The sequence below is a fragment of the Pseudomonas sp. DCB_BI genome, assembly GCF_026240995.1.
GTDB lineage: Bacteria > Pseudomonadota > Gammaproteobacteria > Pseudomonadales > Pseudomonadaceae > Aquipseudomonas.
This window is the reverse complement of record NZ_JAPFCG010000010.1, coordinates 1-113,286: the sequence shown is the minus strand read 5'-3', so window position 1 is coordinate 113,286 and position 113,286 is coordinate 1. Positions and strand designations below refer to the sequence as shown.

100 protein-coding genes and 3 pseudogenes (1 of these 103 only partly in view) are annotated in these 113,286 nt (G+C 62.3%); 59 read left to right on the top strand and 44 right to left on the bottom strand.

Features of this window, described 5'->3' with window-relative positions; genetic code table 11:
- Window positions 1-428, bottom strand: the 5' portion of a protein-coding gene (locus tag OO258_RS12985) for a histidine kinase (protein WP_266030875.1). 103 nt of this gene lie to the left of the window's left edge; only the first 428 of its 531 coding nucleotides appear in the window; its start codon is at window positions 426-428; the stop codon falls past the left edge of the window.
- A 350-nt stretch (window positions 429-778) separates the two neighbouring features.
- Between OO258_RS12985 and OO258_RS12980 the strand changes: the two genes are divergently transcribed.
- Window positions 779-1,714, top strand: a complete 936-nt coding sequence (locus tag OO258_RS12980; protein ID WP_266030873.1) for a chemotaxis protein CheV — start codon at window positions 779-781, stop codon at window positions 1,712-1,714.
- Between the two features lie 55 nt (window positions 1,715-1,769).
- Window positions 1,770-2,573, top strand: coding sequence for an MOSC domain-containing protein (locus OO258_RS12975; protein ID WP_266030871.1), 804 nt, complete (start codon window positions 1,770-1,772; stop codon window positions 2,571-2,573).
- 67 nt (window positions 2,574-2,640) lie between these two features.
- Here OO258_RS12975 and OO258_RS12970 read toward each other — a convergent pair whose 3' ends face one another.
- Window positions 2,641-4,566 carry a transglycosylase SLT domain-containing protein gene (locus OO258_RS12970; protein ID WP_110745801.1) on the bottom strand — a complete coding sequence of 642 codons (1,926 nt, stop codon included), beginning with the start codon at window positions 4,564-4,566 and terminating at the stop codon, window positions 2,641-2,643.
- Between the two features lie 221 nt (window positions 4,567-4,787).
- On the opposite strand from OO258_RS12970, the gene OO258_RS12965 reads away from it, so the two are divergent.
- Entirely contained in the window at window positions 4,788-6,716 is a 1,929-nt protein-coding gene (locus OO258_RS12965) for an ATP-binding cassette domain-containing protein (protein ID WP_110745800.1), read from the top strand.
- 128 nt (window positions 6,717-6,844) lie between these two features.
- On the opposite strand, the gene OO258_RS12960 is transcribed toward OO258_RS12965, so the two are convergent.
- A complete protein-coding gene (locus OO258_RS12960; protein WP_266030868.1) occupies window positions 6,845-7,285 on the bottom strand; it encodes a universal stress protein in 441 nt (146 codons plus the stop codon).
- Between the two features lie 110 nt (window positions 7,286-7,395).
- On the opposite strand from OO258_RS12960, the gene OO258_RS12955 reads away from it, so the two are divergent.
- The 7 genes from OO258_RS12955 to OO258_RS12925 all read left to right on the top strand — a co-directional run bounded on the left by OO258_RS12955 (window position 7,396) and on the right by OO258_RS12925 (window position 15,718).
- On the top strand, window positions 7,396-7,833 hold the full coding sequence (locus tag OO258_RS12955) for a hypothetical protein (RefSeq protein WP_266030866.1): 438 nt from the start codon (window positions 7,396-7,398) through the stop codon (window positions 7,831-7,833).
- A gap of 563 nt (window positions 7,834-8,396) precedes the next feature.
- A complete protein-coding gene (gene fadB / locus OO258_RS12950) occupies window positions 8,397-10,544 on the top strand; it encodes a fatty acid oxidation complex subunit alpha FadB (RefSeq protein ID WP_266030864.1) in 2,148 nt (715 codons plus the stop codon).
- A 31-nt stretch (window positions 10,545-10,575) separates the two neighbouring features.
- Window positions 10,576-11,751 (top strand): acetyl-CoA C-acyltransferase FadA, encoded by a 1,176-nt coding sequence (fadA, locus tag OO258_RS12945; protein ID WP_010953128.1) that lies wholly within the window; start codon window positions 10,576-10,578, stop codon window positions 11,749-11,751.
- Window positions 11,752-11,828: 77 nt separating this feature from the next.
- On the top strand, window positions 11,829-12,080 hold the full coding sequence (locus tag OO258_RS12940; protein ID WP_110745797.1) for a DUF1653 domain-containing protein: 252 nt from the start codon (window positions 11,829-11,831) through the stop codon (window positions 12,078-12,080).
- A 101-nt stretch (window positions 12,081-12,181) separates the two neighbouring features.
- Entirely contained in the window at window positions 12,182-14,791 is a 2,610-nt protein-coding gene (topA, locus tag OO258_RS12935; protein ID WP_266030862.1) for a type I DNA topoisomerase, read from the top strand.
- Window positions 14,792-14,918: 127 nt separating this feature from the next.
- On the top strand, window positions 14,919-15,434 hold the full coding sequence (locus tag OO258_RS12930) for a DUF6586 family protein (RefSeq protein ID WP_266030859.1): 516 nt from the start codon (window positions 14,919-14,921) through the stop codon (window positions 15,432-15,434).
- Between the two features lie 50 nt (window positions 15,435-15,484).
- On the top strand, window positions 15,485-15,718 hold the full coding sequence (locus OO258_RS12925; protein ID WP_003248777.1) for a hypothetical protein: 234 nt from the start codon (window positions 15,485-15,487) through the stop codon (window positions 15,716-15,718).
- Window positions 15,719-15,782: 64 nt separating this feature from the next.
- On the opposite strand, the gene sulA is transcribed toward OO258_RS12925, so the two are convergent.
- Window positions 15,783-16,259: an SOS-induced cell division inhibitor SulA gene (gene sulA / locus OO258_RS12920; protein ID WP_266030857.1), complete on the bottom strand. Its 477-nt coding sequence runs from the start codon at window positions 16,257-16,259 to the stop codon at window positions 15,783-15,785.
- A gap of 13 nt (window positions 16,260-16,272) precedes the next feature.
- Window positions 16,273-16,881, bottom strand: coding sequence for a transcriptional repressor LexA (gene lexA / locus OO258_RS12915; RefSeq protein WP_110745794.1), 609 nt, complete (start codon window positions 16,879-16,881; stop codon window positions 16,273-16,275).
- A gap of 216 nt (window positions 16,882-17,097) precedes the next feature.
- On the opposite strand from lexA, the gene OO258_RS12910 reads away from it, so the two are divergent.
- Window positions 17,098-17,805 (top strand): TetR/AcrR family transcriptional regulator, encoded by a 708-nt coding sequence (locus OO258_RS12910; RefSeq protein ID WP_266030855.1) that lies wholly within the window; start codon window positions 17,098-17,100, stop codon window positions 17,803-17,805.
- An 84-nt stretch (window positions 17,806-17,889) separates the two neighbouring features.
- Window positions 17,890-18,888, top strand: a complete 999-nt coding sequence (gene nagZ, locus OO258_RS12905; RefSeq protein ID WP_266030991.1) for a beta-N-acetylhexosaminidase — start codon at window positions 17,890-17,892, stop codon at window positions 18,886-18,888.
- A 760-nt stretch (window positions 18,889-19,648) separates the two neighbouring features.
- Here nagZ and OO258_RS12900 read toward each other — a convergent pair.
- Genes OO258_RS12900 through mfd form a run of 3 tightly spaced genes read right to left on the bottom strand, consistent with a single transcriptional unit; the run spans window position 19,649 to window position 27,002 of the window.
- Complete coding sequence (locus OO258_RS12900) at window positions 19,649-22,966, bottom strand: DEAD/DEAH box helicase (protein ID WP_266030853.1); 3,318 nt, start codon at window positions 22,964-22,966, stop codon at window positions 19,649-19,651.
- A 4-nt stretch (window positions 22,967-22,970) separates the two neighbouring features.
- Window positions 22,971-23,543: a CsiV family protein gene (locus tag OO258_RS12895; protein ID WP_266030851.1), complete on the bottom strand. Its 573-nt coding sequence runs from the start codon at window positions 23,541-23,543 to the stop codon at window positions 22,971-22,973.
- Between the two features lie 9 nt (window positions 23,544-23,552).
- On the bottom strand, window positions 23,553-27,002 hold the full coding sequence (gene mfd, locus OO258_RS12890) for a transcription-repair coupling factor (protein ID WP_266030849.1): 3,450 nt from the start codon (window positions 27,000-27,002) through the stop codon (window positions 23,553-23,555).
- Window positions 27,003-27,169: 167 nt separating this feature from the next.
- Between mfd and OO258_RS12885 the strand changes: the two genes are divergently transcribed.
- From OO258_RS12885 to sthA, 3 genes are all read left to right on the top strand, one after another.
- Window positions 27,170-28,633: a glyceraldehyde-3-phosphate dehydrogenase gene (locus tag OO258_RS12885; RefSeq protein WP_201206559.1), complete on the top strand. Its 1,464-nt coding sequence runs from the start codon at window positions 27,170-27,172 to the stop codon at window positions 28,631-28,633.
- 157 nt (window positions 28,634-28,790) lie between these two features.
- The gene (locus OO258_RS12880; protein WP_266030846.1) at window positions 28,791-29,789 is read left to right on the top strand and encodes an FAD:protein FMN transferase; all 999 of its coding nucleotides are present in this window, start codon (window positions 28,791-28,793) and stop codon (window positions 29,787-29,789) included.
- A gap of 204 nt (window positions 29,790-29,993) precedes the next feature.
- The gene (gene sthA / locus OO258_RS12875; RefSeq protein ID WP_110745786.1) at window positions 29,994-31,388 is read left to right on the top strand and encodes a Si-specific NAD(P)(+) transhydrogenase; all 1,395 of its coding nucleotides are present in this window, start codon (window positions 29,994-29,996) and stop codon (window positions 31,386-31,388) included.
- A 42-nt stretch (window positions 31,389-31,430) separates the two neighbouring features.
- On the opposite strand, the gene OO258_RS12870 is transcribed toward sthA, so the two are convergent.
- Together OO258_RS12870 and OO258_RS12865 are read right to left on the bottom strand one after the other, a co-directional pair.
- On the bottom strand, window positions 31,431-32,153 hold the full coding sequence (locus OO258_RS12870) for a glycerophosphodiester phosphodiesterase (RefSeq protein WP_266030843.1): 723 nt from the start codon (window positions 32,151-32,153) through the stop codon (window positions 31,431-31,433).
- Between the two features lie 31 nt (window positions 32,154-32,184).
- Window positions 32,185-32,769 carry a PilZ domain-containing protein gene (locus OO258_RS12865; protein WP_266030842.1) on the bottom strand — a complete coding sequence of 195 codons (585 nt, stop codon included), beginning with the start codon at window positions 32,767-32,769 and terminating at the stop codon, window positions 32,185-32,187.
- A 93-nt stretch (window positions 32,770-32,862) separates the two neighbouring features.
- On the opposite strand from OO258_RS12865, the gene OO258_RS12860 reads away from it, so the two are divergent.
- The 3 genes from OO258_RS12860 to OO258_RS12850 all read left to right on the top strand — a co-directional run bounded on the left by OO258_RS12860 (window position 32,863) and on the right by OO258_RS12850 (window position 36,107).
- Window positions 32,863-34,113, top strand: a complete 1,251-nt coding sequence (locus tag OO258_RS12860) for a lipoprotein-releasing ABC transporter permease subunit (RefSeq protein ID WP_266030840.1) — start codon at window positions 32,863-32,865, stop codon at window positions 34,111-34,113.
- A 7-nt stretch (window positions 34,114-34,120) separates the two neighbouring features.
- On the top strand, window positions 34,121-34,804 hold the full coding sequence (lolD, locus tag OO258_RS12855; protein WP_266030839.1) for a lipoprotein-releasing ABC transporter ATP-binding protein LolD: 684 nt from the start codon (window positions 34,121-34,123) through the stop codon (window positions 34,802-34,804).
- Between the two features lie 61 nt (window positions 34,805-34,865).
- A complete protein-coding gene (locus OO258_RS12850) occupies window positions 34,866-36,107 on the top strand; it encodes a lipoprotein-releasing ABC transporter permease subunit (RefSeq protein ID WP_266030838.1) in 1,242 nt (413 codons plus the stop codon).
- 85 nt (window positions 36,108-36,192) lie between these two features.
- Here the strand turns inward: OO258_RS12850 and OO258_RS12845 are convergent, their stop codons facing one another.
- A complete protein-coding gene (locus OO258_RS12845; protein ID WP_266030837.1) occupies window positions 36,193-37,545 on the bottom strand; it encodes a heavy metal sensor histidine kinase in 1,353 nt (450 codons plus the stop codon).
- Window positions 37,542-38,222 carry a two-component system response regulator CinR gene (gene cinR, locus OO258_RS12840; protein ID WP_266030836.1) on the bottom strand — a complete coding sequence of 227 codons (681 nt, stop codon included), beginning with the start codon at window positions 38,220-38,222 and terminating at the stop codon, window positions 37,542-37,544. Before cinR ends, OO258_RS12845 begins: the two co-directional genes overlap by 4 nt.
- A 159-nt stretch (window positions 38,223-38,381) precedes the next feature.
- Between cinR and OO258_RS12835 the strand changes: the two genes are divergently transcribed.
- Together OO258_RS12835 and queF are read left to right on the top strand one after the other, a co-directional pair.
- Window positions 38,382-38,909: a cupredoxin domain-containing protein gene (locus tag OO258_RS12835; RefSeq protein ID WP_266030834.1), complete on the top strand. Its 528-nt coding sequence runs from the start codon at window positions 38,382-38,384 to the stop codon at window positions 38,907-38,909.
- A gap of 68 nt (window positions 38,910-38,977) precedes the next feature.
- The gene (queF, locus tag OO258_RS12830) at window positions 38,978-39,808 is read left to right on the top strand and encodes an NADPH-dependent 7-cyano-7-deazaguanine reductase QueF (protein WP_266030833.1); all 831 of its coding nucleotides are present in this window, start codon (window positions 38,978-38,980) and stop codon (window positions 39,806-39,808) included.
- 57 nt (window positions 39,809-39,865) lie between these two features.
- Here the strand turns inward: queF and OO258_RS12825 are convergent, their stop codons facing one another.
- Window positions 39,866-40,129, bottom strand: coding sequence for a DUF4404 family protein (locus OO258_RS12825; RefSeq protein WP_019471256.1), 264 nt, complete (start codon window positions 40,127-40,129; stop codon window positions 39,866-39,868).
- A gap of 122 nt (window positions 40,130-40,251) precedes the next feature.
- The gene (locus OO258_RS12820) at window positions 40,252-40,818 is read right to left on the bottom strand and encodes a phosphonoacetaldehyde phosphonohydrolase-related protein (RefSeq protein WP_266030832.1); all 567 of its coding nucleotides are present in this window, start codon (window positions 40,816-40,818) and stop codon (window positions 40,252-40,254) included.
- Window positions 40,819-41,018: 200 nt separating this feature from the next.
- Here OO258_RS12820 and OO258_RS12815 point away from each other — a divergent pair, with 200 nt between their 5' ends.
- A complete protein-coding gene (locus OO258_RS12815) occupies window positions 41,019-41,726 on the top strand; it encodes a VacJ family lipoprotein (protein WP_110748563.1) in 708 nt (235 codons plus the stop codon).
- Between the two features lie 33 nt (window positions 41,727-41,759).
- Here the strand turns inward: OO258_RS12815 and OO258_RS12810 are convergent, their stop codons facing one another.
- Window positions 41,760-42,059, bottom strand: a complete 300-nt coding sequence (locus tag OO258_RS12810) for a PilZ domain-containing protein (RefSeq protein ID WP_266030831.1) — start codon at window positions 42,057-42,059, stop codon at window positions 41,760-41,762.
- Between the two features lie 270 nt (window positions 42,060-42,329).
- On the opposite strand from OO258_RS12810, the gene rssB reads away from it, so the two are divergent.
- Entirely contained in the window at window positions 42,330-43,511 is a 1,182-nt protein-coding gene (gene rssB, locus OO258_RS12805) for a two-component system response regulator RssB (RefSeq protein ID WP_110748556.1), read from the top strand.
- Window positions 43,508-43,990 carry an anti-sigma factor antagonist RssC gene (gene rssC, locus OO258_RS12800; protein WP_019096598.1) on the top strand — a complete coding sequence of 161 codons (483 nt, stop codon included), beginning with the start codon at window positions 43,508-43,510 and terminating at the stop codon, window positions 43,988-43,990. The genes rssB and rssC overlap by 4 nt, the downstream gene beginning before the upstream one ends.
- A gap of 75 nt (window positions 43,991-44,065) precedes the next feature.
- Here rssC and OO258_RS12795 read toward each other — a convergent pair whose 3' ends face one another.
- From OO258_RS12795 to dusA, 3 genes are all read right to left on the bottom strand, one after another.
- Window positions 44,066-45,916, bottom strand: a complete 1,851-nt coding sequence (locus OO258_RS12795; protein ID WP_266030830.1) for an alkaline phosphatase D family protein — start codon at window positions 45,914-45,916, stop codon at window positions 44,066-44,068.
- Between the two features lie 204 nt (window positions 45,917-46,120).
- Window positions 46,121-47,047: a transaldolase gene (gene tal / locus OO258_RS12790; protein WP_266030829.1), complete on the bottom strand. Its 927-nt coding sequence runs from the start codon at window positions 47,045-47,047 to the stop codon at window positions 46,121-46,123.
- Window positions 47,048-47,248: 201 nt separating this feature from the next.
- Window positions 47,249-48,259, bottom strand: coding sequence for a tRNA dihydrouridine(20/20a) synthase DusA (dusA, locus tag OO258_RS12785; protein WP_266030828.1), 1,011 nt, complete (start codon window positions 48,257-48,259; stop codon window positions 47,249-47,251).
- A gap of 261 nt (window positions 48,260-48,520) precedes the next feature.
- On the opposite strand from dusA, the pseudogene OO258_RS27675 reads away from it, so the two are divergent.
- Window positions 48,521-48,724, top strand: a pseudogene (locus tag OO258_RS27675) (hypothetical protein); the annotation flags it as partial.
- Between the two features lie 207 nt (window positions 48,725-48,931).
- Here OO258_RS27675 and OO258_RS12780 read toward each other — a convergent pair.
- Window positions 48,932-49,360, bottom strand: a pseudogene (locus tag OO258_RS12780) (cupin domain-containing protein).
- A gap of 138 nt (window positions 49,361-49,498) precedes the next feature.
- Here OO258_RS12780 and OO258_RS12775 point away from each other — a divergent pair.
- Window positions 49,499-50,398: a LysR family transcriptional regulator gene (locus OO258_RS12775; RefSeq protein ID WP_259135876.1), complete on the top strand. Its 900-nt coding sequence runs from the start codon at window positions 49,499-49,501 to the stop codon at window positions 50,396-50,398.
- Between the two features lie 63 nt (window positions 50,399-50,461).
- Here OO258_RS12775 and OO258_RS12770 read toward each other — a convergent pair whose 3' ends face one another.
- The 4 genes from OO258_RS12770 to OO258_RS12755 all read right to left on the bottom strand — a co-directional run bounded on the left by OO258_RS12770 (window position 50,462) and on the right by OO258_RS12755 (window position 55,486).
- On the bottom strand, window positions 50,462-50,875 hold the full coding sequence (locus OO258_RS12770; protein ID WP_259135875.1) for a putative quinol monooxygenase: 414 nt from the start codon (window positions 50,873-50,875) through the stop codon (window positions 50,462-50,464).
- Window positions 50,876-50,934: 59 nt separating this feature from the next.
- Window positions 50,935-53,313, bottom strand: coding sequence for a membrane-bound PQQ-dependent dehydrogenase, glucose/quinate/shikimate family (locus OO258_RS12765; protein WP_266030823.1), 2,379 nt, complete (start codon window positions 53,311-53,313; stop codon window positions 50,935-50,937).
- A 118-nt stretch (window positions 53,314-53,431) separates the two neighbouring features.
- Window positions 53,432-54,196, bottom strand: coding sequence for an SDR family NAD(P)-dependent oxidoreductase (locus tag OO258_RS12760; RefSeq protein ID WP_259135873.1), 765 nt, complete (start codon window positions 54,194-54,196; stop codon window positions 53,432-53,434).
- Between the two features lie 42 nt (window positions 54,197-54,238).
- A complete protein-coding gene (locus tag OO258_RS12755; RefSeq protein WP_266030821.1) occupies window positions 54,239-55,486 on the bottom strand; it encodes a multidrug effflux MFS transporter in 1,248 nt (415 codons plus the stop codon).
- Window positions 55,487-55,809: 323 nt separating this feature from the next.
- Here OO258_RS12755 and OO258_RS12750 point away from each other — a divergent pair, with 323 nt between their 5' ends.
- The 3 genes from OO258_RS12750 to OO258_RS12740 are packed head-to-tail and all read left to right on the top strand — an operon-like array spanning window position 55,810 to window position 58,302.
- A complete protein-coding gene (locus tag OO258_RS12750; protein WP_259135871.1) occupies window positions 55,810-56,301 on the top strand; it encodes a cupin domain-containing protein in 492 nt (163 codons plus the stop codon).
- The gene (locus OO258_RS12745) at window positions 56,298-57,086 is read left to right on the top strand and encodes a carboxymuconolactone decarboxylase family protein (protein WP_266030819.1); all 789 of its coding nucleotides are present in this window, start codon (window positions 56,298-56,300) and stop codon (window positions 57,084-57,086) included. The genes OO258_RS12750 and OO258_RS12745 overlap by 4 nt, the downstream gene beginning before the upstream one ends.
- A gap of 13 nt (window positions 57,087-57,099) precedes the next feature.
- On the top strand, window positions 57,100-58,302 hold the full coding sequence (locus OO258_RS12740) for an NAD(P)-dependent alcohol dehydrogenase (RefSeq protein WP_401075155.1): 1,203 nt from the start codon (window positions 57,100-57,102) through the stop codon (window positions 58,300-58,302).
- Between the two features lie 30 nt (window positions 58,303-58,332).
- On the opposite strand, the gene OO258_RS12735 is transcribed toward OO258_RS12740, so the two are convergent.
- Window positions 58,333-59,250 (bottom strand): LysR family transcriptional regulator, encoded by a 918-nt coding sequence (locus OO258_RS12735; protein WP_259135869.1) that lies wholly within the window; start codon window positions 59,248-59,250, stop codon window positions 58,333-58,335.
- A 630-nt stretch (window positions 59,251-59,880) separates the two neighbouring features.
- Between OO258_RS12735 and OO258_RS12730 the strand changes: the two genes are divergently transcribed.
- Both OO258_RS12730 and OO258_RS12725 read left to right on the top strand, forming a co-directional pair.
- The gene (locus OO258_RS12730) at window positions 59,881-60,354 is read left to right on the top strand and encodes an OsmC family protein (RefSeq protein WP_266030817.1); all 474 of its coding nucleotides are present in this window, start codon (window positions 59,881-59,883) and stop codon (window positions 60,352-60,354) included.
- Window positions 60,355-60,812: 458 nt separating this feature from the next.
- Window positions 60,813-61,850, top strand: coding sequence for a GGDEF domain-containing protein (locus OO258_RS12725; RefSeq protein ID WP_266030815.1), 1,038 nt, complete (start codon window positions 60,813-60,815; stop codon window positions 61,848-61,850).
- 93 nt (window positions 61,851-61,943) lie between these two features.
- Here the strand turns inward: OO258_RS12725 and arsH are convergent, their stop codons facing one another.
- The 5 genes from arsH to chrA form a co-directional block, all read right to left on the bottom strand.
- Window positions 61,944-62,645: an arsenical resistance protein ArsH gene (gene arsH, locus OO258_RS12720; RefSeq protein ID WP_266030814.1), complete on the bottom strand. Its 702-nt coding sequence runs from the start codon at window positions 62,643-62,645 to the stop codon at window positions 61,944-61,946.
- A gap of 13 nt (window positions 62,646-62,658) precedes the next feature.
- Window positions 62,659-63,129 carry an arsenate reductase ArsC gene (locus OO258_RS12715; protein WP_266030812.1) on the bottom strand — a complete coding sequence of 157 codons (471 nt, stop codon included), beginning with the start codon at window positions 63,127-63,129 and terminating at the stop codon, window positions 62,659-62,661.
- A 28-nt stretch (window positions 63,130-63,157) separates the two neighbouring features.
- Complete coding sequence (locus tag OO258_RS12710) at window positions 63,158-64,441, bottom strand: arsenic transporter (RefSeq protein ID WP_266030809.1); 1,284 nt, start codon at window positions 64,439-64,441, stop codon at window positions 63,158-63,160.
- Between the two features lie 22 nt (window positions 64,442-64,463).
- On the bottom strand, window positions 64,464-64,811 hold the full coding sequence (locus tag OO258_RS12705) for a metalloregulator ArsR/SmtB family transcription factor (RefSeq protein WP_266030807.1): 348 nt from the start codon (window positions 64,809-64,811) through the stop codon (window positions 64,464-64,466).
- A 155-nt stretch (window positions 64,812-64,966) separates the two neighbouring features.
- Window positions 64,967-66,172, bottom strand: a complete 1,206-nt coding sequence (gene chrA / locus OO258_RS12700; protein ID WP_266030988.1) for a chromate efflux transporter — start codon at window positions 66,170-66,172, stop codon at window positions 64,967-64,969.
- Between the two features lie 228 nt (window positions 66,173-66,400).
- On the opposite strand from chrA, the gene OO258_RS12695 reads away from it, so the two are divergent.
- Window positions 66,401-66,853: a hypothetical protein gene (locus tag OO258_RS12695; RefSeq protein WP_266030987.1), complete on the top strand. Its 453-nt coding sequence runs from the start codon at window positions 66,401-66,403 to the stop codon at window positions 66,851-66,853.
- Window positions 66,854-67,004: 151 nt separating this feature from the next.
- Here the strand turns inward: OO258_RS12695 and OO258_RS12690 are convergent, their stop codons facing one another.
- Complete coding sequence (locus OO258_RS12690) at window positions 67,005-67,406, bottom strand: GFA family protein (RefSeq protein WP_266030806.1); 402 nt, start codon at window positions 67,404-67,406, stop codon at window positions 67,005-67,007.
- A 202-nt stretch (window positions 67,407-67,608) separates the two neighbouring features.
- Window positions 67,609-68,067 (bottom strand): GFA family protein, encoded by a 459-nt coding sequence (locus tag OO258_RS12685; protein ID WP_110746888.1) that lies wholly within the window; start codon window positions 68,065-68,067, stop codon window positions 67,609-67,611.
- Window positions 68,068-68,173: 106 nt separating this feature from the next.
- Between OO258_RS12685 and OO258_RS12680 the strand changes: the two genes are divergently transcribed.
- Entirely contained in the window at window positions 68,174-69,100 is a 927-nt protein-coding gene (locus tag OO258_RS12680; protein WP_266030803.1) for a LysR family transcriptional regulator, read from the top strand.
- Window positions 69,101-69,126: 26 nt separating this feature from the next.
- Here OO258_RS12680 and OO258_RS12675 read toward each other — a convergent pair whose 3' ends face one another.
- Together OO258_RS12675 and OO258_RS12670 are read right to left on the bottom strand one after the other, a co-directional pair.
- Window positions 69,127-69,831: an SDR family oxidoreductase gene (locus OO258_RS12675; protein ID WP_266030800.1), complete on the bottom strand. Its 705-nt coding sequence runs from the start codon at window positions 69,829-69,831 to the stop codon at window positions 69,127-69,129.
- 98 nt (window positions 69,832-69,929) lie between these two features.
- Entirely contained in the window at window positions 69,930-70,823 is an 894-nt protein-coding gene (locus OO258_RS12670; protein WP_266030798.1) for a LysR substrate-binding domain-containing protein, read from the bottom strand.
- Between the two features lie 182 nt (window positions 70,824-71,005).
- Here OO258_RS12670 and OO258_RS12665 point away from each other — a divergent pair.
- The 6 genes and pseudogenes from OO258_RS12665 (at window position 71,006) to OO258_RS12640 (ending at window position 76,184) form a co-directional block, all read left to right on the top strand.
- Window positions 71,006-71,252: pseudogene (locus tag OO258_RS12665) on the top strand (hypothetical protein).
- Between the two features lie 27 nt (window positions 71,253-71,279).
- Complete coding sequence (locus OO258_RS12660; RefSeq protein ID WP_266030796.1) at window positions 71,280-72,626, top strand: glutamine synthetase family protein; 1,347 nt, start codon at window positions 71,280-71,282, stop codon at window positions 72,624-72,626.
- Window positions 72,627-72,700: 74 nt separating this feature from the next.
- Window positions 72,701-73,474 (top strand): gamma-glutamyl-gamma-aminobutyrate hydrolase family protein, encoded by a 774-nt coding sequence (locus OO258_RS12655; protein ID WP_266030794.1) that lies wholly within the window; start codon window positions 72,701-72,703, stop codon window positions 73,472-73,474.
- A gap of 69 nt (window positions 73,475-73,543) precedes the next feature.
- Complete coding sequence (locus OO258_RS12650) at window positions 73,544-74,902, top strand: aspartate aminotransferase family protein (protein WP_110746901.1); 1,359 nt, start codon at window positions 73,544-73,546, stop codon at window positions 74,900-74,902.
- Between the two features lie 140 nt (window positions 74,903-75,042).
- A complete protein-coding gene (locus OO258_RS12645; RefSeq protein WP_110746904.1) occupies window positions 75,043-75,597 on the top strand; it encodes a helix-turn-helix domain-containing protein in 555 nt (184 codons plus the stop codon).
- Window positions 75,598-75,680: 83 nt separating this feature from the next.
- A complete protein-coding gene (locus tag OO258_RS12640; RefSeq protein WP_110746906.1) occupies window positions 75,681-76,184 on the top strand; it encodes a ProQ/FinO family protein in 504 nt (167 codons plus the stop codon).
- 142 nt (window positions 76,185-76,326) lie between these two features.
- On the opposite strand, the gene OO258_RS12635 is transcribed toward OO258_RS12640, so the two are convergent.
- Window positions 76,327-78,408 (bottom strand): TonB-dependent siderophore receptor, encoded by a 2,082-nt coding sequence (locus OO258_RS12635; RefSeq protein ID WP_266030986.1) that lies wholly within the window; start codon window positions 78,406-78,408, stop codon window positions 76,327-76,329.
- A 547-nt stretch (window positions 78,409-78,955) separates the two neighbouring features.
- On the opposite strand from OO258_RS12635, the gene OO258_RS12630 reads away from it, so the two are divergent.
- The 4 genes from OO258_RS12630 to OO258_RS12615 are packed head-to-tail and all read left to right on the top strand — an operon-like array spanning window position 78,956 to window position 84,070.
- The gene (locus OO258_RS12630) at window positions 78,956-79,438 is read left to right on the top strand and encodes a formate dehydrogenase subunit gamma (protein ID WP_266030790.1); all 483 of its coding nucleotides are present in this window, start codon (window positions 78,956-78,958) and stop codon (window positions 79,436-79,438) included.
- A complete protein-coding gene (locus OO258_RS12625) occupies window positions 79,432-80,991 on the top strand; it encodes a formate dehydrogenase beta subunit (protein WP_266030788.1) in 1,560 nt (519 codons plus the stop codon). Before OO258_RS12630 ends, OO258_RS12625 begins: the two co-directional genes overlap by 7 nt.
- Window positions 80,988-83,870 (top strand): formate dehydrogenase subunit alpha, encoded by a 2,883-nt coding sequence (gene fdhF / locus OO258_RS12620; protein WP_266030787.1) that lies wholly within the window; start codon window positions 80,988-80,990, stop codon window positions 83,868-83,870. Before OO258_RS12625 ends, fdhF begins: the two co-directional genes overlap by 4 nt.
- Window positions 83,867-84,070: a formate dehydrogenase subunit delta gene (locus OO258_RS12615; RefSeq protein WP_110746914.1), complete on the top strand. Its 204-nt coding sequence runs from the start codon at window positions 83,867-83,869 to the stop codon at window positions 84,068-84,070. Before fdhF ends, OO258_RS12615 begins: the two co-directional genes overlap by 4 nt.
- Before the next feature lie 81 nt (window positions 84,071-84,151).
- Here OO258_RS12615 and OO258_RS12610 read toward each other — a convergent pair whose 3' ends face one another.
- Window positions 84,152-85,015 carry a universal stress protein gene (locus tag OO258_RS12610; protein WP_266030784.1) on the bottom strand — a complete coding sequence of 288 codons (864 nt, stop codon included), beginning with the start codon at window positions 85,013-85,015 and terminating at the stop codon, window positions 84,152-84,154.
- Between the two features lie 257 nt (window positions 85,016-85,272).
- Here OO258_RS12610 and OO258_RS12605 point away from each other — a divergent pair, with 257 nt between their 5' ends.
- Window positions 85,273-85,890, top strand: coding sequence for a tRNA-(ms[2]io[6]A)-hydroxylase (locus OO258_RS12605; RefSeq protein WP_266030782.1), 618 nt, complete (start codon window positions 85,273-85,275; stop codon window positions 85,888-85,890).
- Between the two features lie 83 nt (window positions 85,891-85,973).
- Here OO258_RS12605 and OO258_RS12600 read toward each other — a convergent pair whose 3' ends face one another.
- Window positions 85,974-86,294, bottom strand: coding sequence for a DUF883 family protein (locus OO258_RS12600; protein WP_110746922.1), 321 nt, complete (start codon window positions 86,292-86,294; stop codon window positions 85,974-85,976).
- 129 nt (window positions 86,295-86,423) lie between these two features.
- Here OO258_RS12600 and OO258_RS12595 point away from each other — a divergent pair, with 129 nt between their 5' ends.
- Window positions 86,424-86,687: a hypothetical protein gene (locus OO258_RS12595; protein ID WP_266030779.1), complete on the top strand. Its 264-nt coding sequence runs from the start codon at window positions 86,424-86,426 to the stop codon at window positions 86,685-86,687.
- 16 nt (window positions 86,688-86,703) lie between these two features.
- On the opposite strand, the gene OO258_RS12590 is transcribed toward OO258_RS12595, so the two are convergent.
- Both OO258_RS12590 and OO258_RS12585 read right to left on the bottom strand, forming a co-directional pair.
- Complete coding sequence (locus tag OO258_RS12590; RefSeq protein ID WP_266030777.1) at window positions 86,704-87,186, bottom strand: LEA type 2 family protein; 483 nt, start codon at window positions 87,184-87,186, stop codon at window positions 86,704-86,706.
- A gap of 255 nt (window positions 87,187-87,441) precedes the next feature.
- Window positions 87,442-88,332, bottom strand: a complete 891-nt coding sequence (locus OO258_RS12585) for a LysR family transcriptional regulator (RefSeq protein WP_266030776.1) — start codon at window positions 88,330-88,332, stop codon at window positions 87,442-87,444.
- Between the two features lie 102 nt (window positions 88,333-88,434).
- On the opposite strand from OO258_RS12585, the gene OO258_RS12580 reads away from it, so the two are divergent.
- The 6 genes from OO258_RS12580 to OO258_RS12555 all read left to right on the top strand — a co-directional run bounded on the left by OO258_RS12580 (window position 88,435) and on the right by OO258_RS12555 (window position 94,014).
- Window positions 88,435-89,514 (top strand): polyamine ABC transporter substrate-binding protein, encoded by a 1,080-nt coding sequence (locus OO258_RS12580; RefSeq protein WP_266030774.1) that lies wholly within the window; start codon window positions 88,435-88,437, stop codon window positions 89,512-89,514.
- 24 nt (window positions 89,515-89,538) lie between these two features.
- Window positions 89,539-90,504, top strand: coding sequence for an agmatinase (gene speB, locus OO258_RS12575; protein WP_266030771.1), 966 nt, complete (start codon window positions 89,539-89,541; stop codon window positions 90,502-90,504).
- A gap of 188 nt (window positions 90,505-90,692) precedes the next feature.
- The gene (locus OO258_RS12570) at window positions 90,693-91,010 is read left to right on the top strand and encodes a hypothetical protein (RefSeq protein WP_266030769.1); all 318 of its coding nucleotides are present in this window, start codon (window positions 90,693-90,695) and stop codon (window positions 91,008-91,010) included.
- A gap of 22 nt (window positions 91,011-91,032) precedes the next feature.
- Window positions 91,033-92,184, top strand: a complete 1,152-nt coding sequence (locus OO258_RS12565; RefSeq protein WP_266030768.1) for a PQQ-dependent sugar dehydrogenase — start codon at window positions 91,033-91,035, stop codon at window positions 92,182-92,184.
- Window positions 92,185-92,311: 127 nt separating this feature from the next.
- Entirely contained in the window at window positions 92,312-93,418 is a 1,107-nt protein-coding gene (gene zapE, locus OO258_RS12560) for a cell division protein ZapE (protein ID WP_266030767.1), read from the top strand.
- Between the two features lie 14 nt (window positions 93,419-93,432).
- The gene (locus tag OO258_RS12555) at window positions 93,433-94,014 is read left to right on the top strand and encodes a DinB family protein (protein ID WP_110746942.1); all 582 of its coding nucleotides are present in this window, start codon (window positions 93,433-93,435) and stop codon (window positions 94,012-94,014) included.
- Between the two features lie 28 nt (window positions 94,015-94,042).
- Here the strand turns inward: OO258_RS12555 and OO258_RS12550 are convergent, their stop codons facing one another.
- The 4 genes from OO258_RS12550 to yegQ all read right to left on the bottom strand — a co-directional run bounded on the left by OO258_RS12550 (window position 94,043) and on the right by yegQ (window position 97,404).
- Window positions 94,043-95,041 carry an alpha/beta fold hydrolase gene (locus tag OO258_RS12550; RefSeq protein WP_266030765.1) on the bottom strand — a complete coding sequence of 333 codons (999 nt, stop codon included), beginning with the start codon at window positions 95,039-95,041 and terminating at the stop codon, window positions 94,043-94,045.
- Between the two features lie 74 nt (window positions 95,042-95,115).
- Complete coding sequence (locus OO258_RS12545) at window positions 95,116-95,553, bottom strand: YqaA family protein (protein ID WP_110746946.1); 438 nt, start codon at window positions 95,551-95,553, stop codon at window positions 95,116-95,118.
- The gene (locus OO258_RS12540; RefSeq protein WP_266030764.1) at window positions 95,553-95,981 is read right to left on the bottom strand and encodes a DUF411 domain-containing protein; all 429 of its coding nucleotides are present in this window, start codon (window positions 95,979-95,981) and stop codon (window positions 95,553-95,555) included. The genes OO258_RS12545 and OO258_RS12540 overlap by 1 nt, the downstream gene beginning before the upstream one ends.
- Window positions 95,982-96,084: 103 nt before the next feature.
- Window positions 96,085-97,404 carry a tRNA 5-hydroxyuridine modification protein YegQ gene (gene yegQ / locus OO258_RS12535; RefSeq protein WP_266030762.1) on the bottom strand — a complete coding sequence of 440 codons (1,320 nt, stop codon included), beginning with the start codon at window positions 97,402-97,404 and terminating at the stop codon, window positions 96,085-96,087.
- 134 nt (window positions 97,405-97,538) lie between these two features.
- On the opposite strand from yegQ, the gene OO258_RS12530 reads away from it, so the two are divergent.
- Window positions 97,539-98,603 (top strand): AI-2E family transporter, encoded by a 1,065-nt coding sequence (locus OO258_RS12530; protein WP_110746952.1) that lies wholly within the window; start codon window positions 97,539-97,541, stop codon window positions 98,601-98,603.
- A 111-nt stretch (window positions 98,604-98,714) separates the two neighbouring features.
- Here the strand turns inward: OO258_RS12530 and phnX are convergent, their stop codons facing one another.
- Both phnX and OO258_RS12520 read right to left on the bottom strand, forming a co-directional pair.
- Window positions 98,715-99,542 carry a phosphonoacetaldehyde hydrolase gene (phnX, locus tag OO258_RS12525; RefSeq protein WP_266030761.1) on the bottom strand — a complete coding sequence of 276 codons (828 nt, stop codon included), beginning with the start codon at window positions 99,540-99,542 and terminating at the stop codon, window positions 98,715-98,717.
- A 34-nt stretch (window positions 99,543-99,576) separates the two neighbouring features.
- Window positions 99,577-100,683: a 2-aminoethylphosphonate--pyruvate transaminase gene (locus OO258_RS12520; RefSeq protein WP_266030760.1), complete on the bottom strand. Its 1,107-nt coding sequence runs from the start codon at window positions 100,681-100,683 to the stop codon at window positions 99,577-99,579.
- A 112-nt stretch (window positions 100,684-100,795) separates the two neighbouring features.
- Between OO258_RS12520 and OO258_RS12515 the strand changes: the two genes are divergently transcribed.
- The 8 genes from OO258_RS12515 (at window position 100,796) to OO258_RS12480 (ending at window position 113,082) form a co-directional block, all read left to right on the top strand.
- Window positions 100,796-101,659 carry a LysR substrate-binding domain-containing protein gene (locus OO258_RS12515; RefSeq protein WP_266030759.1) on the top strand — a complete coding sequence of 288 codons (864 nt, stop codon included), beginning with the start codon at window positions 100,796-100,798 and terminating at the stop codon, window positions 101,657-101,659.
- A gap of 57 nt (window positions 101,660-101,716) precedes the next feature.
- Window positions 101,717-102,751 carry an AraC family transcriptional regulator gene (locus tag OO258_RS12510; RefSeq protein WP_266030758.1) on the top strand — a complete coding sequence of 345 codons (1,035 nt, stop codon included), beginning with the start codon at window positions 101,717-101,719 and terminating at the stop codon, window positions 102,749-102,751.
- Between the two features lie 157 nt (window positions 102,752-102,908).
- Window positions 102,909-107,399, top strand: coding sequence for an NEL-type E3 ubiquitin ligase domain-containing protein (locus OO258_RS12505; RefSeq protein WP_266030757.1), 4,491 nt, complete (start codon window positions 102,909-102,911; stop codon window positions 107,397-107,399).
- Between the two features lie 124 nt (window positions 107,400-107,523).
- Window positions 107,524-109,170: an AMP-binding protein gene (locus OO258_RS12500; RefSeq protein ID WP_266030756.1), complete on the top strand. Its 1,647-nt coding sequence runs from the start codon at window positions 107,524-107,526 to the stop codon at window positions 109,168-109,170.
- A gap of 15 nt (window positions 109,171-109,185) precedes the next feature.
- Complete coding sequence (locus OO258_RS12495) at window positions 109,186-109,953, top strand: SDR family NAD(P)-dependent oxidoreductase (protein ID WP_110746967.1); 768 nt, start codon at window positions 109,186-109,188, stop codon at window positions 109,951-109,953.
- Between the two features lie 12 nt (window positions 109,954-109,965).
- Window positions 109,966-111,159 carry an acetyl-CoA C-acyltransferase gene (locus OO258_RS12490; protein WP_266030753.1) on the top strand — a complete coding sequence of 398 codons (1,194 nt, stop codon included), beginning with the start codon at window positions 109,966-109,968 and terminating at the stop codon, window positions 111,157-111,159.
- Window positions 111,160-111,167: 8 nt separating this feature from the next.
- Window positions 111,168-112,295: an acyl-CoA dehydrogenase gene (locus tag OO258_RS12485; protein WP_110746971.1), complete on the top strand. Its 1,128-nt coding sequence runs from the start codon at window positions 111,168-111,170 to the stop codon at window positions 112,293-112,295.
- 13 nt (window positions 112,296-112,308) lie between these two features.
- Window positions 112,309-113,082 carry an enoyl-CoA hydratase gene (locus tag OO258_RS12480; protein WP_266030752.1) on the top strand — a complete coding sequence of 258 codons (774 nt, stop codon included), beginning with the start codon at window positions 112,309-112,311 and terminating at the stop codon, window positions 113,080-113,082.
- Window positions 113,083-113,286 lie beyond the last annotated feature (204 nt).

Here is a 113,286-nt window from a genome sequence, read left to right as displayed (position 1 = left end):
TCGCAAGCGGCACAGGCTGGCGCGAAGGGTTGCTGTACAGCTTTGGCCAACTCGCCCAGCAAGACCAGTTGCTCGCCAATATCCAGGTTCAGCCGCCCGGTCCGGGGGTCGACCAGCTCCAGCTGCCACGCCAGCAGGGTAAGGCAGGCCTGTACCGCAGGCAGGGCTTCACGTTGCAGGCAGCCGCCGTGGCAGGCCGGGGCCAGCAACTGCTGCAGGGCGCTTGAGTAATGGGCTACTTCACGCAGGCCCAGGCGTGTGGCCTGGCGAGCGAGGCCGTCGAGGGTATTTTCCAGGCAGCGGCAGGCATCCGGATCGTTATCGATCAGTTCCAGATGCCGCAGGCATTCATGCGCCTGGGTCAGCAGCACCTGGGCATCAAGCAGAAAACCCCGCAAGGCTTCATCGAACGATAAGGCAGAGTCCACCATCAGCGCCCCGCGCGTGGCATGGGCGCAGGGGATGAGCACGCCGAAACGATAGCTAGCAAAAGCCTGACTCCATTCATGCAGTGAGAATGGCGTCACATTAATGGCTAAAGGATATCGCGAATATCAGGTTGCACCTGATTACTGGTAAGGGTTTCCCTGATAAGCGGCACGGGTGCGGAACTTTTATCAGGTGCTTGATTGGCCTGCAGTGCCTTGAGTTAAGCATGATGGTAAAGTGATATCAATTGGTTGCGCGGCATTTTCCCGCAAGGGTCAAGGTGTGCGTGAAGCCGCCGATACAGGGTGGATGACTTTACATTTCTCGACTCAAGCCTGGGGGCTTTTCAATGGCAGGCATTCTCGACACGGTAGACCAACGCACGCAACTGGTGGGTGAGAACCGCCTGGAAATCCTGATGTTTCGCCTGGCCGGTCGGCAGTTGTTCGCGATCAACGTGTTCAAGGTGCAGGAAGTCCTGCAACTGCCCAAGCTGACCCTGATGCCTCAGCGCCATGCCTTCGTCTGCGGGGTGGTAAACCTGCGTGGGCAGACGCTGCCGGTGATCGACCTGTCCCAGGCGATCGGCATGCGCCCGCTGCAGCCAGGGCCAGACAGCACCATCATTGTCACCGAATACAACCGGTCGGTGCAGGCCTTCCTGGTGGGCGGTGTCGACCGCATCGTCAATATGAACTGGGAGTCGATCATGCCGCCGCCGACCAGTGCCGGACGCCAGCATTACCTGACCGCTATCACCAAGGTCGACGACAAGTTGGTGGAAGTGATCGATGTGGAGAAGGTGCTCGCCGAGATCGTGCCGTACAACGCACGGGTGTCCGGCGAGAAACTGGCCGACCCGGTGCTGGCCCGGGCGCGTGGCCGCGAAGTGTTGCTGGTGGACGACTCCAGTGTGGCCTTGGCGCAATTGCGTGACACCCTGTCCCAGCTTGGCGTGAAACTGCATGTGGCCAGTGATGGCCTGAAGGCGCTACGCATGCTCAAGGGCTGGGCCGATGCCGGCGAGGACGTGTGCGAGAAGCTGCTGATGGTGTTTACCGACGCCGAAATGCCGGAAATGGACGGCTACCGGTTGACCACCGAGATTCGTAGCGATGCGCGCCTGCGTCAGCTCTATGTGGTGCTGCATACTTCGTTGTCGGGCAGTTTCAACGAATCGATGGTGAAGAAGGTGGGCTGCGACAACTTCCTGTCCAAGTTCCAGCCCGATCGCCTGGTCGACGTGGTCAAGCAGCGGCTGCTGATGGACATCGCCTCTGCGTGATCCGGGGGCCGGCCAGGTATAAGCTTGGCTTTTGGCATGACGCGAGGCGGCAGGGATGTTTCTCAGTGAGTTGTATCGGTACCCGGTGAAGTCGGGGCGGGCGCAAGGTCTGCAGGCTTCAGCGGTTGGCTGTTTGGGGCTGCAGGGTGACCGGCGCTGGATGGTAGTGGAGGAAGAAAACGGACGCTTCCTGACCCAGCGCGCCTGGCCACAGCTTGGCCGCATCGAAGCGCATAACGACGACAATGGCCAGTTATTGCTGCAGGCCCCGGGGCAGGCGCCCTTGCGCGTGGCGGTGCCGCCTGCCGACGAAGCCCTGCGTGGCGTGACCATCTGGCGCGATACCCTACGCGTTCCGGACGCTGGCGATGCGGCGGCAGGTTGGTTGAGCGCGTTGCTGGGCAAGGCCGTTCGCCTGGTACATTGCCCGGAGCAGCGTGCGCGTTACCTGCCCAATGGTTATGGTCTCAACAGTGATCGGGCGGCGTTTCCCGACGGGTTCCCGTTGCTGCTGATTGGCCAGGGCTCGCTGGACGAGCTGAGCCGGCGTATCGGCCGGCCCATGGAAATGCTGCGCTTTCGGCCTAATTTGGTGGTGCAGGGGGCTGAGCCATTTGCCGAGGATGGCTGGAAACGGATTCGCATTGGCAGCCTGGAATTCCGGGTGCTCAAGCCCAGTGTGCGGTGCATCTTCACGACCATCGATCCGGCCACCGGTGAGCGCAGCGCTGACCGTGAGCCTATGGCTACGCTGAAGACGTTCCGCGAAAAGGAAGGCGACGTGCTGTTCGGCCAAAACCTGGCGGTGGATGGCAGCGGGCGGTTGGACGTTGGGATGCAGGTAGAAGTCCTGGAGTAGCGATGTTGCCGTTACCGGCCCTATCGCCGTCAAGCCAGCGATAGGGTCGGTACAGGCTCAGCAACAATCACATGTCATCGAAATACCGCTCATGCCAGTCCACCAGCGGCTGCGGTGAGTTCAGCTTTTGCCCGTAGATGACCGAATACGACAGTACGTTTTGCACGTACTGGCGGGTCTCGTCGAACGGAATCGACTCCACCCATACATCGAAGCTCAGATGCTTGGCCCCTTTGAGCCATTGGCGAACGCGCCCCGGCCCGGCGTTGTAAGCCGCCGAGGCCAGCACCCGGTTGCCGTTGAACTGGCTGTGCACCTGGCTCAGGTAGGCTGCACCCAGCTGGATGTTCTTGTCCGGGTTGAGCACCTGCGCCGGTGATGCCAGCGGAATGCTGAACTTGCGCGCGGTTTCCTTGGCGGTGGCCGGCATGAGCTGCATCAGGCCGCTGGCGCCCACTGGCGAGCGGGCATCCTCCATGAAGGCACTTTCCTGGCGGGTGATGGCGAACACCCAGCTCGAATGCAGGCCGCGTACCTTGGCTTCACGCACGAGGGTGTCGCGGTGGGCCATCGGGAAGCGGATGTCCAGGTCGTCCCAATACTGCGCCTGGCTGATGGTGCGGATGGCCGGGAAGTACCAGCGCAATTCATAACCCAGACGGGCCTGGGCGACCATCTCGTCGCGGGTGAAGTGGCGGCTGACGTGGTACCACTCGCGGCGCCCTTCGACGATCTGGCCGCGGGCGTGGAATTCCAGTGCGCGCTGAATGCCCGGTGTGTTACGCACCTTCTTGACCAGTTGCGGGCTCAGCAGCAGCGGCTTGTTGTTCAACTGATACGGGGTCTGGGCCCGGTCGGCAGCGAGGAAACCATAGAAATCACGCTCACGCGCCACGGTTTTGTACAGCAACGGGATCTGCGGGTTGTTCGGCTGTGCCAGTTCCAGGCTGCGTGCCTGCCAGTACTTCCAGCGGCTACTGCTGGCCAGGTCCTGGGGCAGGCGCTTGGTCAACGTGTAGGCGTCTTCCCAGCGGCCCAGGCGCAGCAGCAAGCGCAGGCGCCATTCGCTGACGGTGTTGTCACGCAGCTCGGGGTCGTAGCGGGTCATCAGGTCGAGCGCGCGCGGGTCGTAGCGGCGGGCGAGGGTCAGGCCGATTTCGCGGGCGATGGCCACCTTCTCGTCGCGAGAAAAGTGCATGCGCTGGGCGTAATCGTCAAGCAGCGCCATGGCCTGCTCCGGATTTTGCCGCGCCAGGCGGCGCAGGCCGAGGCTGACTACGTCGGCCATCGCTTCGTTGGCCGGGGTGAAGCGCGATGGCTGGTTGAGCAGCTCGGGCTTCTGCGCCACGTCAACCAGCAGACGCCCTTGCGGAGCAAGGGTGGTCAGGGTCTTGACCAGGTTGTTGGCCAGGCCGTAGTTGCGTGCCTGGGCGGCCAGCTTGGTACGATGCCAGCGCTTGCTCTCGGTCAGCTGGCCTTCGGCTGCCCACATGCCGAACAGCGTATCGCACGCGGCAGGTTGTGACTTGCCCACGTTCCACAGCTTGTCAGCGGTGGCGTTGCCTTCGGCGCGCAGGCCATGGCTGAGCTGGTACTGGCCGTTGAGGCAGTCCAGTTCGGTGAAGTTGAGCTTGGGGTCGTAATACTTGACGAAGGTGTCCCATTCGCCGCGTTCGGCCAGCCAGCGCAACCAGCGCAGTTTCATCCAGTTGGCCTGGGGCAGGTCGCCATGCTTGGCGAGGAAGGCTTCGATTTCCTGGTTGCTGGCGCTTTTCAGGCGTGCGGTGAGTTCGTCATAGGCCAGGTATGGGGTGAGCGGGTAGTCGCTAAGGGCCTGGGCGTAGCGCAGGTACGGGCCTTTGTCGCCCTTGGCCAGCGCACGCTTGGCCTCGTCATAATACTGGCGTTGCAGGGTCAGGTCGGTGGCCTGCGCCGCGCAGGTGGCAGCGGTAAGCAGCAGGCAGGATGCAATATGTAACAGGCGGCTGCGCATGATACGTCCGGGCAGTTGAACCATGGGGAAGTGACGGCGGAGCCAGCACTGTTGGAAGCTATTGCCTTAGCTTAGCTGTTTGCCGGCGGCGGGTGAAAGCACTGTGCTTGTATCGGGATATTAAGTACGACCAGCTGTCACTGACTGCTCGGCGGTTGGCCTGGCGGATGCCGTCGGGGGCCAAGTCAGGTAGAATGCGCCCCCGATTTATGGAGACCAACATGACCCTGCTCAAATTCAGCGATGTGTCCCTCGCATTCGGCGCGATGCCGCTGCTGGACAAAGTGTCCTGGCAGATCGCTCGTGGCGAGCGGGTGTGCATCATCGGCCGCAACGGCACCGGTAAGTCGAGCATGCTGCGCCTGGTCAAGGGCGAGCAGAAGGGCGACGACGGCGAAATCTGGCGTGCCCCGGGCCTGAAGATCGGCGAGCTGCCCCAGGAGCTACCGGTGGCCGACGAGCGTACGGTGTTCGACGTGGTGGCTGCTGGCCTGGATGGCGTGGGTGAGCTGCTGGCGCAGTTCCATCACCTGAGCATGAATATCCAGGGTGACGAAGACCTGGAAAAGCTCATGCACGTCCAGCACGAGCTGGAAGCCCGCGACGGCTGGCGCCTGCAGCAAGTGGTGGAAAGCACGCTCAGCCGCCTGCAACTGCCGGCCGACAAGACCCTGGCCGAACTGTCCGGTGGCTGGCGCCGCCGCGTGCTGCTGGCCCAGGCGCTGGTGTCGGAGCCCGACCTGCTGCTGCTGGACGAGCCAACCAACCACCTGGACATTGGCGCTATCGCCTGGCTCGAAGAGGCCCTGCGTGGCTTCAACGGCGCGGTGCTGTTCATCACCCACGACCGTTCCTTCCTGCAGAACCTCGCTACACGCATCCTTGAGCTGGACCGTGGTGGCCTGATCGACTGGAACGGCGACTACGCCAGCTTCCTGGTGCACAAGGAGGCCGCGCTGGCCGCCGAAGAAACCGCCAACGCGTTGTTCGACAAGCGCCTGGCCCAGGAAGAAGTATGGATCCGCCAAGGCATCAAGGCTCGCCGGACCCGTAACGAAGGCCGCGTGCGTGCGCTCAAGGCCCTGCGTGTAGAGCGTGGCGAGCGCCGCGAGCGTCAGGGCAAGGCCAATATCCAGATCGAAGCGGCCGACAAGTCCGGCAAGCAGGTGATGGTGCTGGAGAACGTCAGCTTCCATCACGCCGACGGCCCGCTGCTGGTAAAGGACTTTTCCATGGTCCTGCAGCGCCAGGACCGTATCGGCCTGCTGGGCGCCAACGGTACCGGCAAGACCACCTTGCTCAAGATGATGCTGGGCGACCTTGAGCCTACAGCGGGCAAGGTGGAGCGTGGTACCAAGCTGGAAGTGGCCTATTTCGACCAGATGCGCCACCAGCTCGACCTTGAAAAGACGGTAATCGACAACCTCGCCGAAGGCCGCGACTTCATTGAGATCGATGGCCAGAATCGCCACGTGCTGAGCTACCTGGGCGACTTCCTGTTCAGCCCTCAGCGTGCGCGCACGCCGGTCAAGGCGCTGTCGGGCGGTGAGCGTGCGCGGCTGCTGCTGGCCAAGCTGTTCAGCAAGCCCGCCAACCTGCTGGTGCTTGACGAACCGACCAACGACCTGGATGTGGAAACCCTCGAGCTGCTGGAAGAAGTGCTGTCCAACTACAAGGGCACCGTGCTGATGGTCAGCCACGACCGGGCCTTCCTCGACAACGTCGTCACCAGCACCCTGGTGTTCGAAGGCGAAGGCAAGGTGCGTGAGTACGTCGGTGGCTACGAGGACTGGATTCGTCAGGGTGGCTCGCCGAAACTGCTGGGCGTAACCGAGAGCAAGGGCGGTAAGTCGGCGCTCAACAGCGCGGTGGTGGAGAAGGTCGAGGTCAAGCCTGAGCCTGTCGCGGCGCCGGTGGTGGAAGAAGCTTCGAAGAAGAAGCTGAGCTACAAGCTGCAGCGTGAGCTGGAGATGCTGCCGGGGCAGATCGATGAGCTGGAGCAGCGCATGGCTGAAGCCCAGGAAGAAGTGAATGCGACTGGCTTCTACCAGCGGCCGATCACAGAAACCTCGGCGGTGCTGGCGAAGATCGAGAAGCTACAGGGCGAGCTGGATGCGCTGGTAGAGCGCTGGGCCGAGCTGGAAGGCTGAGCAGATTTCAACCTGTACCGGCCTCTTCGCGGGGCAAGCCCACTCCCACAGATACATCACACGCCTCAAGGCCAGTGATTTACCTGTGGGAGCGGGCTTGCCCCGCGAAGAGGTCGGTACAGGTTGAATCAATCCTTCTTCAGCAAGCGGACCGCCAGCACGTCGCACGGCGCACCGTGTAGCACATCATTGGCCGTGGACCCCAGCAGCAACGCCAGGCCATGACGGCCATGGCTGCCCACCACGATCAGGTCGCACTTTTGCTCCTTGGCCAGCTGGTGGATTTCCTGGCGCGGTTGGCCGTAGGTCAGGTGCGAATCGCCACGCTGGATGTCCGTGTACTTGTTGAACAGGCGTTCCATGCGCTCCTTGGCTTGGTCGAACTGCTGCTGTTGCAGCTGCGACAGGTCCATCGGCACATCACCGCCGAATGCCATGGCCATAGGCTCGACGATATGCACCAGCGATACCTTGGCGTTCGAAGGTTTGGCGAGCGCCATGGCGCGCTTGATCACCGGGTCGCATTCTTCGGTCAGGTCGACGGCGACCAACAAATGTTCGTATTCCATGAGCGGTACTCCTGGCAATCGCGATAGAAGAAGTATGGTCGCTTTCGGGCGGGTCTTCCGTGAAAAATGGCTAACCAGCTCATTTGCAACGCTTTATGGGATCTACAGATATGACGATATTGCTGGTGGTGTCAATCCTTGCGCTGATTCTCAGCCCGCTCTCCTGGCTGCGCAGTTCGCGCAAGCAGAGCGAGCAGATGCAGTTGCGCCTGGAGGCTCGGCGCATGGGCCTGGCCATGCAGTTGGCGCCACAGCAGTGGCCGCACTGGATGGAAAAGGAGCCACCAAGCCCCTGCCCGCAGTACCACCGGGCCCGGCGCCGGGGGCATGAAGACAGCTTCAGTTTCTGGCAGGTCAGCCCAGGGGTGTGGTGGAACCAGTGGCGCGAACCCTGCCAGGACCCACGTTTCATGGAGGCCCTGGGGCGCTTGCCGGCCACTGTGTACAAGGTCGAGGCCGATGCGCGAATGATTGCCCTGTACTGGACCGAGCGCGGTGATACGGCTGTGTTGCGGGATGTTGCCTACGTCCTCGAAACCTTGGCCTGAGTTCTGCTTTTGCATGGCCCTCCTGCTTCGCGGGTAGGCCCGCCCCCGCAGTGTCGGCGTTCAGCCCGGTAAAACTGCTCTTCAACGACAAAGCGGCGGCTTGGCATACCCCTGAAGGGGTGGGGTGCCAAGTCGCCGCTTTGCGTTCTGCTGTCGCAGAAAAGGCCAGGCAGGCCGGGTATTCATTCAAGCAAGTGCCAGTGTAGCCGTCCACGGTTGCCGCGCAAGGGCAAAGTTGCAACGATTTTCAAGTCGTTGCGGTCAATCGCTGACATGAATGGTCGGCGATCACTGTCATCATGTTTTGTACCGGGACGATAGAAAATGACCGGAAAGTCGCGTTTTCCTCGTGCTTGCGAGCATTTGACAACGTCGGTCTTTTCGGAGAATGTGTGCACACCCAAATCAAACGGGCGTATGAATTGAGCGTTTGTATGTCATGACGCCAAGCCATACTTCCGACTAGCGCGCTGACGGGTGTGCCTGGGGCGGGGCAGTTAGGCCTGCTTTTGCTGCAGCGATCGGCGTGTACAGTTCAGCTTCCATATCGTGGAGATCAGTTGATGATTTACGAAGGTAAAGCCATCACGGTTAAGGCTCTTGAAAGTGGCATCGTCGAGCTCAAGTTCGACCTCAAGGGTGAGTCCGTCAACAAGTTCAACCGCCTTACCCTGAACGAGCTGCGCCAGGCCGTCGACGCCATCCAGGCCGACGCCTCGGTCAAGGGCGTGATCGTCAGCAGTGGCAAGGACGTGTTCATCGTCGGCGCCGATATCACCGAGTTCGTCGACAACTTCAAGCTGCCCGAGGCCGAACTGGTCGCCGGCAACCTGGAAGCCAACCGCATCTTCAACGCCTTCGAAGACCTCGAAGTGCCGACCGTTGCGGCCATCAACGGCATCGCCCTGGGCGGTGGCCTGGAGATGTGCCTGGCGGCCGACTACCGCGTCATGTCCAATACCGCCAAGATCGGCCTGCCGGAAGTCAAGCTGGGTATCTACCCGGGCTTTGGCGGTACGGTGCGCCTGCCGCGCCTGATCGGCTCGGACAATGCCATCGAGTGGATCGCCTCCGGTAAGGAAAACCGCGCCGATGACGCCCTGAAAGTCGGTGCCGTCGATGCCGTGGTTGCCCCTGAGCTGCTGCAGGCCGGCGCCCTGGACTTGATCAAGCGCGCCATCAGCGGCGAGCTGGACTACAAAGCCAAGCGCCAGCCGAAGCTGGAAAAGCTCAAGCTCAACGCCATCGAGCAGATGATGGCCTTCGAGACTGCCAAGGGCTTTGTCGCCGGCCAGGCCGGGCCGAACTACCCGGCCCCGGTCGAAGCCATCAAAACCATCCAGAAGGCCGCCAACTTCGGCCGCGACAAAGCCCTGGAAGTAGAAGCCGCGGGCTTTGCCAAGCTGGCCAAGACGTCGGTTGCCGAGAGCCTGATCGGCCTGTTCCTGAACGACCAGGAGCTCAAGCGCAAGGCCAAGGCGCATGACGAAATCGCCCATGACGTGAAGCAGGCCGCCGTGCTCGGTGCCGGCATCATGGGGGGTGGCATCGCCTACCAGTCGGCGGTCAAGGGCACTCCGATCCTGATGAAGGACATTCGCGAGGAAGCTATCCAGCTGGGCTTGAACGAGGCTTCCAAGCTGCTCGGCAACCGCGTCGAGAAGGGCCGTCTGACCCCGGCCAAAATGGCCGAGGCACTCAACGCCATTCGCCCGACCCTGTCCTATGGTGATTTCGCCAATGTCGACATCGTCGTCGAAGCCGTGGTCGAGAACCCTAAGGTCAAGCAGGCCGTGCTGGCTGAAGTGGAAGGGCAGGTGAAGGACGATGCGATCCTTGCCTCCAACACGTCGACCATCTCCATCAACCTGCTGGCCAAGGCGCTTAAGCGCCCGGAAAACTTCGTCGGCATGCACTTCTTCAATCCGGTGCACATGATGCCGCTGGTGGAAGTGATCCGTGGCGAAAAGTCCAGTGAAGTGGCGGTCGCCACCACCGTGGCCTACGCCAAGAAAATGGGCAAGAACCCGATCGTGGTCAACGACTGCCCGGGCTTTTTGGTCAACCGCGTGCTGTTCCCTTACTTCGGCGGTTTCGCCAAGCTGGTCAGCGCCGGTGTCGACTTCGTGCGCATCGACAAGGTCATGGAAAAGTTCGGCTGGCCGATGGGCCCGGCCTATTTGATGGACGTGGTCGGCATCGACACCGGCCACCACGGCCGAGACGTCATGGCCGAAGGCTTCCCGGACCGCATGAAGGACGAGCGCCGCTCGGCGGTCGATGCGCTGTACGAGGCCAACCGCCTGGGCCAGAAGAACGGTAAGGGCTTCTACGCCTACGAAACCGACAAGCGCGGCAAACCGAAGAAGGTCTTCGATGCCACCGTGCTCGACGTGCTCAAACCGATCGTGTTCGAGCAGCGTGAAGTCACTGACGAAGACATCATCAACTGGATGATGGTCCCGCTGTGCCTGGAGACCGTGCGTTGCCTGGAAGACGGCATCGTCGAGACCGCTGCCGAAGCCGACATGGGTCTGGTCTACGGCATTGGTTTCCCTCCCTTCCGCGGTGGTGCGCTGCGTTACATCGACTCGATCGGTGTGGCCGAATTCGTCGCCTTGGCCGATCAGTATGCCGACCTGGGGCCGCTGTACCACCCGACCGCCAAGCTGCGTGAAATGGCCAAGAACGGCCAGCGCTTCTTCAACTGAGCGGTCAACGAGCTAGAGCGAGAGATTTGATATGAGCCTGAATCCAAGAGACGTGGTGATTGTCGACTTCGGTCGCACGCCAATGGGCCGCTCCAAGGGTGGCATGCACCGCAATACCCGCGCCGAAGACATGTCGGCGCACCTGATCAGCAAACTGTTGGAGCGCAACGGCAAGGTTGACCCGAAAGAAGTCGAGGATGTGATCTGGGGTTGCGTCAACCAGACCCTGGAGCAGGGCTGGAACATCGCCCGCATGGCTTCGCTGATGACCCCGATCCCGCACACCTCTGCGGCGCAGACGGTCAGCCGCCTGTGCGGCTCGTCCATGAGCGCGCTGCACACCGCCGCCCAGGCGATCATGACCGGTAACGGCGATGTGTTCGTGGTCGGTGGCGTGGAACACATGGGCCACGTCAGCATGATGCACGGCGTAGACCCCAACCCGCACCTGTCCTTGCATGCCGCCAAGGCTTCCGGGATGATGGGCCTGACTGCAGAAATGCTCGGCAAGATGCACGGCATCACCCGTGAGCAGCAAGACCTGTTCGGCTTGCGTTCGCACCAGCTGGCCCACAAAGCCACGGTCGAAGGCAAGTTCAAGGACGAGATCATCCCGATGCAGGGCTACGACGAGAACGGCTTCTTGAAGGTGTTCGATTTCGACGAGACCATTCGCCCGGAAACCACCCTCGAAGGCCTGGCATCGCTGAAGCCTGCGTTCAACCCCAAGGGCGGTACGGTCACGGCCGGTACTTCGTCGCAGATTACCGACGGCGCCTCGTGCATGATCGTCATGTCCGGTCAGCGTGCCATGGACCTCGGTATCCAGCCATTGGCGGTGATCCGTTCGATGGCAGTGGCCGGTGTCGACCCGGCAATCATGGGCTATGGTCCGGTGCCATCGACCCAGAAAGCCCTCAAGCGTGCCGGCCTGACCATGGCCGATATCGACTTCATCGAGCTCAACGAAGCCTTTGCTGCACAGGCCCTGCCAGTGTTGAAAGACTTGAAAGTGCTCGACAAGATGGATGAGAAGGTTAACCTGCACGGCGGCGCCATTGCCTTGGGCCACCCGTTCGGTTGCTCCGGGGCGCGCATTTCCGGCACCCTGCTCAACGTCATGAAGCAGAATGGCGGTACCCTGGGGGTGGCGACCATGTGCGTCGGCCTTGGTCAAGGTATCACCACTGTCTTCGAACGCGTCTGATCGCGTAGCGGGACAGCAGCCGGGGCCATGTGCCCCGGTTTTGTTTTTTTCAGGTTTTTTTCAAGAGGGTGGGCAACATGCAGATACAGCCAGGCATCTACCGGCATTACAAAGGGCCTGAGTACCGTGTCTTCAGTGTTGCGCGGCACTCGGAGAGCGAAGAGTGGATGGTGTTCTACCAATGCCTGTATGGTGACTACAGCTTCTGGGTACGGCCACTTTCGATGTTCCAGGAGTCCGTCGAGGTTGACGGCGAGCAGGTGCCACGCTTTGCTTTGGTCAACGCCGAAGAAGGGCTGCCTGGCTTGCTGGGCAAGTCGCACGAGTGATCGTTCGAACTTGACCTCACACTTTTGCCACTATATATAGCGGTGCCGCGTCTAGGCACCTGACGCGTTTTTCATCTTCAGATTCAGGAATACTCCGATCCATGGGCAAATCGCTGGTCATTGTGGAATCCCCGGCCAAGGCCAAGACCATCAACAAGTACCTGGGCAACCAGTACGTGGTGAAGTCGAGTATCGGCCATATCCGAGACCTCCCCACCAGCGGTTCGGCCAGCGCAAGCAAAGAGCCGGCCGCCAAGCGTGGCAAGGCCGCGGGTGAGGCTCCGGCCCTGTCGCCGAAAGAAAAGGCCCGTCGCCAGCTGGTCGCACGCATGGGCGTCGACCCTGACCACGGCTGGAAGGCCAAGTACGAGATCCTGCCTGGCAAGGAAAAGGTGATCGAAGAGCTGCGCCGCCTGGCCAAGGATGCTGACACCATCTATCTCGCAACCGACTTGGACCGCGAAGGGGAAGCCATCGCCTGGCACCTGCGCGAGGCCATCGGTGGCGACGACACCCGCTACAAGCGCGTGGTGTTCAACGAAATCACCAAGAAGGCCATTCAGGAAGCGTTCTCGCAGCCAGGCCAACTGGACATCGATCGGGTCAACGCCCAGCAGGCGCGGCGCTTCCTCGACCGCGTGGTCGGCTACATGGTCTCGCCGCTGCTGTGGGCCAAGATTGCCCGTGGCCTGTCTGCCGGCCGTGTACAGTCGGTGGCGGTGAAGCTGGTGGTTGAGCGTGAGCGTGAAATCCGCGCGTTCATCCCTGAAGAGTACTGGGAGATCCACGCCGACCTTGGCACCGCCAAGAACGCCAAGGTGCGTTTCGAGGTGGCGCGCGAGAAGGGCGAGGCCTTCAAGCCGCTCAACGAAGCACAGGCCATGGCGGCGCTGGAGAAGCTCAAGGCTTCCAGCTACAGCGTGGTCAAGCGCGAAGATCGCCCGACCAGCAGCAAGCCATCGGCCCCGTTCATCACGTCCACCCTGCAGCAGGCGGCCAGTAATCGCCTGGGCTTCGGCGTGAAGAAAACCATGATGATGGCCCAGCGCTTGTACGAAGCCGGCTACATCACCTACATGCGTACCGACTCGACCAACCTGTCGGCTGATGCCCTGGATATGGCCCGCAGCTACATCGAGCGCGAGTTCGGCAAGCAGTACCTGCCGGAAGCGCCGCTGGTCTACGGTAGCAAGGAAGGCGCTCAGGAGGCCCACGAAGCGATTCGTCCTTCCGATGTGAACACTCATCCGACCAAGCTCAGTGGCATGGAGCGCGACGCCGAGCGCCTGTACGAGCTGATCTGGCGCCAGTTCCTGGCCTGCCAGATGCCGCCAGCGCAGTACCTGTCCACCAGCGTTACCGTCGCCGCCGGCGATTTCGAGCTGCGTGCCAAGGGCCGTATCCTCAAGTTCGACGGTTACACCCGCGTGCTGCCGCAGCAGAGCAAGCCGGGCGAAGACGACGTGCTGCCAGAGATGGTGCAGGGTGAAGCACTCAAGCTGATCCAGATCGACCCGAGCCAGCACTTCACCAAGCCACCCGCACGCTTCACCGAAGCCAGCCTGGTCAAGGAGATGGAAAAGCGCGGTATCGGTCGCCCGTCGACCTACGCGGCGATCATTTCCACCATCCAGGATCGCGGTTACGTGACCCTGCACAACCGCCGCTTCTACTCCGAGAAGATGGGCGATATCGTCACCGAGCGCCTGTCGGAGAGCTTCTCCAACCTCATGGACTATGGCTTTACCGCCGACATGGAAGAGAACCTCGACGACGTGGCCCAGGGCGAGCGTGACTGGAAAAACGTGCTTGACGAGTTCTACGGCGACTTCAGCAAGAAGCTGCAGACCGCCGAGTCCAGCGAAAATGGCATGCGCGCCAACCAGCCGACCATGACCAACATTTCGTGCAAGGAATGTGGTCGGCCGATGATGATCCGCACCGCTTCAACGGGCGTGTTCCTCGGTTGCTCGGGCTACAGCCTGCCGCCGAAAGAGCGCTGCAAGGCTACCGTCAACCTGGTGCCGGGCGACGAGATTGCCGCTGACGATGAGGGCGAGTCAGAATCACGCGTGCTGCTGGGCAAGCACCGCTGCCCGATCTGCGCCACGGCGATGGATGCCTACCTGCTGGACGAGAAGCACAAGCTGCACATCTGTGGTAACAACCCGGATTGCGCTGGCTACGAGATCGAGGAAGGCAACTACCGCATCAAGGGCTACGAAGGGCCGAGTCTGGAGTGCGACAAGTGTGGTAGCGAGATGCAATTGAAGACCGGCCGTTTCGGCAAGTTCTTTGGTTGCACCAACCCGGCATGCAAGAACACTCGCAAGTTGCTCAAGAGCGGCGAAGCGGCCCCACCGAAGATGGACAAGGTGGACATGCCCGAGCTCAAGTGCGAGAAGGTGGACGACACCTACGTGCTGCGTGACGGTGCTTCGGGGTTGTTCCTGGCCGCCAGCCAGTTCCCGAAAAACCGCGAAACTCGCGCGCCGCTGGTGCTGGAGATCGTGCCGCACAAGCATGAAATCGACCCGAAGTACCACTTCTTGTGCGACGCGCCGCAGAAAGACCCGGACGGCCGCCCAGCGGTGATCCGCTACAGCCGCAAGACCAAGGAGCAGTACGTGCAGTCCGAGGTTGATGGTAAGCCGACAGGGTGGAAGGCTTTCTACGACGGCAATGCCTGGAAGGTTGAAGACAAGCGCTGATCTATCGGTGCTGTAATCTGGGGCCGGTTCGCGCCCCTTCGCGGGCAAGCCTGCGAAGGGGCGCAAACCGGCCCTGATCATTTATGATGCTGGTATCCGCCTTGTAGCCTTATTGGAGGGCACTGAAATGGCCCAGGAAACCTACACCCGTACCAACCAGAAATTGTTCTTCGCCGGCCTCGCCCTGGAGTCCATGGCCAAGGCCGAGCAGAGCCAGGCCATGAATGCCCAGGGCTTGGTCCAGGCCGAGCGCGAGTCGGCGCTGTTTCATCTGTACGGTGCGCTGCTAGGCATGTGCCATGAAATCGGTGCTTTCTACCGCCTGCCGGTTGTGGCAAGCGTCGAGCAGGCTTTGGCGGACGACAGCCTGAACGGTATCGCCATCCCCGAAGTCGCCGAGCTGCTGGAGCTAGCCCGCCAGCGTGAAACCTGGCTGGCGCAAATGCTCGCTGCTTATGCCGATTTGTTCCGACCACCTGTCGCCAGGAAAGCGCCGAAAACTGACGTCACTCAGCCGCTGATCCAGGCTGTGAATCTCGATGAGCCTGAGCATCCAGCGCTTTCGCGTAGCGAGCTGGAGAGCTGGCGCAACAACCTCAAAGGCCTGGTGAGACGTTTCCGCGACGCGTTGAGTGAGTGCTGATAGCCGCAACGGCTGGTACAATACTGGCCTTTCGCGGAGAACTGCCATTTATGTCTACGTCGTTTCTGGAAATTGTCGAGTTGCCTGATGGCCGCATCGAACTGCGTCGCGCCGAGGATGAGGGCTCTCTGGTAACCTTGGATTTCTCGGAAGACGCCAAGGTATTCTTGCAGGGTCAGCATGTGGAAGTGGCCAAGGCCATGCTCAGTGTGGGCGTGCAGATGGCTGGTCGCCTGATGGATGGCGAGCTGGAGCGTGATGAAGGGCCGCGCGTGCTGCACTAGGCTTTACGCCCTCACGGTGCAGCAGCTAATCAGGCTTTTTGAAGTGACAGGCAAAGCCTGAACATCAGCCGAGGCGGATGTTCAGGCTTTGTGCGTTTCCGGTACTGGCAGCGCGCAGCAGTTGCTGGCGTGCAGTGGCATTGACGCTGCCCAGCCAGCTGACCACTGTGTGGCTGAGGCCCAGGCGCAAGGCTTCGCAAGCCAGTTGCAGCGGGCTTTGGTTGCTGCGAGGTTGCAGCAGCAGGATGCGTTCACGGTTGAGGCCGGCATCGCGCAGCCAGGCCTGGGTCAGGCTCGATGGCGGGGCGATCAGGGTCAGCCAGCGGGTCTCGTCTTCTTCGCTCAGCTCGCGCAGTACGGGTGCCAGCAGGCTTTGGCAGTGCACGGGCGTGCCGCGCAGCGACAGTTCACTGAACAGCTCGGGCTGGCTGCTCTTGCGCGCCGCGTCGCTGGCTTTGAGGCCAGGTAGCACGGGTTGGGCGAGGAATGCTTCGAACAATGGCAACTGGGCTTGCTCGGGTGCGTGAAAGAACTGCTGCATGACGCCTCCTGGATCAGCGGCGAATGACGCCGACGCTCAAGCCCTCTATCACCAGTTCCTGTTCTTTCAGGTCGACTTCGATGGGGGCGAATTCGGGGTTTTCGGCCAGCAGCCAGACCTTGCTGCCTTCGCGCTTGAAGCGCTTGACGGTAACTTCGTCGCCGATGCGGGCCACGACGATCTGGCCGTTGCGGGCCTCGCGGCAGGTGTGCACTGCCAGCAGGTCACCGTCGAAGATGCCGACGTCCTTCATGCTCATGCCGTGTACGCGCAGCAAATAGTCGGCCTGGGGGTGGAAGAAGGCAGGGTTGATGTTGCAGGATTGCTCGATGTGCTGTTCGGCGAGAATCGGCGCACCGGCAGCCACACGGCCGATGATCGGCAGGCCGCTTTCTTCGGCCTTGGCTTCGAAACCAGGGATGCGGATGCCGCGGGAGGCGCCCGGGGTCATTTCGATCGCACCTTTGCGGGCAAGGGCCTTGAGGTGTTCCTCGGCTGCATTGGGCGACTTGAAGCCCAGCTCCTGAGCGATCTCGGCGCGCGTCGGCGGGAAGCCGTTGTCTTCCAGGCAACGCTTGATGAACGCGAGAATTTCGGCTTGGCGTGGCGTCAGTTTCAACATGTTGTGCGCTCTGTCTTTTTGTACAGTGACTGGGATTATATACAGTACTGGATGCGCTGCAAGCCAAAAGGCGCAATAAACAGCAGGGGTTGGCACTTGCAGCTGGCCGTCTGGCGCTTTTAAATGGCGACCGCCTGGTCACGGAGCCTTGACAGATGCAGGGCTGAAACGTATGTTTCAAACACCTGTTTGTCTGGCGGAGTAGTCGGAGTAGTCATGGCCCAATCGGAAACCGTTGAACGCATTCTCGATGCTGCCGAGCAGCTGTTCGCGGAAAGGGGGTTCGCCGAGACCTCGTTGCGGCTGATTACCAGCAAGGCCGGGGTCAACCTGGCGGCTGTCAACTATCATTTCGGCTCCAAGAAGGCCTTGATTCAGGCAGTGTTCTCGCGTTTCCTCGGTCCGTTCTGCGCCAGCCTCGAGCGTGAACTGGAGCGGCGCCAGGCCAGGCCGGAGCACAAGCCCAGCCTCGAAGAGCTGCTGGAAATGCTGGTGGAACAGGCGCTGGCCGTGCAGCCGCGCAGCAACAACGACCTGTCGATTTTCATGCGCCTGCTGGGGCTGGCCTTCAGCCAAAGCCAGGGCCACCTGCGGCGCTACCTGGAAGACATGTACGGCAAGGTATTCCGCCGCTACATGCTCCTCGTCAACGAAGCCGCCCCCCGTATTCCCCCGCTGGAGCTGTTCTGGCGTGTCCACTTCATGCTGGGGGCCGCCGCTTTCAGCATGTCGGGTATCAAGGCCTTGAGGGCCATTGCCGAGACCGATTTCGGCATCAACACCTCTATCGAGCAGGTGATGCGCCTGATGGTGCCGTTCCTGGCGGCGGGCATGCGCGCCGACAGCGGTGTCACCGACGACGCCATGGCCACTGCGCAGCTCCGCCCGCGCAGCAAGGCCGGTACTGCCACGGCCAAGGCCTGAAGGCTGGGCGCAGCGGGGCTGCTTGGGCTAAGCTAGCGCCGCTTTTGTTCAGTCTTCAAAGAAGGATTACCCATGACCGTCAGCCTGCAAGGCTCCTTGATGGTGGATATTGCCGGTAAATGGCTGACCGCCGAAGACCGCCACCTGCTGCGCCAGCCTGAAGTCGCTGGCCTGATCATCTTTGCCCGCAACATCGACAGCCCGCGCCAGGTGCGTGAGCTGTGTGCTTCCATCCGCGCCATCCGCCCTGAACTGATTCTTGCCGTCGACCAGGAGGGCGGCCGCGTGCAGCGTCTGCGTCAAGGCTTTGTACGCCTGCCGGCCATGCGCGCACTGGCTGACAACGACAACGCTGAGTACCTGGCCGAGCAGTGTGGCTGGCTGATGGCGACCGAAGTGCTGGCGGTCGGTCTGGACCTGAGCTTTGCGCCAGTGCTCGACCTCGATCACCAGCGCAGCGCCGTGGTGGGTAGCCGGGCCTTCGAGGGTGACCCGCTGCGTGCCACGCAGTTGGCCGGGGCGTTCATCCGTGGCATGAATGCGGCAGGCATGGCGGCCTGCGGTAAGCATTTCCCCGGGCATGGCTGGGCCGAGGCTGACTCGCATGTGGCCATTCCTACCGACGAGCGCAGCCTGGAGCAACTGCGCCAGGCCGATCTGGTGCCGTTCAGCCGCCTGAGCGGGCAGCTGGCCGCCGTGATGCCGGCGCATGTCATCTACCCGCAAGTCGACAACCAGCCAGCCGGCTTCTCGCGGCGCTGGTTGCAGGACATCCTGCGTGGCGAGTTGGGCTTTGACGGGGTGATCTTCAGTGACGACCTGTCGATGGCCGGTGCGCACGTGGTGGGTGATGCCGCCAGCCGTATCGAAGCAGCGTTGAGTGCCGGCTGTGACATGGGCCTGGTGTGCAATGACCGGGCAGCAGCGGAGCTGGCACTGAGTGCGGCGCAGCGGATGAAGGTCAAGCCGTCGCCGCGGATTGCGCGGATGCGTGGTCAGGGCTATGCCCGCACCGACTATCGCCAGCAGCCGCGGTGGCTGGAGGCGTTGGGGGCGTTGAAGGAAGCCCAGCTGGTCGATTGACTGCCTCGGCCTCTTCGCCGGCTAAAGCCGCTTCTACAGGGATTGCGCTAGATTCTAGAAATTGAGCGAGCCAGTTGTTTCCCCAGGTACTGCATCAGCCTCAAGGCTGCGGGGGTGCCTGTGGGAGCGGGCTTGCCCCGCGAAGCATCCAACACACGGTGCATGGCACGGGCTTCGCCCGTGTTCGCGGGACAAGCCCGCTCCCACAGGGATTGCGCTAGCTTCTGGAAATTGAGCAAGCCAGTTGATTCCCCAGGTACCGCATCAGCCTCAAGCCCGCTCCCACAGGGGATTGCGCTAGATTCTAGAAATTGAGCAAAACAGTTGTTTCCCCAGGTACTGCATCAGCCTCAAGGCTGCGGGGGTGCCTGTGGGAGTGGGCTTGCCCCGCGAAGCATCCAACACGGTGGATGGCACGGGCTTCGCCCGTGTTCGCGGGACAAGCCCGCTCCCACAGGGGATTGCGCTAGATTCTAGAAATTGAGCAAGCCAGTTGTTTCCCCAGGTACTGCATCAGCCTCAAGCCTGCGGGGGTGCCTGTGGGAGCGGGCTTGCCCCGCGAAGCATCCAACACGGTGGATGGCACGGGCTTCGCCCGTGTTCGCGGGACTAGCCCGCTCCCACAGGGGATTGCGCTAGATTCTAGAAATTGAGCAAAACAGTTGTTTCCCAGGTACTGCATCAGCCTCAGTCTTGCGGGGTACCTGTGGGAGCGGGCTCGCCCGCGAAGAGGCCAGGATAGGCAGGGCAAAAGGCTGAATTACCGCCCGCGTTTGCCTGGCAATGGCGCAAACAAGGCCTCGATCTCTTCATCCCCCATGCGCCACTGCCCAGCCTGGCCGCCATCCAGCAAGCTGGCCGCCAGCGCTGCCTTTTCCTGCTGCAGCAACTGGATCTTTTCTTCCACCGTGCCCCGGGTGATGAGCTTGAACACGAACACCGGCTTGTCCTGGCCAATGCGGTAGGCGCGGTCAGTAGCCTGGTTTTCGCTGGCCGGGTTCCACCATGGGTCGTAGTGGATCACCGTGTCCGCTGCCGTCAGGTTCAGGCCTACGCCCCCGGCCTTGAGGCTGATCAAAAACACCTCGCTGTCACCCTGCTGGAACTGCTGCACCGGTGTACGTCGGTCGCGGGTGTCGCCCGTCAGCAGGCTGTAGCGGATCTGGCGCTTTTCCAGCTCTTGCTCGATCAATGCCAGCATCGAAGTGAACTGCGAAAACAGCAGTACCCGGCGGCCTTCGCTAAGCAGCTCTTCAAGCATTTCCAGCAGCGCGCCGAGCTTGCCCTTGTCGGCCTGGTTGCCCTTGCTTTCCACGCCCTTGACCAGGCGCAGGTCGCAGCAGACCTGGCGCAGCTTGAGGAGTGCGTCGAGGATGACGATCTGGCTGCGCGCGGCGCCATTGCGGGCGATTTCGTCGCGGACCTTCTGGTCCATGGCCACCCGCACGGCTTCATAGGTGTCGCGCTGGGCGTCGCTGAGTTCGACCCAGTGCACCATCTCGGTCTTGGCCGGCAGTTCGGTGGCCACCTGTTCCTTGGTGCGGCGCAACAGGAACGGGCGGATGCGGCTGGCCAGGTGGGCCAGGCGCTCACTGTCGGCATGGCGCTCGATCGGCGTGCGGTAGTCCTGGTTGAAACGCTTGAGGTCACCCAGCCAGCCGGGCATCAGGAAGTGAAAGATCGACCACAGCTCGCCCAGGTTGTTTTCCATCGGGGTGCCGGTCAGGCAGACGCGCTGGGTGGCCTGCAGTTCGCAGATGGCGATGGCCGCCTTGCTGGTGCTGCTCTTGATGTTCTGCGCTTCGTCCAGGACCAGTACGTGCCAGGCGTGGGCGCGCAGGTGTTCGAGATCGCGCGGCATCAGCGCGTAGGTAGTCAGGACCAGATCGTATTCATGCAGCTTGGCAAAGTGCTTGCTGCGCCCCGGCCCGTGCAGGGCCAGCACGCGCAGGGCGGGGGCAAAGCGTTGGGCTTCGTCCAGCCAGTTGGGGATCAGGCTGGTCGGCATCACTGCCAGCGCCGGCGTGGCGAGGCGCCCTGACTCTTTCTCCAGCAGCAGGTGGGCCAAGGCCTGCAGGGTCTTGCCCAGGCCCATGTCGTCGCCGAGGATGCCGCCGGTGCCCATCTCGCGAAGGGCCTGCAGCCAGTTCAGGCCCTGTTGCTGGTAAGGGCGCAAGCTGGCCTGCAACCCGCCGGGTGGCGCCACTTGCAGGTCGCGGGCGTCACGCAGGCGGCGGCCCAGGTCGCGCACATGCTCGCCACCTTCCCAGTGCAGGGGCAGGCCTTCTATTTCGTTCAGGCGCGCAGCATCGGCGCGCTCCATGCGCAGGCTCGGGCCGGCCGTGGCTTCGTGCAGGTACAGTTCGCCCAGGGTGCCCATGACTGCCTTGATGCGGCCATAGGGCAGGGCTACGCGCAGGGCAGGGGCGTCCAGGCGGCCGCGGTTGAGGTCGATCAGCAAGTGCTCGTCGTCACTGCGCCGGGCCAATTCACTGGGGCGCAGGAGTTCCGGGCTGCTGCGCAGCAGTTGTAGCACGATCGGCAGCAGGCTGTGGCGCTGGCCATCGACCACGATCCCCAGCTCCAGGTCGAACCATTCATGGCCGGGGGCTTCGTCGATGGTCGCGTACCAGTCGTCCACCTCCTGCAGGTTGAAGGCGAAGTCACGATGGATGTCGATAGCCCAGCCGGCCTCACGCAGGCGCGGCAGGCCTTCGCGGGCAAAACGCAGCCAGGCTTCGTCGTCAGTCAGTTGAAACATCTCGCCGGCACTGTCGGGCAGGGCCTTGCTCTGCCGGGTGGCGGGCTTGAAACCGAAGTCGCGCAGTGTCTTGCGCAGCGCGTGTTCAGCCTGGGGCTGGCGACGAATGCGCTGGCTGGTACTGCCCATCAGGCGGGTCAATGGCTTGTCATCGCTGCCGCTGGCTTGCAGGCCGTCATAATCGAACGCCAATGCCGCGCGATGTTGCATTTGCCGTTGCATGCGCCCGGTTTTCGGCATGTAAGCGGTGTATTCGAGGCTGCCAAGGGCAAGCAGTGCCTTTGGCTGGACACCCTCGAGCAATTGTTCCTGCACCGGTGTGGGAGTCGGTACCTTGTGGCTCAGGGCATTGAGTTTGTGGCTGAGGGGTACGACCAGGTGTTCCGGGACATCGGGAGCGATGGTCAGTTGCACGGCAACGTGTGGTTCAAGGCTGTGTTCGACCTTGCCCACTTCGCTTGTCAGCGCATCGAAGTAGTACAGCGGCAGCAGAGGGATCACGCAGCGCAGCACTTCCTCGCCGCTGTACCACAGGCCCCTGTAATTACCGTTTTCCAGGCGTACCCAGCGAAACTCGGCATGGCGCACCGGGCCCTCGCGAAGTGGCGGTAAGTCGACATCGAAGAACATGCGCCCGGTTTCAAGGGCGCGCTGGAACAGTTCGCCACCTTCCAACCCCTTGAGTTTGTAGCCGCGGTCCTGGCCGCCCCCCTGATTCAGGGCCGAAAGCAACCGCAGAATGCGGGTATCTTCTTCGGTTACGAAGCGCGGTGGCTCGTAGAGAAAATCGTAAAGTGACTGAACGCGGCTGAAGCGGATACCGTCTTCACTGCGCGTCCCCTTGCGAACCAGTAACGAGCAGCCGGCATCATCGGTCAGTTGCAGCTGATAGCACACCATGCGCCCGCGTTTGTCGTCGGCTGTGCCGGCTTTGGCTGGCGTCTGTTCCAGGCCGCTCAGCCAGTGTTGCAACTCGGCAGACAAGTTGCCTGGGGTGGCCTGCGCCCCCTGAGTGCCCGAGCTGGGGTCGCTGATGCAGAACAGGACGGCGGCGCAGTGCTTGCAGTTCTGCCGTACAGGGCAATCGCACTCGCCCTGCACGTGACAGCGGCCGCCCGCTACATGCAGGTCGATGGTTTGCTGGTAGATGTTGGCGCCGCTCCCGCGGCAACTGGCTGTAATCGTCTGTTGGTAAATACCCTCCAGTTCGACACGGCCTTCCTCGGCATAGTGCTCACCGCGTTGCAGGGTTGCCTTGCTGAACGACTGGGTCCAGTTCGGGTATGTGTTCACCAGCGCGGCGGCATCTTGCGTCATCCGTTTACTGCTCCATCATCTCCGGGTCCATCACTGGCATTTTCGGCGTACCCGGTGGCGTCACCTTCAGCAGTACCGCCAGGTGCCCGCCGTCGAGGAAGGTCAGCTGGCCGCCCTTGACGTTGCTGTTGCTCTGCTTGAACTGCTCGCTTTGCAGCACGCTGCCGTTACCGTCCAGCTGGTTGACCCAGAAGTTGGCCTCGACCGCTATGAAGCGGCCTTCGGCGATGCTCAGGTTGCCTTCGATGGGGAAGTGTCCGAACTGCTCGGTGCCTTCGCCCAGGGCGACGCGGCTGGGTTCGCTGCCAACCTGCTGCTGCCAGGCCTTGTGCATCAGCACGGTGTAGTCGGCAGTGGCCTCCAGCCGGGTGACTTCGTCTTCCAGCCCAAGGCGGCGTTCGGCGTCCTTCTCCAGGCGCGGGGCGCCGGCGCTCCAGTCTTCCGGGGCGAACGGGCTGGTGAAGGCGGGCACGCTGTTCTGCCGCACCAGAATCATTTCTACCTGATACAAGCCTTCGGCGAAGGCGGCCGGGGCGAACAGCGCCAGCAGCAGGGTCAGGCAACGGATGGCACGCATGGATCTTCCTTAGGCAGGCTGTGGGGTCAGGCGCTCGAACAGCGCCTCCAGGGTATTGAATCGTTCGTCGGGGCGTTCCATCGGCACCAGGAAGCGGAACTGGGTCGCGCCTTCGAACTTGTAACGCTTGGGCTGGCCCTGGATCAGCTTGATCAGGGTCAGCGGGTCGACCGGGGTCTCCGCCTCGAACTCGAGCTTGCCGCCATTGGGGCCGGCATCGACCTTCTTGATGCCGAGCTTTTCCGCGTGCAGTTTCAGCGAAGTCAGGCGCATCAGGTTCTTGGTCGGCTCCGGGAGCAGGCCGAACCGGTCGATCATCTCGACCTGCAAGTCTTTCAGGCCCTCTTCGTCGGCGGCCGAGGCAATGCGTTTGTAGAGGATCAGCCGTGCATGCACGTCGGGCAGGTAATCCTCGGGGATCAGCGCCGGCAGGCGCAGGTTGATCTCCGGGCCACCGCCCAGCGGCTGCTCGAGGTTGGGCTGGGTGCCCTTGCGGATCGCCTTGACCGCGCGTTCGAGCATTTCCATGTACAGGGTGAAGCCCACCGCCTGGATCTGCCCGCTCTGGCCTTCGCCCAGCAGCTCGCCGGCACCGCGGATTTCCAGGTCGTTGGTGGCCAGCACGAAGCCGGCGCCAAGGTCCTGGGTGTTGGCAATCGCCTCCAGGCGCTTTTCGGCGTCGGCGCTGACCTTCTGCCGGGTGGGCGTGAGCAGGTAGGCGTAGGCCTGGTGGTGGCTACGGCCAACCCGGCCGCGCAGCTGGTGCAACTGGGCCAGGCCGAACTTGTCGGCGCGCTCGATGACGATGGTGTTGGCGCTGGGAACGTCGATACCGGTTTCGATGATGGTCGAGGCTACCAGCACGTTGAAGCGCTTGTGGTAGAAGTCACTCATCACCTGTTCCAGTTCGCGCTCGCGCATCTGGCCGTGGCCGATGCCGATACGCGCCTCAGGCACCAGCTCGGCAAGGTCGGCGGCACATTTCTCGATGGTTTTCACATCGTTGTGCAGGTAGTACACCTGGCCACCGCGCAGCAGCTCGCGCAGCAGCGCCTCCTTGACCGTGCTCTTGTTCTGCTCCATGACGAAGGTGCGCACCGACAGGCGGCGTGCCGGCGGTGTGGCGATGATCGACAGGTCGCGCATGCCCGCTACCGCCATGTTCAGCGTGCGCGGAATCGGCGTGGCGGTCAGGGTAAGGATGTCGACCTCGCTGCGCAGGGCCTTCAATTGCTCCTTCTGGCGTACGCCGAAGCGGTGCTCTTCGTCGATGATGGCCAGGCCCAGGTCCTTGAAGCGCACATCGTCCTGCAGCAGCTTGTGGGTGCCGATCAGGATGTCGATCTTGCCTTCGGCCAGGTCGGCCGCTGCGGCAGCCACCTCCTTGGCTGACTTGAATCGGCTCATCACTTCCACCGTCACCGGCCAGTCGGCAAAGCGGTCGCGGAAGCTGTTGTAGTGTTGCTGCGCAAGCAGGGTCGTGGGCACCAGTACGGCGACCTGACGGCCGCTGTGCACGGCAATGAACGCCGCGCGCATGGCCACTTCGGTCTTGCCGAAGCCGACGTCACCGCACACCAGGCGGTCCATCGGCTTGGGCGCCAGCATGTCGGCACGCACGGCCTCGATGGCGGCTTGTTGGTCGGGGGTTTCCTCGAACGGGAAGCCGGCGCTGAAGGTGGCGTAGTCGGCGGACGGGTCGGCAAACGCGTAACCCTTGCGCGCCGCGCGGCGGGCATAGATGTCGAGCAGCTCGGCCGCTACGTCGCGCACCTGTTCCGCGGCCTTGCGCTTGGCCTTCTGCCAGGCTTCCGAGCCCAGTCGGTGCAGCGGTGCCAAGGCATCGTCGCTGCCGGTGTAGCGGGCGATCAGGTGCAGGTTGGCCACCGGCACGTACAGCTTGGCGTTCTCGGCGTATTCCAGGGTGAGGAACTCGGCGGCCTGGCCGTCGATTTCCAGCGTGGCCAGGCCCAGGTAGCGCCCTACGCCATGGTCGATGTGCACCACCGGTGCGCCTTCACGCAGTTCGGTGAGGTTCTTGATCACCGCGTCATTGGCAGTTTCGCCACGTTTGTCACGGCGCCGGCGCTGCATCACCCGCTGGCCGAACAACGGGCTTTCGGCGATCAGGGCCAGGCCTGGGTCGTCCAGCAGCAGGCCTTCGTCCAATGGGGCGATGGTGATTGCCAGGCGCTCGCTGCCGGTAACGAAGTCGTACCAACCGTCTACGGTATGCGGGCGCAGTTTCAGCCGTTCAAGCAGCTCCAGCAGCACTTCGCGGCGGCCCGCCGATTCGGCCGTGAACAGCACGCGGCCGGGGAACTGGTCGAGGAAGTTGGCCAGCTCGGCCAGCGGCTGGTTGGCCTTGGCTTCGATAGCCAGGTTGGGCAGGTCGCGGGCGGGGAAGCGCTCGCGGCCCGCGCCGGGGTCTAGGTCTTCGCTGCTGACCACTACCCGCGGCCATTGCTTGAGCCGGGCAAAGCAGTCCTCCACCGGCAGGAACAGCTCGGCCGGCGGCAGCAGCGGGCGGCTGAGATCGCCGCGGCGGTCTTCGTAGCGCCCGCGCACGTCGTTCCAGAAGTGCTCGGCGGCTTGCTCCACACCGGGCAGCGAGAACACCTGGGTGTCCGCCGGCAGGTAGTCGAACAGGGTCGAGGTTTCTTCGAAGAACAGTGGCAGGTAGTACTCGATACCCGCGGGGATGATGCCACTGGCCAGGTCCTGGAAGATCGCGCTGCGGCGGAAGTCGACGTCGAACCGCTCGCGGAAGCGCGCCTTGAAGCGGGTGACCTCCTCTTTCTGCATCGGGAACTCGCGCGCCGGCAGCAGGCGCACGGAGTCGACCTTGTCGATCGAGCGCTGGGTCTCGGGGTCGAAGGTGCGCAGGGTCTCGATTTCGTCATCGAACAGGTCGATGCGGTAGGGCAGCTTGCTGCCCATCGGGAACAGGTCGATCAGTGCGCCGCGCACGGCGAATTCACCGTGCTCGTAGACGGTATCGACGCAACGGTAGCCGCTGGCCTCCAGGCGCGTGCGCATCTGCTCCACGTCGATGGTCTGGCCCACATCCAGCACCAGGCTGCTGCCCAGCAAGAAACGCGTGGGTGCCAGGCGGTGCAGGGCGGTGGTGACGGGTACCACGAGGATGCCGTGGCTCAGTTCCGGCAGGCGATACAGGCTGGCGATGCGCTGGGAGATGATGTCCTGGTGCGGCGAGAACAGGTCGTAGGGCAGGGTTTCCCAATCCGGGAACGGCAGCACGGGCAGGTCCGGAGCAAAGAAGCGCAGCTCCTGTTCCAGGCGATCGGCGGCCTGGCTGTCGGCTGTCAGCAACAGGGTGAAGCGGCCAGCGCTGCTGGCGGCCTCGGCGATGGCCAGGCTAAGGGCGGCACCGGGCAGGTTGCCCCAGGTTTGTTTGCCGGCCGTGGCCGACATTTGCGGTAGGCGCAGAACTGACACGGGAGATTGCACTCCAAGCGTTGCGGCAAAGAGACCGATTGTACCGGTGACGGTGCCGGCTGTCAGGCTCGATAGGGCATGAACGCTGGCTTGCGTCGCCGCGACAGGCGCTCATTGCCGGTTCCGCGCTGGGGCGTCATAATGTAGCCCCTTTTTTCTGTCCCTACATGTGGAAGGTTCCCGTGACTCAGAAGCCCGACCAGTGTCTTGGTGAGTGGATTGATCGTGAAGCCCTGGCTGAAGCGATGATCCCGCTTATCGGTCAGCTCTACCGCAACAACAATGTGGTGAGCTCGATCTATGGCCGCAGCCTGATCAACCGTTCGGTTATCTCGATCCTCAAGGCGCACCGCTTTGCGCGTCACCGTCAAACCGACGAAACCGAGCTGTCCGTCCACGAGACATTCCCCCTGCTCAAGGCCATGAGCGAGCTGAAACTGGGCGCCGCTTCGGTCGACCTGGGCAAGCTGGCCAACAAGTTCAAGCAGGAAGGCAATGGCCGCACTGCCGAGCAGTTCGTCCGTGAAGAACTGGCCGAAGTGGTTGGCCAGCAGAACGCTTCGGCGCGCAAAGGCACCGACGTCGTGTTGTACGGCTTTGGCCGCATCGGCCGCCTGCTGGCGCGCATCCTGATCGAGAAGACCGGTGGTGGCGACGGCCTGCGCCTGCGTGCCATCGTCGTGCGCAAAGGCGCCGAGAACGACCTGGTCAAGCGTGCCAGCCTGCTGCGTCGTGACTCGGTACACGGTCCATTCGATGGCACCATCACCATCGACGAAGCCAACAACACCATCACCGCCAACGGCAACCTGATCCAGGTTATCTACGCCAAGAGCCCGAGCGAAGTCGACTACACCCAGTACGGTATCGAAAACGCGCTGATCGTCGACAACACCGGCGTATGGCGTGATGCCGACGGCCTGGGCCAGCACCTGGCCTGCCCGGGCGCTGCCCGCGTGATCCTCACCGCACCTGGCAAGGGCGCGCTGAAGAACATCGTGCACGGTATCAACCACGGCGACATCGCTGCCGATGACAAGATCATCTCGGCGGCTTCCTGCACCACCAACGCCATCGTGCCGGTGCTCAAGGCCATCAACGACCAGTACGGCATCGTCAACGGCCACGTCGAAACCGTTCACTCGTTCACCAACGACCAGAACCTGATCGACAACTTCCACAAGGGCAGCCGCCGTGGCCGTGCCGCACCGCTGAACATGGTCATCACCGAAACCGGCGCCGCTACCGCTGCCGCCAAGGCACTGCCAGTGCTGAAGGGCAAGCTGACCGGTAACGCCATTCGCGTACCGACGCCGAATGTATCGATGGCCATCCTCAACCTGAACCTGGAAAAGGCCACTACTCGCGACGAGATCAACGAGTACCTGCGCCAGACCGCGATGCACTCGGAGCTGCACAAGCAGATCGACTACGTCGCTTCCCAGGAAGTGGTTTCGACCGACTTCGTCGGCTCGCGCCATGCCGGTGTGGTTGACGCTGAAGCGACCATCGCCAACGACAACCGCGTTGTTCTGTACGTCTGGTACGACAACGAGTTCGGTTACAGCTGCCAGGTGGTTCGCGTGATGGAAGACATGGCTGGTGTGAACCCGCCAGCGTTTCCACGCTGATTCGCTTGTAAGGCAATAAAAAAACGGGAACCTTCGGGTTTCCGTTTTTTTTTGCTTGCCGTGGGGTGTGTGGTGCCTATGAGATCGAGCGCCGCCCGTGCGGCGCTCGATATGCGCCATACCACAAAGCCCAAGCCAAGCACCCAGGAACCGAACCTTGCGCACAGCCATACTGTTCCTCCTCCTGCTGCTCACCGCCTGCAATCAAGGCCCCACCCTGGAGCGCCTGGGTGGGCCGACCATGGGCAGTAGCTACAGCATTCAGTATGTCCGTGAACCCGGTGGCCCGGCGCCGGCCCAGGTGCAGGCAGCGGTCGAAACCATCCTTGATGAAATCGACCGGCACTATTCGACCTACCGCGGCGATTCTATCGTCAGCCAATTCAACCAGTTGCCTGCCAACCAGTGCCTGGCCCTGCCGCCCAACATGCTCGAGCTGGTCAACTTCGGCCTGCACCTGGCCGAACAAAGCGACGGTGCTTACGATCTTACCGTCGAGCCGTTGCTCGACCTGTGGGGCTTTGGCCCCCAGGCCCGCCACGAGCAGGTGCCCGACGCGCAGGCCTTGGCCCAGGTTCGGCAGCGCGTGGGCTATCGGCATTTGCACACCGAAGGCCAGGCTCTGTGCAAGGATGCCCCGGTGCAGCTCGACTTCAACAGTGTCGCCGCCGGCCACGCGGTCGACCTGATCGCCGCCCGGCTGCAGGCCATGGGCGTGGCCAGTTTTGTCGCCGAAGCCACCGGCGAGCTGAAAGCGGTTGGCCGCAAGCCCGATGGCAGCGCTTGGCGCATTGCCCTGGAGCTGCCGCGCGAAGACCGCCAGATCGCTCGCCAGATCATCCCGGTCAATGGCCTTTCAGTATCAACCTCGGGTGACTATCGGCATTATTTCGAGGAGAATGGCCGGCGCTATTCGCACACCTTCGATGCCCGCCTCGGGCGCCCGGTCGACCACGACCTTGCTGCCGTCACCGTGCTTGATGCCTCGGCACTGCAGGCCGACGGCTACTCGACGCTGCTGCTGATCCTGGGCCCCGAGCGTGGCTGGGATTTTGCCTTGGCGCATGGCCTGGCCGCAGTTTTGGTGACTCGGGCAGAGGGTGGCTTCGTCTCCCGAGCTACGCCTGCGTTCGAACGGGCGGTGAAAGGCGAGTGAAAGCACAAGCAGGGATGATTGCCGCCAGGGAATGGGTAAAGCATATGTAGTGCGGGCGAAATTGGCCTACGACGCGACCAAGGGTTAATGTGCGCGGCGTTCACGCTTGATTAGACTGCACCCGAATTTTCTCATGACGCCCCGGCGGCATGATCGCGCCCCGCGAGCGACCGTGGCTTGCGGGCCAGTTCTGAAGGAGTACGCATGGCTGTCTACAACTACGACGTAGTGGTGCTGGGTTCCGGCCCGGCCGGTGAAGGCGCGGCAATGAACGCCGCCAAAGCAGGGCGCAAGGTGGCGATGGTCGATAGCCGTCGCCAGGTCGGGGGCAACTGCACCCATCTGGGCACCATCCCGTCCAAGGCACTGCGTCACTCGGTGCGGCAGATCATGCAGTTCAACACCAACCCGATGTTCCGCGCCATCGGTGAGCCGCGCTGGTTCTCGTTCCCGGACGTGCTGAAAAGCGCCGAGAAGGTCATCGCCAAGCAAGTGGCTTCGCGCACCGGCTACTACGCCCGGAACCGCGTTGACCTGTTCTTCGGCACCGGCAGCTTCGCCGACGAGCAGACTGTAGAAGTCGTGTGCCCGAATGGCGTGGTCGAAAAACTCAACGCCAAGCACATCATCATCGCTACCGGCTCGCGCCCGTACCGCCCGGCCGACATCGACTTCCACCACCCGCGGGTCTACGACAGCGACACCATCCTCAGCCTCAGCCACACCCCGCGCAAGCTCATCGTGTACGGCGCCGGTGTGATCGGTTGCGAATACGCGTCGATCTTCAGCGGCCTGGGTGTGCTGGTGGAGCTGGTCGATAACCGTGGCCAGCTGCTGAGCTTCCTCGATTCGGAAATTTCCCAGGCGCTGAGCTACCACTTCAGCAACAACAACATCACCGTGCGCCACAACGAAGAGTATGAGCGCGTCGAAGGCCTGGACAATGGGGTGATCCTGCACCTGAAGTCGGGCAAGAAGATCAAGGCCGACGCCTTGCTGTGGTGCAACGGCCGTACCGGCAACACCGACAAGCTGGGCCTGGAAAACATCGGCATCAAGGTGAACAGCCGTGGCCAGATCGAAGTTGACGAGGCCTACCGCACCAGCGTGCCGAACATCTACGGTGCCGGTGACGTGATCGGCTGGCCGAGCCTGGCCAGTGCCGCCCACGACCAGGGCCGCTCGGCTGCTGGCAGCATCGTCGACAATGGCAGCTGGCGCTTCGTCAACGACGTGCCCACTGGCATCTACACCATTCCGGAAATCAGCTCGATCGGCAAGAACGAGCAGGAGCTGACCCAGGCCAAGGTGCCATACGAAGTGGGCAAGGCCTTCTTCAAGAGCATGGCGCGTGCGCAGATCGCCGGCGAGCCCCAAGGCATGCTGAAGATCCTGTTCCATCGCGAGACGCTGGAAGTGCTGGGCGTGCACTGCTTTGGCTATCAGGCGTCGGAGATCGTTCACATCGGGCAGGCGGTCATGAACCAGCCGGGTGAGCAGAACAACCTGAAGTACTTCGTCAATACCACGTTCAACTACCCGACCATGGCTGAAGCCTATCGGGTAGCTGCCTACGACGGCCTGAACCGGCTTTTTTGAGCGGCTCCGACCGGTGGCCTGAGCCGGTCGGAGAGGCCGATTTCAACCCTGCCCGAGGGTGGTCTTGGCCAAACCGGGAAAGTCTGTAATCAGGCTGTCCACGCCAAAGTCAGCAAGCCGGCGCATCAGTGCCGGCTCGTTGACCGTCCACACCGACACGTGCAAACCCTGGCCCTGCGCTTTCAGCAGGCGCTCGGGGGTGCACAGCGTCCAGTTCAGGGCCAGAAGGTCGCAGCCGTAGTTCTGCGCCACTTTCAGCGGGTCGAGCCAGGCGTATTCGGCTACCAGCCCGCGTTTCACGTCCGGCACCAGCTCCAGGGCGGCACCCAGTACTTCGCGTGAGCTGGAGGTGATCGTCACCTTGTCCAGCAAGCCGTACTGCTGGGCCAGTTCGCGAATCGCCAGCACCGTGGTGGCGGCGCGGGTGCGCGAAGCGCTTTTCACTTCCAGCTGCCAGTGTTCGAACGGGCATTTCTCGAACAGTTCTTCCAGTTTCGGGATCGGGCAGGGCTGTACATGGCCCGGCCCGCCTTTGCGTGCGTCGATCTTCACCAGCTCGGCGGCCGGGTGCTCGACCACTTTGCCGCGCCGGCCAGTGGTGCGCTTGAGGGTGGGGTCGTGGATCACCATCAGCTCGTTGTCGGATGACAGGTGCAGGTCCAGCTCGCAGCGCGTCACGCCGTGGGCCAGGCATTGCTGGAAGCTCTTCAGGGTGTTCTCGGGTGCTTCGCCCTTGGCGCCGCGATGGCCGTAGATCAGGGTCACGTTCGTTCCTTCAAATCAGAGAAATATGGGCTCAAGAGGAGGGGTCGTTCTGTTCCAGCTGCTGACGCCGTTGCTGTTGCTGACGCTGCAGAATGTAGCGGGCCAGCAGTTGCCGTTGGGCGTCGGTCATGTCGATGAACTCGGTGCCAACCTCGTAGCCGCCGTCCGGGCGCGGGTCGCAATGGGTGACCTTACCGCGCAGCAGCAGGCCATGGGCGCGCGGCATCAGCACCATTTTCACTTTTACCCGGGTGTCCGGGGCGATTTGCGTGGGCTGGGCAAACTCGATGCCGCCTTCGGAGATGATCACCGGCTGGGGCTTGCCCACTTCGCCGAGCAGCGATTGCGCAACGACTGTGCTGAGCAGGTCGAGGCGTTTGTTCTGCGCACGCAGGAAGGCCGCGAGGGTACGGTCCTTGTCGCTGAGCTGGCGCAGCAGGTGCTGCGACTCGAAGTCGGACAGGTGCAGCTCGCTGAGCAGGTTGAACAGCGGGGAATCATCTTGCAATACATCTGGCTCAAGGGCTTCGGCCGCGCTGAGGGGGCTTATTTGAAGTGCGATCCGATCTTCGATGCGGTAGTATTCGCGGCGATCTTCTTCGTCTAATGTCGTCATGGCGAACCCAAGGTGGCGGCGGTGGTCCGAGTGTAAAGCCGCCGTAGGCGCCTCGCCACAAGGACGTTCCCTTTCATCCGAACAAGCCCCGACATGTTCAGACCTCTTTTCGCATTTATCGGCACGCGTTATACCCGTGCCAAACGACGCAATCATTTCGTCTCGTTCATTTCCCTGACCTCGATGATCGGCCTCGCCCTGGGCGTGGTGGTGATGATCGTGGTGCTGTCGGTCATGAACGGCTTCGACCACGAGATGCGTACTCGCGTGCTGGGCATGATCCCCCATGCCACGCTGGAGAGCGGCCAGCCCATTGGCGACTGGCAGGCCCTTGCCCAACAAGTAAAGCAGAATCCGCAGGTGCTGGCGGTTGCGCCGTTCACCCAGATGCAGGGCCTGCTGACCCATGACGGCAAGGTGCAGAAAGTACTGCTCAACGGCATCGACCCGGCCCGCGAACGCGAGGTGTCGATCATCGACAACTTCATTCTGCAGGGCCGCCTGGACCAGCTGGCGCCGGGCGAGTGGGGGATCATGATCGGCGACAAGGCGGCGGCCAAGCTGGGCGTGGCCATTGGTGACAAGCTCACCTTCGTCGCCCCCGAGGTCAGCGTGACGCCGGCCGGCATGTTCCCGCGCATGAAGCGCTTCACCGTGGTCGGTACCTTCCACGTGGGTGCAGGCGAGATCGACGGCTACCTGGGGCTGACCAACATCAGCGACCTGTCCCGCCTGCACCGCTGGAAACCCGACCAGGTGCAGGGCCTGCGCCTGAAGTTCGACGACCTGTTCCAGGCCCCGCGAGTGGCCTGGAGCATCGCCCAGCAGTTGGGTGACCAGGAGTACTACAGCCGTGACTGGACCCGTACCCACGGCAACCTGTACCAGGCAATCCGCATGGAAAAGGCCATGATCGGTCTGTTGTTGCTGCTGATCGTGGCGGTGGCGGCGTTCAACATCATTTCCACCCTGGTGATGGTGGTCAACGACAAGCGTGGCGACATCGCGATCTTGCGCACCCTGGGCGCCACGCCCGGGCAGATCATGCTCATCTTCATGGTGCAGGGCACGGTGATCGGGGTGATCGGTACCCTGATCGGCGCGGTGGTCGGCATTCTTGCGGCGCTGAATGTCAGTGCCGCAATTGCCGGCATCGAGACACTGATCGGGCACAAGTTCCTCAACGCCGACGTGTATTTCATCGATTACCTGCCGTCGCAGATCCAGGCACAAGACGTGTACATGGTCTGTGGAGCGGCGCTGGTCCTGAGTTTCTTCGCCACCCTGTACCCGGCCTGGCGTGCGGCGCGCACCCAGCCTGCAGAGGCGCTACGTTATGAGTGAGTCGCGCATGAGTGATAAAGCCGTTCTGAGTTGCCGCAACCTGGGCAAGTCCTACGACGAGGGCCCGGAGTCGGTCCAGGTACTGGCCGGCCTCAACCTTGAACTGCACGCCGGTGAGCGCGTAGCGATCGTCGGTAGCTCAGGCTCCGGCAAGAGCACCTTGCTCAACCTGCTGGGCGGCCTCGATCGGCCGACGCAGGGCAGTGTCTGGCTGGCCGGCGAAGAGCTGTCGGCGCTGGGCGAGCGTGCCCGTGGCCTGCTGCGCAACCGTGAGCTGGGCTTTGTCTACCAGTTCCACCACCTGCTGCCGGAATTCACCGCCATCGAGAACGTGTGCATGCCCCTGCTGATCGGCCGCACGCCCATTCCCGAGGCGCGTGAGCGTGCCCAGGCGCTGCTCAAGCGCGTGGGGCTGGGCCACCGGCTGAATCACAAGCCGGCCGAGCTTTCCGGCGGCGAGCGTCAGCGCGTGGCGATTGCCCGGGCACTGGTCAACCGCCCCGGCCTGGTGATGCTCGACGAGCCGACCGGCAACCTCGATCACCATACCGCCCAAGGCATCCAGGAGCTGATGCAGGAGCTGTCCAGTTCCTCGCGCACGGCGTTCCTGGTGGTCACCCACGACCTGAACCTGGCGCGGCAGATGGACCGTGTATTGAAGCTCGACGACGGCCACCTGGTGGCTATCTGATCGACTGCCCGGGGTGGCACGTGCTGCCCCGTTTTCCTGTTTTTACTGGGTGATTCCGTACATGTTCAGACCCTTGCCCATTTTCATCGGCGCGCGCTACACCCGAGCCAAGCGCCGCAACCACTTCATTTCGTTCATTTCGATGACCTCGATGATCGGCCTGTCGCTGGGCGTGCTGGCGATGATCGTGGTGCTGTCGGTCATGAACGGCTTCCAGCGTGAAATGAGCTCGCGCATTCTTGGCCTGGTGCCGCACGCCGCCATCCTTGGCGTGCAGCCGCTGGACGACTGGCACAAGGTGGCTGACGCGGCCCTGCAGAACCCGGCGGTAATGGCTGCGGCGCCCATTACCGAGATGGAAGGCATGCTCTCGTACAAGGGCGCGATGCAGCCTATTCAGGTGGGCGGTATCGACCCCGCCGAGGAAGGCAAGGTTTCGATTGTCGGCCAGCACATCGTCCAGGGCCGTCTGCAGGACCTGCAGCCGGGTGAGTTCGGCGTGGTCATCGGCGAGCTGACGGCTCGGCGTTTTCGCCTGAACACCGGCGACAAGCTGACCCTGATCGTTCCGGAAATCAGCAAGGAGCCGGGTGGTATCACCCCGCGCATGCAGCGCCTGACAGTGGTGGGTATCTTCAAGGTGGGCGCCGAACTGGACGGTTCGCAGGCCTATATCCATGTGGCCGATGCCGCCGAGATGCAGCGCTGGGCGCCAGGCCAGGTGCAGGGCGTGCGCCTCAAGTTGCACGACCTGTACGCCGCGCCGCAGGTGTCCAAGGCTATCGCCGCCGGTTTGGGCGACGCGTTCCGCGCCGATGACTGGTCGCACACCCAGGGCAGCCTGTTCAGTGCGATGAAGATGGAAAAGACCATGATCGGCCTGCTGTTGATGATGATCATCGCGGTGGCGGCGTTCAACATCATCGCCACCCTGGTGATGGTGGTGAACGACAAGGGGCCGGACATTGCCATTTTGCGCACCTTGGGCGCCACGCCGGCGCAGATCATGGGTACCTTCATGGTCCAGGGCAGCTTGATCGGTATTGTCGGCACGCTGATTGGTGGCGTGCTGGGGGTGATTGCGGCGTTCAATGTCAGCCAGATCGTCGGCTGGCTGGAGCGGGTGAGCGGGCAGCATATCTTCACTTCGGATGTGTACTTCGTCAGCAGCTTGCCGTCGCAGTTGCAGTGGGGTGATGTGGCGATGATCTGCACGGCAGGGCTGGTGATGAGCTTCCTCGCGACCATTTACCCGGCTTATCGGGCGTCGCAGGTGCAGCCGGCGATTGGCCTGGCGGTTTGAGGTAGACCACAGCTACGGCGCGGGCTCTGGGCTTGCGGCCCTGTGGTGGGGTTTGCCGACGATGGGCTGCCGGGCAGCCCCACTTTTACCGATCTTGAGCGAACTCGATCATGAATCGGGTCCACCCACCGTCGCACTCCGCTCGAATGCATCCGCCATGGGCCTGCACGATCGAGCGGGTAATCGCCAAGCCCAACCCCGCATGCTCGCTACTGCCTTCGCGCCGCGCAGGGTCCACGCGGTAGAAGCGGTCGAACAGCCGCGGCAAAGCAGCTGGCGCGATGGGCGGCCCGGTATTGGCCACGCTGATGCTTGGCCCAGGCTTCAGCGTGACCCTTATTTGCCCGCCCGTCGGGGTAAAGCGCAGGGCGTTATCCAGCAGGTTGGACAGCGCCCGGCGCAGCATATGCCGGTCGCCCAGCAACACGGCTTCACCCTCGCGCAGCATTTGGACATGGCTGTCTTCGGCCAGCGGCGCGTAGTACTCCAGCAGGGCATCCACTTCCTCATGCAGCGCCAAAGGTGCTTGGCCAGGTACTAGCAAGCCGTGGTCGGCCTTGGCCAGGAACAGCATGTCGTTGATCATCTGCGCCATCCACTGCAGTTCTTCGAGGTTGCCATGCAGTGCTTCGCGATACTCCTCGAGGCTACGTGGGCGGGTGAGGGTGACCTGGGTATGGGTCAGCAAGTTCGACAGCGGCGTGCGCAGTTCGTGGGCAATGTCGGCGGAAAACGCCGACAGGCGCTGGAAGGCATCGTCCAGGCGCTGCAGCATGGCATTCATGCTGGTGGCCAGCTCGGCCAGCTCCTCGGGCATCTGTGCCACTGGCAGGCGTGTGGTGAGGGAGCGCGCCGACACGCTGGCGGCCACCTGGCCCATCTGCCGTAGCGGGCGCAGGCCGCGGCGTACCGCCCAAGCGCCGAGCAGCGCGGTGACCAGCGCTGAAAGGCCGACAGTCAGCCAGATCAGGCGTTGCATGCCTTGCAGGAAGTGCTGGTGGTGGGTGATGTCGAGGTACAACGTCAGCTTCGGCGACTGTGCCGCGCCTTGAGCCAGGTGTACGGCCAGGCTGCGGTAGTCGGTGCCGTGTGCATGCAGGGTGGCCAGCCCGGCGCGGAGCGGTGCCGGTGGCAGCCCAGCGCGGCTTTCGAACCAGGTGGTGCCGTCGTTGCCGCTGATGCGCACGGCCAGGTCAGCCTGGTGGCTCAGCTCATCGCGTAAGGCGGGGAGGCGTACCTGCAGCTCGGTTGGGTTGGAAATGCCAGCCAGTTGCGTGCGCAACAGTGAAAGCCGCGAGTCCAGCAGTTGTTGGTCAAGTTCGACGAAGTGCTGCTCGCTGGCCTGGCTGAACAACAGGCCGGCGCCTAGCGAAACGGCGGCGGTGCAGGCGGCGAACAGCAGTGCCAGACGAGTGCCGAGGGAAACCCTGCGCATCATTCGGGGCGCTCTTCCATGACATAGCCCATGCCGCGTACGGTGTGGATCAGCTTGGTGGGGTGCGGGTCGTCGATTTTCAGGCGAAGGCGGCGGATCGCTACCTCGATCACGTTGGTATCGCTGTCGAAGTTCATGTCCCAGACCTGCGAGGCGATCAGCGATTTTGGCAACACTTCGCCCTGGCGGCGCAGTAGCAGTTCGAGCAGGGCGAACTCCTTGGCGGTCAGGTCGATGCGGCTGCCTGCGCGTTCGGCGCGGCGGCGGATAAGGTCCAGGCGCAGGTCGGCCAAGCTCAGGAGGGTGTCCAGGCTGGGGCTGGAGCCCCGGCGTAGCAGGCTGCGTACCCGGGCCAGCAGTTCGGAAAAGGCGAACGGCTTGACCAGGTAATCGTCGGCGCCCAGTTCCAGGCCGTGCACGCGGTCCTCGACAGCGTCGCGGGCGGTCAGGAACAGTACCGGCGTGTCCAGGCCGGCCTGGCGCACGGCCTGGAGAATCTGCCAGCCGTTTCGGCCGGGCAGCATCACGTCGAGGATCAGCAGGTCGTGGTCGCCGGTCAGGGCCAGGAACTGGCCGGTCTCGCCATCGGTGGCCAGCTCGGTGGCAAAGCCGGCTTCGCTCAGGCCCTGGCTCAGGTACTGGCCGGTGCGGGCCTGGTCTTCGACGATCAGCAGTTTCATTGGGTGGCTTGACTCCCACAGGGACCGAGTGATGTTGAAATGATACGTGACGAAGTGCCGGCTCGCCCAAGCTGACAAAGTTGTAATCTTCCCGTCAGGTAGCTGCCAGTCGCCGCTGACTAACGTGGCGTCATCCTGCTGTGTATTACCGGAGTCATCATGAAACGCCTGTTCGTCGCCGCCACCCTTGCCTTGGCCAGCCTGCCGACCTTTGCCGGCGAGGCGCAACCCTTCGCCTTCGGCGAGCCGGCGCCGGCCGCCAAGGCCACTCGCACGGTCAATGTGGTGCTCAAGGACATTGCCTTCGAGCCCAAAAGCCTGCAGGTGAAAGCCGGCGAGACGGTGCGCTTCGTGCTGGTCAACGAAGGCAAGCTGCCACACGAGTTCAACCTTGGCGACAAGGCCATGCATGCCGAGCACCAGAAGGAGATGGTCGCCATGCAGGGCAAGATGTTCACCGAGGGCATGAACCATGAAGGCATGGATCACAGCCAGATGATGAGCCACGGCCACTCGATGGCTCACGGCGGCGGCCATGGCCACGGCGGCGGCAATACCGTGTTGGTCATGCCCGGCCAGCGTGCCGAACTGACCTGGAGCTTCCGCAAGTCGGCACCCATCGAGTTTGCCTGCAACGTGCCGGGGCATTACCAGGCGGGCATGGTCGGGGCGCTGACCATCGAGTGACTGGCCCTGCAAGGCGGGGTGCAAAACCGGTAGACTAGGGGCAATTTCGAACCTCTAGGTCAGTTTCCATGCATCCTGCTGCCGAACACTCGCCGCTGGGCAAATCCAGCGAATACATTGCCACCTACTCCCCGGAGCAACTGTTCCCGATCCCGCGTACCGCCAAGTGGGCCGAGCTGGGCGTCACTGCCCAGACCTTGCCGTGGCAGGGCGTGGATTACTGGAACTGCTTCGAACTCAGCTGGCTGCTGCCGTCGGGCAAGCCGGTGGTGGCGATCGGCGAGTTCGCCATCCCGGCCGACTCGCCGAATATCATCGAGTCCAAGTCGTTCAAGCTGTACCTCAACTCGCTGAACCAGACAGTGTTCGCGTCGCTGGGCGAATTGCAGGGCTGCCTGGAGAAGGACCTGTCTGCCGCCGCCGGCAAGCCGGTTAGCGTGAAGGTGCGTACCTTGGCCGAGGTCGAGGCCCAGGGCGTGGTGGCCTTGCCGGGGCTGTGCATCGATGCGCTGGACGTTGCCATCAGCAACTACGAGCACCCGCAGCCAGAGCTGCTGCGCTGCAACCCGGAGCGAGTGGTGGAAGAAACCTTGCACAGCCACCTGCTGAAGTCCAACTGCCCGGTGACCGGCCAGCCGGACTGGGGCAGCGTAGTGGTCGAGTACAAGGGCAGGGCGCTGGACCACGCCAGCCTGCTGACCTACCTGATCAGCTTCCGCCAGCATGCCGACTTCCATGAGCAGTGTGTAGAACGCATTTACCTGGACTTGAAAAACCTGCTGCAGCCGGAGCATCTGACGGTGTATGCGCGGTATGTGCGCCGGGGCGGGCTGGATATCAACCCGTACCGCAGTACCCGAGCGATCAACCCGGAGAACAAGCGGCTGGTCCGGCAGTAAGGTGCCAGTGGCCCGCTGTGGGGGGGTTACCCGCCCCCGCAGCGGGCACCGGACACCTCAGATCCCCATGCTGTGCAGCGAGTTGGCAATGCTGCGCAGGGTGGCGGTGAGGTCGGGGTGGTCGGCCTCGAAGCGTTCGATGGCCAGGTTCACGCCATCCACCAGGTTATTGTCCGGTGTGGCTTCCTCGAGTTTCAGTTGCGCTTCGATCTGGCGCGCTTCTTCGTGCAGCGCAGCCAGTTCGTCTTCCGAAAGCGGTACGTTGCGGTCCAGTTGCTCGCGCAAGCTGTTCAGGCGCTCTTGCAATTCGCGGGCAGGCATTGGCATTTCTCCATCAATGGCTTGGCTAGCCATGGACCTCAGCGAAGCGGCAAAGGTTCTGGCCTGTGTTCAGCGTAATCCACCTGACGTTGCTTTGCATGATCCGCGTCAAGGCTGCTGTTTCAGGGTTTTTCACCTTTGCGCCGGCGCAGGGCGATGTCCTGCAGGCAGGTGTCCAGTGCTTCCAGATGGTCGATTACCGAGTGCACGCCCAGGCTGAACAGCTCCAGGGTCGCCTTGCCACGGGCAAGGTCCTGTTCCTGGGGGCTCAGGGCTTGCCATTGCTGGGAAGTGCGGTCGCAAAACGGGCTGCAGGCGGCCAGCCCCACTGTCCATAAGCCTGCGTTGAGGCCTGACTGCAGCAGACTCGGGTCGCCGCTGACCAGCACGCAGCCATCGAGGCGTTCGCTGTCAAGGCTCATCAATGCCTGCCAGCAGGCGTTTGGTGCCGGCCAGCGGACGCCATTGACCGAGTGGCCGGGCAGCCAGGCTGGCAGCACATGGGCCAGGCGCTTGCTTTGCGTGCTGTTCAGGTCATCCAGCCAGATGCATGGCACCTGGCGCTGGCGCAGGCTGGCGAGGGTGGCCAGGGCGCCGGGGGCGGGCGAGGGGGCGCCACCCGTGGCGGCCTGCACCAGGCAGCCACGCAAGCCGAACAACACAGCAGTGAAGGCGGGTGCAGCGTCCATGGCAACTTCCCCCAAATAGACGGCAGGCTATTCGGTGATTGTTACGGTGCTGTGACACTGCCAATCGTGCAACAGTTGTTCACAAAATATTGAGCAAACGTGTGTAAAGCTGATTATCAGCCCGCAAGGCTCTATACTGCCGCCGTACGGCAGCGCGACCCGTTGCGCTTGCGGCCGAGAATTTCGATGGAGAAACATCTATGCGTAGGATCGGTGCCAGTGTGCTCGAACGAGTCACCCAGGCCTGTGTCTGCGCCAGCATGTTGCTGGCGCCCGTGGCAGCCACCCAGGCTGCCACCGAGGAAGATCCCTGGGAAGCGGTCAACCGCCCGATCTTCCGCTTCAACGATACCCTCGACACCTATGCGCTCAAGCCATTGGCCAAGGGTTACCAAGCTGTTACCCCGCAGTTCCTCGAAGATGGCATCCACAACATCTTCCGCAACCTGGGTGACGTGACCAACCTGGCCAACGACGTGCTGCAGCTCAAGCCCCATGCGGCGGGTGTGGATACTGCGCGGCTGATCGTCAACACCACCTTCGGCCTGGGTGGTTTCTTCGATGTGGGCACCAAGATGGGCCTGCAGCGCAATGACGAGGACTTCGGCCAGACCCTGGGCTACTGGGGTGTGCCCAGCGGCCCGTACGTGGTCATTCCGTTGTTGGGCCCAAGCACCGTGCGTGACGGCGTGGCCAAGTACCCGGACGGCTACACCAAGCCCTACCGCTACATCGACCACGTACCGACCCGTAACTCGATCTTTGCCCTGGACATAGTCGATACCCGGGCCAGCCTGTTGTCGGCCGAAAAGCTGATTCAGGGTGACAAATACATCTTCATCCGCAACGCCTACCTGCAGAACCGCGAATTCAAGGTCAAGGATGGCGAAGTCGAAGACGACTTCTGATTCATCCATCAGGGGCCGCATGCGGCCCCTGCTTCAATGCATCGCCAGAATCCGTAGCCCGAATTTCTGCTGCCCGCCTGGCTGGTCGGCAATCCAGACCACTTCGGTGCTGGCATGCAGCCCCTTCAGTGCCGGGTGGTCGGAGTCGATCTGCACCTCGATCCGGTCCCCTACCTGAAAACGCGCCTGCGCCTGCACCTGCATGCCGCCGCTGGACAGGTCCAGGCATACCGCCGCAATCACCTGGTCTGCGTGCAACAGGCTGACCTCGGTGTCTATGCGCATGCGGATGAAATCGCGTTTCTCGCTGTGACTGGAGGGCGTGTGGGGCATGCTGCATCCTTCCCATCGGGTTGCGCTGATCAACTTTCTTATAACTCCCGGTGATTTGCCCTGTAAAGAGCGGCGAGGTCGACCGTTGCATGCTTGAAACCCCTGGCGGATGGGAGTACCGTCTGCGCCTTACAAGGTACCTCTGACAGTTGCCGGGCAGGTGTTCTTGTCCTACAACTCAAGTAGAGTGTGACCATAGAGAATTCCCGTAGCTGGCCGTCTGCCTTGCCGACACCGCTGCACCAACCTAAATCGGCGCCGTTCGCCCACATGCAGAAAACCAGTGCAACGCTGCTGATCATTGATGACGACGACGTGGTCCGTGCGAGCCTCGCCGCCTATCTTGAAGACAGTGGCTTCAGCGTCCTCCAGGCCGGTAATGGCCAGCAGGGCCTTCAGGTCTTCGAAGAACACCAGCCCGACCTCGTGATCTGCGATCTGCGCATGCCGCAGATGGGCGGCCTCGAACTGATCCGCCAGGTCAGCGAGCGTGCGCCGCAGCTACCGGTGATCGTGGTGTCTGGTGCCGGCGTCATGAGTGATGCGGTGGAAGCGTTGCGCCTGGGCGCCGCTGACTACCTGATCAAGCCGCTGGAAGACCTGGCCGTACTCGAGCATTCGGTACGCCGTGCCCTCGACCGGTCGCGCCTGGTGCTGGAAAACCAGCGCTATCGCGACAAGCTCGAAGCCGCCAACCGTGAGCTGGAGGCCAGCCTGCACCTGTTGCAGGAGGATCAGACCGCCGGTCGCCAGGTGCAGATGAACATGCTGCCGGAAAACCCCTGGGTAGCCGGCGAGTTCGCCTTCGAGCACCAGATCATCCCGTCGTTGTACCTGTCGGGTGATTTTGTCGATTACTTCCGCGTGGACGAACGGCGCATCGCCTTCTACCTCGCTGATGTTTCCGGGCATGGCGCGTCGTCGGCCTTTGTCACCGTGCTGTTGAAATTCATGACCACGCGCCTCATGTTCGAACTCAAGCGCAGCAGAATGCGCGAGTTCAAGCCGTCGGAAGTGCTCAGCCACATCAACCGCGGCCTGATCAACAGCAAGCTGGGCAAGCATGTAACCATGGTTGGCGGGGTGATCGACGAAGAGTCTGGCCTGCTGACCTACGCCGTTGGCGGTCATTTGCCGCTGCCGGTACTGTACACCCCCGAGCATTGCCGCTATCTGGAAGGCCGTGGCCTGCCGGTTGGGCTGTTCGACGAGGCCACCTACCAGGACTTGGTGGTGGAGCTGCCACCCCAGTTCAGTCTCAGCCTGATGTCCGATGGCATTCTGGACCTTTTGCCGGGTGATACGCTCAAAGATAAAGAAGCCGCCTTGCCGGAGATCGTCAAGGCAGCAGGTGGCAGCCTGGATGGGCTGCGTCAACGATTTGGATTGGCTACGCTTGGGGAGATGCCGGATGATATCGCCCTATTGGTGTTGAGCAGGAACCTTCAATGAGTACCGGTAGAATCCAGTTCGCCGAGCAGAGCGGTACCTTCGTACTGAAATTCGTCGGTGAAGTGCGTCTGACGTTGTGTTCGGCGCTGGATGCGACGATCGAGAAGATTTTCACTGCGCTGAACTTCTCGGCGATTGTCATCGACCTCACCGAAACCGAGAGCATCGACAGCACTACCCTGGGCCTGCTGGCCAAGCTGTCGATCTTGTCGCGGCAGAAGGTTGGCCTGCTGCCGACCGTCGTCACCACCAACCCGGACATTTCCCGGTTGTTGCAATCGATGGGCTTCGATCAGGTATTCAACATCGTCGATCGGCCGATTCCGTGCCCGGAATGCCTGACCGACCTGCCGTCGCAGGACCAGAACGAAGATGTCGTGCGTTCCAAGGTGCTGGAGGCGCACAAGATTCTCATGGGCCTGAACGACTCCAACCGTGAAGCCTTTCATGACCTGGTCAGCGCGCTGGAGCGCAGCTGACCTCTAGCCTGCACTGGCCTAGCCGCGGGTTCGCCCGCGAAAGGGCCAGCATGGGCGGCTGATTCTCCAATTCACCTATTGTTTGCCAACGAACTCGGTGGCTTCACTCCCGCCTGCATCCAGCTGATACACCCGCGCCGGCCGCCCCTGTTCATCAAAAAACACCTGCCCCAGCCCCGCGCCATTCCATAACCGTTCCCCCGCCTTGCTATGGCTCGGCGTGCGCGGCACCACTTCCATCTGCCGGCGCTTGGTGAACCAGTTCAGTGGTGAGCGCGGCGCATACAACCAGCGGTTGAGCCGGTCCAGTACATCCAGCAAGCGCCGTGGGAACTCGTTCTTGATCCCGCTACTGGTCACCTGCCACAGATGCGGGCTGCGCTGGCGGTGGCGAATCAGCACCTCATACACGAAGGAGTAATGCACATCTCCCGACAGCACCACGTAGTGCCCCGGGGTGCGCGAGTGGCGGAAGATATTGAGGATGACCTGTGCTGCACCGCGGTGGGCCATCCAGTTCTCGGCATCCACCAGCAGCGGGTAGCCCAGCCAGCTGAACACCTTCTGCACCGTCTCGATCAGCTTCACCCCGAAAATCGGCGCAGGCGACACGATGACCGCGGAGGGATGATCGAGCAGTGCTTGCTGCAATTCACTCAGCGCCTCCCAGTCAAGCAGTCCGGACGGCTTGGCCAGGTTGCTTTCGCTGCGCCAGCGCCGCGTACGGGTGTCCAGGACCAGCAACGGTGGCTCGGTAGGCAGGCTGAACTGCCAGCCCTGGAAACGCAGCAGGTCGCCGATGAGCTCATCGTGGTTGTGACGGGTCAGCGCCTGGCATTGCCCGAGCAGAGGCTTGCAGGTGTCGGGGTCATTACCCCAGGCCTGGCACAGCAGGTAGCCGAGCAGGGCATTGCCGATGATCCGCCGCGAGAACGGGTGGCCGTAGGCGGTCTCTTCCCACTGTGCCGAAAGGTTCCAGTCGTCGGTGATGTCGTGGTCGTCGAAAATCATCAGGCAAGGCAGGTGGGCCATCACCCGCGCCACTGGGCCGAGATTGTCGGCAAACCCCTGGATCAGTGGCAGCTCCTGCCGGTAACGAGCCTGGTGCTGGTCGTTGAGCCCACTGGGCATGTCCAGGTTCACCAGTTGCCAGGGCACCGGCGACCACACCAGCAGGTACATGGCCATGACTTCGGCAAAGCTCACCAGGTGGTTGTCGGCGTTGCTGGACGAGAATATCGGCTTGCGCTTGCCGCCAAAAAAGCGTTCGCGCAGGGTGTCGTTGCGTTCCAGCGCCGGCAGCAGGTCGGCGCGGTGGTAGTAGCTGGCCGGGTGCTGGTACAGCGCCTGGCTGTCGGCTACCACCGCACCCTCCAGTTGCTCATCGAACAGGCCCAGGCGCGCGATCAGGCCATGGATGGCACGCAGCATCGGGCCTGCGACGTCGTCGGCGTATACCTGGTCGCCGGTCATCAGCAGTACGGCGGGACGATCTTCTGCGCTTGTACAGGCCTGCAGCAGGCGGTCAGCACACAGCAGACCATCGGCAGCGGGGTGGTGCGGCTTGCGGCAGGAACCGTGCAGCAAATGGTCGAGGCGCTCACGCAGTACCAGGCTCGGGCGCAGGGTGCCGGGGTAGAGCAGGTGTGGGGCCCAGCCGGCGATACCTTGGCCATTGATCAGCAGGTCGTAGTCGAGCAGCTGGTTGCACGGCAGGGGGCTGGAGAAGTGGATGTCCAGCAGGTGGATATAGGCGTGCCGACCTATCGGCACCACCTGGCAATCGACCTGGGCTTCGCTTGCCGGGCAGATGAATTGGGGGTGCAGTGGTTCTGTGGCGACGAGCCAGATGGCCAGGCGCTGGGGCTCCAGGCGGCGCAGGATCGGGCCGGCGAGTACGAGGGGCAAGGGGGTACAGGAAGTCATCGACAGCTCGGGTGGCTTATCGGGCCCCTCTGCGGGTAATTCCGCGCCCACACGTACAGCGCCAATTTCAGGCCTATGGGTAGGTGTGGGAGCGGGTTTACCCGCGAAGAGACCCTGGAATTCAATTCACAACTGAGGCTTGGCAAAACAAAACGGGCGGAAAATGCTGAACACTTCCCGCCCGTCTGGCAAACCCGAACTGTATCAGCCCTTTTCAGCCATCAGCTTTTCAAGCTTCTCCTGGTCCCGGGCAAACTGCCGGATACCCTCGGCCAGTTTCTCGGTGCCCATGGCATCTTCGTTCATCGCCCAGCGGAACTGGCTTTCGCTCAGTACGTGCTTGGCCTCGCCCGTATTGCCCGGCTTGAGAATGCGCGGCAGCTCGCCCTGGTCGCTGCTGAGCTTGTCGAGCAGGTCCGGGCTGATGGTCAGGCGGTCGCAACCGGCCAGTTGTTCGATCTGGCCGATATTGCGGAAGCTGGCGCCCATGACCACGGTGTTGTAGCCATTGGCCTTGTAGTAGTTGTAGATGCGCGTGACCGACTGTACGCCTGGGTCCTCGGCGCCCACGTATTCCTGGCCGGTGCTCTTCTTGTACCAGTCGTAGATACGGCCCACGAATGGCGAAATCAGGAACACCCCGGCATCTGCGCAGGCCTGGGCCTGGGCGAAGGAGAACAGCAGGGTCAGGTTGGTCTGGATGCCTTCCTTTTCCAGCTGCTCGGCAGCGCGGATGCCCTCCCAGGTGGAGGCCAGCTTGATCAGCACGCGGTCACGGCCAACACCCGCCTTGTCATACAGGTCGATCAGCGCGCGCGCCTTGGCCAGCAGGGCCGGTTCGTCGAACGACAGGCGGGCATCCACTTCGGTGGAGATACGCCCCGGGATGACCTTGAGAATGCCCGAGCCCACAGCGACGGCAAACTGGTCGCAGGCCAGGTCGACATTGCCCTTGGCATCGCCCTTTACCTGCTTGAGCAGGTCGGCGTAGCCTGGGATGGTGGCAGCCTTGAGCAGCAGCGATGGGTTGGTGGTGGCATCGACCGGTTTCAGGCGGGTGATGGCGTCCAGGTCCCCGGTGTCGGCGACCACGGTGGTGAACTGCTTGAGTTGTTCCAGCTTGGAGGTCATGGGCGTGCTCTGTCCTGTGCAATGACTCGACATTACCCGAGCCCCGACAGCCGCTCAAGGGCTGTCGGCGCGGGCTTGCCCGTGAAGGGCGGTGCGAAGGTGAGCATTCGAGTCGCAGGGGCGCGCGAGGTTCCGCAAACACACAAGCCGGCGCCTGCGCGACCCGCCCCCACAAAGATTCCATGAGCTGGCTGGGCTGCATTAGCGCCCCTGCAGCAACTCCACCGCCTGGTCGAACACTGCCAACGGCTCGGCCGCCTTGTGAATGTCCGCCGACAGCAACTGGCGGAAGCGGCGCGCGCCCTTGAACCCCTGGGCCAGCCCCAGGATATGCCGGGTAACGTGGTGCATCGCGCCACCACCTTCCATATGCGCCACGATGTAAGGCCGCAACTGCGCCAGCGCCTCGCTGCGGCTGACCACCGGCGCCTCGCTGGCAAACAGCTGCTGGTCCACCTCGGCCAGCAGGTAAGGGTTGTGGTACGCCTCACGCCCCAGCATTACACCATCGAAGGTTTCAAGGTGGGCCTGGCATTCTGCCAAGGTCTTGATCCCGCCATTCAGCACGATTTCCAGGTCCGGGAAGTCCGCCTTCAGCTGCGCTGCCACGTCATAGCGCAGCGGCGGGATCTCGCGGTTCTCTTTCGGCGAAAGCCCTTCGAGAATGGCGATGCGCGCATGCACGGTAAAGCTGCGGCAGCCGGCCTCGCGCACCTGGCCGACGAAGTCGCACAGCTCGCCATAGCTGTCACGGCCGTTGATGCCAATCCGGTGCTTGACCGTGACCGGGGTGGATACCGCATCGCGCATGGCCTTCACACAATCGGCCACCAGTGCCGGGTGGGCCATGAGGCAGGCGCCGATCATGTTGTTCTGCACCCGGTCGCTCGGGCAGCCGACGTTGAGGTTGACCTCGTCGTAGCCTGCGTCCTCGGCCAGTCGCGCGCAGGCAGCCAGGTCAGCCGGCACGCTCCCGCCCAGTTGCAGCGCCAACGGGTGCTCGGAAACGTCGTGGCGCAGGAAACGGTGGGCGTCGTTGTGCAGCAAGGCGCCGGTAGTGACCATTTCGGTATAGAGCAAGGTGTGGTTGGAGAGCAGGCGCAGGAAGAACCGGCAGTGGCGGTCTGTCCAGTCCATCATGGGGGCAACGCTGAAGCGGCGTGACGGCTCAGGGCGCGTGGTTTGTGGCTTGGAGCCTGATTTTGCGGTCATTTCGTTCAACGTGTTTTGTACCAATTTTTCGGGGGGGGGCGTTTTTACCAAGCGCTTGGTAACAATGTACCAACCGACAGTCGACGTGTACCAATCTCTGATGGCAACGATCAGAACGCGTAAAGAGGCCGATGGCAGCACTGGCTACCTCGTCCAGATCCGCATTAATCGCGTCAAGGTGACAGTCTACCAAGGGAGCCAAACGTTCGCCTGCAAACCAGGCTGCGGTGGCTTGGGCGAAGCGACGGGAAACCGAGTTGGCTGAGCCGCCTATTCGAAATGGATGGGGATGCCCCGCGGGTATCGAGTGTACCCGGTCATTGTGATTGGAACTCCTTGCGGCGTTATACCTATCACTGGGGGCGTGGCGATCCATCTGTCAGAAGTGGCCGCTTTCGACCCAAAGCTGCCCTTCGTGGAGGGCAGCAATCGGCCATTTTCTGCTGGTCATCACCGAACGCTTAGGGTCGATAGCGGTCATTCGCGATCGGCTACTTTCGACCCATGCTGCCCTTCATGGGGGGCAGCTTGCGGCCAGAAGCGGACATTTGTAGACCTCGTGCACGGGCGTAGAACCGCAAACTTGAAAAACTCAGAGGTCGCCGTCAATGAGGCCTATGGGTGTCCCCATTTGATCTGAGAGGAAAAAGGATGGACGATCGAGTCCCCCCATCAATGACTGTGGTCGTGGGGAGTAGAGGTAGGGCCGACGTTGTATTCCTCATCCGTCACCTTCTCCATCCAGACGACGTTCACACCGTCTAAAGCTTCTTGAATGGCGATGTGTGTCATCGACGTGGTCGCTGACGCCCCGTGCCAATGTTTATGGCCAGGCGGACACCAGATCACGTCACCGGCACGAATTTCAACGATCGGCTCGCCTTCGCATTGAGTTCAGCCGCAGCCTGCGGTAACGATGAGCGTTTGCCCCAGCGGATGGGTATGCCAGGCGGAACGGGCACCCGGCTCGAAAGTTACGCTAGCCACCGTCACCCTTGAAGGTTCTGGCGGGAAGTTCAGAGGATCGACGCGCACCGTACCAGTGAACCAGGCTTCCGGGCCTTTCATCGAAGCCTGCGAGCCAACACGTTTGAGTTCCATAAATACCCTCTTTTGATCCGTTAAGTCATTGAAGAACGCCAAGGCAGTCCACCGCTTCAGCCGTGGACTTACTCTAAGATCATTCAGGACCTATGATTAGAAGGCAGAATTGGCATGCACTTATGCTCAGGAGCATCAATGCGAGAAAACCTGAATGATTTGTTCGCGTTGCTGACCGTGGCCCGCGAGCGAAACTTCACCCGCGCTGCCGCTCAGCTGGGCATTTCGCAATCGGCACTGAGCCGCACCATCAGTGCCTTGGAAACCCGGATGGGGCTGCGACTACTAACCCGCACCACACGAAGCGTCTCCCCCACCGAGGCGGGAAGGAGAGTGTTGGCCGCGATCACTCCTCGTTTTGAGGAAATCGATGCAGAACTGGAGGCGCTGAGCGACCTTCGCGACAGGCCGACCGGTACAGTCCGAATCACAACCACTGACTACGCAACACAGGCCTATGTCTGGCCGCGTCTGAAATTGCTTCTGCATGAGTACCCGGATATTCGGGTCGAATTGATCAATGATTACGGGCTGGCGAACATCGTCGAGCAAAGCTACGACATCGGGATTCGTCTGGGCGATCAAGTCGAGAAAGACATGATCGCCGCCCGTATCAGCCCGGACCTCACCATGGCTATCGTCGGCGCGCCACATTACCTGGCTGCAAACGGCCCTTGCGTGACACCCCAAGACCTCACCCATCACAACTGCATCAACCTGCGGCTGCCAACCCGGGATTCGCTGATGCCTTGGGAACTGAGCAAAGGGGGGCGCGATTTGCAGGTCAGGGTCGATGGGCAGTGGGTGTTCAACAGTACGTATCAGATGCTGGAGGCCGCACTGGAAGGCTTCGGCTTGGCTTACGTTCCCTTCGACCTGGCAAAGCCTCACGTCGAGACCGGGCAACTGGCCTGGGTACTTGAAGAATGGTTCCCCACCTACCCCGGCTATCACCTTTTCTACCCCAGCAGGCGGCAAACGTCACAGGCGGTCGCCCTTGTGGTACAGGCCTTGAAAGCCGGGAGTTCGGCAACGTAGAAACCGAAGAATTGGCCTATATCCCGCCATACAGCAAAATCTGAGATGAGAGCAGCAGAACCCTCACGGGGCAGTCAATCGCTCGCCAGCGCCAGGCTGCGCATCCAGCATCACCGGTTTGGTTTCGATCAAACGTTTGCTCAGGATCATTGTCTGAGTGACCGCGACATATTTCTGGAAGTGAGGCGAGGCGATGTGGCTGCGGTAGGCCGCGTCGCTGGCGTAGATTTCAAAAAAATGAAGTTGGTTAGGGTGATCCTTGTCGGCCACCGAATAGATGGACACCACACCCGGCTCGACCCGGATCGACTCTGCAATTTCTTCCTTGACCGCACGCTCATAGGCGGCCAGTTGCGCAGGGTCGATCTCAAGCTGGGCGATGCGGATGACCCGGCCTTGCGATTCACCGCTCACCGCCTGTTGTACCGGTAAAACCACCATCGCCATCACTCCCAAGATTGCTTTGACGTTCAACATGACCTCTCCCGTACGTACAGCATCACCAAAAAAACCACTTCACAGCCCCCCTGCCAGGTTCATTGGGGCAGTGCATACGCCACGATGTAATCGCCTTTCTGGGTAGTAGCAGAGTTACCGCCCGCGCTGATGAGCACGAACTGCCTGCCCGTCTTCGGCGAGACATAGGTCATGGGCGTGGCTTCGGCGCCAACCGGCAAGCGCCCTTTCCAGAGTTCATCACCCGTGCGTACATCGAAGGCCCGGATATAGAAATCCTGAGTGCCGGCCATGAACACCAGCCCTGTCGAAGTGGTGATCGGCCCTCCCCGCGTAGGCATGCCAATCGGCATCGGCAAATGGGTCGCGATACCCAGCGGGCCGGTCTGTTCGGTGGTGCCCAACGGCATCGACCACGCCACCTTGCGCGTCGCCAGATCAATGGCCGTGAGAGTGCCGTAAGGCGGCTCCTGGCATGGAATCCCAAGCGGCGACAGGAAGCGGCCTTGCTCGATACCCCAAGGAGTGCCCGCCTGCGGCGCGTTGCCTTCATGGCCGCCGCCACTGAGGGTTTTCTCGTCGTAGGCGGCGCGTGGAATCATGCGATTCCAGATGGCAACGCGGGTGTCGTTGACGATCATGTAGCCAAGGTTCTCAGCGATGGAAACCGAACCCCAGTTCATGCCTCCCAACCAGCTCGGATATTGAATCGTCAGACGCTCGCTCGGCGGCGTGAATTCACCCTCATAGCGCGCCTTGCGAAAATCGATTCGGCATATCAACTGATCTAGCGGCGTGAGGCCCCACATGCGTTTTTCACTGAGCGGCTCGGTGCCAATGGACGGCATGCCCACGGAGTAAGGCTGCGTCGGCTCCGTGTGATCGTCTGCCACGCCGCCCTGTGGAACCGGTCGCTCCTCGACCTGCGCTATCGGGGTGCCGGTGCGACGGTCAAGCATGAAAATCTGGCCGCGCTTGGTGGTCTGGATGAGCGCCGGGAGCACGCCGCCATGGCCATCCGGAACGTCGTAAAGCGCCGGTTGCGAAGGTACATCGTAGTCCCACAGATCATGATGAACGGTCTGGAAACGCCAGCGTTCGCGGCCGGTCGCAATGTCCAGCGCGACGACGGAAGATGAATACCGATCATCGGCTTCGGTGCGATGGCCGCCCCAAAAATCCGGGGTCGCGTTGCCGGTGGGCAGGTAGATCAAACCCAGCGCATCGTCGAAGGCAGGTGTGGACCAGACATTAGGTGTGCCAGGGGTGTAGGTTTGACCTTCTGGCGGCTCACGTGTAATCGCCGGATTACCCAGATCCCAAGCCCAGGCGAGTTGCCCGGTTTGCGCATTGAACGCGCGGACTACGCCAGACGGTTCGCCGGTTTTCTGGTTGTCCCACACCAGCCCGCCGACAACGATCAGATCACGAACCACTGTGGGTGCCGCAGTCGGAAAATACAGGTCCTGATCCTGGCCTCCCATGCCAATGCGCAAACTCACGCTGCCATGGTCGCCAAAATCAGTGCAGGCCTGCCCGGTCTGCGCATCCACTGCGACCAGTCGTGCATCGACGGTGGTGGCGATGATCCGTCGTGTACAGGCTTGTGGGCCTGCAACCGTGGCAGAGGCGGCTTGCTCAGGTGTCGCGTCGTAGTAACCCACGCCGCGACAGCGCGGGTAGGTGTTGTTTGCCTGCACCTTGGGATCGTGATGCCAGATCTCCTTGCCCGTGTCGGCGTCCAGCGCGAACAACTGACTGGACTGGGTGCAGCCGTAGACCATGCCGTTGACATGAAGCGGCGTCACAACATGGCCTTGGCTGCCTGCGGGAATTTCGCCTGTCCGGTAGGTCCACGCCACCTTCAGACCCGATACGTTTTGCGGTGTGATCTGGTCGACCATGGCATGGCGTGTGCCCGATGGTGTGTGGCCGAAATAGCGCCAGTCGGTCTCAGGCTCGACCGTTCCGACTGCCTTGCCCGGCACGGGCGCTGGCGTTCCGTCAGCCATCTGGATGGGCTGCGGTTGCAGCGCGGTGTAAAAGGTCACCCCCAGACCGACCGTCACCACTGCCGCTGTAAGGTACGCCAGCGGAGCCGGGGCGGGACGTCGGCGGGCCCGCAGATGCGGGGCCGCCATCAGCACGAAAACCAACGCCACGCCCAGCGCGAACAGCCGGGAAAACAGTGGCCAGAATGCCAGACCTACATCCCACACCGACCAGACGACAGACGCCGCGAACACCAGCAGATACACGACCGCACCCGGTAACCGCTGCCGTATCAGAAACAGGCCGCTGACAACCAGTCCCGCTCCCGCCAACGCGAAATACCACGACCCGCCCAGCACGACGAGATACCCGCCCCCCACAAGCAGCGCCAGGCCAACGAGTAAGACGACGATACCGAGGATGATCAGCAGTGCAGTAGTTAACCTGGGAGTGCTCGATGGCGGCATGGATCTGGGTTCCTTTCAGATGATGTTCAGGCAAAGCCTGACCATGACTTCAACAAAGTTGAAATCTGAAGTCTGGGGTTTTGTCGTGAGGCGTCAGGTGTATGTGGCTGCAATCACATCAGCGCATGATGAATCCGCCGTCCACCGAGATGGACTGGCCAGTGACGTAGCTCGAGGTCGAACTGCTCAGCCAGAGCACGGCATCGGCGATCTCTTCAGGTTTGCCGTGACGCCCCATCGGAATCATCTGGGTCATGCCTGCCAGCGCTTCGCCTTGACCGCTTGCGACCATTTGATCGGCCATCGGCGTCCAGATCAGGCCTGGACACACGGCGTTGACCCGAATGTTGCGAGCGGCGTATTCAAGAGCTGCGCTCTTGGTCAGGCCGATCACGCCATGCTTTGCTGCGTGATAATTGGCACGTTCGGCACCACCCACCAAACCACCCAAAGACGAGCAATTGACAATGGTGCCGCTGCCTTGACGGCGCATGTGTTCCAGTTCGAACTTCATGCAACTCCAGACGCCGCGCAGGTTGACCGACATGACCTTGTCGTAGTCCTCGACCGTCGCATCGGCGATTTCTGCCAGTTTGTTCTGGATACCGGCGTTGTTGAACGCCGCGTCCAGACGGCCAAAAGCGGCGACGGTTTCCTTGACCATGGCTTCGACCTGATCCATGTCAGATACGTCGCAACGAATCCCGATGGCGCGATGACCTTCGGCGATCAAAGCCTCGGCAGCCGCCTGCGCGGCTTCGCCGTTGACGTCGGCCAATGCCACAGCGGCACCTGCACGGGCAAAGGCCTGCGCAGTTGCCAGACCGATACCGGACGCAGCGCCGGTGACCAGCGCGACCTGATTCTCGAATGAAAAGCTCACGGGTGTGTTCCTCAGTTCCAATGGTTCAAGTTTTAAAATGGTTCAATAATCGTCAGGGGCGCGCAGCACCAATACCGCGCTGATAAGGCACCCCACTCCGCAAACGGCCAGTACCAACCCCATCGGCCAGGGTGTGCCGTCAGCGAAAATAGCTACGAGCGCCGAGCCGAAAATGCCCGCGCCGTATTGCAGAGCACCGGCCAGCGCAGAGGCTGAGCCTGCGAACTGCGGCATACAGCCGAGCGCGCCCGATATCGAGTTCGCCAACACCAGCCCCGTAGCCGATACGAATAAAAGGCAGCCGCAGATCATCAGAGGCAGTCCGCCCAGATCGGCCCACGTATTGATGGCGAGCACCAGTCCGGCCACGCAAGAGACCAACCCGCCCACGGTCATCATCGTGTCGCTGGTGTAGCGGTTGAGCAGCTTGGCGTTGATCTGATTGGTGAGCATCAGCCCGACGATCCCAGCGCCAAACAAGGCGCCATACCATTGGGGGGTGACGTGGTGATAGGTGATGTAGGCAAACGGAGAACCGGCGATGTACGCGAATGTTCCGGCGTAAAAGAACCCACCCGCAGCGACATAACCGATGAATTTGCGGTGGCTTAGCAAACTTCCGTAGCGCATCACGACTGCACGGGGTGATGTAAGCGTTCGACGGTGAGCTGGGAGGGTCTCGGGCAGCCACAGCAGACTGGCCAAGGTCGTCAGCGCAACCAGCACCAACGTCCAGAAGATCGCCTGCCAGGACAACCAGTGCAGAATCTGCCCACCCACAGTCGGACCCGCCAATGGGGCAATTGCCATGATGGTCATCAGCGTCGACATCTTCTGCGCAGCACGCTGGCCTTCGTACAGGTCACGCACCATCGCTCGTGCCAGGACGACATTGGCGCACGCTCCCAATGCCTGAATAACTCGCCAGAAGATGATCGTCGAGCCGTCGGCAGCAAGCGCGCAGCCGCTGGAACCAATGATAAACAGCAGCAACCCCAAGGCGACTGGCAGGCGCCGCCCGAAGCGATCACTGAACGGCCCCCAAAACAGCTGGCCCAGACTGAACCCCGCCAGATAACCGCTGACCGTCAGTTCCATCATGCCGCTGGTGGCATGCAGCGACGTCGCCATGACCGGCATCGCGGGCAGGTAGAGATCAGTGGAAATGGAGGCAAACGCCAGTAACGCACTGAGAATCAGCAGAACCCGCAACCCATGCTCAACAGTATTTGTCGATACTTCGGCCAGCGCGACGTCACCACGCGACGCAATCACCTCCAGTTTGCTCACTGTGTGTTCTCTCGGGGGAAAATACGAATGCTTGCCGCGTGGGATCATTCTCCTGGACCCTTGATCTTCAATGCTGGAAAGGGGCAACGCGACGCCATTGTTCGGTGGGGTTACGGTAATCAACCTCGACTGAGACAAGTACCCGCCTAAAGCGGGATGTTCCTGTGAGTATTACTCATCAATCACCCAAGCAGCGTTGACGTTGTTCGGCTGGCTAATTGATGAGCATTGCTCATCGCTTCATGCAGGATTTGTGGGGTAGTTCTGCCGAAGATGTTCCACTAGCGTTTCAGCTCTTCCGTTTAACGAGCAGGAGCTTACCGATGAGAGCACTCGCCACCCTATCTACGCTGGCCGCGACATTGATGGCCACGATGTCTGGCTACGGCGCCGACATTCCCGCCGAGAAAACCATGAACGTGATTCGCAATGGCGAGCAGGCCTCCATCATGGGTGCACCCGGAAATTTTGTGGGTAGCGCCCGAATTGATCCACTGATCGCGGTACGTGCGCCCTCGAAGGTGTCGGCAGGTGCGGTTACCTTTCAGCCCGGCGCGCGCTCGGTGTGGCACACCCATCCCTTGGGGCAGACGTTGGTCGTCACGGCTGGCATGGGCTGGATACAGCAGGAAAACGGCGAGAAAATCGTCATCAAGCCTGGCGATGTGATCTGGACGCCACCCGGCGTCAAACATTGGCATGGCGCGACTGCAACGACCGGGATGAGCCACATTGCGATCCAGGAATCCCTGGATGGCAAGAATGTGGAGTGGCTGGAGCCTGTCACTGAGGCACAGTACGAGGCCTCACGATGAAGTTGGTGAAGCTAGGACTGGCCTCTCTGTCATTGCTGCTGGCAGCGTGCTCCAACCACACGCCCGGCGACTCGGCTCAAACACCTCCTGTTCCAAGCCTGGATGACATGCGTGCCGTGTCTCCAACGCTGGCACACAACACTGAATCGATGCTGCTCGGGGAAGTGTGGAAACGCCCAGGGTTGTCTCCTCGCGACCGCAGTCTGGTTACCCTCGCAGTGCTGATTTCCAAGCAGCAAACCGTCGAATTGGCGTACCACCTGAACCTGGCCCTGGATAACGGCGTCAAGCCTTCGGAAATTTCCGAAGTCATCAACCATCTGGCCTTCTACACCGGTTGGGGCAATGCCACCGCAACCATTCTGGTGACCAAGCAGGTGTTCGCCCATCGCGGCGTCACAGCGGATCAACTCCCCCCCGTATCCCCCCCGCTGCTACCTATCGACCAAACATCAGAGAAAGTGCGCACGACCTTCGTCGACAAGACAGTCGGTCCGGTATCACCGGGTGTGGTGCATTACACCAGCGCTGCTCTCTTTCACGACTTGTGGCTACGACCCGGGCTCGCTCCACGGGATCGAAGCCTCATAACGGTCAGCGCTTTGATCGCCACCGGGCAGGTCGCACAGCTCGGCGCGCACCTCAACCGAGCCATGGACAACGGGCTGACTCAGGGAGAAGCCTCTGAGGTGCTGACACAACTGGCGTTCTACACCGGATGGCCGAATGTGTTTACCGCAGTGCCCGTAGTCAACGATGTATTTGCTGGCCGCAAGAAAACCTGAGGAGCGAAGTTGCATGAGTGAAGAGAAGACATCCGACGCGACGCCTTCGGCCATGAGTCGGCGCAAAGTATTGATGGCGGGAGCAGGACTGGCGGCTGCTCCCTTGCTGAGCGGAGCAGGCGAGTCAGTAGCCCAGGCTTCGGAACCTGCACAACTCAAAGGTCCGTTCAGCGTCCGTGCCTACGGCACGAAAGGGGTCCGGGCGGGCTTTGCACCAATGCAGATCCAGCGCCGGGCCGTGGGCCCCAAAGATGTGTTGATCGATATCGAGTACGCAGGCGTCTGCCACTCGGATATCCACATCGCACACAGCGAATGGTCCGAGACACCCTACCCCTGCGTTCCTGGCCATGAAATTGTCGGTAAAGTCTCAGCCATTGGAGCGCAGGTCACCAAATTCAAGGTGGGTGATTATGCAGGCGTCGGGTGCATGGTGGACGCATGCGGCACCTGCGAAAATTGCCTGGCAGACCGCGAACAGAACTGTCTCAAAGGGACGACATTCACCTACGCATCCCCAGACAAGGTGTTGGGAGGGATGACGTATGGCGGCTACTGCGAACGCATCGTGGTGGCCGAGCATTTTGCGATCCGAATGCCTTCGGGCGCCAACCTGGCAGCCATGACGCCACTGCTTTGCGCGGGCGTCACGACCTTCTCACCGATGCAGCACTGGAACCTCAAACCCGGGCAAAAAGTCGCCGTCATCGGCCTGGGAGGATTAGGACATGTTGCAGTGAAACTGGGTGCCGCTCGGCGAGCCGAGGTGACGGTCTTCACCACCACTGCCAGCAAAGTTCAGGACGCCAAGCGCTTGGGTGCGCGTGAGGCGATCTTGTGGAGCGATGAAGCAGCCTTTGATCGACTCGCCAACCACTTCGACCTGATCATTTCCACGGTGCCGCAGGCCTACCCCATGCAGCGCTTCGTCAACCTGCTGAAACTAGATGCGACCTTCGTTAACGTCGGCGCTCTGGATGACCTGCAAGGATTAAGCGGAATGCTCATGGCGTTTGGACGCAAAACATTCGCCGGTTCCCTGATTGGCGGGATCGCCGAAACTCAAGAAGTCATCGATTACTGTGCGGCACGTAACATCTCCGCGGATATCGAATTGATCAAGCCAGACGAGATTGACCAGGCCTATGCACGAGTTATCGATAAGGATGTGCGCTATCGATTCGTCATCGATATAGCCGCCTCGAAACGAGTCTGAGAAAGCCAGCCGCATCGAGGTCTGATGCGGCTACGGCAGGCACTCCCCCATTGGTTTAAGTTCCCTGATCAGGTCGATCAACAGCGTCAGGCCCATCGGGACCTGCCTGTGGCTCGAAAAGTACATGTGGAATCCCGGTGCCACGCTGGCCCAGTCATCGAGCACCCGGATCACCTCCCCGCGCTCCACCAGAGGAGCAATCGCAGGCTCCGGGGCGTACATCAGACCAGCTCCCTGGCGCACCAGCGAAAGCCCGACGCGTGTCTCGTCGATGGTGATGCAGCCCGGAACAGCAATTGCCAACTGCTCACCGTCCTTTTCGAATTCCCAGTCATACATTGCGCCATTCCCCAGGCGAATGCGCAGGCAACGATGTTGCACAAGATCGTTCGGATGCTGCGGCACGCCGAAACGTTTGAGATAGTCCGGACTGCCTGCCACGACCCAACGGATGTCTGGTGACAGACGCTGGGCGATCATGTCTTCGGGCACCGTGCCGCCGTAACGAATACCAGCATCGTGCCCGCCGCCGATGACGTCTACGATCAAGTTGGTGACTGTCAAATCGACTTGCATGTCCGGGTAGCGGTCGTTAAAGACCGGGAGAACCGGGCCCAGCAAGAGATCGGCAGCGTCACTGAGAAGATTAAGACGAATACGCCCGGTAGGCTCATCCCGATAACGATTCAACGCTTCGGCTGCTTGAGCGATTTCGTCCATAGGCTTGCAGATAAAGCCGTGCAACTCCTCGCCTGCCGCCGTCAGCGTGACACTGCGAGTGGTGCGGTTGAGGAGACGAACGCCGAGACGCGTCTCAAGCCCCTTGATGGCATGGCTCAACGCGGACGCACTGATGCCAACCTCCTTGCCCGCCCGGCTGAAGCTCTGGTGCCGGACAATGGCCAGGAAATAAACGAAATCGGCAAAGTTTGCACGGTTAAGATTCATGTTCCATGGTCCGCTAGTGATGGAGAAGGCCCCATTAGCCATCCAAAGTGGCCGCCATTCTACGGGTGATTGAGTCGCCGACTAATGAGTATTAATCAGTATATAAGCATAAATTTCTCATCAATATCCTTAGGGTCGATGTTGCGCGTGTTATGGGCTCACCTTCACGAATCTGCTTAATGCATTGCGAATCACATGACTAGTCAGTGATCGACATAGGTTCTGATTCGCGAATAGCCGTAACGAACGTCCCAACGATTCCTCTCGAGATTCTGTCGAAGATGAGGGCTTGGTATGTCACCTGGCGGCTAACAACCAGATGTGAGGCGATCTAGGGAACTAACCTAGGGATGACCGCTTTGGGTCGATAGCGGCCGGTCGCGACTACCCGCAATCGACCCATTGCCGACCTTCACAAGTGGATATCTCCGGGTAGAACCACGCCAGCAAGCACTGCCAAGCCAGCCATAAGGCTACCGCTCTGGCCGGCTCATTGCTTTTGCACAACCAGTGCATGCGTCAATGCAAACAAGAGAAGCTGGTTTGGAGCCACACTGAGCGCGCAAGATTACAGTGCTAACGCGAGAGGAGCGGATCATCTTCTGGGCATCTTTCAACACAGGAGTGACGATGAAAGAACACAATTATGCTGTCACCATCAAGTGGACAGGCAACACCGGTGAGGGTACTGCCAGCTATACGGCTTATCAGAGAGACTTCACTGTTGAGTCGCCAGGAAAAGCGTCTATCCCTGGTTCCGCCGACCCTGCTTTTCGTGGTAATCCCGAATGCTGGAACCCTGAAGACATGCTGCTGGCATCGATCTCGGCCTGCCACAAGCTCTGGTATCTTCATCTCTGTGCTGTTAACAACGTGTGCGTGCTGGAATACGTCGATCACCCGGTGGGCCTTATGATCGAAGGCGATGGCCAGCGCAAGGGCCATTTCAAGGAAGCTGAGCTAAGACCTCAGATCATCATTAGTAGCCAATCAGATAGCGATCTTGCAATGCGCTTGCATGACGATGCTCACCACGAGTGTTTCATTGCCAACTCGGTCAACTTCCCTATCAAATGCAGGGCTGTTATCAACTATCGAGACTAATCCCTCAAGGGCTCTAGCATCGGTATCGGCCCGGACATCTAAATGTCTGCATGGGGTCGTAATGCGACGGTCATACCTCGGCCGTCGCTATACGCTTTCAAACCTCCGTCTGCTCCGCCATTTCCAATGCGTCAGTGATTGCAGCATTGATCATTGTGGGAGCGGGCTTGTCCCGCGAAGAGGCCGGCCCAAAAAATGGAGATGTCTGCCACGGGCTATGCCCGTGTTCGCGGGGCGAGCCCGCTCCCACAGAGACCTTGCCTGGCCTGTTAATGACAGGGCGAGCCAACCAGCATTTCAGAGACCGCCATGGATCGAAAGTGGTCGCACATTGATCTCCTCGGCCAGCACCTTGCGTAGCGACTGATGGTTTAGATCTTATGCAATCCACTGTCTAGAGTAAGTCCTGTATTTGCGCCTTTCGCAGATACTCCCCACCCATGGACTGGAGAAAAGACATGCCGGCTTGTCCTCTACCGACTGACGAAGCGCTGCGCCAGCGTACCCTCGATGAAATGAATGTGCTGGATACACCGGCTGAGCATTACCTCGATACCCTGGTGCGGCTCACTCAGGAGGTGGCGCACGTGGACACTGTGCTGATCAGCTTGATCGACCACGATCGGCAATGGTTCAAGGCCAGGGTTGGGCTGGACGTAAGCGAGACCCCGCGCAATGTGTCGTTCTGCGGCTACGCCATCTTGGGTGACGACACCCTGCTAGTGGAAAACGCCGAGGACGATTCGCGGTTCTCGGATAATCCGCTGGTCGTTGGTGCACCCTATATCCGTTTCTACGCCGGGCACCCCTTGCGTGCTGGCAATGGCAAAGCGATCGGAACCTTATGCATGTTCGACCCTCGCCCACGCCTGCTGAGTGAGGCCGAACAGGCCACCTTCAGAGACTTGGCCACGCTGGCAGAGGGTTATCTGCAACTGCGCAGTCTGACGCAGGCCAACCACGACTTGCGGCTTGAAATGGACCGTGAGCAACGCAAGGCTTTGGTTGATCCGCTGACTCAGCTATGGAACCGTGGCGCGTTGGTCGCCTTCAAGGATCGTGAACGCCGTTTGGCTACGGAAAAAGGTCTGTGGCTGGGTGCTCTGTATGCAGACCTTGACCACTTCAAGTCTGTAAACGACAAGTACGGTCATGCTGGCGGCGACCAGGTGCTTTGCGAGTGTGCGCGTCGCCTGCGAGCTGCTCTTCGCCCCGATGATTTGCTGGTACGCCAGGGCGGTGAGGAATTCGTCGCATTGCTGCGTGTAAAGGACGGTGACGAGCTTATGCGAATCGCGGAGCGCGTGCGCCAGCTTATCGGCAGCAGACCGATGGAGCTCCTTAGCGGCCCACTGCGGGTGAGCCTCAGTGTGGGGTGTACGCTAGTCGCCGAAAGCGAGCAAATAGAGGATGCATTGCGGCGCGCCGACAGCGCACTTTACGCCGCAAAAAAGGGAGGGCGAGACCAGGTTGTGTATGCACCGCCGACCTTGTGAGCTTCGCCCTCGGTCATCTCTTACCCGATACCTTCCCTTCGTGAATGCAGCTTCGTGTCATGTTTCTGTTCGGCCAGCCAGGCATCTTTCGATTCAGATCGAACGTTGGTTGACGCGAGCCGATAGCTGTTCAGCGCTTTCTTTGCGCTCCGAATAACGGTCTACCAGGAATTCCTTGCGGTCGCGCAGCAGCAAGGTGAACTTCACCAGCTCCTCCATGACATCAACCAGGCGGTCGTAGTACGGCGACGGTTTCATGCGCCCGGCTTCATCGAACTCCAGGTAGGCCTTGGGTACCGACGACTGGTTCGGCACAGTGAACATCCGCATCCAGCGGCCAAGCACCCGCAACTGGTTGACGACGTTGAACGACTGCGAGCCGCCACACACCTGCATCACCGCCAGGGTTTTACCCTGGGTGGGACGAACGGCGCCTAACGCCAGGGGAATCCAGTCGATCTGTGCCTTGAACACCGCAGACATCGCTCCATGGCGCTCCGGCGAGCACCAGACCTGGCCCTCCGACCATTGCACCAGCTCACGCAACGCCTGCACTTTGGGGTGCTCCACCGGCGCATCGTCAGGCAGCGGCAGGCCTGAAGGGTCGAAGGTACGGGTCTCGGCGCCGAAGTGTTCCAGCAGGCGTGCGGCTTCTTCCACCAGTAAGCGACTGAAGGAGCGTTCGCGGGTGGATCCATACAACAGCAGGATGCGTGGTTTGTGCTCGCTGGCAACGGTGGCCGTCGGTGGCAGGCCGAACAACGCGAGGTCGATGTTAGGGAGATGCTCGGACATTGCTGACTCCTGCTTATTGCATGCCGATACGATCCAGCTCGTGCTTGAGCTGATCACGGTCGAGGCTAGCGAACGGAAGGGCGAAGAAGGCCCGGCAGCGCGATTCGATGTGGGCCAGCGTGGCGTGGAAAGCCGCGTTGACTTGGGCCTCGTCACCCACCACATCCGATGGGTCTTCCAGCCCCCAGTGCGACTTCAGCGCGGGCCCGAAATACACCGGGCAGGCTTCGCCAGCAGCCTTGTCGCAGACGGTAATGACAATGTCCGGTGGGTTGCCCTCGAATGCGTCGTTGCCCTTGCTGCTCAGGCCAGCAGTCGAAATACCGGCTTGCTCCAGGGTGCTCAGGCTACGGGGCAATACCTGCCCCTTGGGGAAGCTGCCCGAACTGATCGCTTCGAAACCTGCCGGAGCGAGGTGGTTGAACAGGGCCTCGGAAAGGATGCTGCGGCAGCTGTTGGCCGTGCACATGAACAGGACTCGCATGGAAGACTCCTCCGCTTCTTGGTGGATCTTAGAGGCTCAGGCGCAGGGCCAGGGCCGAAAGGGTAATCAGCAAAACCGGCAGGGTCAGCATGATCCCGACTCTGAGGTAGTAGCCCCAGGTGATGCGCATGCCTTTGCGCTCCAGCACGTGTAGCCAGAGCAGCGTGGCGAGGCTGCCGATGGGGGTGATTTTCGGGCCGAGGTCACAGCCAATGACGTTGGCGTAGATCATCGCCTCACGCACCAGCCCCTGCGCCTCGCTGGCCTGGATTGACAACGCGCCAACCAGCACGGTGGGCATGTTGTTCATGACCGAGGACAGCAGCGCGGAGATCAACCCTGTGCCAATAGTGGCGCTCCACAGTCCCTGTTCGGCTAGCCGGTCGAGCAGGTGGGTGAGCGTGTCCGTGAGGCCGGCGTTCTTCAGCCCGTACACCACCAGGTACATGCCGAGGGAGAAGATCACCACCTGCCACGGCGCTTCCCGCAGCACTCGGCGGGTTGAGATGCGGTGGCCGCGAGCGGCAACGGCGAAGAGAATTGCTGCACAGACGGCAGCCACCGCACTGATGGGGATACCCATAGGCTCCAGTGCAAACAGGCCTGTCAGCAACCCCACCAGCACCCACCAACCGACTTTGAAGGTGGCGGGGTCATGAATCGCCTCGCTCGGTTCCTTCAGCGCATCGAGCGCGTAATGTTTCGGGATATCCCGGCGGAAAAACAGCAAAAGGACCAGCAGGGTGGCCGCCACGCTGGCGATGTTCACCGGCACCATCACCGACGCGTATTCAGCGAAACCCAGGCCGAAGTAATCGACCGACACAATGTTGACCAGGTTGGAGACCACCAGCGGCAGGCTTGCGGTGTCGGCAATAAAGCCCGCGGCCATGACAAAGGCGAGTGTCGCAGCAGGCGAGAAACGTAGCGCGAGCAGCATCGACATGACGATGGGGGTCAGGATCAGCGCCGCACCATCGTTTGCAAACAGCGCCGATACCGCGGCGCCGAGCAGCACGCAAAAGGCGAACAGGCGGTAGCCGCTGCCGTTCGCCCAGCGTGCCACGTGCAGCGCGGCCCACTCAAAGAACCCGGCCTCGTCCAACAGCAAGCTGATGATGATGACCGCGATGAAGGTCGCGGTGGCATTCCAGACGATGGCCCACACGGTTGGAATGTCTTGCAGCGAAACGGCGCCGACAATCAACGCGATAATGGCACCTAGCGCAGCACTCCATCCGACGCCCAGGCCCTTGGGCTGCCAGATAACCAGAACGAGTGTGAAAACAAAGACGGCAATTGCGACCAGCATGAGAAATCTCGCTTGGTGAAAATTAGCAGCAGGCGAGATCACGGACGGGGCGGCCGTCCATGTTCTTCAGCCGAAGGGAGTTGTCTGCCAGCCACTGCGAGTTGGCCAGCAAGGTCACCTGCAACATGTCGTGCACCCACGCAGGCAGATCCGGGTTGAGGCGGTAATACACCCATTGCCCCTGACGACGGTCCAGCAGCATGCCACTGCTGCGCAGTTGTGCGAGGTGGCGGCTGATCTTGGGTTGGCTATCGTCCAGTGCGCACATCAGTTCACAGACGCACAGCTCTCCCAGGCTGAAGATCAGCAGGGTGGCGCGAGCGCGGGTCTCATCAGACAGGCTCTTGAAGACATCAGGTGGAGAGATCATGGCGGCACCAAGATATATGGAAAATCGAATATACGTATTTCCATATGTTTCGTGCAAGCACGTCTGCGCATTAAACGGCTATCTGGAGCCGGTCAGGTATTGGGTCACTGCCTGTGCGAGGCTAATGGTAAAGGCAGCCAGCTGACCTCATGGTTTCACGGAGCGCTATTCAACAGCGCCCCCAGCACGCCGCTGCCGAGCACGACCAACCACGCTGGTAGCTTCCAGAACAGCAGGGCGATCAGTGCAATCAACGCCAGGCCAAAGTCTTGTGGAGCGTGAATTGCACGCGTCCAGACCGGTTGATAGAGCGCGGCGAGCAATAAACCTACGACAGCAGCATTGATGCCCTGCAGGGCCGCTTGAGTACGTGCATTGCGGCGTAAATGCTCCCAAAACGGCAAGGCGCCGGCCACCAGAAAAAATGAAGGCGCGAAAATCGCCAGTAGGCAGATCAGCCCTCCTGACCAGGCATTGGGCGCCTGGTTCATAGAGGCGCCAAGAAAGGCCGCGAAGGTGAATAGTGGCCCCGGAACAGCCTGCGCGGCCCCATAGCCAGCCAGGAAGGCATCGTTATCGACCCAGCCAGAAGGCACAACTTCCGCCTGCAACAACGGCAGCACTACATGCCCGCCACCGAAGACCAGCGATCCGGCGCGGTAGAAGGCATCGATCATCGACAGTAACGGGGATGTATGCCAACCCGCCAGGATCGGCAAACCCAACAGCAACGCAAAGAACAGGCAAAGCCAGAAAACACCGACGCCACGCCGGATGCCAATGGGCAGTGGCTCATGAGCGCCACATGACTGCGGTTTGAACAGCAACAGCCCCGTTGCTGCGGCCATAACAATGACCCCGACTTGCGCCAAGGCCGAGGGGAACAGCAGCATGAAGCAGGTCGCCACTGCCATGAGCGTGATACGAGGCGCATCCGGACACAGGTTGCGCGCCATACCCCACACCGCCTGAGCGACGACCGCCACGGCCACAACTTTCAAACCGTGCAGTGCGCCAGCAGGCAGGGCGTCGCCATGGTTGGCGATACCCTGCGCGAAGAGTATCAGTGCGACCGCGGAAGGTAATGTGAACCCCACCCATGCAGCCAGTGCGCCGCCGTAGCCTGCACGCGCCAGCCCAACCGCGATGCCAACCTGACTACTGGCGGGGCCCGGTAGAAACTGGCAAAGGGCGACCAAATCGGCATAGCAGCGCTCGCTTAGCCACTGTCGACGTACCACGAATTCATCCCGGAAATAGCCGAGGTGGGCGATTGGGCCGCCGAAGGATGTCAGCCCCAGGCGCAAAAAAATCAGGAACACTGCCCAGGCGCTGCGGCTGGTCTGGAGGGAAACGGACATGCTCATGGGCTCACCATTGGATGCGGCCGTCCGCCGCCCGACTTGCACGTTACAGCTTCTGCCATTCGGCTGAGACTATCAATCGGGTACGTGATGCGGCACCTCATGTTTTACGCCTGTAGTTGTTTTCACGAGCAATCAGCATTCTGTCGGGATGCCAGAACTTAAATGCTTGCCTCAGGTCAGAATGCGACGCTGTATATCCCCGCGCCTTTGGAGCCGAATAAATTGAGAAAACCCTTGGTTGCTGTCTTTGCTTGTGCACTGGCACTTGGGCTGACGGCATTCTTGCCTGCCGATATCTCCCCAATCAGTTCAGCCTATGCCAAAGGTGGTGGCGGTGGCGGTGGCGGTGGCGGTGGCGGTGGCGGCGGTGGCGGTCATGGCGGAGGTAACGGCGGTGGGCACGGAGGAGGCAAGGGCGGACATAGCGGAAATGGTAAAGGCTTCGCAAGCGATCACGCTGGAAAGGCGACACGCGATCATGGCGTAAGCGGCAATCGGTACGGCAGCTCGCGCAACAGCGACAACGGTCATGGAACCACCACCTCGGGTATCGCTCACTCCAAGGATACTCGCGGTTTGTCCAAATCCACGGCCATCTCTGGCACGACTCCAGGCGATCATAATGCAAAAGGTCTCAGCAACGCTGTCGGCTCATCTTCGAAGAATGATCGATGATTTGAAAGCCTTTATGCGGTACCCGCTTTAGTGTGCAGAAAGCCCAGCGTGTGCTGGGCTTTTTTGTGCCCGCGATGGCCTGGCGTCGACTGCGAATAGACAGGGCCCGATCATCAAAGGTGCACGGGCCATACGAGGGGGCTTTGCACTGTCAGTCAGGCTGAAGGGCAGGGCTGCAGGGGGTATGCCATGGGGCAGCGGAATCGAGGTGTATATGTTTCTGCTTCCTGGGCAGGAACGGTGTATCAAGCGTACCCAGCGCTATGGAAACCCAGCCGGCAAACTCACCTTGGGAGCGTGACCAGAACAAGCTAGAGCCGCACGCTGTGCAGAACTCGCGCACGACTGCTGGTGAAGAGGCAAAGCGCTTGATGCTGGTGGCACCGCGCACAATGCGCAGCATGTTGCGCGGTACGCTGCCGTACGAGGCGAACGCGGCTCCGTGGCTTTTGCGGCACTGGCTGCAATGGCAATGGCTCACTGCTTTGGGTGGGGTGAGTAACAGGTAACCGACCGCTGCGCACAGGCAGCTTCCTTGGTATGTCTCGCTCATTGGCGCTTCCGTGCAGGAGGGAAGGGCCAGCGTAGCTGACCTGGCTTGGGTAGTCGACTGGCTGCTCGCGAGCCAGGGGAAGTTGCGGGCAAAAGAAAGCCCGCTGCTAGGCGGGCAAGGTCTATCACACGTAGGGGATGTAGCTAATGTCTCGCACAGCGTGTGAAAAAAGGGTCAAAAATGTGCAAACAGCTTATCAACGTCATGATGCGTGGGTATGGCGAGGCTGAGACCCCAGTGCGGCGGCGAATGCCTCGGGCGTCGGGCTTTCCTCCCATTGCGCAGTGGCTGGCGGCAACACCAGCCACGGTTGCTTGCGTCGTGTCCAGATGTGCGCAACCGGCTCGAAATGCTCTGACCCCTCCAGCATCCCGGCCCGCACCACACGCATGCCGGGCGCTGCTGTGGTCTCATTGAACAGCCGGGTGTGACACACGCCACAGGCATGCTGCCTGGACGTGTGCCCTTGGTGCTCACGCACGTAGGTCGCCGTTTCGCCCGCCACCCCCACTGCTGACGCTGCGCATAGCATATGCAAGGCGAATGAACTGCCGCTCCAGCGCTGACAGTTGAGGCAATGGCAGGCATACAGCGCGGGCAGTTGCTGCGCTGCGATTTCGACCTTGACGAGCCCACATTGGCATTGACCGGTGAATCTCATGCGTCGACTCCTTACAATGGCGCACGGAAAAGTACAGGGCACATGATCCCCTGTTCACACGCTTGGGCAGAAGCGCAAAAAAGGAGCAACCGTTGGTCAGGAATGTATGAACACCCTTGAATGGGAAAGCCAGCAGGTGTTCCTCGCGGTGTTGCGCTCCGGCAGCCTGAGCGGTGCTGCGAAGCTGTTGGGGATAGCACAAGCGACGGCTCGCCGACGCCTCGACAACCTTGAGCAGGCTCTGGGTTTTAGCCTGTTTACCCGCACGCCCACGGGCTTGACAGCCACAAGCGGGGCGCGGCGCCTTATTGACCATGCCGAAGCCATGGATCTCGCTGCGCAAGCCTTCAACCGCGCGGCCAGCGCTGAAACATCGATGGACCACGGCACGGTAAGGCTGACCTGTGGCGAATTGCTGGGGGTAGAGGTGCTGCCCGCTCTACTGCAAAGCTTCCACTACAGCCACCCGGGGCTGAAGCTTGAGCTAAGCATTGGGGACGCACTGGAAGACATCGCCAGGCTGCAGTCGGATATAGCCGTACGCCTGATGCGCCCTGTAGAAGCGGATATCGTGACTCGGCGCGTCGGCAGCTTGCGGGTCGGTATTCATGCCAGTGCTGCCTGCCTGGCGCGTTACGGCGACCCCGAGAGCCTGATGTCGTTGCGCCAGCGGCCGCTGATCGGGCCGGACAGACGCTCAGCCGACCTTCGCCGCCTGGTGGATGCCGGGCTGTGTGAAGCCGGCCAGCATTTCGTGATTGCCACCGATCACCACCTCGCGCAACTGGCTGCGCTGAAGGCGGGGTTGGGCTTCGGTCTGTGCCCGGCGCCCATCGCCCGAAGCCACGGGTTGGTACACGTACTGCCAGACAGTTTCGGCTTTGACGTCGATGTGTGGATCGCGATGCACAGTGACCTTCGCAAGATAAAACGGATCGTCAAAGCGTTCGAAGTGTTGGGTGACAAACTGCATCACTATCTGGAAGCAGATAGTCGCGGGAGCAAGCTCGCTTCCGGCTTGACTACCAGGTAATAGCGACGCCCTGCGCTCCCGTTCAATCAGACGCTGCGTGTTACGCCGCCATCGACCTTGATGTTCTGCCCGGTGATGTAGGCAGCACCTTCGCTGGCCAGAAATGCGATGGTGGCAGCGATTTCGTCGCTGGTGCCGTAGCGCTTGAGCGGCACGCTGTCACGCCGTTGGTCGGTGGCCGGCAGGCTATCGATCCAGCCGGGGAGGATGTTGTTGATGCGCACGTTGTCCGCTGCGAAGTTGTCGGCGAAGATCTTGCTGAATGCGGCCAGGCCTGAGCGGAACACCGCCGAAGTCGGGAACAGTTCGCTCGGCTCGAACGCCCAGGCGGTGGAAATATTGATGATCACACCGCCCTTCTGGCGTTGCATGTACGGCGTTACCAGACGCGTCGGGCGAATGACATTGAGCAGGTAGGTCTCCATGCCCTTGTGCCAGTCCTCGTCGCTGATCTCCAGGATGGGGGCGCGTGGACCGTGGCCGGCACTGTTGACCAGCACGTCGATACGGCCCCATTTTTCCACCACGGCCTCGACCAGGCGCTGCAAGTCTGCAACCGACTGGTTGCTGCCGGTTACACCAATGCCGCCAAGCTCTGCAGCCAATGCCTCGCCTTTGCCGGAAGATGAGAGGATGCCAACCTTGAACCCGTCGGCGGCCAGGCGGCGGGCTGCCGCTGCGCCCATGCCGCTGCCACCGGCGGTGATAATCGCTACTTTTTCTACTGACATGCTGCCTCCCAAAAATTGAATGCCGTTACGTGAGTGCATTCACATTAGCAGTAGCTCTTGCAGCAAGGGAGGTAGCTGAAATTGTCCGTGGCAGTAGATTAACTATCGGCAACTTGCTGTTTCAGCCACCGCTGTACCACGGTCAACGAATCTGGCTGCTGCATCTTGCGTGGCCATACCAGGTAGAACGACTTGTCGAGCCTCATCTGCTCAGTGAAGACCTGGGTCAGCCTGCCCGCGGCGATGTCATCACGGACGAATGCCAGGCTGGCCAGGGCAATGCCCTGGCCACTGATGGCTGCATCGATGGCCAATGAGGTCTGGTTGAACCGCAGATGCCTGGCTGTCGGTCGAGCATGCAGCGCAAACAGCTGTGCAAGGAACCGAGGCCAAAAATCATGGGCATCGTGAAGCATGACGAAGTCCTGCAGTTGCTCGAAGCTGACGGGACCTTCGTGCCCTTCAAGCAGCCTGGGGCTGGCCACGGCAACGATGCACTGTTCCATCAGGAGCTCGCTGTTCAGGCCCGCTCCAACTTCGGGCTGGCCATAGCGTACAGCGATGTCCACGCCATCGGTGTTGAAGTGGGAAAGCCTGTCCGTGGCCAGCACACGCAGATCGATGTCCGGGTGGCTCTGGGCAAAGTTGCCCAGCCTGGGAATGAGCCATTTCGAGGCAAAGGTCGGGGTAACGCTGACCGTAAGGTGTGCAGCTTGCGGCCTTAGCAGGCGGGTTGCCTCATCGATCATGGCCAAGGCACTGCGAATGCTGCCGCTGTAGCCCACACCCGCATCGGTCAACGCCAGACCGCGGGGCAGGCGCTGGAACAAACGAAGCGCCAAACTCGCTTCCAGCCCTCTTATCTGTTGGGCGACAGCTGCCTGGGTCACCCCCAGTTCCTCGGCAGCAAGGCGGAAGTTGAGGTGGCGGGCAACCACTTCAAACACACGGAGTGCATTGAGCGAAGGCAGTGCTGGGAAACCGTTTGGCATGACGATGGAGGGCCGGGCTGGGAAGTCTCACCGGCGAGGCTACTCCTTGAAACGCTGTAAAGAAACCCGTGTCGGCCCCCGGTTCGGGTGTGCGCATTTCAGGTGGGTGGCTTGACTCGTGAAATTTTTCGTGTAATTTTTCATGAAAAATAACTCTAAAAATTTCACGGCAGTCCGAAGCGATGAAGATGCACGAAGAGGTCGAAGCCCTCGCGATCCTTTTTCTGTCCCAGGTCGAACGCGCAGTGTCGCGCCCGACCGTTGCCGACCTGACTGCGATCAGCGAAGCGCTCGGCGTATCGACCGCCCACTTCTACAACCTGAGCAAGCCCCGCAGCATCCGACTGCTTCCAGCTGCAACCCCACGCGCAGTTCCGTTACGCCAACCTGACGGCAAAGCCCACCCGCGTGCTCTGGGTCTTCAATTGAATTCGTTCACCTCACAAGGATAAGAAGATGAGTGTCATCTTTCCGGATCTGCTGACTGAAGTGCGTTCGTTCCGGGCGCAGCACCCGGCGATACGCTATGTCGACCTGATTGCGCTGGACATTCCCGGGCACTTCTACGGCAAGCGTTATCCCATGGACATGCTGGAAAAAGTCGCAGCTGGCGCGCCGCTGAAGCTGCCGCAAAACTGCGTGCTGCTGGGGACCCAGGGTGGCCTCTACCCGATCGGTGACTACTGCTTCGCCGATGGCGACCCGGATGCCGCGCGGCGACTGGTCCCAGGTACCCTGAAGCCGGTGTGCTGGGAGAAGGAAGTGGTCGCCCAGATGCTGATCACCTCCGATGGCACCGCCGAGCCGATCGAGTTCGAGCCCCGTGAGGTGCTGGCCCGCGTGCTACAGCGCCTGGCCCGGCGCGGGATCCACCCGGTAGTGGCGTTCGAACTGGAGTTCTACCTGTTTGACCGCAAGCTGGACAACGGCCTGCCACAGTACCCCCGCGACACGGCGACCGGCGACCAAGACGACCAGCCGAACATGCACATCGAGCGCCTGTCGCGATTCTCGTCGGTGCTGCACGAAATGGTCGATGGCGCCAACGAGCAGGGCGTGCCGGCCAACGTCATCACCGCCGAACTGGGCCCAGGCCAGTTCGAGATCAACTTCTCGCACAGTGAAGATGCCCTCAGTGCGGCGGACTGGTCAGCGCTGTTCTGCCGCAGTACCCGCGGTATCGCGATGAAGCACGGCTATCGCGCCAGCTTCATGAGCAAGCCGTATCTGGATGCACCGGGCAGCGGCATGCATGTGCATGTCAGCCTGTATGACAGCGAAGGCAACAACATCCTGGCGAGCGCAGAACAACGCAAGCTGCGCCATGCGGTAGCGGGTTGCCTGGAGCTGCTGCCGCACTGCATGCCGATCTTTGCCCCCAACCACAATGCCTACCGCCGCTATGGGGCCATGGTCAATGCGGCAAGCAAGGCCAGTTGGGGCTTCGAGGATCGCGATGCGTGCATTCGCATCCCCGAGTCCGACCCGCGCAACCTGCGTATCGAACATCGCCTGGCCGGCGCGGACGCCAACCCGTACCTGGTGCTGGCGGCCATCCTGACCGGGATGGAGCACGGCCTGGACCGCGGCGTCGAACCCATTGCGCCACTGAATGACAACCGCCAGAGCGGCATCGATTTCCCCAAGGATGCCCTCAGTGCCTTGGCCGCGATGCGCCACCACCCGGTGCTCAACCAAGGCCTGGGCAGTGAGTTCGTGATGGTCTATTGCGAGAACAAATACCAGGAGCAACTGGACTTCATGCGCCACATCGATGCCCGCGAATACCGCTGGTTCCTGTAGTTGCAGCGTTCGGACGACACCGTCAACCCCACGTTTTCAACACCACGCGCAATACCGATTTGCCGGAGGAAGATATGCCACGTGTGCCCGTTATTGGCATTACCGCATGCACCAGCATGATTGAGCAGCATGCCACCCAGACCATCGCCGAGAAGTACGCGCGCGCGGCAGCCAAGGCAGCGTGTGGCCTGCCCATCGTAATACCCAGCCTGGGCGAACTGATGGACAGCGCCGATATCCTCGACGTAGTGGACGGGCTGATCTTCACCGGTTCGCCGTCCAACATCGAGCCGTTTCACTACAACGGTCCGACCAGTGCCGAGGGTACCCGGCACGACCCGCTGCGAGATGCCACCACGTTGCCGCTGATGCGTGCGGCTATCGCCGCCGGCGTGCCGGTACTGGGCATTTGCCGAGGTTTTCAGGAAATGAACGTGGCGCTGGGGGGCACCCTGCACCAGAAAGTTCACGAGGCTGGCGTGTTCATGGACCACCGCGAAGGCAAGGGCGAGCCGATCGAAAAGCAATATGGCCCTCGCCATACCATGCACGTACAGCCTGGCGGCCTGCTTGACCGCATGGGTTTGCCGGCGATCTTCGACGTCAATTCCATCCACGGCCAAGGCATTGATGTACTGGCCCCTGGGCTGAGGGTGGAAGCGTTGGCGCCGGACGGCCTGGTAGAGGCCATTTCGGTCGACAACGCCAAGGGCTTTGCCTTGGCCGTGCAGTGGCACCCCGAGTTCCAGGTCATGGATAACCCGCAGTACCTGACCCTCTTCCAGTCGTTTGGCAAGGCCTGTCGGCAGCGCTCGGTGCTGCGCCAGCGGCTGTTGCTGAGCGCCTGAGCCGCGGCATTTCCAACCACAAGAAAGTACCCGCGTAGCACGGCTGCGCAAACTGATGGAGTGAAGACAATGAGTGAACAGAATTCGCAGACCCAGGCCTGGCAGGCGCTGAGCCGTGACCATCACCTGGCCCCCTTCAGTGATGTGAAACAGCTGGCCAAGAAGGGCCCGCGCATCATCACCTCGGCCAAGGGCGTGTACCTCTGGGACAGCGAAGGCAACAAGATTCTCGACGGCATGGCTGGGCTGTGGTGCGTGGCGGTCGGCTATGGCCGCGATGAGCTGGCCGAGGTTGCCAGCCAGCAGATGAAGCAGTTGCCTTACTACAACCTGTTTTTCCAGACCGCGCACCCTCCTGCGCTGGAGCTGGCCAAGGCAATTGCCGACGTGGCCCCGCAAGGCATGCGGCATGTGTTCTTCACCGGTTCCGGCTCCGAAGGCAATGACACCGTACTGCGTATGGTCCGGCATTACTGGGCACTGAAGGGGCAGGGCAGCAAGAAGGTGATCATTGGCCGTGTCAACGGCTACCACGGCTCCACCGTGGCAGGCGCCGCGCTGGGTGGCATGAGCGGCATGCACCAGCAAGGCGGGGTGATCCCGGATATCGTGCACATCCCGCAGCCTTACTGGTTCGGTGAGGGCGGCGACATGACCGAGGCCGAGTTCGGTGTGTGGGCAGCCGAGCAGCTGGAGAAGAAGATCCTCGAAGTGGGCGAAGACAACATCGCTGCCTTCATAGCCGAACCGATCCAGGGCGCCGGCGGCGTGATCATTCCGCCGCACAGCTACTGGCCGAAGGTGAAGGAGATCCTCGCCAGGTACGACATCCTGTTCGTTGCCGACGAAGTGATCTGCGGCTTCGGCCGTACCGGCAAGTGGTTCGGTAGCGACTACTATGACCTCAAGCCTGACCTGATGACCATCGCCAAGGGCCTGACTTCTGGCTATATCCCCATGGGCGGGGTGATCGTGCGTGACGAGGTGGCCAAGGTCATCAGCGAGGGTGGCGACTTCAACCACGGCTTCACCTATTCCGGCCACCCGGTGGCGGCGGCAGTGGCGCTGGAAAACCTGCGCATCCTGCGTGACGAGCAGATCATTGCGCAGGTACAAGAGAAGACCGCGCCCTATCTGCAGCAGCGCTTGCGCGAACTGGCCGACCACCCGCTGGTCGGCGAAGTGCGCGGGCTTGGTATGCTCGGTGCGATCGAACTGGTGAAAGACAAGGCCACCCGCACCCGCCATGAAGGCAAAGGCGTGGGCATGATCTGCCGCCAGCACTGCTTCGACAACGGCCTGATCATGCGCGCGGTGGGCGACACCATGATCATCGCGCCGCCACTGGTGATCAGCACCGAAGAGATCGACGAATTGGTGGAAAAGGCGCGTAAGTGCCTGGACCTGACCTACGAGGCTGTTCGCTAAGGACGGGCCTATCGTCCAGCCCCCGCGCGGCCGCTCCGGCGGGCGACCGCGTCGAGTGCTGTGTGAAGCATTTTGCTTTGCGAGGTGAATCCTGTACTTTTCAGGGCATTATTTTCCCGTCCGAAAGTCGCGATTCAACTATGAAAGTGCACGAAGAGATCGAAGGCCTGGCCGTACTGATTCGCGACTTGCGCAAGTTCAAGGGCCTGACCTTGGGCGAGCTGGCTCAGCGCATCGGCCGGTCGGTGGGCTTTCTGTCCCAGGTCGAGCGCGGAGTATCGCGCCCGACCGTGGCAGACCTGACGGCAATCAGCGAGGAGCTCGGCGTCTCCACGGCCTATTTCTACAAGCTGGACAAGCCCCGCGAACTCGACTGGGTCACCCGCCCTCACGAGCGCCGTACCCTGCACCTGGCGGGTGGCATCACCGATGTACTGGCGTCCCCCACGATCAGTGGCGCGTTCTCCATGCTCGACAGCCACCTCGACCCGGGGGCTAGCAGCGGCGAGGAGTACCTGGATGACAGCTCGGAGCAGGGCTGCTTCGTGCTCGAGGGCGAACTGACGGTGTGGCTGGACGGCGGTGAACCGGTAACGCTGCGCGCCAGTGACAGTTTCCAGTTGCAGCCTCATGCCAGCTTTCGTTATGCCAACCTCACCGACAAGCCCACGCGTGTGCTTTGGGTGTTCAGCTGATGGAAAGATGACCTGCAAACACTGTAGGGGCTGCATTTGTTATCCTTGCACCACGCAATCAACTTCAAGCAGTGAATTGAACGATGGGTTTTGAACAACTAGCAGAGCTACGCGACCGCCTGCGGGCGGAAAAACAGCAGGTAAAGGCCGAGAGCGCGAAACAGCCAAAGCGCAAGCCGTCCTCGCAGGCGAAGCCGCGTGAGCAGGATCCGGCGGTGGCTGCGATCTGGCCTTTGCAGAAGCATTTTCCGTTGGCCTTCCCGGTCAACCCGGCCCCCAAGGTGCCGCTCAAGGAGGGCATTTTCAAGGATGCCGAGCAACACCTTGAACTGCTCGGCCTAACCCGCGAACAGCTGAAGCTGGGTATTTCCACCTGGTGCCGGGGCTCCCGCTACTGGGCGAGCATGCAAGAGAACGCACCGCGCCTTGATTTGGCTGGCCAGGTTGCGGGTACCGTGACCGCCGCCCAGGCACTGCATGCCAAGCAACAAGCTTCGCGGCAGCGTAGCCAGGACCGCCGCAATCGGGCGAAGGCAAAAGCGCAGGCCCCGGTGGCCGACACCGCAGCGGTGCAGGCGGCCGACTGAATCCAGTCGCACGCTGCCCTTCGCCTCCCTGGACTGCCGCCGCTCGATGGAGCTGTCTCCAACGTGCGGGGGCAGTCCAGCCTGTGCAATCCAGCGCGGTGTCGCCTTCGTGGCCCCGCTCTGACACACATTACCTGGTGCTTCAATACTTCCACGTCACCGAAGCCGTCAGGTTGCGCGGAGCACCATAGCTGGCTGTGGTCGCGTTGTTATACAACGACAGCAGGTACTTGCGGTCAGTGACGTTATTCAGGTTCAGCGACGTGCTCCAGTTACTGTCGATGTCGTAGCTGGCCATCAAATCAACCAGGCCGTAGGCGTTCTGGTGGATGGCGCTGTTGCTATCGTTCTCGACTGCAGTCTGCCAGCTGAGGCGGGTGCCGACTTTCATCTGCGGCAGGCTCGGCAGCCGATAGGTGACCATGCCACGGAAACTGTGGGTGGGCACATACTTGCGCGCCCGTTCGCCATTGTCATCGTCGATGCGCACATAGGTGTAGCCGCCTAGCACGTCCAGGCCGGGCATGACCTCGCCAGAGGCCTGCAGCTCGACGCCATGGCTCTTGTAGTCTTCGCCTGTGTAGATTTCCTGAATGCCGTTGTACCCCGCATCCACCGCCACGTTGCGTTGCTCGGTCTTGAACAGCGCTGCCGTCAGGTGCAGGCGCTCATCCATCACGCTGCCCTTGACACCCACCTCCATGCTTTTGCCTTCCAGCGGGTCGAGTACCGAATTATCGCTGCCCGACACGTATTGCGGGTTGTAGATCTTGGTCCAGCTACCGTACACGCTCCAGGCGTCGTTCAGGTCGTAGACCAGGCCTGTGTAGGGCGTGATCTTGCCGTGCTCGCGCGTGTCGTGCGCCGTGCCATAGCTATCGCCCTTGCCGTCGGCGCTGAGCATGCGTGCACCGGCGATCCAGTGCAGGTCATCGGCAAGGCTGAAGCGTGCCCCGGCGTACAGACTTTTTTGCGTGTCCTGAAAATTCTGCCCCAGGGTTTCGCTGGTGACGCCGAACGCGGGCATGGGCGTAGTACCCGCCAGAATCCCTGGGAACGAGGTCTGGAAGGCGCTACCGTGCTCCAGGTCTTCGTCGTACTCCTGGCCTTTCTGGTGCGTGCGGCCATAGGCGGCGCCGAAGGTCAGCTGATGCTCGCGTCCGAACAGGCTGAACGGGCCCTGCACTTTGGCCTCGCCCAGCAACTGGTGGGCTTCGCTGCGCGTATGGTTGGCATAGGCGTCGGCGACATCACCGGTGACCGAGCCAACGTAGAGCATGTTGGTGTTCTGTTTTTCCTGCACCCCGGTGGCGGTGAGCGTGGCGTTCCAGTCATTGCCGAAATCATGCTTGAGCTCGACGAAGGCCCGCTGGGTGTGCAGGTTCCAGTAGGTCCAGGGTTGCCCGATGCTGTTGCTGCGCCCACTGTAGTGGATGGCATTGCCGTTGCTGTCCACCAGTGGCAGGTTGCCCCAGGTGCTGCCATTGGAGTCACTGTTGTGCTGGGAAAAGCCCACCGTCACGGTGTCGGCGTCGGACACGTCGAATGCCAGCAGGCCAGCGGCCACATTGCGCTCGTGGCTGTAGCGGTCCATCCACGAGTTGCCCTTGTCGTGGGAATAGATGAAGCGGCCACGCACATTGCCGCTGTCGGTCAGCGGGCCGCCCACGTCGATGTCGATGCGCCGGCTGTCCCACGAGCCGACGCTGGTGTCGACTTGAGCCTGAAAGGTGTCTGTGGGCCGTTTGCGCACGAAGTTGACCGTGGCAGACGGGTTGCCGGCACCGCTCATCAAACCGTTGGCGCCGTGCAGCACATCGATCTGCTCGTATTCCGCCAGGTCCTGGTCGCCCACCAGCGTGCTGCTGACGAAAGGCATGCCCATGCCGTCGTACTCGAAAGTGCCTATATCGAAGCCGCGCGAGGTGAACTCGGTGCGGTCGGTTTCGGTTTGCTCGACGGTTACCGAAGGTGCTGCCCGCAAGGCGTCCTTGATACCGGTGATCTTGAAGTCGTCCAGTGCCTGCCGGGTAATGGTGGTCACGGCCTGTGGCGTCTGCCTGTCGGTCAGGCCTAGCTTGGTGGTGCTGGAAGAAGCCCGGCCCTCGTAGCCTTGGCTGGTGCCATCAACAGGTTCGCGGGTGCTGTCGATCTGGGTCGCGGGCAGGGTCAGGTTGTCGGCGGCGTGAACGACGGGCAGCGCGCTGCATGCGCCGGCCAGCAGCAGGCGGGCGGGAAGGTGACGTTTCAAGGGGCGAGTCCTGGGGCGGGAAGTGATTGTGGCGTGTGCTCGCGATGATAATGAGAATTCAAACCAAATGATAATTCATCTTGATAAATAATTTTTCATGCTTGTTCACGTATCGCTAAGACGGGACGTGGCTGGCGTGGCCGAGTGGCATGTGTTTACCCGCGAAGCAGGAAACGGCCAAGGCGGTGGAGGGCAAGGGCACGCCGTGATCCTGACGGGGTGGCGCCTGGTTCATGGTCACCTCGAACCTCACGGCGTGCACTTGGCACCCCGACTGGCGCTCCATCGATAACCAACGGTCGGTTTCAGAATGCGCCTGGTCGCTCGCACACAACCCCCCGGCCCCACAAGTGCCATGCTTGCAGGATGCCTTCGGACCAGCGCACACAGATGCGCGGCCGGGGGCGAGGAGGCCGCCGCTACCGCGCAACCGTGACGTGGTCGGCGTGCCGCAGCAGAACACGCCGGACATCTGCCCGCACAATGATCGGGCAGGGTCCGTGATGCCGAGGTCCGCTGTATGCCTGATGAATTGCTCCACCTGCCCGTTATCCAACGCATTCTGGCCCGCGACCAGGGTACCCCCGGCGCCCTGTTGCCGATCCTGCATGCCATCCAGCAGGACCTGGGCTACATCCCCGATGCCGCTGTACCTGAAATTGCCCATGCCCTCAACCTCAGCCTGGCCGAGGTGCGCGGGGTTATCAGCTTCTATCACGATTTCCGGACTGCGCCACCGGCACGCCACACCTTGCGCCTGTGCCGCGCCGAGTCATGCCAGAGCCGTGGCGCCGAAGCCCTGGCCGCGCAACTGCGCGAGCAACTGGCACTGGACGACCATGGCACCAGTGCCGACGGCGCCATCAGCCTGCGCCCGGTTTACTGCCTGGGCGCCTGCGCCTGTTCGCCGGCGCTGGAGCTCGATGGCCAGCTACACGCGCGCCTGACCCCGGAGCGGCTGCGTGCCCTGGTCGACGGTTGCCGGGAGGACGCGACATGCTGAAGCTGTACATCTCCTGTGATTCGGTTGCCCGCGCCGTGGGTGCCGATCAGGTTGTCGATGCCTTGCAGCGCGAAGCCGAGCGCCGCCAGTTGCCACTGGAAATCCTGCGTACCAGCTCCCGTGGGCTGTACTGGCTGGAGCCGCTGATCGAAAGCGACAGCGCGCAAGGTCGCCTGGGGTTTGGCCCGGTCACGCCGCAGGACGTGCCGGGGTTGCTCGATGCCTTGGCTGGCGAACCTGGCGGCCACTCGCTGGCCTTGGGGCCAGTTGAAGCCATCCCCTACCTGAAGACTCAACAACGCCTGCTGTTCGCCCGCGCCGGCATAACCCGCCCGTTGTCGCTGGACGACTACCGCGCCCACGGTGGCTTCGCCGGCCTTGAGGCTGCGGTGGCGCTTGAGGGTGCCGATGTGGTCGCTGCCGTGCTCGATTCCGGCTTGCGCGGCCGTGGCGGTGCAGCGTTCCCTGCCGGCATCAAGTGGCGCACCGTGCGTGATGCCGGGGCGGGGCAGAAGTACGTGGTGTGCAACGCCGACGAAGGCGACTCCGGTACCTTTGCCGACCGTATGCTGATGGAAGGCGACCCTTTCCTGCTGATCGAAGGCATGATCATTGCCGGCCTCGCCGTGGGTGCCGACAAGGGTTACATCTATGTGCGCTCGGAATACCCAGACGCCATCCGTGTGCTCGGCCAGGCCTGCGCCATCGCCCGCGAAGCCGGTTATCTCGGCACCAATGTCGGCGGCAGCGGCCGGGCGTTCGACCTGGAAGTGCGCGTGGGTGCCGGTGCCTATATCTGCGGCGAAGAAACCGCACTGCTCGAGTCCATCGAAGGCAAGCGCGGCATTGTCCGCGCCAAGCCGCCGCTGCCTGCACTGCAAGGCCTGTTCGGCTTGCCGACGCTGGTGCACAACGTGCTCACCCTGGCTTCGGTGCCAATCATCCTGGCCAAGGGCGCAGCGTTCTATCGCGACTTCGGCATGGGCCGCTCGCTGGGCACCATGCCGTTTCAGCTGGCCGGCAATATTCGCCAGGGTGGCCTGGTGGAACGGGCCTTCGGCCTGACCCTGCGCGAACTGGTGGAAGCGTATGGCGGTGGTACGGCCAGCGGTCGGCCCTTGAAGGCCGCGCAGGTCGGCGGCCCGCTCGGCGCCTGGGTGCCGCCCAGCCACTTCGACACGCCACTGGACTATGAAGCTTTCGCTGCCATGGGCGCGATGCTCGGCCATGGCGGCGTGGTGGTGGCCGACGACACCCTGAACATGGCCAGCATGGCGCGCTTTGCCCTGCAGTTCTGCGCCGAGGAATCCTGTGGCAAGTGCACCCCGTGCCGCATTGGGTCGACCCGGGGCATGGAAGTGGTCGACCGGCTGATCGCCAGCAGCGAGCTTGGCGAGCGTCACGACCAGGCCCTGTTGCTGCGCGACCTGTGCGACACCATGCAGTACGGCTCGCTGTGCGCCATGGGCGGCATGACCGCCTACCCGGTGGCCAGCGCCCTCAAGTACTTCCCCGCCGATTTCGGGCTGACCACCACGGAGGCCGCACAGTGATCAATTTCTTCGACCCCGCTTTTGATAAAAGCAGCGACCTCGGCACCCCGGCCCGTGACAGCGACGTGCAGGTCAGCCTGAGTATCGACGGCCGCGCCATCAGCGTGCCTGCCGGCACCTCGGTGATGCGCGCGGCGGCCATGCTTGGCACCAGCATCCCCAAGCTATGTGCCACCGACAGCCTCGAAGCCTTCGGCTCGTGCCGCATGTGCATGGTGGAAATCGAAGGCATGCGCGGTTACCCCGCGTCCTGCACCACGCCGGTCAGCGAAGGCATGGTGGTGCGCACCGAAACCCCACGCCTGGCCGGCCTGCGCCGCAATGTGATGGAACTGTACATCTCCGACCACCCGCTGGACTGCCTGACCTGTTCCGCCAACGGCAACTGCGAATTGCAGACCGTAGCCGGCCAGGTGGGCCTGCGCGAGGTACGTTATGGCTACGACGGCGCCAACCACCTGGGCGAGAAAAAGGACGTTTCCAACCCGTATTTCGACTACGAGCCGAGCAAGTGCATCGTTTGCAGCCGTTGTGTGCGCGCCTGCGAAGACATCCAGGGCACCTTCGCCCTGACCATCACCGGGCGCGGTTTTGACTCTCGGGTGTCGGCAGCGGGGGGTGACAACTTCCTGGCCTCTGAATGCGTGTCGTGTGGTGCCTGCGTGCAGGCCTGCCCGACCGCGACCCTGACGGAAAAAAGCCTGGTGCAGCTGGGCCAGCCGGAACGTTCGGTGATCACCACCTGCGCCTACTGTGGTGTGGGCTGCTCGTTCCGTGCAGAAATGAAGGGCGACCAGCTGGTGCGCATGGTCCCGGACAAGAACGGCGGCGCCAACCACGGCCACGCCTGTGTCAAAGGCCGCTTCGCCTGGGGCTACGCGACCCACCCGGACCGCATCACCAAGCCAATGATTCGCAAGCACCTGGAGGACCCGTGGCAGGAGGTCAGCTGGGACGAAGCGGTTACCTACGCTGCCAGCGAATTCCGCCGCATCCAGCTCAAGTACGGGCGTGACTCCATCGGTGGCATTACCTCCAGCCGTTGCACCAATGAAGAAGCCTACCTGGTGCAGAAGCTGGTGCGCACGGCATTCGGCAACAACAACGTCGATACCTGCGCACGGGTGTGCCATTCGCCCACCGGCTATGGCCTGAAACAGACCTTGGGTGAATCAGCCGGCACGCAAAGCTTCGATTCGGTGATGCAGGCCGACGTGGTGTTGGTGATCGGCGCCAACCCCACCGACGCCCACCCGGTGTTTGGCTCGCAACTCAAGCGCCGTTTGCGACAGGGGGCGCGGCTGATCGTGATCGATCCACGGCGCATCGACCTGGTCGACTCGCCACATGCCCGCGCCGAGCTGCATTTGCAGCTTCGCCCTGGCACCAACGTGGCCATGCTCAACGCCCTGGCCCATGTGATCGTCACCGAGGGCCTGCTGGCGCAGCGTTTCATCGATGAACGCTGCGAAACCCAAGACTTTGCCCGCTGGCGCGACTTCGTCAGCCTTGCAGAAAATGCCCCGGAAGCCCTCGGCCCGGTGTGTGGTGTACCCCCGGAGCAGATCCGCGCCGCCGCCCGGTTGTATGCCACCGGTGGCAATGCGGCCATCTACTACGGGCTGGGCGTGACCGAGCACAGCCAGGGCAGCACTGCGGTAATGGGGATTGCCAACCTGGCCATGGCCACTGGCAATATCGGCCGTGAAGGGGTAGGGGTGAATCCGCTGCGCGGGCAGAACAACGTGCAGGGCTCGTGCGACATGGGCTCGTTCCCGCACGAGCTGCCCGGTTACCGGCATATTTCCAACGAGGGTGTGCGGGCCGAGTTCGAGCGCGCCTGGGGCGTGACCTTGCAACCCGACCCGGGCTTGCGCATCCCCAATATGTTCGAAGCGGCGCTGGACGGTAGCTTCAAGGCGCTGTACTGCCAAGGCGAGGATATTGCACAGAGCGACCCCAACACCCAGCACGTGACCGCGGCATTGCTCGCCATGGAGTGCGTGGTGGTGCAGGACATCTTCCTCAATGAAACCGCCAAGTTCGCCCATGTGTTCCTGCCGGGCAGCTCGTTCCTTGAAAAGGATGGCACCTTCACCAATGCCGAGCGGCGTATTTCGCGGGTGCGCAAGGTCATGGAACCGCTGGCCGGCAAGGCTGACTGGGAAGCCACCGCGGCCCTCGCGGGCGCCCTTGGCTACCCGATGAACTACCGCCACCCGTCCGAGATCATGGACGAGATCGCCCGCCTGACGCCGACCTTCCGCCGGGTCAGCTATGCCGAAATCGACCGCCACGGCAGCTTGCAATGGCCCTGCAACGACGCCGCGCCGGATGGCACGCCTACCATGCACATCGACCAATTCGTGCGCGGCAAGGGCCGCTTCATGCTCACGGGTTATGTGCCCACCGACGAGAAGGTCAACAACCGCTACCCGCTGCTGCTGACTACCGGCCGTATCCTCAGCCAGTACAACGTCGGCGCCCAGACCCGCCGCACTGCCAACGTTGCCTGGCATGATGCCGACCGCCTGGAAATCCACCCTGCCGACGCTGAAAGCCGAGGTATTCAGGACGGCGACTGGGTCGGCATCGGCAGCCGTGCCGGGCAAACCGTGCTGCGCGCCAAGGTCAGTACGCGGGTGGCGCCGGGAGTGGTGTACACCACCTTCCACTTCCCCGAGTCGGGGGCCAACGTAATCACTACCGACAATTCCGACTGGGCCACCAACTGCCCCGAATACAAGGTGACAGCGGTGGAGGTGGTGAAGGTGTTCCAGCCATCGCAATGGCAGAAGCGCTACCAGGACTTCAGTGACGAGCAGCGACGCCTGCTGCAGGAACGGCGTACAGCGAAAAAAGCCGAGGTACGCCAATGAGCAGCGACAACCTGGTCAAGATGGCCAACCAGATTGCCCATTATTTCGACAGCGAGCCCGATCGGGTACTGGCGGTGCAGGGCGTGCGCCAGCATTTGCAGAATTTCTGGACGCCGGCGATGCGCCGGCAGCTGGCGGAGTGGGCGGCAGCCAATGAAGGGGAGGGGCTGGACCCGAAGGTGCGTGAGGCGTTGGCCTAGCTGAACCAGGTCTCAAGACCTTGCTCGATCGCTGTGGGGGCGGCTTTGTGGCGCGAAAGAGCCGCTCCCACCCTGATCGCGTCAGCCGCGGGCCAGTTCCGCCTGATGGGCAATGGCTTCCTCGCTCTTGAGGACCAGCACATCCCCTTCAAGGGCATCCAGCACCACCTCTGAGGTGTTGCCAATCAATGCCCCGGAAAGCCCCCTGCGGCCCACCGTACCAATCACCGTCACCACCGCAGCCAGCTGCTTCTCGGTATGCGGAATCAGCACGTCCGCCGGCCCTTCGGCAACATGCAGGCACGCTTCGCTGATGCCGTACTCGGCCTGGAACGCCTTGCACGCCTCGCGGTAGCGCTGCTCGATGGTATCGCTTAGCTGGTAGGTGGGGTCCGAGGCCGACAGCATTGGCGATGGGTGGGCGCTGATGACATGCAGCTCGCCTTTGGCCAGTTTGGCAATCTCAAAGCCATGGTCGATGATGCTGGCATGCAGCCGGCGATGATCTTCATCCTGGTTGCCTACATCTACTGCGGCAAGGATCTTGCCGCCGGTCCACGATCGTTCGCTCTTGACCATCAGCACCGCGCACGGGCACTGGCGCAGCAGCTTCCAGTCAATGGGCGTGAGCAGGGCCTTTTTAAGCGGGTTGTCCGGGCGGTGTTCCTTGATCACCAGTTCACAGCCTTCGGCCTGCTGCACGTGAATGATGGTGTCGTGCAGGTTGTCGCGCCAAGCCTCTTCGTGGGTGACATTGTCGTAACCGTCATCGTGCAACTGACTGCTCAATAGGCTCAGTAGCGCGCTGTGGTCATGCCGTTTGTCGCACATCAGCAGGTGCAGGCGCGCGCCGGTGACACCAGCGATCAGCTTGGCCCGGGTCAGCGCCCGGCTGTGGGCGTGCTCGGGGTCGAGGACGACGAGGATGCTGCGAACGGCTTGCATGGGCGTGCTCCCTTTGAAAGATGTGGCAGATGCCGGCTTAAACTGGGGCTGCTGCGCAGCCCATCGCCAGCAAGCCAGCTCCTACATCGATCGCGGCGACTCCAAGCCTGGCGCTGCCTTGTGGGAACTGGCCTGGCCCAGACTATAGTCGGGACTGGCCTCACTGCCGCTTGATGTGCATCAAGCATAGTCACTGGCGCCGCCCGCCGCCGCCGGTATAATCGCCGGCCCTGCCTGTTCTGTGTGGTTGCACGCTTATGTCCCTGACTCCCGAAATCGACGCCTTTCTTGGCTGCCCGACCCCAGACGCCTGGATCGAAGCAGCCCTGGCCGACCAGGAAACCTTGCTGATCGACCACAAGAACTGCGAATTCAAAGCCGCCAGCACCGCCTTGAGCCTGATCGCCAAGTACAACACCCACCTTGACCTGATCAACATGATGTCGCGCCTGGCCCGTGAGGAGCTGGTGCACCACGAGCAGGTGCTACGCCTGATGAAGCGCCGCGGGGTGGCGTTGCGCCCGGTGTCGGCGGGGCGTTATGCCTCCGGGTTGCGTCGCCTGGTGCGCGCCCATGAGCCAGTCAAGCTGGTGGATACGCTGGTGGTGGGGGCGTTTATCGAAGCGCGCAGCTGCGAGCGCTTTGCCGCGCTGGTACCGCACCTGGATGATGAGCTGGGCCGCTTCTACCATGGCCTGCTGAAAAGCGAAGCGCGCCACTACCAGGGCTACCTCAAACTGGCGCACAACTACGGTGATCAGGCGGACATCGCCCGCCGGGTGGAGCTGGTGCGCGCTGCGGAGATGGAACTGATCCAGTCACCGGACCAGGAACTGCGCTTCCACAGCGGCATCCCGCTGGCCCAAGCCGTCTGATTCGCTACAGCCGGCCCGAGCCCAACGCACTGTGTGAGAAACCGTCTCAAGGCTTTTCACACGGCGCTTGGTGTCACCTGAGCCTAGTTACGCCGGCCCAGCAGCAGGCCCACCACCAGCCCAAGGCCGGCAGAAATGGCTACGGTCTGCCATGGATGGCCGCCGATGTAGTCCTGGGTGGCATTCACCACCGGTTGCGCCTTTTCACGCACGCTGCCAGCGGCCTGGCGTGCCTGCTTGAGTTTCAGGCTGACCTGCGCGCGCAGGCTGTCTGCTTCTTCGCCAACCAGGGCAGCGCTGTCATTCAGCAGCTTTTCCGATTCCTCGATCAGCGACTGCAACTCGCTGAACACCTGGTCCTTGATCTGATCGCTGTCGGCCAGCGCGGCGTTTTTCCGGGCCATGAACTCGTCCTCGTCGATGGGGGGGTTAGAACAATGGATGCCGCCGCGTCGGGAAAGTTGCGCCGGCTTAGCGATGTTGCGTTGCCTGGGTGTAAGATAGCGGCCATTTTCAAACATGCAGGTATCTTCATGAGTTTCAACCTGGCCAACATGAGCTTCGAGGAACGGGCACAGATCGAGGCAGAGAAGGCCCGGCTTTTCGAGATGTGGCAGAACAACCTGGGCAAGGCCAAGGGTGAAGCGGCCCGGTTGATTGCCGAAAAACCTCGGCGCAAGGGCAAGTGGGCCGAATGGGTACGCGCCGAGCTGGACGGCATGACGCCACCCGAATACGCCAGCATGGTGCGCAGTGAGGTCAACAAGCTGATGGCAGCGGCCAGCGCCGGCCGCTGAGTACCCCGCCGGGCGCTTACCAGTAGGCGCCCTTGGGCAGGTCCAGCTTGCCCTCGTCAGTGAAGCGCACGGTACCCAGCGGCCCGCTGGCGAGCTTGCCGCGCAGCTTGTACGGCAGGCCCTGCAGTGAGTCCAGCTGGCCCAGCCCGTAGGCCTGGCGCAGGAAAGAAAACGCCGTGATGCTGACAGGCACCACGATCACTGCCTCGTCGTAACGGCCAATGTGCCCTTGCTGGTCACTGACCCCGGCGGCCAGCGGCTGGCCGTTGACTTCCAGGTTTAGGGCGATGCCGTTGAAGTCGATCGGCGCCTCATTGGGGTTTTGCACCCGCATCTTCACCGCCATGCGCAACTCCAGCTCCTGCCCAGGCAGTGGCTCGATGCCGATCACGCTGATGTTCACCGGGTCGCGCGGCTGGAACAGTGCGCAGGCGGCCAGGCTGCTGGTCAGCAGCACGGCCATCAGTAGGCGGGTGTAGCGGTACAGACGGGCAGTCATGGGGGGACGACCTTGCCAGAGTGAACGAGTGGCCAGTGTGGCAAATACGCGTTGGCGTTGAAAGTATCGGCCCAGACGAAAGACCCTGTTTCTCATTAACGCCCAATAATATCTCCTACCGGCCGTTCTTGAACCCATGCTGACGTCACCTGTGTCGGGCCCGCTGGCGGGTTTCCAGGCGTACTACGACGACCTGCTGCAGTTTCTGATGCGGCATTTGTCAGGCTTTGCGTGGTCCGTGTGAGAGAGAGCGACTCAGGCAAACGCCTTCAGCAAATCCTGGGCGAAGACATTGGCCGCCTCACCCACTACCTGCGCCCGATGCCGGGCCAGGGTAAATGGCACGACAAAATCCAGCCCCGGGTCCAGGGGCCACAACAGCCCTTCGGCCTCCCACGCCCGCGCGCAATGGTACGGCAGATAGCCAATATGCCGCCCCGACAGGATGAACGTCAGCACGCTCTCGATCTGCTCCGCCACCGCCATGCTGCGCCGGCTCTGGAACGGCTGATCGCCTTTGAGAAAACGATACGGATGGCGCACCTGGTCCTGCTCCAGCAAGCGCGCTTGCGCGACGCCCGTCTCGCCGAACAATGAATGCCCCTTGCCGCAATACAGCCGTTGTCGCTCTTCGAACAACGGCTGGTAATCGAACGCGGCCTGGTTGCCGGAAAAGTAGCTGATGGCGTAGTCCAGCCGTTGCTCGAGCAATAGCCGCTCCAGCTCGGCCGGTGGCGCACTGATCAGCTCCAGCTGCACCGACTCTTCCCGGCTGCGAAACGCCGCGATGGCAGCCGCCAGCTTCAGGCTCACCGCCTTGTCCTGGTTTTCTGCCAGGCCAATGCGTACCGTCCCCAGCAGCCGCCCGGCAACACCATTGGCTTGCTGGCGAAACTGCTCGATGTTCAGCAGCAGCCCGCGTGCCGCTTCCAATAGCATTTCGCCTTTTTCCGTCAGGTGAAAACCGCCCTTGCCACGGCTGCACAGGCGGTAACCCAGCCGAGCCTCCAGTTGCGCCATGCGCTGGCTGATGGTGGGCTGGCTCAAGCCCGATACGCCTTGCGCGGCGCTGAAGCCACCAGCCTCGACTACAGTGACGAACAGCCGCAGCAGGTGCAGGTCGGGGTCGTGCACTTGTCCGAGCATTACATTGCTCCCGAGGAATGTCAGCTTTGCAAACTTGCCATTCTTGCAATGTAACCCGGCTGGCATGCTCGCGGCATCCACCCATTTGCCGAGGTGTCCGCCATGCGTCGATCGTTGTGCCTGTTGTCCCTGGTCCTGGCCTTGCCGCTGCAAGCCGAAGAGAAGGTCGTCAACCTCTACAGCTGGGCCGACTACGTCGCCCCGGAAACGCTCCAGCGCTTTGAGCGGGAAACCGGCTACAAGGTGCGCTACGACACCTTTGATACCACCGAAGTGCTGGAAACCAAGCTGCTGACCGGTGGCAGTGGCTACGACGTGGTAGTGCCGTCGTCCACCGTGCTGGCGCGGGCGCTCAAGGCCAATGCCCTGCAACCGCTGGACGCCCAGACCATGCCTGGCTATGCCAACCTCGACAAAGACCTGTTGGCCAAGCTCGCCGAGGCCGACCCCGGCAACCGCCATGCCGTGCCGTACACCTGGGGCACCCTGGGCCTGGGGGTGAACGTGGAGGCGGTGCGCCAGCGCCTGGGCGATGTGCCGCTGGACAGCCTCGATCTGCTGTTCAAGCCCGAGTACGCCAGCCGCCTGAAGGATTGCGGTATCGCCATGCCAGACTCGCCGCAGGAGGTGATCGGCGTGGCGCTGAACTACCTGGGCAAGGACCCTTACAGTCAGGACAAGGTTGACCTGGCCGCTGCGCAGAACCTGCTAAGCCAGTTGCAGCCGTCGATCAGCTACGTCGCCAATGGCCGGCAGATCAGCGACCTGGCCAACGGCAGCGTGTGCCTGGCGCTGACCTACAACGGTGATGCGGCGATGGCGGCCGACCAGGCGCGGCGTGCCGGCAAGCCGTTCGAGGTGATCTACCGCATCCCCCGCGAAGGGACGTTGGTGTGGCAAGACAACCTGGTCATTCCCAAGGGCGCCCCGCACCCCGAGGCCGCGCGGGCGTTCATCGCGTTCATGCTCAAGCCCGAGTCGGTAGCGGCACTGACCAACACGCTGTTCTTCGCCAACGCCAACCAGGCCGCCACGCCGTTGGTCGACGAAGCGGTACGCAACGACCCGGACATCTATCCGCCGGCCGAAGTGCGCCAGCGCCTGTATGCCGACCGCAGCATGGCCCTGGCCGACCTGCGCCAGCGCAACCGCCTGTGGACCGCTTTCCGCAGTCGCCAATGACCCTAACGACCGAGGAGCCCGACCGTGGATCAAGCCGCAAACAATGACCAGGCCATGACCCGCGACAGCCTGTATGGCACTGCCGCAGAAAGTACCTACGCCGGCATTACCAGTTTCTCGCGCCGCCGCTACAGCCGCGACTTGCGTGGGGTGGACGTGGTGGTCAGCGGGGTGCCGTTCGACACTGCCACCAGCAACCGCCCTGGCGCGCGCTTCGGCCCACGGGCAATCCGTGCCGCCTCGGTGCAGCAGGCCTGGGCCCGCCACTGGCCGTGGGCATTCGACCCGTTCGACCACCTGGCGGTGATCGACTATGGCGACTGCGCCTTCGACAGCGGCACGCCGCAGTCGGTACCGGACAGCATCGAAACCCATGCCGAACAGATTCTGCAAGCCGGCTGCGCCATGCTCACCCTGGGGGGTGACCACTTCATCAGCTACCCACTGCTCAAGGCCCATGCCCGCCGGCATGGCCCTTTGGCGCTGGTTCATTTCGATGCGCACAGCGATACCTGGCCGGACGAGGAGGGCAAGCGCATCGACCATGGCACCATGTTTTGGCATGCCGCCCGCGAAGGCCTGGTGGACCCGGCCCATTCGGTGCAGATCGGCCTGCGGACCACCAACGACGACAGCCAGGGCTTTGCCATTGTCGATGCCCGGCAGGTGCATCGGAAGGGCACCGAGGCGGTGATTGCGGCGATCCGCCAGCGGGTGGGCGAGCGGCCTGTCTACCTTACGTTCGATATCGACTGCCTCGACCCGGCCTACGCGCCCGGTACCGGTACGCCGGTGTGTGGCGGGTTGAGCACGGTCCAGGCGCTGGAGATTCTTGGCGGGTTGCGCGGCATCAACCTGGTGGGCATGGACCTGGTGGAGGTGGCACCGGCCTATGACCATGCCGATATCACCGCATTGGCCGGGGCAACCCTGGCGATGGAGATGCTGTGCCTGTATGCGGCGCGGCACAAGGTGGATAAAGGCCAGTAACCTGGGCCCGCTTTGTGGCCCATTCGCAGCACCAGGCTGCTGCTGCGGGAGCACGCAGGTGCTGCGAATGGGCGCATACTGAAACATCAGGAATCAACTCCATCCGCATTCACGCTTTTGCCGCGAACCCCCGGCGCCTTAGGCTATCAAACCCACCAGGCGCGGCATTTTCGTACAGGAGGTGAAGCATGACCCCGACATTGCCCATCCTGGCCCTCGGCCTGGCTTTATGCCTGCCCGCGCACGCCGCCCCTGAGCCACCGTTGCCGCTCGCCGCCGGCAACAACAACCCCTACAACAGCCCGATCCAGCGCACCAACCCCAACAGTCGCCAGGGCAGCATGCCGGCCACCCCGCCGGTCCGCGGCCCGTCCACCGACCCGTACCAGCGACCCCCGACACTGGACAATCGCGGCATCGGCAATGGCGATAACCTGCGCCGCCAGCAGCAAACCCCGAACCTGGAACCTGCCCGGCCACCGCGCGACAACCCGCGCGCGCCATGAGCCCATCTGAAAGGAATTCTGCATGCTTCGAGCACCCTGGCTAGCCACCCTCACCGCCGCCGCACTGCTGCCCTTGCTGGCGCAAGCGGCGGCTGAACAGCAGTTTCGCAGTGAAGAGGGCACATTGACTGTCAGCACTGTGGCCGATGGCCTGCGCAACCCTTGGGCGCTTGCTTTCCTGCCGGGCGGCAAGGACATGCTGGTCACCGAGCGCTCTGGCAACCTGCGCCTGGTCAATGCTGAAGGCAAGGTCGGCCCGCCGATCAGCGGCGTGCCGAAGGTGTGGGCCGAGGGCCAGGGTGGCCTGCTGGATGTGGTGCTGTCGCCCGCGTTCGCCAAGGACCGCACCGTTTACCTGTCCTTCGCGGAGGAGGGCAGTGACGGCAAGGCAGGGACAGCGGTCGGCCGCGGGCAGCTGTCCGAAGACCGCGCCCGGCTGCAGAATTTCACGGTGATCTTCCGCCAGCAGCCCAAGTTGTCGGTCGGCAACCACTTCGGTTCGCGTCTGGTATTCGACCGCAACGGCTACCTGTTCATCGCCCTGGGCGAGAACAACCAGCGCCCCACTGCCCAGGACCTGGACAAGCTGCAGGGCAAGATCGTGCGCATCCTGCCGGACGGCGAAGTGCCCAAGGACAACCCTTTCGTCGGCAAGGACAACGTGCGGCCAGAGATCTGGTCGTTTGGGCACCGTAACCAGCAAGGCGCCGCGCTGAACCCCTGGACCGGCAAGCTGTGGACCCACGAGCATGGCCCGCGTGGTGGTGATGAAATCAATATCCCCGAGCCTGGCAAGAACTATGGCTGGCCGATTGCAACCCATGGCATCAATTACTCGATGCTGCCGATCCCCGAGGCCAAGGGCAAGCATGTCGATGGCATGGTCGACCCGCACCACGTCTGGGAGAAGTCGCCGGGCATCAGCGGCATGGCGTTCTACGACAGCCCCATGTTCAAAGCGTGGGACCACAACCTGTTCATTGGTGCGCTGGCGACACAGGAGCTGATCCGCTTGCAACTGAAAGGGGACAAGGTGGTGCACGAGGAGCGCCTGCTGGGCGACCTGAAGGCGCGGATTCGCGATGTGCGGGTGGGGCCGGATGGCTACCTGTATGTGCTGACCGATGACAAGGACGGTGCGCTGCTGAAAGTGGGCCTGGCCAACGAAGCCTGAGAGCCCGGCATGTTATGCGGCCACTTGTGGGCGTGCCTGCGTCCACAGGAAGTTGCGCCATCCTGGTGCCCGCGCGCAAGTTGGTCCGTGGCATGAGGTACGTTGCGGCATTCGGGTAGAATGCCGCATGGCCACCACTCCCCATTCCCTCTATCAGCAAGCCCTGACCAGTCAGGGCTATGTCGCCGACCCTGCCCAAGCCCGCGCCGTCGATGCCTTGCAGGCCTGCTTCCTGGCGGTCGAAGGAGGCCGCCCGACCCGGGGCATCTACCTTTGGGGCCCGGTCGGCCGCGGCAAGACCTGGCTGATGGACCAGTTCCACCGCTGCCTGCGCGTGCCTGGCCGGCGCCAGCACTTTCACCATTTCATGGCCTGGGTCCACCAGCGGCTGTTCCAGCTTAACGGCACTGCCGACCCCTTGCTGGCCCTGGCCCGGGAGCTTGCCGGGCAGATCCGCGTGTTGTGCTTCGATGAACTGTTCGTCAATGACATTGGCGACGCGATCATTCTCGGCCGCCTGTTCCAGGTGTTGTTCGATCAGGGTGTGGTGATCGTTGCCACTTCCAACCAGCCACCCGAACAGCTGTACCGTGATGGCTTCAACCGTGAGCGCTTTCTGCCTGCCATTGCCGCCATCGAGCGGCACATGCAGGTACTCCCGGTGGCCGGCGAGCAGGACCACCGCCTGCACCCTGGCGCCGAACACCAGCGTTACTGGGTGGCAGGGGCGGGGCAGGCCAGCCAGTTCAGCGAGGTGTTCCGCCACCTCAGCCCCGACGACGCGGGCACTGAGCAGCCTTTGGCGATCGGTTCCAGGCGCGTTCAAGTGGTGCGCCGCAGCGAACAGGCCATCTGGTGCCGCTTTGCCGACCTGTGCGAACAACCGCTCGCCGCCCTGGAGTTCATGGCGCTGTGCGACCGCTTCCCGGCCATTCTGGTATCGGCTATTCCGGCGCTGGGCGGTGAGCAGCGGGCCGGGCTTATTGCCCGTGGCACTGAGGATGCGGCGGCGCGGGTGGTGGCGGGAGACCGCGAGCTGCCGGCGCTGTCGCCCAAGGACGATGCGGTGCGCCGCTTCATTGCCCTGGTCGACGAATGTTACGACCGCCGGGTAGCGTTGTACCTGGAAGCGCAGGTGCCGCTCGATGCCCTCTACACTGAAGGGTATCTGGCGTTCCCGTACCAACGGACCCTGAGCCGGCTACGGGAGATGCAACTGCAACGCTTCGCTTGAGAAGGAGCCGAACCATGCAGCCGTTGTCGCATCATCTGCTGACCCAGGCTTACAACAATGGCTGGGCCAACCACCGCTTGTACAAGGCTTGCCTGCAACTGAGCCAGGACGAATTCGTCGCCCCGCGCTGCAGCTTTTTTCCGTCGATCAAGGCCACCCTCAACCACTTGCTGACGGTGGACTGGTTCTACCTGCACATGCTTGAGTGCGAGCAGCGTGGCGAGCAACCTGAGGCCGATGGCGAGCGCTTTTTCGACCCGGAGCAGCCGTTTGCTACCTGTACCGACCTGCATGCCGAACAAGCGCAGGCTGATCACCGCTTGATCACTTATTGCCGCACGCTGAACGATGACGAATTGCGCCGCTATGTGAGTATCGTGCGGCCCGAGCGCGTGCAGCGCGAGCAGCGGCTGCGCTTGTTGTCGCACCTGTTCGAGCACCAGGTGCATCACCGTGGGCAAGTGCATGCGATGCTCAGTGACACGGCGGTCAGGCCGCCGCAGCTGGACGAGTTTTTCTGCGAGGAAGAGGCGGGGTCGAGGGCAGACGATTTTGCCGAGCTGGGCTGGACCGAGGCGCAGGTCTGGAAAATGTAGGGGCTGCCAGGCAGCCCCGTTCATTGGCTTACTTCTTCAGCCACTCCACCAGCGTGCGATTGAACCGCACCGGCTCTTCGATCTGCGGCGCATGCCCCATGCCTTCGAAGGTGATCAGCTCACCCTTGGGAATCAGCTTGGCCACCTGCGGCCCCAGCGCTTCGTACTTGCCCAGCTTGGCCTTCACCTCTGGCGGCGCGATATCACTGCCAATCGCCGTGGTGTCTTTGTCGCCGATCAGCAGCAAGGTCGGCATCTGCAGGTTCTTGAACTCGTGGTACACCGGCTGGGTGAAGATCATGTCGTAGATCAGCGCCGAGTTCCACGCCACCGCTTGATGCCCCGGCCCTTTGTTCAGGCCCACCAGCATCTGCACCCAGCGTTCGTATTCCGGCTTCCAGCGCCCGGCGTAATAGGTCTTGCGCTCATAGTCGCGTACGCCCTCGGCATCCAGCTTCAGCTCGCGGGCATACCACTGGTCCACGGTGCGATACGGCACGCCAAGGGCCTTCCAGTCTTCAAGGCCGATCGGGTTGACCATGGCCAGCCGTTCCACCTGCTGTGGGTACATCAGTGCGTAGCGGGTGGCTAGCATGCCGCCAGTGGAATGGCCAAGGACAATGGTTTGCTGCACGCCCAGCTGTTCGAGCAGGGCGTGGGTATTGTCCGCCAGTTGCTGGAAACTGTACTGGTAATGGGCCGGCTTGCTTGAAGTACAGAAACCGACCTGGTCCGGGGCTATGACCCTGTAGCCGGCCTTGCTCAGGGCATCGATGGTGGTTTCCCAGGTGGCGGCGCAGAAGTTCTTGCCGTGCATCAGCACCACGCTGTGGCCGTTCGCCTTGCCTTGGGCGGGGACGTCCATATAGCCCATCTGCAGGGCCTGGCCTTGGGACGTGAAGTCAAAATGCTTGAGCGGATGCGGGTAACTGAAACCCTCGAGCTGAGGGCCGTAGGTGGGGGATTCGGCGGCGAAGGCCGAACCGCTGGCCAGGCAGGCGAGGGCCAGGGCGGTTGCGCGCAGCATGGGGGCACTCCATGTAGGACCATGTAGGAAAAGGGAATGTACCAGCCCATGGACCACGCGAAACGTGAAAGGTGTTACCAGGCGTGAAACCAGCCCAGGGTAATCATCGCCAGCGCGGCATAGCGGCCGGCCTTGGCCACGGTCACCAGCAGCAGGAAGCGCCAGAACGGCTCGCGCATGATCCCGGCGATCAGCGTCAGCGGGTCGCCGATCACCGGCATCCAGCTGAGCAGCAGCGACCATTGCCCCCAGCGCTGGTAGCGCTGCTGCGCGCGCTCCAGCTGTGCCGCGCTGAACGGGAACCAGCGTTTGTCACGCAGGTGCTCGATGGCCCGGCCCAGCAGCCAGTTCACCACCGAGCCCAGCACGTTGCCCGCGGTGGCCACCAGCAGCAGGGTCGCCCAGGCCTGGGGTTCGCGCAGCAACAGGCCGACCAACACAGCCTCCGATTGCAGCGGCAGCAGGGTGGCGGCCCCCAAGGCGCTGAAAAACAGCGCCCACAGGCTGAGCATCAGTAGTTGGCGACCACGGTGTCCTGGCCATCCTGGGTCACCCCGATGACCTCATAGGCATCTTTGTGGTCACCCATTTCCATGCCTGGCGAGCCCATCGGCATGCCCGGCACGGCCAGGCCCTTGAGGTCGCTGCGCTTGGCCAGCAGGCGTACCTGCTCGGCCGGCACGTGGCCTTCGACGAACTTGCCGTCGATGACCCCGGTGTGGCAAGACGCCAAGCGCGGTGCCACGCCCAAGCGTTGCTTGACTGCGCTCATGTTCGGCTCGACGTGGTCGTTGACGGTAAAGCCGTTGTCGCGCAGGTGGCTGATCCAGGCCTTGCAGCAGCCGCAGTTGGGATCGCGGTAGACGTCGATGGTTTCGGCGGCCTGGGCCAGGCCGGTGATGGCCAGCAGGCCGACGGTAAGCAGGTGTTTGTGCAGCATGGTGAAACACTCCTCTGGACGCGCAGGCCAGCAGCATAGCGCAAGTGGCCCCAGGCGCAGGGGTGCCTGTTGCATTACCAGGATCGAACTGTCGCTACTGCACTCAACCTGGCAGGTCACGCATCAACAAGCCGTAGGCCAAGGGCACCTGTTCGGGAACTGGAAGGTAGATGGTATGGCCATCGCCGGGGGCGATCTGCAACGGTTGCCGCTGGCGATTGCTCATGTGCTCAAGGTCGAAGTGGTAGTTACCACGCGGGGTCATCAGCTCCATAGGGTCGCCTACCGCGAAACGGTTCTTGACCTTGACCTCGGCCAGGCCATCGACGCGCACGCCGGTCAGTTCGCCGACGAACTGTTGGCGCTCCGACACCGAGTTGCCACGCTGGTAGTTCTGGTACTCGTCGTGCACGTGGCGGCGCAGGAACCCTTCTGTGTAGCCCCGTTGGGCCAGCGACTCGAGGTTACCCATCAGGGCACGGTCGAATGGCCGCCCTGCCACCGCGTCATCGATCGCCTGGCGGTAGGATTGCACCGCGCGGGCGCAGTAAAAGTGCGACTTGGTGCGACCTTCGATCTTCAGCGAGTGCACGCCCATGCCGGCCAGCCGCTCTACGTGCTGGATGGCGCGCAGGTCCTTGGCGTTCATGATGTAGGTGCCGTGCTCATCCTCGAACGCCGGCATTTCAGTGCCGGGGCGGTTGCTTTCCTGCAGCAGGAACACTTGGTCGGTCGGGGTGCCCAGGCCCAGGGTGGGCTGAACTACGCGGACAATGTCGCCTGTGACGGTCTCGGTGGCGGGCGTGGCGTCGTACTTCCAGCGGCAGGCGTTGGTGCAGGTGCCCTGGTTGGCATCACGTTTGTTCAGGTAGCCCGACAGCAGGCAACGGCCGGAATAGGCCATGCACAGGGCACCATGGACGAACACTTCCAGCTCCATGCCCGGCACCTGCTGGCGGATTTCCTCGATCTCCTCCAGCGACAGCTCGCGCGACAGGATCACCCGAGTCAGGCCCAGCTGCTGCCAGAACTGCACGGCGGCCCAGTTGACCGTGTTGGCCTGCACCGACAGGTGCACCGGCATCTGCGCAAAGTGCTGGCGTACCAGCATGATCAGGCCGGGGTCGGACATGATCAGGGCATCCGGCGCCATGGCGATTACCGGCGCCAGGTCCTTGAGGAACGTCTTGAGCTTGGCATTGTGCGGGGCAATGTTGACCACCACGTAGAAGCGCTTGCCCAGCGCGTGCGCCTCCTCGATACCCAGCGCCAGGTTGGCGTGGTCGAATTCGTTGTTGCGTACCCGCAAGCTGTAGCGCGGCTGGCCGGCGTAGACCGCGTCGGCGCCATAGGCAAAAGCGTAGCGCATGGTCTTGAGGGTGCCGGCGGGGGCCAGCAGTTCGGGCTTGGCGATGGAGGTCATGGTGCACACCGGGGCAAAGGGCGCGGATGCTAGAGCCCCTGATCCATACACGTATTGATTTACGTCAAGGGAGTAGCGGCACTTTTGGCCAAGCGGCGCGCACTAATATCGCATAAGCCATTCGAGGACCTGAGATGAACGAAGCCGCTCTACAGAACAAAGCCTTGGCAGTGCTGCTGGCGCTGGTGACCATTGCCTTTGTCTGGATCCTGCTGCCGTACTACGGCGCGATTTTCTGGGCGGTTGTGCTGGGTATCCTGTTCGCCCCGCTGCAACGTAATTTGCTGATTCGCTTTGGCCGCAGGCGCAACCTGGCGGCGCTCACCACGACGGTGGTCTGCCTGTTGGTGGCGGTGCTCCCGGTATTCATCACCAGCGTGTTGCTGGTGCAGGAGGGCGCCACCCTGTACCAGCGCATCGAGAGCGGGCAGCTGGACATCGCCGGGTACGTCGAGCGCGGGATAAACATGCTCCCGGCGTTTGCCCAGCATGGGCTGGACAACCTGGGCATGGGCAACCTCGACGGCTTGCGCGACAAGATCACCAAGTGGGCGACCCAAGGCAGCCAGGTGCTGGCCAGCCAGGCGTTCAGCTTTGGCCAGGGTACGTTCGAGTTCCTGATCAGCTTCGGCATCATGATGTATTTGCTGTTCTTCTTCTTGCGCGAAGGCGCCGAAGTGGCGCGCCGGGTGCGGCTGGCAGTGCCGCTGCCCGAACATCAGAAGCGCCGCTTGCAGCTGAAGTTCAACCGGGTGGTGAGGGCGACGGTGAAAGGCAACGTGCTGGTGGCGATTACCCAAGGTGCGCTGGGCGGGCTCATCTTCTGGGTGCTGGATATCCCCAGCGCGCTGGTGTGGGCGGTGCTGATGGCATTTCTGTCGCTGCTGCCGGCAGTGGGTGCGGGCATCGTCTGGGCGCCGGTGGCGGCGTATTTCCTGCTGACCGGGGCGATATTGTCGGGCATCATCCTGACCGCGTTCGGGGTGCTGGTGATCGGCCTGGTGGACAACCTGTTGCGGCCGATCCTGGTGGGCAAGGACACGCGTATGCCGGACTACCTGATCCTGGTCTCGACGTTGGGCGGGCTGGCAGTGTTCGGCCTCAACGGCTTTGTGATCGGGCCCTTGATTGCGGCGCTGTTCGTGTCCAGCTGGGCGATTTTTGCCGCGACCAAGCCACAGGTGCAGTTGCCGCAGTAAAGCTGGCCAGCGCAGGCGGGCGAGGGCCAGTTTGCAGGCTGGCCTGTTGATCGGGCCGCAATGCGGCCCGGTCGCGACACGAGGCCGCTACTCTCGCTGCTGCGCAGGGCTTCAGAAGGCCTGTGGCGTCTCGCCCTTGGCCAGGCGGCGGTTGATGTCGGCGATCACTTCCGGCAGCTCGTTGATGGTGTCGATCAGGTAGTGCGGGCGCGAGCCGGCAAACAGCGTGTGGATGCGCTTGCGCTCGCTTTCCAGCTTTTCCGCGCTCAGCGCGCGGTAGCCTTCCCAGGTCAGGCCCAGGGCATTACCCGAGCACACCAGCGCCACAGTCCACATGCCGGCACGGCGGCCTTCGAGAATGCCTGGCACGGTGTCGTCGACCTTCACGCAGGCCGCTACATCGTCAATGCCCAGGGCGATCACGTTGGCCAGGGCCTGGGCCGGCCACGGGCGGCCGTTCGGGGTTTCGTCAGTGGCTACCACATGGTCGGCCACGTAGCCCTTCTGCGCCGCCAGCGCCACCACCTTGTCCATCACCACTTTGGGGTAGCCCGAGCACGAGCCGATCTTCAGGCCGTTTTGGCGCAGCCCGGTGAGGGTTTCCAGTGCGCCGGGGATCAGCGCCGAGTGCACGGCGATCTTCTCGATCTGCAATGGCATGAAGCGGTTGTAGATGGCCGTGACATCATCATCGGTCGGGGTGCGGCCGAATACTTTGCGGTAGCGCTCGGCGATTTCCGGCACGTTACACAGGGTGCGAATGTGGTCCCACTTGCCCATGCCCATTGGCCCGCGGGCTTCCTCGATGGACACCTGCACGTCGAACTCGGCGAAGGCTTCGACAAAAATCTGGGTCGGGGCGAACGAGCCGAAGTCGACCACGGTACCGGCCCAGTCGAGGATGGCGGCTTGCAGCTGAGTTGGGTTGCTGTAGTTCATGTGCGCTGATTCCTGAAGTCGGGTAGGCAGGGGGTCAGATGTCCAGTACTTCCATTTCCCGCAGCACTTCGGCCACGGCATTCACGGCGGCTTGCATGCCATCCGCACCGACTACGCCGATGCAGCCGACGCGGAAGGTTTCGACCTGGGTCAGTTTGCCCGGGTAGAGGATGAAGCCTTTGGCCTTGACTCGCTCGTAGAAGTCCTTGAACTGGTAACGGGCATCGTTCGGTGCGTGGAAGGTGACGATGATCGGCGCCTGGATCTCGGCCGGCAGGAAGCTGCGCAGGCCGATGGCGGCCATGCCGTCGAGCAGGGTCTTGCAGTTGTCGGCGTACCGCCGGTGGCGAGCGGGCAGGCCGCCTTCTTCGTTGTACTGTTGCAGCGCTTCGTGCAGGGCGGCGACCACGTGGGTCGGTGGGGTGAAGCGCCACTGGCCGGTCTTGGCCATGTAAGCGTGCTGGTCGTGCAGGTCCATGGCCAGCGAGTGGGCATTGCCTTCAGCGGCGGCCAGGGCGGTTTTCTCGGCAAATACGAAGCCCATGCCCGGTACGCCTTCCAGGCACTTGCCGGAGGCCGCGATCAGTGCTTCGAAAGGCACTTCGCGGGCATCGATCGGCAGCGCGCCGAACGAGCTCATGGCGTCGATGATCAGGCGCTTGCCGTGGCGTTTGATGACCTGGGCTATTTCCGGCAGCGGGTTGAGGATACCGGTACTGGTTTCGCAGTGGATCAGTGCCACGTGGGTGATGGCCGGGTCGGCGGTAAGCAGGCGATCGACATCGGCGGCGGTGGTCGGTTGGTCTTCGGCGGTTTCGAAGGTGCTGTAGGTGCGGCCCAGCACCTTGCAGATCTTGGCCAGGCGCTGGCCATAGGCGCCGTTGATCAGTACCAGTACCTTGCCGTCACGAGGTACCAGGGTACCGATGGCGGCTTCCACGGCGAACGTGCCGCTACCTTGCAAGGGCACGCAGTGGTGGCTGGCGCTGCCGTCGATGATCGCCAGGAGCTGCTCGCAGACGCTGGCGGTCAGCTGGTTGAAGTCGCGGTCCCAGGAGCCCCAGTCCACCAGCATGGCTTGGCGGGTGCGGATTGAAGTGGTCAGGGGACCTGGGGTCAGCAGAATCGGGGCGTTGCTCATTCCGTTATTCCTCACAAGCGGTGGGCAGAAGCTACGGGGCCTAGGTTGCAATTCACGCTGCCATCAATCAAATTGTTTGTTGTTATCCGAGCTATAAGTCAGGCCGATAAATATGAACCTGTTCCAGTTACGTGCCTTCGATGCCGTGGCCCGTGAGGGCAGCTTTACCCGGGCCGCTGCGCGTTTGTTCATCAGCCAGCCGGCGGTGACCGGGCACGTGAAAGCGCTGGAGGAGCACTACCAGATCACCCTGTTGCGGCGCACCGCGCGGCGGGTGGAGTTGACCGAAGAAGGCACTCGCCTGGCAGCCATTACCCGAGCCATGTTCGGTTTGGCCGAAGAAGCCCAGGCCATGCTGGAAGCCAACCGCCAATTGCTCACCGGCCGCCTCGAGGTGGCCGCTGACGGCCCGCATCGGGTCATGCCGATGCTTGCCGTATTGCGCGAGCGCTACCCGGGCATTACCGTCAACCTGCGCCTCGGTAACGCCCAGGAAACCTTGGCTGCGCTGCTTTCCGAGCATGCCGACGTGGCAGTGGTGACCGAGATCGAACCACGCAAAGGCCTGTACTTGCAGAACCTTTGCGAGTCGCGCTTGTGCGCTTTGCTGCCGGCTAGCCACCCTTGGTCGCAGGCGCAAAGCGATTTGCCGTTGGCTGAGCTGCACCAGCAGATCATGGTGTTGCGGGAACCCAGTTCGACGACCCGACGAACGTTCGACAAGGCTTGCAGTGCTGCCGGTGTGCAGCCGCGGGTGCTGCTGGAACTGGATAGCCGCGAGGCCGTGACCGAAGCGGTGGCCGCGGAACTGGGGATTGGCGTGGTGTCGTCGACGGAGGTGGCCAATGACCCGCGCGTGGTGGCCCGGCCCTTGGCGGGTCGGGGGCTGCTCAACCAGCACATGGTCGGGTGCCTGGAGCGGCGCAAGGAATTACGCTTGATCCAGGCGTTCCTCGGCCTGGCCTCCGCCCTGTGATGGCTGTTTTCAGCGGGGCAGCCTAAGATGGCCGGCACTGGGCCGACAGGATCGTCGATGAGCTATAAAGACACCATTTCCATGCAGCTTGTGCGTGAGGCGTTGTTGCAGACATGCCCCGCCGGTGAGCCCGATACCCGCCTGCTGGCCCGTGCCGGCATTGCAGTCGGGGAACTGAACCTGCCCGAGGCGCGGGTAAGTGCCGAGTCTTATGCCCGGCTATGGCGTTTGCTGGCGCAGCGCTGCAACGACGAATTCTTTGCCATGGACCCGCGCGGCTTGCGCAGCGGCAGCCTGGCGTTCATGTGCCGGGCCAGCATGGGCCAGCCGACATTGGGCGCAGGCCTCGAAACCGCGCTGGCATTCCTGTCGCTGATGCTCGAGGACCTGCAGCCGAGCCTGGTGCGTCAGCAGGGCCTGGCCGAAATTGTCATCAACGAACCGCGTGACACGCCGCGACGGGCATTCACTTATTTCACCTTCTGGATGATCGTGCATGGCGTGGCGTGCTGGCTGGCCGGGCGGCGCATCCCTATCCTGGCCATTGACCTGCGCTGCGCCGAGCCGCCGTTCTGTGACGATTATCGGGTGATGTTTTCGGAAAACCTGTGCTTCGAGCGCCCGCGTACGCGCATGATCATCGCGGCTGATTGCCTGGACCTGCCGCTAAAACGTAGCGAAGAGGAGTTGCAGCGGTTTCTTGCCGGTGCGCCCGACAATATCCTGGTGAAATACCGTGACCCCGCCAGCCTGGCGCGGCGCATCCGCGATCAGTTGCGGCGCATGGACCCGGCCGGCTGGCCGGATGCCGAAGCCGTGGCCGGTGGGCTGTGCATCTCTCTTTCAACCTTGCGTCGGCGCCTGGCGGAGGAGGGGCAAACCTACCAGGGGCTCAAGGACAGCGTACGCCGCGAGCAGGCCATTGCCTGGTTGTCCGACCCCGCCGTGGGCCTTGGCGAAATCGCCGAGCGGTTGGGCTTTGCCGACAGCAGCTCGTTCTACAAGGCGTTTCGCAAGTGGTTCAGTTGCAATCCGGGGCATTACCGAAGCCTGGTGCTGGGGCGACAAGCGCCCGCAGCGGAACAGCCCTGATACGCGATGAAGCTGCGCTGAAAATTGCCTTGCCTGACCTTCCTCTCCAGGCGTTTCATGCAGGCCCTGGGGCCGGTGGCTGAGGTTCCCCCTGATGACGGCGTGTATCAGCTGACAGAGTGGGTGTTTCCCATGTCAACGAAGATCGCCCTCCACCATGGCCAACCCCACCGAAGCCCCTAGTGCCCAGACCCCGACACGCGCCAGCGCAACCGACGCCTTCATTGGCAAGCTGCTGCCCGAATGGTTGCGTGCAGCAACCCCGCAACAAATCAAACGCCTGCGCAACCTGTTCAAGGAACACAAGGCCGGGCAGGACAACGTACGCGCAGCCACTCGGGGGCTTGTCCCGCTACAAACCTTCGCCTTGGACAAGCTTGGCACGTTGCTCAAGGGCCGGCTGCCCGCGGGCAGCAAACTGAACGAGCTTGAGTGGCTTGAACCCGAGGGCGAGGTGGTTAGCGACGGCTTTCTCGGTTTTTCCCTGGGGACGATCGAGGTGCGCCAATCCGCGCTGCTGCGCCTGATGCAGAACTTTCCCAGCGGCGCCACGCCGCTACGCGGTGAGTTTGTGGTCAACGGCGGGCGCAAGGTGCTCTATCGCGCCGACGATGCCTTTGTGAAAGCGTGCAGGGATCTGGACACTGGCAGGTTGTATCAAACCCTGATTGATCAAACCTTCAACGCTCAAACGTGCAAGCTGCTTGTCGCGGAAAAGCGGGCGGGGCTCCGGCTGGCTGCTGAGCTGGCAGTGATCCAGGGTGACCTGGACGCGCAGGTGTGTGCGGCGCTGGCCGAGGTGGCGGATGCCCAGCACAGTGAGGGCCGGCACCTGCAAGGTTACCCAGGGTTGTTGACCGTGCTCGGCAAGCCTGTGGCAGATGCCTTGGTGATCCCGTTGCGTGACGTAGCAGGTGAGGCAAGTGGCTGGGTCCTCTATCTTCCCAGCGACCCGTCGCAGGCCCTGCATCACTTCCTCACGCTGGGGCAGATGCATCAGGCCATGGTCAAGCGGCTGAATGCACCTGAATACCAGAAATACTTTATCCAGTTGATTGCGCTTGAGGACCGTCAAGACTTCGTCCAGCTGCTTCAGACACGTCTCAAAGACCCAGAGCCTGACCTGCAGATGGATGGCACGACTGGCCAGGGTGACGTGTTTGTACGGCTGGTCGCGCAGCAAGTAGAACGGATAAAAAGCGACGCCAGCTTGCTGTTGGTGCCGCTGGCACAAGCGGATGCACGGGCGGCCAAACAGCGCCAGGCAAGCTGGAAGTCGCTGGGCTGGGACGTGGCCAATCTGGCCGGCATGTTTGTCCCTGTGGTGGGGGAGTTGCTGCTGGGGCGAATGCTGGTACAAACCGTTTCCGAGGTCTACGAGGGTGTGACGGACTGGGCGTACGGACACCAGCATGAAGCGCTGGAGCACCTGCTTGGTGTGGCTGAGACCTTCGCCCAGGTTGCGGTGACGGGTGCAGTGATCGGCGCTACCGGCCACTTTGTGCGCAGCCGCTTTGTCGATGGCCTTGAGCCGGTGAGGCTGGACAACGGCCAGCAACGGCTATGGTCCAGCGATCTCACGGTCTACGAGTCGACGCCTGATGAACGCACCCTGGCTGATGATGGCTTGTATGGCAGCGGAACACGCCGCTGGATGCGCAGTGGTGATCGCTACCATGAGGTTCATCGCCCGCAGGCGCAGGTGCCGTGGCGGCTGCGTCATCCCCGCGGTGATGAGGCCTTTGGACCCATAGTGGAGTTCAATGGAGAGCGCAGTTGGCATGTACGGTCGGCGCGCCCGCAGACCTGGGGTGACAGCGCCCGCATGCTCGATACGTTGTGGCCATTACAGGCACCGCTGAGCACCGAACATGCAGAGCAGATCGTACAGATGGCGGGCATTAACAAGGACATACTCCGCGGCCTGATAATTGAGAACCGCCCGCTGCCGGTTACCCTGCGCGAGACCTTGCGGCGGTTCGATGCCAACACCCGTATCGAGGCATTCTTTACATCACTTGGCGATGCATCGGTGGTGGGGGGGGATGCCGAGATCCAGGCGTGGTGCCTGGCCCGGCCGGGAATGGCGGCCTTGGATCCGGCCGCCCTCAAAGCCGCTTTGCTGCAGCAGCAGCCGCAGCTGGAGGGGCCTCTGCTGCAGCATCTGACCCGGATCAGGCTGCCGGATGACCCCGTAGCCAGGTTGGTCAAGCGTGACTTCCCCCACTTGCCTGACGCCTATGTCGCGGAGGTCGTGGCCGAAGCCGATAACGCCCAGGCGAAGCTTTCCGGGCTCGACAAGCTGTCTGTGAAGATGGCGACCAAGGCGCGCTTCTTGTCGCAGCTGGCGCGGCTGGACCGGGCAGTGCAGGGCCTGTTTCTAAGCAGTGCTTACACAGACGAGGCCGGGGAACTGGTGATCAACTTGCTGACGAGGCTGCCCAACTGGCCGTCGCAGCTCGGAGTGGCGTTACGCGACGGCTCGCCCTACGGTCGTTTGCTGACCCGGCTGTCGGCCATGTCGACCGAAGGTGAAACCGTGTCACTGGTCCATGCCAACGGACGTTTTCGCTTGTTCGATGGGCAGGGCTATGAACATTCCGCAGAAGTCGCCGAACCAGGCACGATCTTTCAGGCCCTTGCCGCTCTGCTGACGCCCGAGCAGCTCAGCCGAATGGGGTTGCCCGCTGAGCAGCCTGCCGCGCTATTGCGTGCCAAGCTCCAGGCCTTGGTGCCAGACACGCGCACCGCCCGCCTGCACCTGCTCGGATGGCGTGAGCAAGCCCCGTGGTTCAACCCCGGCCAGCGTTTGACCAATGGCAGGGTTGGCTATCTGTTGAGCGGCCGTGGCGAAGCCGGTACCAGCCTGCAGCAGCTGTTGCGCGCACGCCTGGGGGTACTGTACCGAGGGCTCGGTGACGTCGAGCTCGAGCAAGAGGTCGTACGCCTGCAAGGCTTCGGTGATCAGGCATTCCAGCACCTGCTGGATCTGGAGGATAGCTACAACCGATTGGATCGGGCACTCAACCAATGGCATGGCAGCGAATTGAACGAGGCCCGCCAAACCTGCCGAAAGGTTGTCGCTGACAGCATTCGCAGGGCTTGGCGTTTCCAGGGCGAACAGGTTTACGACAGCGAAGGAAACATCATTGGCCAGCGCCTCAGGCTGGAGGGGCCAAGCATCACGACACTCCCGTCATTGCCGTTGTCGGTGGACTTCCCACGCCTCGTTTCATTAGTGATCAACGACACCGCGCTGACGGTCGTGCCAGTGGACTTCCTGCACGGCCTTACCGCCCTGACCGAGGTGAACCTTGTCGGCAACCAGCTATCTGCAGTACCAATAGGCATCGCCTACCTTATCGAGCTGCGCACCTTGCGCCTGGCTCGTAACAACATTCACCTGAGCTTTAGCACCATCAGCGCAATCAACGGTCTCCCTCGGCTGGAAACGATTGACCTAAGTTACAACCCGTTGGGGCAATACCCCGTGCCCTACAACCAGCTGTCTCATTTACGTGAGCTGGATTTACAGCATTGCCGGCTGAGCGTCTGGCCGAGTGGCCTCGAACTGTGCAGCACACTCGAGAAAGTGAACTTGAGTGGTAATCACCTGAAGGTAATACCGGAAGTTATCCTGAGGATGCCGCAGTACTTTCGCCATATATTCGTGGTGATGCGCAACCCCCTCAGCACCTATGACGTGCAGCGCCTGTATGCCCTCGATGTCATTCTGGAGGAGGGGGCAATGCCTTCGCCATCGTTGAAAGGGCTGCAACGGGCACGTTCGCTTTGGGTGGGGGGTAGCGAGCCCAGCACTTTGCAGGCGCGAGGGCGGCAGTGGGATGAATTGGCAGGCATGCCTGACAGCGTCGGTTTGTTTGCCCTGATTGAGCAGTTGGAACGCACCACCGACTATGTCAACGCCAGCCAGAACTTGCGTGGCAACCTGTGGACGCTGTTGGATGCCGTGTACAGCAATACGGCGTTGCGTACGGAAGTGTTCGCCGAGTTACGCCCCCCGTTCGGCCCGATCAACCGCGTCGTTCGCCGCTTCAGCGATTTGCTCAACCGGGCAGCGATTGCCCAGGCTGAAAACAACACGTCACCTGATCGCGGCAATCAATTGCTTGAGCTTGGGCGGGGCTTGTTCCGGCTGGAGCACGTCGAGCGACGGGCCACTGCCGAAACAGCTCGACGCGCAGGGCTTGGACAGTTTGTTGACGACGATACCATCGACACGATCAACCTGTATTTCCGCATCAAGCTGAGCAAGGTCCTGCAGCTGCCCTTCCAGCCACAGACCATGGATGTCAGCGAAACGGCGGGGGTTAGCGATGCAACCATTGCGCAGGCGTTCCGTCGAGTCAGGGAGGCTGAAACCTTGCCCAACCTGTCGCGTAGTCTGGCCCAGCGCGAGTTTTGGCAGCGGTACCTGCGCGAACGCAGCAGCGAGTATTTCACCAACCTGGAGCGCGTCTATCAGGACCGCGTACAGCGGGTAGAGCAGCAGCGTGCCGAACTTGCCCCCGCTGAATTCACCCAACGCCTTGACGACCTGGCCATCGAACGCGACCAGGACGAGAGAGCCCTGTTGGTGCGCCTGACTCACCAACTGTTATATGGCAAGGAGCGTGGCCAGGCTTGAGGCCGGCAGCGGCCAAACCGGTCATCCAGATTGACAGCTTTGGCCATTGCCGCATGAGGTGCGCGGCGCGAACATCGTCGGACCGATGGTTCCACTCCAACAACAAGAAACCAGGAGTCCGACGATGCGTGATTACGCCGAGGCCGCTCGTTCGTTCGAGCTCAACCAGGCAGCCATTGAAGCGCTGCACGGTAACCTCGCAGCCCTCAATGCCTGTGTAGAATGCTGCGACCGGCACGTTGGCAGCGACCGGCCTGCCTTGATCTGGGAGGGCCGTGACGGTGATACCCAGCGCTACAGTTTTGACCAGCTCCAGGCCTTGGCCACCCGTTTTGCCAATGTGCTGAAGGCGCAAGGCGTGCAGGCTGGCGACAGGGTTGCCGGGCTTATGCCGCGGACCCCTGAGCTATTGGTAACCATCCTTGCCACGTGGCGCCTGGGGGCGGTCTACCAGCCGCTGTTCACGGCCTTCGGTCCCAAGGCCATCGAGCACCGGCTTGAGCAATCCCACGCCAAGGTGGTCGTCACTGACCACGGCAACCGGTGCAAGCTTGACGAAGTCGTGGGCTGCCCGCTTGTCGTTACCGTGGGCGCCGCTGCCGGCGAGCTGGATTTTCATCAGGCTCTGGAGGCCGCTCACAGTGTCTGCGAGCCGGTCATGCGGACGGGTGACGATCCTTTCCTGTTGATGTTCACGTCCGGTACCACGGGCCCGGCCAAGCCGCTGGAGGTCCCGCTGCGTGCAATCGTTGCTTTCCAGGGCTACATGCGCGATGCCATCGACCTGCAGCCAACGGATAACTTCTGGAACCTGGCCGATCCGGGCTGGGCCTATGGGCTGTATTACGCCGTCACCGGCCCGTTGTCGCTGGGCCATGCCACCACCTTCTACGATGGCCCGTTCAGCGTTGACAGCTGCGCGCGGGTCATCGCCAAACTGGGCATCACCAACCTGGCTGGCTCGCCCACCGCGTACCGCATGCTGATTGCTGCTGGCGATGATTTCTCGGCCCCGATCAAGGGCCGTTTACGGGCGGTCAGCAGTGCTGGCGAGCCGCTCAACCCGGAAGTGATCCGCTGGTTCGCCCACGAACTGGGGGTGACCATTCACGATCACTACGGGCAGACCGAACTGGGCATGGTGCTGTGCAATCATCACGGCCTCCAGCACCCGGTGCAGTTGGGCTCGGCCGGCTTTGCCATTCCCGGCCACCGCATTGTGGTGCTGGATGAGCAGGGGCGCGAGCTGCCGGCCGGGCGGCCGGGAATCCTGGCGGTCGACCGCGAACAATCGCCGCTGTGCTGGTTTGGTGGCTACCACGGCCTGCCGACCAAAGCCTTCGTCGGCAAGTACTACCTCAGCGGCGACACCGTAGAGCTGAACCAGGACGGCAGCATCAGCTTCGTCGGGCGCAGCGACGACGTGATCACCACATCCGGTTACCGGGTAGGCCCCTTCGATGTGGAAAGCGCGCTGATCGAGCACCCGGCGGTGATCGAGGCGGCAGTGATCGGCAAGCCGGACCCTGAGCGTACCGAGCTTATCAAGGCCTTCGTGGTCTTGGCCAACGGCTACAACGGCAGTGCCGAACTTGAGGAGACCCTGCGCCAGCATGTGCGCAAGCGTTTATATGCGCATGCCTACCCCCGCGAAATCGAATTCGTCAGCGAGCTACCCAAGACCCCGAGCGGCAAGCTGCAACGCTTCATCCTGCGTAATCAGGAAGTCGCCAAACAACAAGCGCAACAGGCCACCCCTGCCAGCGCCTGAAAGGAAAAACCGATCATGCACATAGCCAACAAACATTTCATCGTCAGCGGCGCCGCCTCCGGGTTGGGCGCCGCTACCGCGCAGATGCTGGTCGAGGCCGGCGCCAAGGTCATGCTGGTCGACCTCAATGCCCAGGCCGTCGAGGCCAAGGCACGCGAACTGGGTGACGGCGCCCGTTTCGCGGTCGCCGATATCAGCGACGAGCAGGCCGCCCAGGCGGCAGTCGATGCCGCGCTCAGCGCCTTTGGTAGCCTTCATGGGCTGATCAATTGCGCCGGTATCGTCGGTGCCGAGAAGGTCTTGGGCAAGCAGGGCCCGCATGGTTTGGCCAGCTTCGCCAAGGTCATCAATGTCAACCTGGTCGGCAGCTTCAACTTGCTGCGCCTGGCCGCAGCAGCCATGGCCGAAGGGGTTGCCGATGAGGGTGGTGAGCGTGGGGTGATCATCAACACGGCCTCCATCGCCGCCTATGACGGCCAGATCGGCCAGGCCGCGTACGCGGCCTCCAAGGGTGCGATCGCCAGCTTGACCTTGCCGGCCGCGCGCGAGCTGGCACGCTTTGGGATCCGCGTCATGACCATTGCCCCGGGAATCTTCGAAACGCCGATGATGGCTGGCATGAGCGACGAGGTGCGCACATCGTTGGCAGCGGGTGTGCCGTTCCCGCCCCGCCTGGGCCGCCCGCAGGAGTACGCGGCGTTGGCTCGCCACATCATCGAGAACAGCATGCTCAACGGCGAGGTGATCCGCCTCGACGGTGCGCTGCGCATGGCTGCCAAGTAAGGAGTAATGGACATGACCCTCGCCAATGATCCGATCGTTATCGTCAGTGCCGTGCGCACGCCCATGGGCGGCCTGCAGGGCGACCTCAAGAGCCTGACCGCGCCGCAACTGGGCAGCGCGGCAATTCGTGGCGCCGTCGAGCGCGCGGGTATCGACGCCGCCAGCGTCGAGCAGGTGCTGTTCGGCTGCGTGCTGCCAGCAGGCCAGGGCCAGGCCCCTGCACGCCAGGCGGCGCTGGGCGCCGGGCTGGGCAAGCACACCACCTGTACCACCCTGAACAAGATGTGTGGCTCAGGCATGCAGGCGGCGATCATGGCCCATGACCTGCTGCTGGCCGGCACGGCCGATGTGGTGGTGGCCGGCGGCATGGAAAGCATGACCAACGCGCCGTACCTGCTGGACAAGGCCCGTGGGGGGTACCGCATGGGGCACGGCAAGATCATCGACCATATGTTCCTGGATGGCCTGGAAGACGCCTATGACAAAGGCCGACTGATGGGCACGTTTGCCGAGGACTGTGCGCAGAGCGGCGCCTTCAGCCGTGAAGCCCAGGACAACTTCGCCATTGCTTCGCTGACCCGGGCGCAGGAAGCGATCAAACACGGCCGTTTCGCCGCTGAGATCGTGCCGGTGCAAGTCACCGAAGGTAAGGAAACGCGCATGGTCACGGATGACGAGCAGCCGCCCAAGGCCCGGCTGGACAAGATTCCGCAGCTCAAACCAGCCTTCCGTGAGGGCGGCACAGTGACTGCCGCCAACTCCAGCTCGATTTCCGATGGTGCTGCGGCGCTGGTGCTGATGCGCCGCTCCGAAGCCGACAGGCGTGGCCTCAAGCCGCTGGCGGTGATCCATGGCCACGCTGCCTTCGCAGACACCCCGGCGCTGTTCCCGACCGCGCCGATCGGCGCTATCGACAAGCTGATGAAGCGGACCGGCTGGAGCCTGGGCGAAGTTGACCTGTTCGAGATCAACGAGGCCTTCGCCGTGGTCACCCTGGCGGCCATGAAGCACCTCGACCTGCCACACGACAAGGTCAACATCCACGGTGGTGCCTGTGCCCTCGGCCACCCGATCGGCGCCTCGGGCGCACGTATTCTGGTGACCTTGCTGTCGGCCCTGCGCCAGAACAACCTGCGCCGTGGCATAGCGGCCATCTGCATTGGCGGTGGCGAAGCCACGGCCATGGCTGTCGAATGCGTGTATTGAGGTGAACCATGCTGGTAACTGATGAGCAACAACAGATCGCCGATGCGGTACGCGCCTTCGCCCAGGAGCGCCTCAAGCCTTTTGCCGAGCAATGGGACAAGGAACACCGCTTTCCGAAAGAGGCCATTGTTGAAATGGCCGAACTGGGCCTGTTCGGCATGCTAGTGCCTGAACAGTGGGGCGGCAGCGATACGGGGTATGTAGCCTACGCCATGGCTCTGGAAGAGATTGCAGCCGGTGATGGTGCCTGCTCGACCATCATGAGCGTGCATAACTCGGTTGGCTGCGTACCGATCCTGCGCTTCGGCACCGAGTCGCAGAAAGAACAGTTCCTCACGCCACTGGCCAGCGGCGCGATGCTCGGCGCCTTTGCCCTGACCGAACCGCAGGCCGGCTCTGACGCCAGCAGCCTGAAGGCTCGCGCACGCCTGGATGGTGACCACTACGTGCTCAGTGGCAGCAAGCAATTCATCACATCGGGGCAGAATGCCGGTGTGGTGATCGTGTTTGCCGTGACCGACCCGAGCGCCGGCAAACGGGGTATCAGCGCGTTCATCGTGCCCACCGACTCGCCTGGCTATCAGGTAGCGCGGGTCGAGGACAAACTCGGCCAGCACGCCTCTGACACCTGCCAGATCGTCTTCGACAATGTGCGGGTACCGGTGGCCAATCGCCTGGGTGCCGAAGGCGAGGGCTACAAGATTGCCCTGGCCAATCTGGAAGGCGGCCGCATCGGTATCGCCTCACAGGCTGTGGGCATGGCCCGTGCGGCATTCGAAGTGGCACGCGACTACGCCAGCGAGCGCCAGAGCTTTGGCAAGGCGCTGATCGAGCACCAGGCAGTGGCCTTCCGCCTGGCCGACATGGCGACGAAAATTGCCGTGGCCCGGCAAATGGTGATGCACGCCGCCGCGCTGCGGGATGCCGGGCGCCCAGCGCTGGTGGAAGCGTCGATGGCCAAGCTGTTTGCCTCGGAAATGGCCGAAAAGGTCTGTTCGGATGCCTTGCAGACCCTGGGCGGTTATGGCTATCTGAGTGACTTCCCGCTGGAGCGGATCTACCGCGACGTTCGGGTTTGCCAGATCTACGAAGGCACCAGCGACATTCAGCGCATGGTCATTGCGCGTAATCTTTGAAGGAGCAGACTGCATGGGATTCGAAACCATCCTGTTGGACATCCACGGAAAGGTCGGCCTGATCACCCTCAACCGCCCACAGGCGCTTAATGCGCTGAATGCGCAGATCGTCGGCGAGATCAATCAGGCCCTCGACCAGCTCGAGCGTGACCCGAACATCGGCTGCGTGGTGCTGACCGGGTCGGCCAAGGCGTTTGCCGCTGGTGCCGATATCAAGGAAATGGCTGAACTGCGGTACCCGCAGATTTACGTCGATGACCTGTTCAGCGATGCCGACCGTATCGCCAACCGCCGCAAGCCGATCATCGCGGCGGTGTCCGGCTTCGCCTTGGGCGGCGGCTGCGAGCTGGCGATGATGTGCGACTTCATCCTTGCGGCTGACAACGCGAAGTTCGGCCAGCCGGAAATCAACCTTGGCGTGTTGCCGGGCATGGGCGGTACCCAGCGGCTGACCCGCGCGGTGGGTAAGGCCAAGTCCATGGAGCTGTGCTTGACGGGGCGTCTGATGGGCGCTGAAGAGGCTGAGCGTGCGGGGCTGGTGGCGCGGATCGTGCCGCAGGCGGAACTGGTGGAAGAGGCGCTGAAAGTGGCGGCGACCATTGCCAGCAAGTCGATTCCGGTGAGCATGATGGTCAAGGAGAGCGTCAACCGCGCGTTTGAGGTTACCCTCAGCGAGGGTGTGCGCTTTGAGCGTCGGGTGTTCCATGCGGCGTTCTCTACCGAAGACCAGAAAGAAGGCATGGCCGCCTTCATCGCCAAGCGCGAGGCACAGTTCAAGGATCGCTGATCAGATCGACTCGTTGCCGTTGCCGTTGCCGTTGCCGTTGCCGTTGCCGTTGTTTTTGCTTTTAAGCGCGCGATAGTCCAGGCGACACAGATTGCGACTTCAGTAGGCCGAGCGAAGGGCATGCGGAGGGAGGTGACGGGCATGGATGCCCGTCAAGCGCTGAGGCCCCATGGATGGGGCCTTCGGCGCGTACTCCCGGGAGCA

Excerpts from the sequence above, each read along its gene's own strand:
- OO258_RS12980 (WP_266030873.1), top strand. The coding sequence starts at position 779 with ATGGCAGGCATTCTCGACACGGTAGACCAACGCACGCAACTGGTGGGT.
- OO258_RS12975 (WP_266030871.1), top strand. The coding sequence starts at position 1,770 with ATGTTTCTCAGTGAGTTGTATCGGTACCCGGTGAAGTCGGGGCGGGCG.
- OO258_RS12970 (WP_110745801.1), bottom strand. The coding sequence starts at position 4,566 with ATGCGCAGCCGCCTGTTACATATTGCATCCTGCCTGCTGCTTACCGCT.
- OO258_RS12965 (WP_110745800.1), top strand. The coding sequence starts at position 4,788 with ATGACCCTGCTCAAATTCAGCGATGTGTCCCTCGCATTCGGCGCGATG.
- OO258_RS12960 (WP_266030868.1), bottom strand. The coding sequence starts at position 7,285 with ATGGAATACGAACATTTGTTGGTCGCCGTCGACCTGACCGAAGAATGC.
- OO258_RS12955 (WP_266030866.1), top strand. The coding sequence starts at position 7,396 with ATGACGATATTGCTGGTGGTGTCAATCCTTGCGCTGATTCTCAGCCCG.
- fadB (WP_266030864.1), top strand. The coding sequence starts at position 8,397 with ATGATTTACGAAGGTAAAGCCATCACGGTTAAGGCTCTTGAAAGTGGC.
- fadA (WP_010953128.1), top strand. The coding sequence starts at position 10,576 with ATGAGCCTGAATCCAAGAGACGTGGTGATTGTCGACTTCGGTCGCACG.
- OO258_RS12940 (WP_110745797.1), top strand. The coding sequence starts at position 11,829 with ATGCAGATACAGCCAGGCATCTACCGGCATTACAAAGGGCCTGAGTAC.
- topA (WP_266030862.1), top strand. The coding sequence starts at position 12,182 with ATGGGCAAATCGCTGGTCATTGTGGAATCCCCGGCCAAGGCCAAGACC.
- OO258_RS12930 (WP_266030859.1), top strand. The coding sequence starts at position 14,919 with ATGGCCCAGGAAACCTACACCCGTACCAACCAGAAATTGTTCTTCGCC.
- OO258_RS12925 (WP_003248777.1), top strand. The coding sequence starts at position 15,485 with ATGTCTACGTCGTTTCTGGAAATTGTCGAGTTGCCTGATGGCCGCATC.
- sulA (WP_266030857.1), bottom strand. The coding sequence starts at position 16,259 with ATGCAGCAGTTCTTTCACGCACCCGAGCAAGCCCAGTTGCCATTGTTC.
- lexA (WP_110745794.1), bottom strand. The coding sequence starts at position 16,881 with ATGTTGAAACTGACGCCACGCCAAGCCGAAATTCTCGCGTTCATCAAG.
- OO258_RS12910 (WP_266030855.1), top strand. The coding sequence starts at position 17,098 with ATGGCCCAATCGGAAACCGTTGAACGCATTCTCGATGCTGCCGAGCAG.
- OO258_RS12900 (WP_266030853.1), bottom strand. The coding sequence starts at position 22,966 with ATGACGCAAGATGCCGCCGCGCTGGTGAACACATACCCGAACTGGACC.
- OO258_RS12895 (WP_266030851.1), bottom strand. The coding sequence starts at position 23,543 with ATGCGTGCCATCCGTTGCCTGACCCTGCTGCTGGCGCTGTTCGCCCCG.
- OO258_RS12885 (WP_201206559.1), top strand. The coding sequence starts at position 27,170 with ATGTGGAAGGTTCCCGTGACTCAGAAGCCCGACCAGTGTCTTGGTGAG.
- sthA (WP_110745786.1), top strand. The coding sequence starts at position 29,994 with ATGGCTGTCTACAACTACGACGTAGTGGTGCTGGGTTCCGGCCCGGCC.
- OO258_RS12865 (WP_266030842.1), bottom strand. The coding sequence starts at position 32,769 with ATGACGACATTAGACGAAGAAGATCGCCGCGAATACTACCGCATCGAA.
- OO258_RS12860 (WP_266030840.1), top strand. The coding sequence starts at position 32,863 with ATGTTCAGACCTCTTTTCGCATTTATCGGCACGCGTTATACCCGTGCC.
- lolD (WP_266030839.1), top strand. The coding sequence starts at position 34,121 with ATGAGTGATAAAGCCGTTCTGAGTTGCCGCAACCTGGGCAAGTCCTAC.
- OO258_RS12850 (WP_266030838.1), top strand. The coding sequence starts at position 34,866 with ATGTTCAGACCCTTGCCCATTTTCATCGGCGCGCGCTACACCCGAGCC.
- OO258_RS12845 (WP_266030837.1), bottom strand. The coding sequence starts at position 37,545 with ATGATGCGCAGGGTTTCCCTCGGCACTCGTCTGGCACTGCTGTTCGCC.
- cinR (WP_266030836.1), bottom strand. The coding sequence starts at position 38,222 with ATGAAACTGCTGATCGTCGAAGACCAGGCCCGCACCGGCCAGTACCTG.
- OO258_RS12835 (WP_266030834.1), top strand. The coding sequence starts at position 38,382 with ATGAAACGCCTGTTCGTCGCCGCCACCCTTGCCTTGGCCAGCCTGCCG.
- queF (WP_266030833.1), top strand. The coding sequence starts at position 38,978 with ATGCATCCTGCTGCCGAACACTCGCCGCTGGGCAAATCCAGCGAATAC.
- OO258_RS12825 (WP_019471256.1), bottom strand. The coding sequence starts at position 40,129 with ATGCCTGCCCGCGAATTGCAAGAGCGCCTGAACAGCTTGCGCGAGCAA.
- OO258_RS12820 (WP_266030832.1), bottom strand. The coding sequence starts at position 40,818 with ATGGACGCTGCACCCGCCTTCACTGCTGTGTTGTTCGGCTTGCGTGGC.
- OO258_RS12815 (WP_110748563.1), top strand. The coding sequence starts at position 41,019 with ATGCGTAGGATCGGTGCCAGTGTGCTCGAACGAGTCACCCAGGCCTGT.
- OO258_RS12810 (WP_266030831.1), bottom strand. The coding sequence starts at position 42,059 with ATGCCCCACACGCCCTCCAGTCACAGCGAGAAACGCGATTTCATCCGC.
- rssB (WP_110748556.1), top strand. The coding sequence starts at position 42,330 with ATGCAGAAAACCAGTGCAACGCTGCTGATCATTGATGACGACGACGTG.
- rssC (WP_019096598.1), top strand. The coding sequence starts at position 43,508 with ATGAGTACCGGTAGAATCCAGTTCGCCGAGCAGAGCGGTACCTTCGTA.
- OO258_RS12795 (WP_266030830.1), bottom strand. The coding sequence starts at position 45,916 with ATGACTTCCTGTACCCCCTTGCCCCTCGTACTCGCCGGCCCGATCCTG.
- tal (WP_266030829.1), bottom strand. The coding sequence starts at position 47,047 with ATGACCTCCAAGCTGGAACAACTCAAGCAGTTCACCACCGTGGTCGCC.
- dusA (WP_266030828.1), bottom strand. The coding sequence starts at position 48,259 with ATGACCGCAAAATCAGGCTCCAAGCCACAAACCACGCGCCCTGAGCCG.
- OO258_RS12775 (WP_259135876.1), top strand. The coding sequence starts at position 49,499 with ATGCGAGAAAACCTGAATGATTTGTTCGCGTTGCTGACCGTGGCCCGC.
- OO258_RS12770 (WP_259135875.1), bottom strand. The coding sequence starts at position 50,875 with ATGTTGAACGTCAAAGCAATCTTGGGAGTGATGGCGATGGTGGTTTTA.
- OO258_RS12765 (WP_266030823.1), bottom strand. The coding sequence starts at position 53,313 with ATGCCGCCATCGAGCACTCCCAGGTTAACTACTGCACTGCTGATCATC.
- OO258_RS12750 (WP_259135871.1), top strand. The coding sequence starts at position 55,810 with ATGAGAGCACTCGCCACCCTATCTACGCTGGCCGCGACATTGATGGCC.
- OO258_RS12745 (WP_266030819.1), top strand. The coding sequence starts at position 56,298 with ATGAAGTTGGTGAAGCTAGGACTGGCCTCTCTGTCATTGCTGCTGGCA.
- OO258_RS12740 (WP_401075155.1), top strand. The coding sequence starts at position 57,100 with ATGAGTGAAGAGAAGACATCCGACGCGACGCCTTCGGCCATGAGTCGG.
- OO258_RS12735 (WP_259135869.1), bottom strand. The coding sequence starts at position 59,250 with ATGAATCTTAACCGTGCAAACTTTGCCGATTTCGTTTATTTCCTGGCC.
- OO258_RS12730 (WP_266030817.1), top strand. The coding sequence starts at position 59,881 with ATGAAAGAACACAATTATGCTGTCACCATCAAGTGGACAGGCAACACC.
- OO258_RS12725 (WP_266030815.1), top strand. The coding sequence starts at position 60,813 with ATGCCGGCTTGTCCTCTACCGACTGACGAAGCGCTGCGCCAGCGTACC.
- arsH (WP_266030814.1), bottom strand. The coding sequence starts at position 62,645 with ATGTCCGAGCATCTCCCTAACATCGACCTCGCGTTGTTCGGCCTGCCA.
- OO258_RS12715 (WP_266030812.1), bottom strand. The coding sequence starts at position 63,129 with ATGCGAGTCCTGTTCATGTGCACGGCCAACAGCTGCCGCAGCATCCTT.
- OO258_RS12710 (WP_266030809.1), bottom strand. The coding sequence starts at position 64,441 with ATGCTGGTCGCAATTGCCGTCTTTGTTTTCACACTCGTTCTGGTTATC.
- OO258_RS12705 (WP_266030807.1), bottom strand. The coding sequence starts at position 64,811 with ATGATCTCTCCACCTGATGTCTTCAAGAGCCTGTCTGATGAGACCCGC.
- chrA (WP_266030988.1), bottom strand. The coding sequence starts at position 66,172 with ATGTCCGTTTCCCTCCAGACCAGCCGCAGCGCCTGGGCAGTGTTCCTG.
- OO258_RS12690 (WP_266030806.1), bottom strand. The coding sequence starts at position 67,406 with ATGAGCGAGACATACCAAGGAAGCTGCCTGTGCGCAGCGGTCGGTTAC.
- OO258_RS12685 (WP_110746888.1), bottom strand. The coding sequence starts at position 68,067 with ATGAGATTCACCGGTCAATGCCAATGTGGGCTCGTCAAGGTCGAAATC.
- OO258_RS12680 (WP_266030803.1), top strand. The coding sequence starts at position 68,174 with ATGAACACCCTTGAATGGGAAAGCCAGCAGGTGTTCCTCGCGGTGTTG.
- OO258_RS12675 (WP_266030800.1), bottom strand. The coding sequence starts at position 69,831 with ATGTCAGTAGAAAAAGTAGCGATTATCACCGCCGGTGGCAGCGGCATG.
- OO258_RS12670 (WP_266030798.1), bottom strand. The coding sequence starts at position 70,823 with ATGCCAAACGGTTTCCCAGCACTGCCTTCGCTCAATGCACTCCGTGTG.
- OO258_RS12660 (WP_266030796.1), top strand. The coding sequence starts at position 71,280 with ATGAGTGTCATCTTTCCGGATCTGCTGACTGAAGTGCGTTCGTTCCGG.
- OO258_RS12655 (WP_266030794.1), top strand. The coding sequence starts at position 72,701 with ATGCCACGTGTGCCCGTTATTGGCATTACCGCATGCACCAGCATGATT.
- OO258_RS12650 (WP_110746901.1), top strand. The coding sequence starts at position 73,544 with ATGAGTGAACAGAATTCGCAGACCCAGGCCTGGCAGGCGCTGAGCCGT.
- OO258_RS12645 (WP_110746904.1), top strand. The coding sequence starts at position 75,043 with ATGAAAGTGCACGAAGAGATCGAAGGCCTGGCCGTACTGATTCGCGAC.
- OO258_RS12640 (WP_110746906.1), top strand. The coding sequence starts at position 75,681 with ATGGGTTTTGAACAACTAGCAGAGCTACGCGACCGCCTGCGGGCGGAA.
- OO258_RS12630 (WP_266030790.1), top strand. The coding sequence starts at position 78,956 with ATGCCTGATGAATTGCTCCACCTGCCCGTTATCCAACGCATTCTGGCC.
- OO258_RS12625 (WP_266030788.1), top strand. The coding sequence starts at position 79,432 with ATGCTGAAGCTGTACATCTCCTGTGATTCGGTTGCCCGCGCCGTGGGT.
- OO258_RS12615 (WP_110746914.1), top strand. The coding sequence starts at position 83,867 with ATGAGCAGCGACAACCTGGTCAAGATGGCCAACCAGATTGCCCATTAT.
- OO258_RS12610 (WP_266030784.1), bottom strand. The coding sequence starts at position 85,015 with ATGCAAGCCGTTCGCAGCATCCTCGTCGTCCTCGACCCCGAGCACGCC.
- OO258_RS12605 (WP_266030782.1), top strand. The coding sequence starts at position 85,273 with ATGTCCCTGACTCCCGAAATCGACGCCTTTCTTGGCTGCCCGACCCCA.
- OO258_RS12600 (WP_110746922.1), bottom strand. The coding sequence starts at position 86,294 with ATGGCCCGGAAAAACGCCGCGCTGGCCGACAGCGATCAGATCAAGGAC.
- OO258_RS12595 (WP_266030779.1), top strand. The coding sequence starts at position 86,424 with ATGAGTTTCAACCTGGCCAACATGAGCTTCGAGGAACGGGCACAGATC.
- OO258_RS12590 (WP_266030777.1), bottom strand. The coding sequence starts at position 87,186 with ATGACTGCCCGTCTGTACCGCTACACCCGCCTACTGATGGCCGTGCTG.
- OO258_RS12585 (WP_266030776.1), bottom strand. The coding sequence starts at position 88,332 with ATGCTCGGACAAGTGCACGACCCCGACCTGCACCTGCTGCGGCTGTTC.
- OO258_RS12580 (WP_266030774.1), top strand. The coding sequence starts at position 88,435 with ATGCGTCGATCGTTGTGCCTGTTGTCCCTGGTCCTGGCCTTGCCGCTG.
- OO258_RS12570 (WP_266030769.1), top strand. The coding sequence starts at position 90,693 with ATGACCCCGACATTGCCCATCCTGGCCCTCGGCCTGGCTTTATGCCTG.
- OO258_RS12565 (WP_266030768.1), top strand. The coding sequence starts at position 91,033 with ATGCTTCGAGCACCCTGGCTAGCCACCCTCACCGCCGCCGCACTGCTG.
- zapE (WP_266030767.1), top strand. The coding sequence starts at position 92,312 with ATGGCCACCACTCCCCATTCCCTCTATCAGCAAGCCCTGACCAGTCAG.
- OO258_RS12555 (WP_110746942.1), top strand. The coding sequence starts at position 93,433 with ATGCAGCCGTTGTCGCATCATCTGCTGACCCAGGCTTACAACAATGGC.
- OO258_RS12550 (WP_266030765.1), bottom strand. The coding sequence starts at position 95,041 with ATGCTGCGCGCAACCGCCCTGGCCCTCGCCTGCCTGGCCAGCGGTTCG.
- OO258_RS12545 (WP_110746946.1), bottom strand. The coding sequence starts at position 95,553 with ATGCTCAGCCTGTGGGCGCTGTTTTTCAGCGCCTTGGGGGCCGCCACC.
- OO258_RS12540 (WP_266030764.1), bottom strand. The coding sequence starts at position 95,981 with ATGCTGCACAAACACCTGCTTACCGTCGGCCTGCTGGCCATCACCGGC.
- yegQ (WP_266030762.1), bottom strand. The coding sequence starts at position 97,404 with ATGACCTCCATCGCCAAGCCCGAACTGCTGGCCCCCGCCGGCACCCTC.
- OO258_RS12530 (WP_110746952.1), top strand. The coding sequence starts at position 97,539 with ATGAACGAAGCCGCTCTACAGAACAAAGCCTTGGCAGTGCTGCTGGCG.
- phnX (WP_266030761.1), bottom strand. The coding sequence starts at position 99,542 with ATGAACTACAGCAACCCAACTCAGCTGCAAGCCGCCATCCTCGACTGG.
- OO258_RS12520 (WP_266030760.1), bottom strand. The coding sequence starts at position 100,683 with ATGAGCAACGCCCCGATTCTGCTGACCCCAGGTCCCCTGACCACTTCA.
- OO258_RS12515 (WP_266030759.1), top strand. The coding sequence starts at position 100,796 with ATGAACCTGTTCCAGTTACGTGCCTTCGATGCCGTGGCCCGTGAGGGC.
- OO258_RS12510 (WP_266030758.1), top strand. The coding sequence starts at position 101,717 with ATGAGCTATAAAGACACCATTTCCATGCAGCTTGTGCGTGAGGCGTTG.
- OO258_RS12505 (WP_266030757.1), top strand. The coding sequence starts at position 102,909 with ATGGCCAACCCCACCGAAGCCCCTAGTGCCCAGACCCCGACACGCGCC.
- OO258_RS12500 (WP_266030756.1), top strand. The coding sequence starts at position 107,524 with ATGCGTGATTACGCCGAGGCCGCTCGTTCGTTCGAGCTCAACCAGGCA.
- OO258_RS12495 (WP_110746967.1), top strand. The coding sequence starts at position 109,186 with ATGCACATAGCCAACAAACATTTCATCGTCAGCGGCGCCGCCTCCGGG.
- OO258_RS12490 (WP_266030753.1), top strand. The coding sequence starts at position 109,966 with ATGACCCTCGCCAATGATCCGATCGTTATCGTCAGTGCCGTGCGCACG.
- OO258_RS12485 (WP_110746971.1), top strand. The coding sequence starts at position 111,168 with ATGCTGGTAACTGATGAGCAACAACAGATCGCCGATGCGGTACGCGCC.
- OO258_RS12480 (WP_266030752.1), top strand. The coding sequence starts at position 112,309 with ATGGGATTCGAAACCATCCTGTTGGACATCCACGGAAAGGTCGGCCTG.